The sequence below is a fragment of the Microbacterium thalli genome, from assembly GCF_028737325.1.
Lineage (GTDB): Bacteria > Actinomycetota > Actinomycetes > Actinomycetales > Microbacteriaceae > Microbacterium > Microbacterium thalli.
In genome coordinates this window covers 114,099-228,086 of the sequence record NZ_JAQZCH010000002.1, presented here as the reverse complement: position 1 = coordinate 228,086, position 113,988 = coordinate 114,099, and the positions used below count along the sequence as shown (strand labels likewise).

Genomic DNA, 113,988 nt, shown 5'->3' with positions numbered 1-113,988 from the left:
CGAAAGGGAGGTCACGACCTCTTCGCGGATGGAATCCAGCGGCGGGTTGGTCACCTGGGCGAACTGCTGCGTGAAGTAGTCGAACAGCAATCGGGGGCGCTCGCTCAGGACGGCGACGGGGGTGTCGCTGCCCATGGCGCCCAGCGGCTCGGCGCCGACCTGGCCCATCGGCGTGAGGAGGATGCGCACTTCTTCTTCGGTGTAGCCGAAGGTGCGCTGGCGCCGCGTGATCGAGGCGATGGGGTGGACGATGTGCTCGCGCTCGGGCAGGTCCTTGAGGCGGACGCGGCCCGCGTCGAGCCACTCCTGCCACGGGTGCAGGGTCGCGAGCTCGCTCTTGATCTCGTCGTCCTCGACGATGCGGCCCTGCGCGGTGTCGACGACGAACATGCGGCCCGGCTGCAGGCGCCCGCGGCGCTTGATGCGCTCGGGGGCGAAGTCGAGCACACCGGTCTCGCTGCCGATCACCACGAGCCCGTCGGTCGTCTCGGTCCAACGTCCGGGACGCAGGCCGTTGCGGTCGAGGGTCGCGCCGACGAGCGTGCCGTCGGTGAAGATGAGCGCGGCCGGGCCGTCCCACGGCTCCATCTGGATGGAGTGGTAGTCGTAGAAGGCTCGGAGATCGGGGTCGATGTCGGTCTGCTTCTCGTACGCCTCGGGCACCATCATCATGACGGCGTGCGGCAGGCTGCGCCCCGTGAGGGTGAGCAGCTCGAGCACCTCGTCGAACGAGGCGGAGTCGCTGGCGCCGTCGGTGCAGATCGGCAGCAGGGGACGCACTTCGCCCAGCAGCTCGGACTCGAGCTGCGACTGACGCGCTCGCATCCAGTTGCGGTTGCCCTTGACCGTGTTGATCTCGCCGTTGTGCGCGAGCATGCGCAGCGGCTGCGCGAGCGGCCACGACGGGAAGGTGTTGGTGGAGTAGCGCGAGTGCACGACCGCGAGCTCGGAGGCGAAGCGCTCGTCCTGCAGGTCGGGGTAGAACGGCTCGAGCTGGAGCGTTGTGACCATGCCCTTGTACCCGAGCGTGCGGCTCGAGAGCGACACGAAGTAGGCGTCGTGCTCGTGACGGGCGCGCTTGCGCAGACGGTAGACGCGGCGGTCGAGGGCGATGCCCGACAGCGCCGGCGCGTCGCCCACGGCGGGGCGCGAGACGAACAGCTGCTCGAACGAGGGCCGCGCGGCGAAGGCGAGCTTGCCGAGGTTGTCGTCCTCGGTCGGCACGACGCGCCAGCCGAGCACCACGAGGCCCTCGGACGCGGCGAGCTCTTCGATGCGTGCCTTGAGCGCGTCGCGCGCGTCGGCCTCACGGGGCAGGAACGCCATGCCCGCGGCGTACTCCCCCGCCGGCGGCAGGGGGAAGTCGACGACCTCGCGCAGGAACGCGTCGGGCATCTGGGTCAGGATGCCGGCACCGTCACCGGTGCCCGCGTCGGACCCGATCGCACCGCGGTGCTCGAGGTTGCGCAGCGCGGTGAGCGCCAGCTCGACGATGTCGTGACCGGCTTCGCCACGCAGCGTGGCGACCATCGCCAGACCACAGGCATCCTTCTCGAAGTCAGGGTTGTACATGCCCTGCTTGACGGGGAAGGAACCGAATCCGGAGTTGTGGGGTCGAGGGCTCGAGGCCATGCTGACCGTCCTCACATTGGTGCTGAACCGGGACGACGTCGGCCCTGGGGAACTACTGCTTCGAGGTGACTGCGCTTGTGGCGCTGTCTGCGTGAGCTTCGGGCGTCGGGGGTGCGCTCAGATCCACGAAGTCTTCGGTGCTCTGCGATTGTAGCGCGCTCGGAGCCACCCATTCGCGACCGGGCTGGTACGGCGTCGGCTCGTCGCCGAAGTGGCGCCGTGACTGCACGACAATGATGGCGATACCGACGAGGACGGCGAAGATCGCGGCCCAGACGTTCGTGCGCAGGCCGAGGATGATCTCGCTCGGATCGATGCGGATCGACTCCCACACGACGCGACCGGCGCCGTACCAGATGAGGTACAGGCCGAACAGCTTGCCCCACTGGGCCCACACGGTGCGGCCGACCCACAGCAGCACGAGCACGCCGAGGCCGTTCCAGATCACTTCGTACAGGAAGGTGGGGTGAAAGAGGGTGTCGGGGGCCAAGCCCGCCGGGAAGGCGGGGTTGTCGGCGTCGATCTCGAGGCCCCACGGCAGATCCGTGGGGAGGCCGAACAGCTCCTGGTTGAACCAGTTGCCGAAGCGGCCCAGCGCCTGGGCGAGCAGGAGGCCCGGAGCGAGCGCGTCGGCGAAGCTCCAGAACCGGATGCCGGTCCACCTGCAGCCCAGGTAGGCACCGACCGCGCCGCCGATGAGGGCGCCGAAGATCGCGATGCCGCCCTCCCAGATGAACAGGACCGCCCAGGGGTTCTTGTCCGACCCGAAGTAGAACCCCGGGTGCGTCAGCACGTGGAAGGCCCGGGCGCCGATGAGCGCGAGCGGCACCGCGAGCAGGGCGATGTCGATGACGACCCACGGCTCACCGCCCCGCTTGGTCAGCCGGTGGTTGGTCAGGAGGGTCGCGACGATGATGCCCGCGATGATGCACAGCGCATAGAAGTGGATGCGCAGCGGTCCCAGGTCGACGTAGCTCACCGACGGGCTGGGGATGCTCGTGACGAGCAGGGTGGCGGCGTGGATCATCGGATCGTCCCTCGGGATTCGGCGGTCGTGCGACCGGAAAAGTCTAGACCGCGCGGCGCGGCGTGCCCGCGGCCAGGGCGCGGGCGGTCTCGGTCATGGCCGAAACCCCGCCGTCGCGCAGAGCGCGCACGAGTGCGGTGCCGACGATGGCGCCGTCGGCGTACTCGACGACCCCGGCGACCTGGTCGGGCGTCGAGATGCCGATCCCGACGCAGGCGTGACCGGCGCCGAAGTCGCGCAGCCGTCCGACGAGGGTTCGCGCGGCGGCATCCAGCTCGGCACGCTCCCCCGTGATGCCCATCGTCGACACCGTGTAGACGAACCCGGTCGACTCGGCCGCGATCATGCGCAGCCGCTCGTCGGTCGAGGTCGGAGCCGCGAGGAACACACGGTCGAGCCCGGTGCGCTCAGAGGCCGCGATCCACTCGGGCGCGGCGTCGGGGGTGATGTCGGGCGTGATCAGCCCGGCACCACCGGCGGCGGCGAGGTCGTCGGCGAAACGGTCGACCCCGTACTGCAGCACCGGGTTCCAGTAGGTCATGACCAGGATCGGCACATCGACGCGTGCCGCGATCTCGCGCACCGCGGTGAAGGTGTCGCGCAGACGGAAGCCCGCCGCGAGCGACGTCTGGGTGGCCTCTTGGATCACCACACCGTCCATGACCGGGTCGGAGTACGGCGGCCCGAGCTCGAGGACGTCGGCACCGGCTTCAGCGAGGGCAACCGCCGCATCGATGCTCGTCGCGAGGTCGGGGAAGCCCAGGGGCAGGTACCCGACGAAGGCGCCCCGGCCGGCGGCGTGGGCGGCGTCGATCGCCGCGGTGACGCGCGAGGTCACAGTTCGACCCCTTCGCCGGATGCCGCTTCGTCGTGCCCCGGCTCGACGACCGGCTCGGCGCCGTCGTCGTACAGCTCGAACCACCGTGCCGCTGTGTCCATGTCTTTATCGCCGCGCCCCGAGAGGTTGATGGCGATGATCGCGTCGGGGCCGAGCTCGCGTCCGATGCGGAGGGCGCCGGCCAGCGCGTGCGCCGACTCGATGGCGGGGATGATGCCTTCGGTGCGGCTGAGCAGGCGCAAGGCCTCCATGGCCTCGGTGTCGGTCGCGGGGATGTACTGAGCGCGGCCGATCGAGGCGAGCCACGCGTGCTCGGGCCCGACGCCCGGGTAATCGAGGCCGGCCGAGATCGAGTGCGACTCGACCGTCTGACCGTCCTCGTCCTGCAGCACGAAGGTCTTCGCGCCGTGCAGGACGCCGGGGCGCCCCCGCTCGATCGAGGCCGCGTGCCGTTCGGTGTCGACGCCGTCGCCGGCCGCCTCGACTCCATAGAGCGCGACGCCCTCGTCGTCGAGGAACGCGTCGAACATGCCGATCGCGTTCGATCCTCCGCCGACGCAGGCCACGACGGCATCCGGCAGCCGCCCCGTCTCGGACAGCAGCTGCTCGCGGGCTTCTTCGGAGATGATCTTCTGGAAGTCGCGGACCATGGCCGGGAACGGGTGCGGGCCGGCGGCCGTCCCGAAGACGTAGTTGGTCGTCTCGACCGAGGCGACCCAGTCGCGGTAGGCCTCGTTGATGGCGTCCTTGAGCGTCCGCGAGCCGGTGGTGACGGGGATGACCTCGGCGCCGAGCAGACGCATCCGCGCGACGTTGAGGGCCTGGCGCTCGGTGTCGACCTCGCCCATGTAGATCGTGCAGTCGAAACCGAACAGGGCGGCCGCGGTCGCTGTGGCGACGCCGTGCTGGCCCGCACCTGTCTCGGCGATGACGCGGGTCTTGCCCAGGCGCTTGGTCAGCAGCGCTTGCCCGATGACGTTGTTGATCTTGTGCGAACCGGTGTGGTTCAGGTCCTCCCGCTTGAGGAACACCCGCGCTCCCCCGGCGTGCGCGGCGAAGCGCGGCACCTCGGTCAGCGCCGACGGGCGCCCCGCGTAGGTGGCGAGGATGTGCGCGAGCTCGGCGGTGAAAGCGGGATCGGCCATCGCCTGCTCGTACACGGCCGTCAGCTCGTCGATCGCGGCGATGAGCGACTCGGGCATGAAACGCCCGCCGAAGTCGCCGAAGAACGGTCCGTGCTGGTCTCTCAGGCTCACGCGCCGGCCTCCAGGAATGCGTGCAGGGTCGTGACCGGATCGTTGGTCACGAGGGCTTCGCCGATCAGGACGGCATCCGCTCCCGCGGCACGGTAGTGCGCGACATCGGCGGGCGTCAGCACGGCGGACTCGGCGATCTTCACCGCGTCGTCGGGAAGGTGCTCGGCCAGGCGGCCGAACAGGTCGCGGTCGAGCTCGAAGGTCGACAGGTCGCGGGCGTTGACGCCCACGAGTCGAGCGCCGACGTCGGCCGCGCGGTGCACCTCGTCGAGCGAATGCGTCTCGACGAGCGGAGTCATCCCCAGCTCGAGGACCATCGCGTGCAACTGCTCGAGCAGCGGCTGCTCGAGCGCGGCCACGATGAGCAGCACGAGGTCGGCCCCCGAGGCGCGTGCCTCGAGCACCTGGTACGGCGTGGCGATGAAGTCCTTGCGCAGCACGGGCAGCGAGACCGCAGCCTTGACCGCCTCGAGGTCGGCGAGGCTGCCCTTGAACCGCCGCCCCTCGGTCAGGACGGAGATGACGGACGCGCCGCCCTCTTCGTACCGGCTGGCCTGCAGCGCGGGGTCCGGGATGTCGGCGAGGTCACCTCGCGATGGACTCGCGCGCTTGACCTCGGCGATGATGCGCACACGCTCAGCGGGGGCGAGGGCCACCAGGGCGTCTCGAGCCGGAGCCTGGGCGAGCGCGTCGCGCTCGACGACGGCGAGGGGCCGATCGGCCGCACGGGCCTCGGCGTCCTCGACGGCGCCGGCCGTGAGACCGGCCAGCACGTCAGTGCGCTTTCGGGGTGTACTTGTCGCCGTAGGCGCCGTACCCGGCCTTCGACATCGCCCAGCCGACGATGCCGCCGACGACGAGCAGGCCCGCGGACGCCCAGACGAGCGCCGGCATGTCGAGCCAGAAGAACAGGGTGCCCAGCGCGAACGCGAGGAGCATGATCACGACTGCGGTCCACGCCGCCGGGGAGTGTCCGTGGCCGGGGTCGCCGATGTTGCTCATTGTTCTCCTTCGCGGGATTTCTCGGGCTTCCGACAGTCTATCGGGGCTCAGGCGGTGGGGTCGGACCCCCGGCTGAGGTCGTCCCACGAATCGATCGCGTCATGCGAGTCGTGCGGTCGCGATCCGCGGGGCCGCGCAGCCTCCGTCGCGGCGTCGGTGCGGTAGCGCCGTGCCGTACTGCGCCAGGACCGCGCCGTCAGGAGCGTCACCACTCCCCCCGCGGCGATCAGGAGCGCGCCGACGGCGGTGATGACCGGCCACGCGGTCGCCGTGATCGTCGAGACGAGCGCCTCCACGGCGGCGACGCCCGACAGACCGGTGGTCTCGGCGACGACCCCGACCACGGCCGCCGGGGGCGTCGTCAGCGCGATCCGCACCGATTCGACGAGCAGCGCACCCCCGATCACGATGCCCAGGCCTCCGAAGACGTAGCGCAGGACGGGGCCGACGATCGACAGGGCGAGTCCGAGCGCGAGCGCGGCCAGGCCCAGAGGCGTCACCAGGGGCAACGCCTCGGTGCCCGGCACCGGCAGGACCGCGTGGGCGCCGTCGCGAAGAGTGGCCTCGAGCCACGGCTGGGTCGACCCGATGACGGCCAGCCCGCCGCCGAGCACCGCCGCGAGGACGGCCAGCATGCGAGACCGGCCGTTCACGGCACGCTCACGACCGGCGCGAGGTCATCGCTGTCGAAGCAGGTCCGCGTGCCCGTGTGGCAGGCCGCGCCGACCTGCTCGACCGCGATCAGCACCGCGTCGCCGTCACAGTCCAGTCGAGCGCCGCGAACGAGCTGGATGTGGCCGGAGGTGTCGCCCTTGCGCCAGTACTCCTGGCGGGAACGCGACCAGAAGGTGACACGCCCGGTCGTGAGCGTGCGGCGCAGCGCCTCGGCATCCATCCACGCGAGCATGAGCACTTCGAGTGTGTCGTGCTGCTGGATGACGGCGGCCACGAGTCCGTTCGCGTCGAAGGCGACGCGGGCGATGCGATCGTCGATGCTCTCACTCATGCGCGCACCTCGATCCCGTCCGCGACGAGCGCGTCCTTGACGTCGCCGATCGTGAGCTGACCGGAGTGGAACACCGAAGCGGCGAGTACCGCGTCCGCTCCTGCGGCGATGGCGGGCGCGAAGTGCTCGGCCGCGCCCGCGCCGCCCGAGGCGATGACCGGCACGCTCGCGATCTCGCGCATGGCGGCGATCAGTTCGAGGTCGAACCCGTCCTTCGTGCCGTCGGCGTCGATCGAGTTGACGAGCAACTCGCCGGCGCCGCGCTCGATGGCCTCGCGCGCCCATTCGAGCGCGTCGAGGGACGTGGCGGTGCGACCGCCGTGCGTCGTCACGACGAAGCCCGATGCGGTGCCGGGCGCGCGCTTGATGTCGAGCGAGAGCACGAGCACCTGCGCGCCGAAGCGGTCAGCGATCTCGTTCACGAGGTCGGGTCGTGCGATGGCGGCCGAGTTCACCCCGACCTTATCGGCGCCGACCGACAGCAGCCGGGCGACGTCGTCGACCGATCGGATGCCGCCACCCACCGTCAGCGGGATGAACACCTGCTCGGCGGTGCGGCGGACGACGTCGTAGGTCGTCGCCCGACCGTCGACCGTCGCGGTGACGTCGAGGAAAGTCAGCTCGTCCGCGCCCTGGTCGAAGTACACCCGAGCCAGCTCGACGGGATCCCCCATGTCGCGCAGGTTCTCGAAGTTGACGCCCTTGACGACGCGGCCGGCGGCGACGTCGAGGCACGGGATGACGCGACGTGCAAGCGTCACGTCAGAGCCTCGCGTTGTCGATCGCGGTGACGAGGATCGCCCGGGCGCCGATCGCGTACAGGTCGTCCATCGTCTTGTTAACGCTCGTGCGCGGCACCATGACGCGGACTGCGACCCAGGACGGGTCGCGCAGCGGCGAGATCGTCGGCGACTCGATGCCGCCGGCGATGGCGACCGCGTCGTCGACGAGGTGGGCGGGCAGGTCGTAGTCCACCAAGACGTACTGCCGCGCGACGAGCACACCCCGCAAGCGGCGCAGCAGACGCTCGGTGCCCGCGGCATCCGCCGGCCCGGCGATCAATACCGCTTCGGAGCGCAGGATCTCGGGGCCGAAGACCTCGAGCCCGGCCTGTCGGAGCGTCGTGCCGGTCTCGACGACGTCGGCGACGGCGTCGGCGACCCCGAGGCGCACGGCCGACTCGACCGCGCCGTCGAGAGGCACGAGGTCGACGGCGATGCCCCGCTCATCGAGGAAGGCGTCGACCAGCCCCGGGTACGACGTGGCGATGCGCTTGCCGGCGAGCTCGGCGACGTCGGTGAAGGTGCCGGTCGGGGCGGCGAAGCGGAAGGTCGAACCCGCGAAGCCGAGGCGCTCGATCTCGCGAGCGCCGGGCATGCGGGCGTCGAGCAGCAGGTCGCGGCCGGTGATGCCGACGTCGAGGGCGCCGGAACCGACGTAGGTCGCGATGTCCTTGGGGCGCAGGTAGAAGAACTCGACCTCGTTGACCGGGTCGATGACGTGCAGGTCTTTCGCGTCGCGGCGGCCGGTGTAGCCGGCCTTGGCCAGCATCTCGGCGGCGGTCTCGGCGAGCGATCCCTTGTTCGGGACGGCGATGCGCAGCATGGGGGTCTTTCTGTCGCGGAGCGGGAAGGCGGAGCGTCGCTCAGAGATGTCGATAGACGTCTTCGGGGCGCAGACCCTTGCTGATCATGAGCACCTGCAGGTGGTAGAGCAGCTGCGAGATCTCCTCGGCCGTCTCGGCGTCGGACTGATACTCGGCCGCCATCCAGACCTCAGCGGCCTCTTCGACGATCTTCTTGCCGATGGCGTGCACGCCGCGATCCAGCTGTGCGACGGTACCCGAGCCCTCGGGTCGCGTCTCAGCGATCGCGGTGAGCTCTGCGAACAGGGCGTCGAACGTCTTCACCTAGCCAGGGTACCGGGACCGGGACCCCTCCCCGACCGCCGACCGCCGTGGATCAATGACGGTGCGCGGCGGCGGCACCTGAGCGGAGGCTCGCGATGGCGGCATCCGGATCATCCGCCCCGAACACCGCCGACCCCGCGACGAAGGTGTCGGCGCCTGCTTCGGCCGCCTGCGCGATCGTCGCCTCGGAGATGCCGCCGTCGACCTGCAGCCACACCTGGGAGCCGCGGCGTCGAGCCTCGTCGGACAGCCGGCGCAGCTTGGGCATCTGGTCCGCCATGAAGCTCTGCCCGCCGAAGCCGGGCTCGACGGTCATGACCAGGATCTGATCGAACTCGTCCAGCACATCGAAGAGGCCGTCGACGGCGGTGGCGGGCTTGACGGCGACGCCGGCCCGCGCGCCGATGCCGCGCAGGCGACGAGCCAGCCGCACCGGGTCGGTCGCCGCCTCGAGGTGGAAGGTGACGCTCGCGGCGCCCAGCTCGGCATAACCCGGCGCCCACCGGTCGACATCCGAAATCATCAGGTGCACATCCAGCGGGACGGGACTCGTCGCTTGGATGCGCTCGACCATCTGCGGACCGAACGTCAGATTGGGCACGAAGTGGTTGTCCATGACGTCGACGTGCACGAAATCGGCGGCACGGATGCGGCCGAGCTCCGCTTGCATGTTGACGAAGTCGGCGGCCAGGATGCTGGGGTTGATGCGGATGGCGTCGGCGTCGGTCACCCGCCCATTATCCGACGTCACCGCTTCTGCAGCAGCGTGATCGACATCGCGTCGGTGCCGTGCCGATGCGGCCACAGCTGCGCGCGGCCCGACCCATCCTGCGGATCGGGCAGGTCGAGCTCGCCGCGTGACACCGAGCGCAGGACGGCCCGCGCATCCAGCTCGACGAGGTCGTCGCGCGAGCGTCGCACATCGGCGACAACGGCCGCCGTCTCGGCGAGATGGGGCGAGCACGTCACGTACGCCACGACTCCGCCCGGGGCGAGCGCGTCGACGGCCGCCTCGAGCAGACCGCGCTGGAGGTCGGACAGCTCCGGGACGTCCGCGGGCGACTTGCGCCACCGCGCCTCGGGGCGCCGGCGCAGCGCGCCGAGGCCGGTGCAGGGGGCGTCGACGAGGATGCGGTCGTAGACGCCGCGCCCGGCGCGGACGCGCCCGTCCTCCTCCGACACCGGCACCTCCAGCGGCACGCCCGCGACCGAGGTGCGCACGAGCTTCGCCCGGGCAGGAGAGAGCTCGTTGGCCTCCACGAGAGCGCCGCCCGCAAGCGCCTCGGACGCGAGGACGGCGGTCTTGCCACCCGGCGCGGCGCACAGATCGAGCCACCGCTCGCCGGGACGCACCGCTCGCACCCGCGAGAGTGCGAGCGCCGCGAGCTGCGATCCTTCGTCCTGGACACGGACGCGGCCCTCGGCCGCGCGTACGACCGGCTCGGGGTCGCCGCCGCCGAGCCGGAAACCGATGGGCGAGTACGGGGTACGTGCAACGTCGGCGGGGATGTCGGCGAGGCCGGGCAGCGCCGTCATGGTCACCGTCGGCGACACGTTGTCGGCGGCGAGAAGCTCCTCGAGCTCATCGGATCGCCCTTCTGCCGCGAGAGCGCGCCGGAAGGCGCGGATCACCCAGACCGGATGCGCGTAGCGCAGACCGAGGCGCTCGTCGTCGGACCGGGCGGCATCGGCGACCCGCTGCAACCACTCACCGGGGTTGTCGCGCGCGATGCGCCGGAGGACGGCGTTGGCGAAACCCGCCGCGTTCGCGGCTCCCGCGCGTCGGACGAGCTCGACGCTTTCGTTCACCGCGGCGTGCGAAGCCACGCGCGTCGTGAGGAGTTGATGCACGCCCAGGCGCAGCGCGTCGCGCACCGGCGGGTCGATCGCATCGACGGCCCGCCCCGAGGCGTGTTCGATGATCGCGTCGTAGGTGCCGCGTCGCCGCAGCGTCCCGTAGGTGAGCTCGGTCGCGAGCGCGGCGTCGGCGGGCGTCAGTCTCGCGCGCCGTAGTTCCTGCGGCAGCAGCAGGTTCGCGTACGCATCGGACTCGTCGACCGCGCGCAACACGTCGAAGGCGACCCGTCGTGCCGGGTTCATGATCCCGCCTCCGCGGTCTCGAGGCGCTGACCGCGCCACCAGTCGGCAGCCGCCATCGCGCCGCGCCCGGCGGGTTGGACCGTCCGCAGCGCGATCGTGCCGGCCCCCGTGCCGACGACCACCTCTTTGCCGATCAGACGGATGATCCCCGCGGGGAGCTCGGCATCGGGACCGCGCCGGGCGGAGAGCACTTTGAGCCGCTGCCCGCCGAGCGTCGTGTGCGCGCCGGGCTCCGGCGTCGTGCCGCGGTAACGGTCGAGGACCACGTCGGCGGCCTGCGAGAAATCGAGGAGCCCGTCGGCGAGGGTGAGCTTGGGGGCCAGGCTCACGCTGCCCGACTGGGGCGTCGCCGCCGCGGTGCCGCCGGCGATCGCGTCGACGACGTCGGCGAGGGTCTCGGCACCGAGGTCGGCGAGAGACTCCAGCACCTCGCCGGCGGTCGCTCCGCGCGGGACGTCGTAGCGCGCCTCGGCGTAGACGTCCCCGGCGTCGAGCTCGGGGACGAGCTGGAACACACTCGCTCCGGTCACGCGATCGCCCGCGATGAGCGCGCGCTGCACCGGTGCGGCGCCGCGCCAGGCCGGCAGCAGCGAGAAGTGCAGGTTGATCCAGCCGTGTGCGGGAGCCGACAGCAGCGGCTCGCGCACGAGCCCGCCATAGGCCACGATCACACCGAGCTGCGGGGACCACGCGGTGATCGCGGCGGTGGCATCGGCGTCGAGGCGGTCGGTCTTGAGCACCGGCAGTCCGAGCTCGTCCGCGAGCGACGCGACCGGTGACGGGGTGAGCACGCGCTTTCGCCCCAGGGGGGCGTCGCGGCGCGTGACGACCCCGACGATCTCGTGGCCAGAGGCCGCGAGGCGTCGGAGAGAAGGAAGGGCGGGTTCCGGAGTCCCGGCGAACACGATGCGCATGGCGCTCCTCACAGATCGAGATCGGGCACGTCGAGCCGTACCTTGAGTGTATTGCGCGCCCCGGGCGGGGCACCGCGGCGTCGGCGGCCGCGCAGGGCCTCGGCGATGACGGAGGCGCGCAGCGAATCCGCGACGGCGCGGCCCTGGGCGTACTCGAAGCGCACGAGCGCGCGCACGGCAGTGTCCTCGCGGGGCACGGGGCCGAGGACGGCTGCCTCGCTCAGTGCCGGCACGTCCGTCCGCAGTTGCGCGAGGGCGCCCGCGACCGCGGTGGCCGTGCCCTCCACCGCCGCGACCCGCACGACGGGCGGCATCTGCAGCGGGGCGCGCTCCGCCAACTCCGTCCGGGCGTAGGCCGGCTGCGTCCACGTCGCCAGGGCGCGGGCGGCGGGCCCGGCGACGCCGACGAGATGCACGGGTGCACCCGGGGCGGCGAGGGCGGCGGCATCCGACCACCACCGCAGACACGCTTCGGCGATGCGCAGCTGCTCGGTCATGAGCATGCGATCGCCGTCGAGGAGGATCACAGCGCGGTAGCCGCCGGTGACGAAAGGCTCGGCGCCGCGGGTCGCGATGACCAGCGCGGGCTTCGGGTCGACGTGCGTGATCTGGTGCTCGCCGTCCGAGACGATGATGCGGGTGTTCGGGAACGCTCGTCCGAGCTCGTCGGCGGTGCGCTCGCTGCCCGACGAGGCCATTCGCAGCCGCGGCGAGGAGCAGGCGGTGCACGACCACGCCGGGGCCGAGCGGCCGCACCACGTGCAGTCCGGCACGGCACCGGGACGTCGCGCACGTAACGGACCCGCGCAGTGGGCGCAGCGCGCGGGCGTGCGGCAGTCCGCGCACACGAGGACCGGGGCGTAGCCCGGTCGAGCGACTTGGACCAGGACCGGGCCGCGGCCCAGCGCCTCCCGCGCTGCCGCGAACGCGGCGGAAGGCACGCGTGTGCCGCGGGATTCCCCCTCGCGCGTCGCCGAGAGGACGACGCGGGGGCTCTCGCGTCGGCGCATCGGGATGTCGCGCACCCAGCCCAGCGCGACGAGTCGTTCGACGTCGGTGGTCCGGGTGATGCCCGCGAACACGAGGGCGCTCCCCTCGACCTCCTGACGCACCAGGGCCGCGTCGCGGGCGTGGACTCCCGGACTCAGCGGCTCGGCGAGCAGCGGGTCGCCGTCGTCCCAGACGAGGACGACGCCGACGTCGTGGGCCGGTGCGTAGACGGTCGAACGGTTTCCCACGACCACGCACGGCACATCGGACAGCAGACGCAGATAGCTCGCATAGCGCTCCGGACCCGAGCGCCGGGCGTCGTCGCGGACGACCGCGGTATCGGGAAGACGCGCCGCGAGAGCGGTCAGCACGTGCGCCTCGTCCCGGTGGTCGGGCACGACGACGACCGCGCTGCGGCCCGCGGCGAGGGTCTCGACGGCGATCGCCGCGAGCAGCTCGGCCCACGCCGGCCCTGCCTCGCCCGGACGCGGCGGGGCATCGAGAGCGATCCGCTCACCCTGCGCCACGGCGCCGGCGAGGTCGGGGTATGGAGCCATCACCTCGTGCGCCCAGGCACGTGCGTCGTCGGGCACGACCGGGACCTCGGGTCGCGGCGCCGCGACCCAGGCCTTCTCGGCGCGCACCATGCGCTTCGGGATGACCAGGCGCAGGATGTCGCCGGCCGAGCCCGCCGCACGGTCTGCGGCTCGACGAGCCGTGGCATACAGACTCGGGGGCAGGACGACCACGGGCGACACCACGTCCTCGAGCTCCGACAGCGGGCGGTCGGCGTCGCTCTCCTCCCCCAGCTCGACGAGGTACCCCTCGACGGTTCGGCCCACGGTGCGCAACGGCACCTTCACCCGGACACCCGGCTGGGCCGTCTCGATCAACGCGTCGGGCACGACGTAGTCGAAGAGCCGATCGAGCTGCGGGAGCGGCGAGTCGATCAGTACCCGCGCGGTGGGGCGGGCGGTCACAGCCCTGCGGCGGCGCGCAGCTCCTCGACGCGGTCGGTGCGCTCCCAGGTGAACTCGGGCAGCTCGCGGCCGAAGTGACCGTAGGCCGCGGTGCGGGCGTAGATGGGACGAAGCAGGTCGAGGCGGTCGATGATCGCCTGCGGACGCAGATCGAACACGTCGCGGATGGCGTCGGTGATCACGTCATCCGCGACGTTACCGGTGCCGAAGGTCTCGACGTAGAGCCCGACGGGCGCGGCGCGGCCGATGGCGTAGGCCACCTGGACCTCGAGCCGGTCGGCGAGGCCAGCCGCGACGGCGTTCTTGGCGACCCAGCGCATCGCATAGGCCGCGGAGCGGTCGACCTTCGACGGGTCCTTGCCGCTGAAGGCGCCGCCGCCGTGTCGAGCTGCCCCACCGTAGGTGTCGATGATGATCTTGCGGCCCGTGAGGCCGGCATCGCCCTTCGGCCCGCCGGTGACGAACGGCCCGGCCGGGTTGATGACGTACTCGACCGCCGACAGGTCGAGGCCCGTTTCAGCGAGCACCGGCTCGATGACCTCGGCCTGCACCGCGGCGCGCAGCGCCGCGAGGGAGATCTCGGGCTGGTGCTGGGTCGACAGCACCACCGTCTCGACCGTCTTGGGCGTCGCCCCGTCGTAACCGAGGGTCACCTGCGTCTTGCCGTCCGGGCGCAGGAACGGCAGCGCACCGCTGCGCCGAGCCGAGGTCAGCCGCTCCGCGATGCGATGGGCCGTCCAGATCGCCGTCGGCATCAACTGCGGCGTCTCGTTCGTGGCGTAACCGAACATGATGCCCTGGTCACCCGCGCCGAGAGCGTCGGTGGGGTCGTTCGACCCCTGCTCGCGATGCTCGAGCGCGTTGTCGACGCCCGCCGCGATGTCGGAGGACTGCTCGCCGATCGACACGGTGACGCCGCACGAGTCTCCGTCGAAGCCCGTCTCGCTCGAGGTGTACCCGATGCGGTTCACCACGCCGCGGACGATGCCGGGGATGTCGGCATAACCGTCGGTGCGCACCTCACCGGCGACGTGGACGAGGCCCGTGGTCACGAGCGTCTCGACGGCGACGCGCGAGCCCGGGTCGACCGTGAGCAGGGCGTCGAGGATGCTGTCGGAGATCTGGTCGCAGATCTTGTCGGGGTGCCCTTCGGTGACGGACTCGGACGTGAACAGGCGCAGCTGGCTCATCGGGGCTCCCTGAGAGGCGTGACGAAACGGGCGGAATCAGGATCAGGACGACCGGAACGATTCTGCCCGCGGCCGCCGACATCCGGCTGCCACGGGCAGAAATGTGACGGATCGACCGTCGATCAGTCGAGCGAGCGCAGACGCAGCTTGTCTTCGTGGATCTCGTGCATCGCGATCGTCAGCGGCTTGTCCTCGACGGACGAGTCGACGAGCGGGCCCACGTTGTCGAACAGGTTGCCCTCGTGCAGGTCGGAGTAGTAGTCGTTGATCTGACGCGCCCGCTTGGATGCGTAGATGACCAGCTGGTACTTCGAGTCGACCTTGTCAAGCAGGGCGTCGATGGGCGGGTCGATGATGCCTTCGTTGCTTCCGGCCATGGCGGATCCTTCCGGGATCGATGTCGGTGGAGAGTCTGCTGCCGCGCCGTGGGCGCAGGCATCCTCCCATTCTACAGTGCGCCGGCGGCGGACCGCCGACGGACTCAGTGCGCGAGCGCGGCGATCTCGTCCGCGGCCTGCTCGACCGTGTCGTTGACGACCCGGAAATCGAACTCGTTCTGCGACGCCAGCTCGACCCGTGCCGTCCGCAGCCGTCGGGCGCGCTCCTCGGCGTCCTCGGTCCCCCGACCCACGAGCCGATCGACGAGCTCGTCCCAGCTCGGCGGCAGCAGGAACACCAGCGTCGCGTCGGGGGCGGCTGCTCGCACCTGCCGGGCGCCCTGCAGATCGATCTCGAGCAGCACCGTCCGCCCCTCCGCGAGAGCGGCCTCGATGGGCCCGCGCGGCGTGCCGTAGCGGTGCTTGTTGTGGACGGTCGCCCACTCGAGCAGCTCGCCGTCCGCGATGAGCCGGTCGAACTCCGCGTCGTCGACGAAGTAGTAGTGCTGCCCGTCGACCTCGCCGGGGCGCGGCGCGCGGGTCGTGGCCGAGACCGACAGCATGATCTCCGGGTGGTGGGCGCGGATGTGCGCGGCCACCGTGCCCTTGCCGACGGCCGTGGGCCCGGCGAGCACGAGCAGTCGCGAGCGTCCGGCACGGGGCTGCGGCTCGGGCAGGCGGGCGTCGAGGAACGACTGCAGCGCGAGGCGCTGGCGCGACCCGAGACCACCGAGCTTCTTCACCGGTGAGATGTCGAGGTCCTGCAGGATGCGATCGCGCTTGTTCTCACCGATCGCCGGGATGGCGGTGAGGAAGTCCGTCACCCGCATCGCGCCGGCGGCGGAGTCCGGATCGGCCAGCGCCCGCCGCAGCAGTTCCTGCGGCGAAATGACGCGCGTCGCGACATCCTTCTTCAGGGCGGCTCGTGCGCGCCGTGCGGCCACCGCCCGGCGGGATGCCGCGGCGCGATCGACCTCGGGCGGGTGGGGGCGTTCAGCCACGGGGCTCCTCCTCCAGAGCGTCGGCGAGTTCGGCGCGGTGCGCATCGATCGCGTCGGCGATCCCGTCGGGACCGGCCGCGAGCACGCTGCGGCTGGCGCTGGCGATGACCTGCGGGGCGTGTACACCGAACACGGTGCGCACGTCGCGCAGGCCGACGCCCTGGGCGCCGAAGCCCGGCGCCAGGATGGGGGCGCCGCGCAGCGCGTCATCGGTCAGGCCCAGCTCGTCGCGGTCCACCGTCGCGCCGACGACGAGGCCCACCGGTCCCCAGCCGCCGGCGTCGACCGCCGCACGGTTCGCCCAGCCGATACCGCTCGCGACCCAGTCGGAGACCGTCTGACCCCGCTGCGCGTCGACGACCGACACCTCGGCGGACTGCACCCCGAGAGCCTCGGGGTTGCTCGTGGCTGCCAGGACGAAGACACCCTTCCCGGCACGCGCCGCTGCGGTGATCGTGCCCCGCAGAGAGCCCGGCCCGAGGTAGGGGCTGACCGTGACGGCATCCGCTTCGAGGGGCGCGCCCGGCTCGAGCCACGCTGCGGCGTACCCGTCCATGGTGCTGCCGATGTCGCCGCGCTTCGCATCGGCGATGACGAGCAGCCCGGCCTCGCGCGCAGCAGCCTGCACGTCTTCCAGGGCCGCGAAGCCGGCCGATCCCCATCGCTCGAAGAAGGCCACCTGCGGCTTGACGATCCCGACCCGACCCGCCGCAGCGGCGACGACACGGAGACCGAACTCGCGGGTGCCCGCGGCCGAGGCCTCGAGCCCCCACTGTGCGAGCAGGGCCGCATGCGGATCGATGCCGACGCACAGGCGTCCGTGACGGGCGACCGCGCTGTGCAGTCGCTCACCGAATCCGATCACACGCGCGCCGCTCGGTCGCGTGCGTAATCCTGCAGGCTCTTGACCTCGAAGCCCTCGCGCAGGACCGGCAGGGCGCTGACGGCCGCGCCGAGCACGGCCATCGTGGTGAACAGGGCGCGGTCGCCGGCGACGGCGGCCGCGCGGATCTCGTAACCGTCCGCACGCGCGACCCCGCCCGACGGCGTGTTCACGACCATGTCGATCTCACCCGCGTTGATGAGGTCCACGACGTTGGGCTCGCCCGAGGCCTGGGTCTCGGAGTACTTGCCGACGACCTCGACCCGGATGCCGTTGCGCGCGAGGATCTCGGCGGTGCCCTCCGTCGCGACGAGACGGAAACCGAGCTCCTGCAGGCGGTGCGCGGGCAGGATGACGGCGCGCTTGTCGTCGTCGGCGACCGAGAGGAAGACGGTGCCCGAGGTGGGCATGCCGCCGTAGGCGGCCGCCTGGCTCTTCGCGAACGCGGTCGGGAAGTCGCGGTCGATGCCCATCACCTCGCCGGTCGAGCGCATCTCGGGGCCGAGGACCGAATCGACCGTCCGCCCGTCCGCGGTGCGGAACCGCTTGAACGGCAGCACGGCCTCCTTGACGGCGACGGGGGCGTCCAGCGGGACACGGGAACCGTCTTCTGCCGGGAGCAGGCCCTCGGCGATGAGCTCGGCGACCGTCGAGCCGGCCATGATGCGCGATGCGGCCTTCGCGAGCGGGATGCCGAGCGCCTTCGAGACGAACGGTACGGTCCGGCTCGCGCGGGGGTTGGCCTCGATGACGTAGAGGACACCGGCCGAGACCGCGAACTGCACGTTGAGCAGGCCCCGCACCCCGACACCGCGGGCGATGGCGAGGGTCGCCTCGCGCACGCGGTCGATCTCGGTCCGGCCCAGCGACATCGGGGGCAGGGTGCAGCTCGAGTCGCCGGAGTGGATACCGGCCTCTTCGAGGTGCTCCATGACGCCGCCGATGTACAGCTGGTCGCCGTCGAACAGGGCGTCGACGTCGAGCTCCACGGCGTCGTCCAGGAACCGGTCGACCAGCAGCGGCAGGCCGGGCCCGATGATCGCCTGGTCGGCGACCCGCACGAAGTAGTCGCGCAGGCTGTCGGTGTCGTAGATGATCTCCATGCCGCGGCCGCCGAGCACGAAGCTCGGACGCACGAGCACGGGGTAGCCGATCGACTCCGCGACCTCGACAGCGCCGTCCACGTCGATCGCGGTGCCGCTGCGCGGCGCGACGAGACCGGCCTCGTCGAGCAGACGCGAGAACAGCTCGCGCTCCTCGGCGAGATCGATCGCGGCGGGCTGGGTGCCCAGGATCGTGTAGCCGGCGGCCTCGATGCCCTTCGCCAGGCCGAGCGGGGTCTGGCCGCCGAGCTGGCAGACGACGCCGAGGATCGTGCCGGACTGCGATTCGGCGTGCAGGACCTCGAGGACGTCCTCGAGGGTGAGGGGCTCGAAGTACAGCCGGTCGCTCGTGTCGTAGTCGGTCGACACGGTCTCGGGGTTGCAGTTGACCATGATCGTCTCGTAGCCGGCATCCGAGAGGGCGAAGCTGGCGTGCACGCACGAGTAGTCGAACTCGACGCCCTGTCCGATGCGGTTCGGGCCCGAACCGATGATGACGACCTTCGTGCGGTCGGAGGGCGTCACCTCGGTCTCGGTGTCGTACGACGAGTAGTGGTACGGCGTGAGAGCGGGGAACTCCCCCGCGCAGGTGTCGACCGTCTTGAAGACGGGGCGCAGGCCGAGGCCGTGACGGATGCCGCGGACCTCGTCCTCGTCGGTGCCGCGCAGCTGCGCGATCTGGGCGTCGCTGAAGCCGTGCTCCTTGGCGATGCGCAGCACGTGCTCGTCGAGCTCGGCGGCATCCGCGATGTACCGCGCGACCTCGTTGATGAGCTCGATCTGATCGAGGAACCACGGGTCGATCGCCGTGGCGTCGAAGGCCTGCTCGATCGTTGCGCCCTTGCGCATCGCCTGCTGGAGCACGACGATGCGGCCGTCGGTGGGGGTCTTCGCGATCTCGAGCAGCTCGTCGACCGTGCGCTCCTCGTCGCCCCAGTGGAAGCTGGATCCGCGCTTCTCGAGCGAGCGGAGCGCCTTCTGCAGGGCGGTGGCGTAGTTGCGACCGATCGCCATGGCCTCGCCGACCGACTTCATGGTGGTCGTCAGCGTCGTGTCGGCGGCCGGGAACTTCTCGAAGTTGAAGCGGGGAACCTTCACGACGACGTAGTCGAGCGTCGGCTCGAAGCTCGCCGGGGTCACCTTCGTGATGTCGTTCGGGATCTCGTCGAGGCGGTAGCCGATCGCCAGCTTCGCGGCGATCTTGGCGATGGGGAACCCCGTCGCCTTCGAGGCCAGCGCCGAGGAGCGCGACACGCGCGGGTTCATCTCGATGACGATGATGCGACCGGTCTGCGGGTCGACGGCGAACTGGATGTTGCAGCCGCCGGTGTCGACGCCCACGGCCCGGATGATGTCGATGCCGATGTCGCGCATCTTCTGGTACTCGCGGTCGGTCAGCGTGAGCGCGGGGGCCACGGTGATGGAGTCGCCCGTGTGGACGCCGACGGGGTCGACGTTCTCGATCGAGCACACCACCACGGTGTTGTCGGCCGTGTCGCGCATGAGCTCGAGCTCGTACTCCTTCCACCCGAGGATGGACTCCTCGAGCAGGACCTCCGTCGTGGGCGAGTCGCGCAGGCCGGCTCCGGCGATGCGGCGCAGATCCACTTCGTTGTAAGCGAAGCCCGACCCGAGGCCGCCCATGGTGAAGGAGGGCCGCACGACGAGGGGGTACCCGAGCTCGGCGGCGCCGGCGAGCACCTCGTCCATCGTGTGGCAGATGCGGCTGTCGGCGACATCCGCTCCCGAGTCGATGACGAGCTGCTTGAAGATCTGCCGATCCTCGCCCTTGTTGATCGCCTCGAAGTTCGCACCGATCAGCTCGATGTCGTACTTCTCGAGGATGCCGTTCTTGTGCAGGTCGATCGCGGCGTTGAGCGCCGTCTGGCCGCCCAGGGTGGGCAGGATCGCGTCCGGTCGCTCTTTGGCGATGATCGTCTCGATGACCTGCCACGTGATCGGCTCGATGTACGTCGCGTCGGCGAAGTCGGGGTCGGTCATGATCGTCGCCGGGTTGGAGTTGACCAGGATGACGCGCACCCCCTCCTCGCGGAGCACACGGCACGCCTGGGTGCCGGAGTAGTCGAACTCGCAGGCCTGTCCGATGACGATCGGGCCCGACCCGATGACGAGGACGCTCTGGATATCGTCGCGCTTGGGCATCAGTTCTTGTTCTCCTGGGACGCGATCACGAGGTCGCGGAAGCGGTCGAAGAGGTAGTTGGCATCGTGCGGTCCGGCCGCGGCCTCGGGGTGGTACTGCACCGAGAAGGCGGGCAGGTCGAGCGCACGGAGGCCCTCGACCACGTCGTCGTTGAGCCCGACGTGGCTGACCTCGACGCGGCCGTACCCGGCCGGGCTGTCGACGACGCCGTCGGTCGGGGCGTCCACGGCGAAACCGTGGTTGTGCGCGGTGATCTCGACGCGACCCGTCTGCTTGTCGAGCACCGGCTGATTGATGCCGCGGTGGCCGAACGGCAGCTTGTACGTGCCGAAGCCGAGGGCCCGGCCGAGCAGCTGGTTGCCGAAGCAGATGCCGAAGAACGGCAGCTTGTCGTCGAGCACCTCGCGCAGCAGCGAGACGTGGTGGTCGCTGGCGGCGGGGTCGCCGGGGCCGTTCGAGTAGAAGACGGCGACCGGGTCGATGGCCCGTACCTCGTCGATGGTCACGCTCTGCGGCAGGACGTGCACGTCGAAGCCGCGTGCCGCGAGGTTGTCGACCGTCGCCTGCTTGACACCGAGGTCGAGCACCGCGAGGTTGCCGATGCGCTCGGCGGTCGCCGGGGTGACCTCGGCGGCGGTCACCGACACCTCGGCCGAGAGATTGCGTCCGCTCATCTCGGGCGCTTCGCGCACGAGGCGCAGCTGCTCGTCGGGGTCGATGTCGGCGGCATCGCCGCTGAAGACACCGCCGCGCATCGACCCGGCCGAGCGCAACACGCGCGTGATGGCCCGGGTGTCGATGCCGCTGATGCCCACGACGCCGTCATGCTCGAGCGAGTCGTCGAGCGAGTTCTCCGAGCGCCAGTTCGACACGACGCGCGAGGGGTCGCGGACGATGTAGCCGGCGACCCAGATACGGCGGGACTCGACGTCCTCGGCATTCATGCCCGTGTTGCCGATGTGAGGTGCGGTCTGCAGCACGATCTGTCCGGCGTAGGACGGGTCGGTGAGGGTCTCCTGGTAGCCGGTCATGCCGGTGGCGAAGACGACCTCGCCGAGGGTGGTGCCGCGCGCTCCGTAGGCGCGTCCGACGTGGCGGGATCCGTCCTCGAGAACGAGCACGGCGGGGTCACGGGTGAACAGGGTCACGCGTCGCCTCCTGGGGTCTGGGTGGGGGTCAAGATGTTCTGAACGGCCGCGGCGAGGGCTCGGGCCGAGACGGTCTGGGGTCGGAAGTAGCTGTCGACGATCGTCTCGTCGTCGATCAGCCAGCTCAGGCGGGTGAGGCCCTGCTTCTCGACCACACGGTCGATCGCGACGGTCGCCTGATCCACCGAGACGATGCGCGCGGCGGGGATGAACAGCCGCGGCTGGCCGGTTAGGTCGAGGGCGACGCCCGCCGTGGAGCCTGCTCCCGCGACAATGACGTCGACGCGGGAGCGGAAGCCGAGCCCGCGCACCGCGAGACGCTCGAGCGGCTCGTCGTGCCGCGTGGTCGCGACGTAGAGCCCGGACACCGTCGTCTCCGGAACCGCACCGGCCGGCAGCTCGCCGACGGGGGCGGTGAGGCTCGCGTCGCGCTGCGTTCGTCGTCGCCACGCCCACACGCCGAGGGCGAGCAGGACCAGCGCGACGGCGACCATGATCAGCAGGGCGCCTTCGCGGGTCACGCGCGCACCCCCGGGGCGTCGAGGACGGCGCCCTCGGCGACGGTGACCGCGCCGGCGAAGAAGGTCCAGCGCACCTCGCCGGGCAGGTCGCGGTCGAGGTACGGCGAGTTGACGCTGCGTCCGCGCAGGTCGTCGGTGGTGAACCGACGCACGGGACGGGGGTCGTACAGCGTCAGCGAAGCCGGCTGTCCCACCGCGAGGGGGGTGCCGGCTCCGGACAGACGCCCGATGCGCGCCGGGGCTGCCGACATCACGCGCGCCACGTCGTCCCAGTCGAGCAGACCGGTGTCGACGACCGATTGCTGCACGACCCGCAGGGCGGACTCGAGCCCGACCATGCCGTTGGCGGCTGCCGCCCACTCGCAGCTCTTCGCCTCGGCCGGATGGGGGGCGTGGTCGGTCGCCACGATGTCGATCGTGCCGTCGGCCAGGCCGGCGCGGACCGCGAGCACGTCCTCGTCGCGGCGCAGCGGCGGATTGACCTTGTATCGGGCGTCGTAGCCGCGCGCCAGCTCTTCGGTCAGCAGCAGGTGGTGAGGCGTGACCTCGGCCGTGACGTCGACGCCGCGCTTCTTGGCCCACCGGATGATGTCGACCGAACCGGCGGTGGAGAGGTGGCAGACGTGCAGCCGCGACCCGACGTGCTCGGCCAGCAGGACGTCGCGCGCGATGATCGACTCCTCGGCGACGGCGGGCCATCCCGCGAGGCCGAGCTCGGCCGACACCGTGCCCTCGTTCATCTGGGCGCCCTCGGTCAAGCGCGGGTCCTGCGCGTGCTGCGCGACGACCCCGTCGAACGACTTCACGTACTCGAGCGCGCGGCGCATGATGAGCGGGTCGAAGACGCAGAAGCCGTCGTCGCTGAACACCCGCACGCGCGCCCGCGACGATGCCATCGCGCCGAGCTCGGCGAGCCGCTCGCCGCGCTGACCGACGGTCACAGCGCCGATCGGCTGGACGTGCACGTAGCCGGCCGCCTCGCCGAGCGCGAGCTCCTGCTCGACGACGCCGGCGGTGTCGGCGACGGGCGAGGTGTTCGGCATGGCGAAGACGGTGGTGAAACCGCCCGCTGCTGCGGCCCGCGAACCGGTCAGGATCGTCTCGGAGGCTTCGAAGCCCGGCTCGCGCAGGTGCGTGTGCAGGTCGACGAGGCCCGGCAGGGCGATGAGCCCCGCCGCGTCGACGACGGTGGCTCCGGCGGCGGACAGCCCGGTGCCGACCTCGGTGATGACGCCGCCGTCGATGATCATGTCGGTCGCATCGCCGGTCTGCAGTCGCGCGCCGCGGATGAGGAAGCTCTCGCTCATCGTCCGCCCTCCTCAGCTTCGGTCCGCTCCCCCGCCAGCAGCAGGTAGAGCACGGCCATCCGCACCGACACGCCGTTCGCTACCTGCTCGAGCACGGTCGAGCGCGGCGAATCGGCGGCGGCGGCGGAGATCTCCATCCCCCGGTTCATCGGGCCGGGGTGCAGCACAATGCTATCGGCCGGCAGCGCGGCCAGGCGTGCGGCATCCAGTCCCCACGTGCGGGAATACTCCCGTTCAGTCGGGAAATACGCGGCGTTCATGCGCTCGAGCTGGATCCGCAGCATCATCAGCGCGTCCGGGCCGGCCGCGATCGCGTCGTCGAGGTCGTAGACGACCTCGACCGGCCATGCCGAGACGTCCTGTGGGACGAGGGTCGGCGGCGCGACGAGGGTCACCGTGGCGCCGAGCGTCGTCAGCAGCCATACGTTCGAGCGGGCGACGCGCGAGTGCAGGATGTCGCCGACGATCGTCACCCGCAGGCCCGAGAGGTCGCGACCGCGGCTGTCATCGCCGAAGAACCGCTTGCGGATGGTGAACGCGTCGAGGAGCGCCTGAGTGGGATGCGCGTGCGTGCCATCGCCGGCGTTGACCACTCCGGCGCTGATCCAGCCGCTCTCGGCCAGGGTCTGGGGTGCCCCCGAGGCGCCGTGACGGATGACCACCGCGTCGGCGCCCATCGCCTGGAGGGTCTGCGCGGTGTCCTGGAGCGACTCGCCCTTGGAGACTGACGAGCCCTTCGCCGAGAAGTTGATGACATCGGCCGAGAGGCGCTTCGCCGCCGCCTCGAACGAGATGCGCGTGCGCGTGGAGTCCTCGAAGAACAGGTTGACCACCGTCTTGCCGCGCAGCGTCGGGAGCTTGCGCACTTCGCGGTGCTGCGTCGCGGCCATGTCCTCCGCGACGTCGAGGATGCGCACGGCCTCGGCCGGAGTCAGCCCCTTGGTGTCGAGCAGGTGCCGCATCATCCGCAGGTGCCGCATCATCCGATCGTCACCTCCTCCGCGCCGTCGGTCTCGCGCAAGCGGACGTTCACGCGCTCGTCACGCGCGCTCGGGAGGTTCTTGCCGACGAAGTCCGGCCGGATGGGCAGCTCGCGGTGACCCCGGTCGACGAGCGTCGCGAGGCGGACCGCCGCGGGGCGCCCGATGTCCTGCAGGGCATCCAGCGCCGCGCGGATGGACCGCCCCGAGAACAGCACATCGTCGACGAGGACGACGACCTTGCCGTCGATCCCGCCGGCGGGGATCTCGGTGGGTTGCGGCGCCCGCGTCGGGTGACGGTGCAGATCGTCGCGGTACATCGTCACATCGAGCGCGCCCACGGGGACGGCCGCTCCGGAGATGTCGGCGAGCAGCGCGCCGATGCGGGCGGCGAGGGGGACGCCGCGGCGAGGAATGCCGAGGATGACGAGCTCATCGGGTCCCCGATTCGATTCGAGGATCTCGTGGGAGATCCGCGTCAGGGCCCGGGCGATGTCGGCTTCATGCAGCACGGTACGTGTGCTCATCCGCCGCTCCCTTCTCCGCCTCACGGGACGGTGTTAAAGGTTGCTGGGTGCGGCGCCCATGATAGCGGCCGGCGAGCCCGGAAGCACATCCGAGCCGTCTCCAGCCCGCGCGCCGGAGGGGCTGTTACGCTCGTCGAAATTCCATGACTGCATCGACCGACGTCCCCATCGCACCGGACGCTCATCAGCACGCGGCAACCAACGGCACGGCCGCGGTGCCCGTCGCGGTGGGCCGAGCCGGTGCGAAGGCTATCCTCCTGGGCGAGCACGCCGTCGTCTACGGCCGTCCGGCGATCGCGATCCCGGTGCGCGCTCTCGGTGTCGAAGCGCACGCGCGGCCGACGGACGGGCCCGCCCGTCTGTCGAGCAGCCTCTATCACGGACCGATTACCCGCGCCCCCGAACGCCTGGCGGTCACGCTGACCGCGATGTCCGCCGCGCTCGCCGCGGCGGGGCGCGAGGATCTCGCCCTCGACATCGCGATCGAAAGCAGCGTCCCGGCCGAGCGCGGCTTGGGCTCGAGCGCCGCGGTGTCGGCGGCGGTCATCGAAGCGACCCTCGGCGCGTGCGGCATCCGTGTCGACGACGAACGCATGCACGAGCTCATCCAGACCGCCGAGCGCGCCGCCCACGGCTCGCCGAGCGGTCTCGATGCCCGTACCGTCCGGGCGCGCGCGGCGGTGTGGTTCGACGGTGGGCGGATCGAGCCGGTCACCGTCGGTCGAGACCTCACGTTCGTCATCGCCGACAGCGGCGTGCGCGGGCGCACTCGCGAGGCGGTCACCGCGGTGGCCGAGCGGCGCCGCGCCGATCCGACCGGTATCGAGGCGGCACTCGACGAGCTCGGGGGTCTCGCCACCGCCCTTCGCGAACAGGTGTCGGCCGGCGCCCGTGACGACATCGGTCACGCGATGAGCCGTGCACACACCCTCTTGAACGGCATGGGCGTCGGCGATCCCGCTCTCGACCACCTCGTGCACGCGGCCACGTCGGCCGGCGCGCTCGGAGCCAAGCTCACCGGCGGCGGGCGGGGCGGCTGCGTGCTGGCCCTCGCCGCCGACGCCGGCGCTGCCGTCGAGCTGAGCCAACGACTCACCCGCGCCGGTGCCGCCGCGGTCTGGACCACGACCGTGGAAGGAGCGGCATGAGCACCGCGACCGCCATCGCACATCCGAACATCGCCCTCGTGAAGTACTGGGGCAAGCGCGACAGCGAGCTCAACCTGCCCGCGACCGGCAGCCTCTCGATGACGCTCGACATCTTCCCGACCACGACCACGGTCACCGTCGACGGCACCGCCACGACGGACGTGCTCGTCTTCGGCGACGAGGAACGCAGCGACGGGCCTGCGGTTCGGGTCAGCCGGTTCCTCGACATCGTGCGCGAGCTCGCCGGCAGCGATCGTCACGCGCGCGTCGAGACCGTCAACACGGTGCCTTCCGCGGCCGGGCTGGCATCGTCGGCCTCGGGCTTCGCGGCGCTCGCGGTCGCGGCATCCGCGGCCTACGGACTCGATCTCGACGCGCGAGAGCTCAGTCGGCTCGCCCGGCGCGGCTCCGGCTCCGCCTCGCGGTCGATCATTTCCGGCTTCGCCGTGTGGCACGCGGGCGAGAGCGACGAGACCTCCTATGCCGAGGCCATCGACGCCCCCGGCCTCGCCATGGTCGTCGCGATGGTCGAGAAGCGCGAGAAGCCGATCTCGAGTCGCGAGGCGATGCGCCGGACGATCCTGACATCCCCGTTCTACCCTGCGTGGGTGTCGTCGACGGCCGAGAGCCTGGAAGCCGCCGCCGAGGCCTCCCGCACCGGCGACGTCGAGAGGCTCGGACGCATCACCGAGGTCAACGCGTCGCGGATGCACGCCCTCATCCAGTCGTGCGACCCGCCCATCCGCTACCTGACCCCGGTCAGCGTCGAGATCTTCGACCGCGTCGCCGCGCTCCGCGCCACCGGCGTCGGCGCCTGGGCGACGGCGGACGCGGGACCGAACGTCGTGGTGCTCACCCGCCCCGACGACGTGCCGGCCGTCACCGCCGCGCTCGAGGGACTCGCGGAGCTGGCGGTCGCGCGTCCCGGCCCGGCCGCGGCTCTCGTCTCGCGGACGAACGGGTGACCGCGCTCGCACAGCCCGCCATAGTCGTGCGGGCCCCCGGCAAGCTCTTCGTCGCCGGCGAGTACGCGGTCGTCACCCCCGGCGAGCCGTCGGTCCTCATCGCCGTCGACCGCTACTTGACCGTCTCGCTCACCGAGGGAGTCGACGCCGGCAGCATCCACTCTCCCGAGTACGGACGGATGCCGGTGCGCTGGACCCGCGGCGCCGACGGGCTGACCCTCGACCGCGAGCACCACCCGTACGACTACGTGATCGCCGCGATCGAAGCTGCCGAGCAGCTGCGCTCGGAGCGGGGGCTGCCGCCGCGCTTCTTCGACCTGCGCATCGATAGCGGCCTCGACGACCCGAGCGGCCGCAAGTTCGGTCTCGGCTCCTCGGCTGCCGTCACCGTCGCCACGATCGGAGCGATCGACGAGTTCTACGGCTTCGACCTGGGGCTGCGCGGTCGCTACGAGCTCGCGATGCTGGCCACGATCGCCGTCGCGCCGAACGCCTCCGGCGGCGATGTCGCCGCGAGCACCTACGGAGGCTGGATCGGCTACCGCTCCCCCGACCGCGATCGGCTGCGTGCGGCGCGGGCTCGGGACGGCGTCACCGCGGTGCTGGGCTCGGACGCGTGGGCGGGCTCCGAGATCATCCGACTCTCGGCGCCGGCCGGACTCCAGCTGCTCGTGGGCTGGACAGGTCACCCCGCCTCGACCGAACGGCTGGTCAGCGGCGTCTCGCGCGGTACCAGCACGACCGGCGACGACCACAGCACCTTCCTCTCGCAGTCGCGCTCCTGCGTCGGCGATCTGTGGCGTGCGCTCGCGCCCCACGACAGCGAGGACGCCCCGGACGACGACCTCGCGCTGCGCGCGATCCGCCGCAACCGCCGCCTGCTGCAGGAGCTCGGCGCACGCTCGGGCGTCACGATCGAGACCGAGGGGCTGCGGATCCTGTGCGATGCCGCCGAGCGCGTCGGCGCGGCGGGCAAGCCCTCCGGTGCCGGCGGCGGCGACTGCGGCATCGTCCTCGCGCCCGTCGGCGCCGACGTCTCGGGGCTGCTGCGCACCTGGGAGACCAACGACATCCGACACCTCACGATCGGCGTTCATCCGCCGGAAGGAGAACACCATGGCGGCTGAGCTGGCATCGGAGCGCAAGGACGACCACGTCCGCCTGGCCGCGGCGCAGCAGAAGGAGACGCCGCGCCCGAACGGTTGGGATGACGTCCGGTTCGTGCACCACGCCCTCGCGGGCGTCGACGCGGATGTCGTCGACCTCGGCGTCGAGGTGGCCGGCGCCCGCTGGGCGCTGCCGTTCTACGTCAACGCCATGACCGGCGGCAGCGCCTCGACCGGCGCGATCAATCGCGACCTCGCGATCGCCGCGCGGGAGACCGGGGTGGCGATCGCCTCGGGGTCGCTGAGCATCGCGCTCGACAACCCCGAGCTCATGAGCACGTTCCGGGTCATCCGCGATGAGAACCCCGACGGCTTCGTCATGGCCAACGTCGGCATCGAGCGGTCGCCCGAAGATGCCCGCCGCGCGGTCGACGCTCTCCAGGCCGACGCGCTGCAGGTGCACGTCAACGCCATGCAGGAGACGGTGATGCCCGAGGGCAGCCGCTCGTTCTCGAGCTGGCCCGCGTCGCTCGAAGCCATCGTGGCCGCGGTCGAGGTGCCCGTCGTGGTGAAGGAGGTCGGCTTCGGCCTGAGCGCTGCCACGCTGTCCCGCCTCGCGGCCACGGGCGTGCGCTTCGCCGACGTCTCCGGCGTCGGCGGCACGGACTTCATGCGCATCGAGAACGACCGCCGCTCGGGCCGCGACTACGCGTACCTCGCCGGCTGGGGACAGTCGGCGGTGGAGTGCCTGCTCGAGGCCCCGGCCGACGCGCCGGTGCTGCTCGCCTCGGGCGGAGTCCGCACACCGCTCGACGTCGCACGAGGCCTCGCGCTCGGCGCTCGCGCGGTGGGCGCATCCGGATCGTTCCTCTCCGTCGTCCTCGACGGCGGCGCGGAAGCCCTGATCTCGCGGATCCGGGAATGGTCTGACCACCTCACGGCGTTGCACTCTCTGGTGGGGGCGACCGGTCCGGAAGACCTCCGCCGCACCGACCTGATCATCCATGGACGCGCAGCGGAGTTCGCCCGCGCCCGAGGCATCGACATCGACAGCCTGGCGCGCCGCGCCGGCGGGAAGGACGCGCGATGAGCGCCGAGTTCACCCCGATCCCCCTGCGCTGGGTCGGTCCGCTCCGGCTGACCGGTGACGTCGAGACCGAGCAGGACGTCCCGCTCGCCACCTACGAGTCTCCGCTGTGGCCCTCCGTCGGCCGCGGCGCTCGCATCTCGCGGCTCGTCGACGACGGCATCCGCGTGACCGTGGTCGACGAACGGATGACGCGCTCGTCGCTCTTCGTCGCCGACAGCGCCGCCGCTGCCGTCGCCGCCTCGCGTGCGATCGCCGCCCGCTTCGATGAGCTGGCCGACGCTGTCTCCCAGCGCAGCCGGCACGCGAAGCTCATCGACCTCGACAGCGAGGTCGTGGGCAACCTCCTGTACCTGCGCTTCGCTCTGACGACGGGCGACGCGTCGGGCCACAACATGGTGACCTTCGCTGCGGAGACCCTCATGGAGCGCGTGCTGTCGTGGCACCCGGAACTCGAGTACGGCTCGATCTCGGGCAACTACTGCACCGACAAGAAGGCCACCGCGGTCAACGGCATCCTCGGTCGCGGCCGCAGCGTCATCGCCGAGATCCTCATCCCCGCCGATCTCGTCGACAAGCAGCTGCGCTCGACCGCGCAGCGCATCGTCGACCTGAACGTGCAGAAGAACCTCGTCGGCTCGACGATCGCGGGAGCGCTGCGCTCGGCGAACGCGCACTACGCCAACATGCTGCTGGCCTTCTACCTCGCCACAGGGCAGGATGCCGCCAACATCGTCGAAGGCTCGCAGGGCTTCACGTGGGCCGAGGTTCGCGGCGACGGCGACCTGTATTTCTCGTGCACCCTCCCCCACCTCATCGTCGGGACCGTCGGCAACGGCAAGGACCTCCCCGCGGTCGAGGAAGCACTCACGCGGCTCGGCTGCCGTGAGGAGCGCGAGCCGGGCGCCAACGCCCGCCGCCTCGCCGCGCTCATCGCCGCCACCGTGCTCTGCGGCGAGCTCTCCCTGCTCGCCGCCCAGACCAACCCCGGAGAACTGATGCAGTCGCATCTGCTCCTCGAGCGCCGGAAGGACTCCTCGCAGTGACCACCATCGGCATCCACGACCTCGCCGTCGCGACCGCCTCCCACGTCGTCGAGCTCGACGACCTCGCCGCCCGCGCCGACATCGACCCCGCGAAGTTCCGCATCGGGCTCGGCCAGGAGCAGATGAGCATCCCGGGCCTCGACGAAGACATCGTGACGATGGGCGCCGCAGCCGCGCAGCGCATCATCGACCGCCATGGCGTCGACGGCATCCGCACCCTCTTCTTCGCGACCGAGACGGGCATCGACCAGTCGCGCGCCGCCGGCGTGCACGTGCACGAGCTGCTCGGCCTGCCGCGTTCGGTGCGCGTCGTCGAGCTCAAGCAGGCTTGCTACTCGGCGACCGCCGCGCTGCAGTCCGCCGCCGGCCTGATCGCCCGCAACCCCGACGAGCGCGTGCTGGTCATCGCGAGCGACGTGGCCCGGTACGAGCTGGACACGGCCGCCGAGCCCACGCAGGGCGCGGGCGCGGTCGCGTTCCTGGTGACGGCGGACCCCGCCCTTGCCGTGCTCGAGCCTGCTGCCGGCGTGTACACCGCCGAGGTCGACGACTTCTGGCGCCCCAACGACAGCGTCACCGCCGTTGTGGACGGCAAGCTCTCGGTCAGCGCCTACCTCGACGGCGTCGCCGGTGCCTGGGACGACTACCGCTCGCGCGGCGGCGTCGACATCGACCAGATCGATTGGTACTGCCACCACCAGCCCTTCACCAAGATGGCGGTCAAGGCACACCGCGCGCTGGGGCAGCACGTCGGCGTCGAGCTTGCGCCCGAGCTGGTCGCCGCGACCACGGGGTACAACCGGCGGATCGGCAACTCCTACACCGCGTCGCTGTACATCGCCCTCGCGGCGCTGCTCGACGGCGATGCGGACCTCACCGGGGCGCGCATCGGCCTGTTCAGCTACGGCTCCGGTTCGGTGAGCGAGTTCTTCACGCTCGTCGTGCAGCCCGGTTACCGCGCCGCGACCCGGGGCGCCGAGACCGAGGCTCTCCTGGCCGCGCGCACCCCCGTGGATGTCCCGACCTACCGCGATCTGCACGATGCGACCCACCGCGACAGCACCGTCGACGTCGAGATCGCCGCCACGTCTCCCGGACCGTTCCACTTCGCCGGCCTTTCGGGCCGCGCCCGTCGCTACACGCGCGACTGACCGCGCGACCGTTCGTCCGCCGCTGCGGATGAGCAACGAGAAAGGGCCCCGACTTCGCAGTCGGGGCCCTTTCTCGTGCACGGGGTGCTCAGCCCTGGCCGTCCAGCTCCAGCAGGCGGTTGATCGCCTCGGTCAGCTTCGCGTCGGCTGCGCCGTAGGCGGCCCAGTCCGCGTTCTGCATCGCGGTGTTGCGCTCCGCGAGGGCGTCGCGCGCCTGGTCCAGCGCCGCCTGGTAGTCGAGGCTCGGCGCCGCCGGAGCGGTGCCGCCGTCGCCGGGCTGCGTCGGTGCGGGCGTCGCGTCCTCGCCCGGGACGGGATCGGGGACGACGTCGGTGTCACCGGTGCTCGCGCCGGAGTCGCCGCCGAACAGCACGTCGAGCGCCTCCTGCAGCGTGTTCTCGAAGGCGACCTCGTCGCCGAAGCCGACGAGCACCTTCTGCAGAGTCGGCAGCTTCGTGGCGCCGGAGGACTGCACGAACACCGGCTGGACGTAGAGCAGACCGCCGCCCACCGGCAGGGTCAGCAGGTTGCCGTTGATGACCTCGGACTGCCCCTGCTGCAGGATGTTCGAGAACGACGACACCTCGGGGTCGGCGTCGAACGTGTTCTGCACCTGGCCCGGGCCGGCGACCGGCGTCTCGGCGTTGATCTCGAGCATCCGGAGCTTTCCGTATTTGCTGCTGACGACGCCCGCGTCGGCACCCGCGTCGGAATCGACCGACAGGTAGCCCATGAGCACGTTCCGGGTGTCCTGGCCGCCGGGGATGAACGACGAGAACATCGAGTACGAGGGCGCATCCTGGCCGGGCATCTTCATGGTCAGGTAGTACGGCGGTTGCAGCTGGTCGTTCTGCTGCGGGTCGTTCGGCGTCTTCCAGGCGTTGTCGCGCGAGTAGAACGACTGCGCGGTGTCGACGTGGTACGTCCCGAGCATGGCGCGCTGCACCTTGAACAGGTCCGTCGGGTACCGAACGTGACTCATCAGGTCACCGCTCATCTCGCTGACCGGCTTGAGGGTGCTGGGGTAGATCTTCTGCCAGGCCTGCAGCAGGGCGTCCTCCGCGTCCCAGGCGTAGAGCGTGACCTCGCCGGAGTACGCGTCGACGGTCGCCTTGACCGAGTTGCGGATGTAGTTGATGTTGTCGAGCGCGACGCGCGGCTGCGGGTTCGACGAGTCCGAGATCGCGTCGCTCAGGCTCACGATCGACGAGTACGGGTAGTTCGCGCTCAGCGTGTACCCGTCGACGATCCAGACGATGCGTCCGTCGACGACCGAGGGGTAGGGGTCGCTGTCGAGCTCGAGGTACGGCGCGACCTTCGACACGCGCGTGGCCGGGTCGCGGTCGTAGAGGATCTGCGACTCGGAGTTGATCGCATCCGAGAACAGGATGTCGGTCGACTGGAACTTGAGCGAGTAGATCAGGCGGTGGAAGACATCGCCGATGCCGGGGCCGCCGTCGCCGTCGAAGGTCGTCTTCGTCTGGCTCTCGCCCTCCTGACCGCGCGGGTAGTCCAGCTCGATGGGCGAGGCACCCTCGGGGGCGCCGACGATCGAGTAGGTCGGCGAGAACTCGCCGAAGTAGACGCGCGGCTCGTATTCCTGAGCGGCGGTGAGCTCACCCGAGGCCGGGATGCCGCGCTCGACGAAGACCGGGTTTCCGTCGGCGGTGCGCTCGTTGCCCTTGGCCGCGACCATGCCGTAGCCGTGGGTGTAGACGAGCGTCGTGTTGTACCAGGACGCGGCCTCGCCGAGCTGGTTGACGTTGAGCTCGCGCACCGAGACGACGGTGTCCTGCGACTGCCCGTCGATCTGGTAGCGGTCGACGTCGAGCGGCTCCGCGAACTGGTAGTACGACCGGTACTGCTCGATCTGGCGGACCGTCGGTCCGATGATCGCCGGGTCCATGATGCGGATGGATGCCGTCGTGTCGGCGTCGGCGCGCAGCTGACCCGGCTCGACGTCGGTGACGGCCTCGAAGTCGGTCTTCTCCAGGCCGTCGATGCCGTACGCGGCCTTCGTGCCCTCGATGTTGCGCTCGTAGAACGGCGACTCGAGGGTGAGCTGGTTGGGGCGCACCTGCACGTTGGTGACGAACCACGGGTAGGCGATGCCGACGACGAGCGACGACACCACGAGCAGGCCCGTGCCGATCAGGGGGTAGCGCCAGCGGCCGATGATGGCCGTGACGAAGAAGGCGATGGCGACGATCGCCGCGGCGATGGCGAGGATGGCCTGGCCGGGGATCACGGCGTTGACGTCGACGTACGAGGCACCCGTGATGCGGTCGTTGGGCGTCACGAGGGTGCGGTAGCGGTCCAGCCACAGGCTCGCGCCCTGCACCAGCAGGTAGACGCCGGCGAGGACGGCGAGCTGGATACGGGCCGACTTCGAGATCCGCAGCTCGCGCTGTCCGACGCGTACCGCGCCGTAGAGGTACGACACGAGGGCCGTGACCAGCAGGCACACGATGATGACGGCCGAGACGAAGCCGATCGCCGCCGACAGGAACGGCATCGTGAACAGGTAGAACCCGGTATCGAGGCCGAACTCGGGGTCGGTGGTGCCGGTGCTGACGCCGTTGAGCCACAGCGCGACGGTCTCCCACTGCGCCGACGCCGCGAAGCCGGCGAAGAAGCCGAAGAACGCGGGGATTCCCCACATGCCCAGACGGCGCAGCGGCTCGACGACCTCTTGGTAGCGGTCGAGCTGCGAGCTCAGCCGGGCGTAGACCGGCCGGAGCCGGTAGGCGAGCTGGATCGACAGCCAGACGGGTACGGCCATCGCGACGAAGCCGACGACGAACATCAGCACGCGGGCGATCCACTGCGTCAGCAGCACATTGTCGAAGCCGAGTTGCCGGAACCACAGCCAATCGGCGTAGAGGCTCGCGAAGACGAAGAATGCCACCACGATGGCCGCGATGACGGCGAGGGTGATGGCAACGGCGCGGCGGGATCTGCTCGGTGTGGCCGGGGGCGGCGCTGAGGTCGTGGTCACCCTCCCATCCTAGGCGCCGCCCGCTGGGGGGACGCCGTGGGTCAGCCGGTCGTGCAGGTCGGCAGGGCGTCGATGTCGCCGCCCGCGCTGACGGTCTCGATGACGCTGAGGGCGTCGTCGAGGTCCGCGACCGAGAACACGCGCAGCCCGTCGGGGATGTGGCCGACGACCTCGCCGCAGTTGCGCTCGGGCGCGAGGAACCACTCGGCTCCGGCGCTCTTCGCGCCGAAGAGCTTCTGACGGATGCCGCCGATGGGGCCCACCGCACCCTCGGCGTCGATCGTGCCGGTGCCGGCGAACTGCTCGCCGCCGGTGAGCTCGCCGGGCGTGAGAGTGTCGATGATGCCGAGCGCGAACATCATGCCGGCGCTGGGCCCGCCGACGTTGTCGAGCTGCAGCGTGACCTCGATCGGGAAGGCGTAGTCCGGGGTGATGGTGACACCGATCACCCACCGCTTCTCGCCCTCGACGGTCGCCTCGGTCGGCGTCACCTCGACGGTGCGGAGCTCGCCGTCCCGCTCGACCCCGAGCGCCACCGGCGCGCCGTCGCCGGCGTTGATGGCGTCGCGCAGGGACGTGGTCGTGGTCACCGGCTGATCGTCGACGGAGCGGATCACGTCGTTCTGCTCGAGGACGCCGGTCGCCGGGGAGTCCTCCGCGACCTGGAAGACGCGGACCAGTGACTCGATGTCGTAATCCAGTTCGCGCAACGCTGCCGCCGTGGCCTCCTTCTGCGAGTCGACCATCAGGGCGGCGTTCTCGTCGTTGCGCTGCTCGGTGGTCACGCCCTCGGGGAATATCTCGTCGATCGGCACGATCGCCCGCGCCGGATCGAACCACGCCGCCGCGAGCTCGAACCACGAGGGCGTCCGTTCGCGGTTGCCCAGCACCTCGACCGTGAGCAGGTCGAGCGAACCGGACGTCGGGAAAGTCTCGGCCCCGGCGACGCTGATGAGCGGGCGCTCCTCGCCGTCGCCGGTCGTCACGGTGCCCAGGGTGTCGTACACAGGTCCGGGACGCTGGATGACGAACGAGGTGGGCAGCAGCGTCAGCACCAGGAGTGCGACCAGCGAGAGCGACACCGCCCACAGCCCGGTCAGCGCGGGGCGGCTCAAGCGACGTCGGGGCGCGATGACGGGGGCGTTCTCGTCGAAAAGTGACACGTGCTGCTTTCTGTCCCGAGTCGTTCGCGACCGGCGAAAGCGAACGAGGGCCGTTCGCGCCGTGCGACGAGGTCGTGCGGCTAGCGTAGAACGCGAGCTGACCGCCCTGCTGAAAGGCGCCTGACATGGCTGACGACGACCGCTCCCCCGAGGACGAGTTCCAGGAGCTGCTGCGCAGCCTGCTGGGCCAAGGCGGCACCCTCGGGCCCGAACAACTCGAACGCCTCGCCGGCATGGGCATCGACCCGGCGATGCTGCAGCAGATGATGCGGCAGCTGCAGGGCGCTTTCGCGGGCGGGGGCGACGGCAGCATCGACTGGTCGGCGACCCGCACCCAGGCGCTGCACCTGGCCAACAAGGACGGCCACGGCATCAGCTCGGGCGACCGGCAGGACTTCAGCGACGCGTTCGGTCTCGCGACGCTCTGGCTGAGCGAGGCGACGACGATCGCCGATCTGCCGGTGCCCCCGCGCGCGCTCACCCGCGGCGCATGGGTCGAGGCGACCCTGCCGGTGTGGCAGGAGCTCGCCGAGCCTGTCGCGACCTCGATCGCAGACGCGCTCACCGCGGCCCTCGAGGCCCAGGCCCCGGAAGACATGCAGAGCATGATCGCCGGCGCGGGCCGACTGCTGCGCACCGTCGGCGGTTCGCTCTTCGCCGCGCAGCTCGGCGCTGTCGTCGGCAAGCTCTCGCTCGAGGTGGTCTCGGGCGGCGACGTCGGTATCCCCGTGATGCCGGACGGTGAAGCGGCGATCCTGCCCCAGAACTTCGCCGACTTCGGTCGCGACCTCGAGATCGACGACGACCAGCTCGCCCTCGCGCTCGCCACCCGAGAGCTCGCCCACGCCCGGCTGTTCCGCCACGCCCGCTGGCTGCGCCTGCACGTCATCTCGCAGGTGACCGACTTCGCCCGCGGCATCCACGTCGACACCGACGCCCTCGAAGACCTCGCCGCGCGTTTCGACCCGTCGCAGCCGGACGAGCTGCGCACCGCCCTCGAGAGCGGCGTCCTGCTGCCGCAGCGCTCCGAAGCGCAATCCGCGGCTCTCGCCCGTCTCGAGCACCTCCTCGCGACGATCGAGGGCTGGGTCGACGTCGTCGCCGCGGACGCCACGACGCGACTGCCGAGCGCCGGCCGCATCGCCGAGGCGGTTCGACGCCGCCGCGCCGTGGGCGGTCCGGCCGAGCAGGCGATGGCCTCGCTCGTCGGCCTCGAGCTGCGCCCGCGCCGTCTGCGCGAAGCCGCCGCGATGTGGCGTGCCATCACGGATGCCGTCGGCCGCGAGGCCCGCGACGGCCTGTGGGACTACCCCGACCTCATGCCCGCGCCGTCCGACATCGACGACCCGAGCCGCCTCATCGCTCGGCTCGAGGCGCATGCCCGCGGCGAGGCCCCCGAGCGCGACGAGATGGATGACGCTCTCGACGCCCTCCTCGCGTCGGCCGACGCGACCTCGGAACGCGATGCGCCGTCCGACCACGACGCACCGGGCGATGCCCCTGGTGACGGTGCACCCGGTGACGGTGCCGCGGGTGACGGTGCCGCGGGCGATCCGCGCGACGAGGGACCGGCGGGTCCGCGTCCGGTGTGATCGGCGGTCGCCGGTGGGGGCACATCGGCGTCTGCACAGTCGGATTGCTGCCGTCCCCCGCACGCGCGGCTGTGGAGAGCGGCGGAGGCCGGGAGGGCGCGTGCCGAGAATCGGAACGTGCTTCGCCTGATCCCCTCCGCCGTTCCCCTCTGGCGCTCCCCCAGCCGACTGCAGCTCGGAATGGACGGCGCGGTCCGACTCGATGACGTCTCGCCCGCGGCCGAACGGCTGATCGAGGCCCTGCGTGCCGGTGTCTCCGACGGCATGATGACCGCGTTGGCCGCGGAAGCGGGGGCGTCACCCGCTGATGTGGACGCCCTGCTGGCCCGCCTCGACCCCGTGCTCGAGCGTCGGCCACGCGCGCAGGTCGTCGTCCGCGTCTCGTTCGCGCCGGGCATCGAGCTCGCCGATCGGGAGCGCATCAGCGCGGCACTCAGCATCGCGGGGGCACGGATCACGGAGTCGGATGACCGCGATGTCGCCGTGGTGCTCGTGGCGCCCTACCTCGTCGAACCTCGGCGCACCGCGAGTCTGCTGTCGGACGACATCCGCCACCTCCCGCTCGAACTGGCCGGGGATCGCGTGACAGTCGGTCCCCTCGTGGTTCCCGGGCGGACGGCCTGCGCGGCGTGTGCGCATGCGCACCGTCGGGACGCGGATCCCGAGTGGCCGCTGGTGGCGGCGCAGCTGCTCGCCCGCCCCGCGCCGCCCACCGACGCCGCGCTCATCGGCGCCGCGTGCGCTCTGGCCGTCGGGATGGTCAGTGCGCCCGCGACGGAGCGGTCCCGCGCGGCGACGCTGCATTCGGGGCGCGTCGCGGCGACCTGGCGCGAGGCCGAACCGCATCCAGCGTGTTGGTGCCGATCTCCTTCACGAAGCGCGACACCTGCCGTTCGTAACGTCCGATCCCCCGGGCCCACGACAGCGAGAGCGTACGCGCGGCCCGCGTGATGCCCACATATGCGAGCCGCCGTTCCTCGTCGATCTGCTCGAACGTCGTCGCGTAGGCGATCGGCAGCAGGCCCTCGGCCATTCCGACGAGGTGGACGTGCGGCCACTCCAGACCTTTCGCAGCGTGGAGCGTGGAGAGCGTGACGGTGCGGGTCGCGACCTCGTGCTGGTCTTTCGCGCGCGTCTGCAGGTCATTGGTGAAGCCGCGCATGGTCGTCCCCGCGGGCGCCTCCTCGGCGAGTCGCAAGAGCGCCGCGCGTGCCTCCCAGGCGTCACGCAACGGACCGCCCGCCGCCGGCGGCTCGTCGCTCAGGCCGAGCGAGCGCAGCACCGCCCGGACGTCGGCGACGAGGTCGCCCGACGAGGGCGCCACGGCGGCGCCGCGCAGCGCCATGACCGCCTGCCGCACTTCCGGGATGTCGAAGAATCGGGGGCCGCCCAGGACGGATGCCGGAACGCCGCGACGGGCGAGAGCGGCGAGCAACGGCGCCGACTGCGCATTGGCGCGGTAGAGAACGGCGATCTCGCGGGGATCGGCGCCGGCCGCGATCTGATCGGCGACCGTCGCGGCGACGCCGTCGGCCTCGGCCGCGTCGTCGTCGTACTCGCTCAGGGCCGGACGGGGATGGTCGGGCGTCTCGCGCTGCGCCGCGAGCTCGAGGGCCCCCGGACGTCCGCGCATTAACTCGTTCGCCGCCGCCACCACGCTCGCCTCCGAACGGTAGTTGCGTTCGAGCCGCAGGACGCGGGCATCCGGGAACCGCGTGCCGAAATCGAGGAGGTAGCGGGGGTCGGCGCCGGCGAACGAGTAGATGGTCTGGCTCGCGTCGCCGACGACGCACAGGTCGTGCCGGTCGCCGAGCCACAGCTCGAGCAGCCGATACTGGATCGGAGAGACGTCCTGGAACTCGTCGACCGTGAAATGGCGGTACTGCTCGCGCACCTCCGCGGCGACGCGGGGCTCGGCCTCGAGCATGCCTGCACAGGCGAGCAGCACGTCCTCGAAGTCGAGCTGCCGGCGCTCGTCCTTGAGCCGCTCGTAGGCCTGCTGCAGCGCGACCACCGCATCGAGGGAGAGCGACCCCACGCCCTCGGGCCGATCGAGTGCGTACTGCTCGACGGAACGCATCGTGATCTTGCGCCACTCGATCCGGGTCGCGACATCGCGCAGCACGGCCGGGTCGGGGTTCACCCCGATCGCGTCGGCGGCCTGCGCGAGCATGCGCACCTTGCTGCTGAGGATCGTCGGCGCGGTGTCGCCGGCCAGCTGGGGCCAGAAGTAGTTGAGCTGGGCGAGTGCGGCCGCGTGGAAGGTCCGCGCCGCGACGCCGCCGACGCCGAGGGCGCGCAGCCGCCCTCGCATCTCTCCGGCCGCTTTCGCGGTGAAGGTCACGGCCATCACGCGACCCGGGGAGTACGCGCCGGTGTCGACCCCGTGGGCGATGCGGTGCGTGATGACGCGGGTCTTGCCCGAGCCGGCGCCCGCGAGCACGCAGACGGGACCGCGCAGGGCGGAGGCGGCCTCCCGCTGCTGTTCGTCGAGGCCCGCGAGAGCGTCGGTCACTCGTCCTCCTCGCACCAGTCCGTGATCAGGCGATGCGCGATCGACGCCGACCCGGGCAGGGCGACGGGGCCAGTACCCGCGAGCGAGCTCGCGATCTCCGCACGCGTGAACCAGCGCACCTCGGTGATCTCCTCACCGTCGGGTCGAGCCGGGGCGGCATCCTCGGCGACGGCGTGGAAGCCGAGCATGAGCGAGCGCGGGTACGGCCACGCCTGCGAGCCGCGGTACGACAGCTCGTCGACCACCACACCGGCCTCCTCGGCCACCTCCCGACGCACGGCCGTCTCGAGCGACTCCCCCGCCTCGACGAACCCCGCGAAGGTCGAGAAGCGGTTCTGCGCCGCCCACGCGGCGTTCTGCCCGAGCAGCAGTCGTTCGTTCGCGGCGTCGCGCACCGCGACGATCACAGCAGGATCGGTGCGGGGGAACTGCTGCCGGCCGCAGCCCGAGCACAGGCGCGACCACCCGGCCGCGCGCAGCGGCGCGGGCGAACCGCACCGGGGGCAGAAGCGGAAGTCGGTGAACCACCGGGCCAGCGAGACCGCGGTGACGAGGGCTCCCGCATCCTCGTCGCTCAGGTCGCCGCCGACCATCCGCAGCGAGACCCAACCGTCGTCGTCACGTCCATCGGAGGACCTCGGCGGCTCGACGGCCGCCACGAGCCGCGCGGAGCCGTCGCCCGCGCGCCCGAGGAATCCCCATTCCGCCGCGTCCGTCACCGCGTCCGGGGCCTCCCACAGCAGACGGGTGCCGACGGCGGGTGCCCGGTCACCGTTCACGCGCAGCACCCGCGTGGTCGGGTCCGCGAGAAGCCGTGCGACGAGGCCGTCCTCGGCTCGTTCGTCGGGTGACGTGTCGAACGCGGACCGGGCTAGGGCCGGCGGCTGCAATCGCATCTCGGGGACCTCTCTCGCGGGCGTGGCGCGTCGGCCTGCGCCGCCGCCCGACCTACCCTGATGGCATGGCTCGCTCTCCCTTCACTCTAGCCGCGTCCGTCAGCTCGGCTCTGCCCGGCGCCGCCGTGGTCGGCGCGGCCGAACTGACCGAGGGCTCCGACAGCCGCTACGACAGCGCGCTCGTCACGCTCGCCGACGGCAAGCGCGTCGTCGTACGGGCACCCGTGGACGCCGACGCCGACCGCGAGCTCGTGGCCGACACCCGCGCGCTGCGCGCGCTGACGCCCGGCGTCCGCGGCCTCCTCCCCTTCGCGGCACCCACCCTGCTGGGAACCGCACGCCTCGACGGGTTCACCGCCGTCGTGCAGGAATTCGTCCCCGGTTACCGCGTCGACGCCGCTCACATCCCCGCCGGTCGCGGCGTCGCCTGGTCGCTCGGAGCCGCGATCGCCCGTGTGCACGGGCTGCCGCACGCCGTCGCCCGCGACGCCGGGCTGCGCATCCGCACGAGCGCCGACGTGCGGGTGGATGCCGAGCGCCTGCTCGACCGCGCGGAGGCGACCGGCTCGCTGCCCTTCGGCCTGCTGCGACGCTGGAGCACGGCGCTCGGCGCCGACCGCCTCTGGCGGTTCGAGACGACCGTGACGCTCGGCGGGGTCGACCCGAGCCGTTTCGTGCTCACCGACACGGCCGCGGGACCGACGGTCACCGGTCTGCTCGCGTGGAACGGCCTCGGCGTCGGCGACCCGGCGGAGGACCTGCGCTGGCTCGCTTCGGCACCGAATGCGCGGGACGACGTCCTCGAGGCGTACGCCGAGGCGGCCCATCACACCCCTGATGCGGCCCTCGCCTCGCGCGCCCGGCTCTACGCGGAGCTCGAGTTCGCCCGCTGGCTCGCGCATGGGCACGAGACCGGCGCAGCGCGCGTGGTCGAGGACGCCGTCGCCCTCCTCACCGCTCTGGATGAGGGTGTGCGCGACGAGCCCCTGCTCGAGGACGAGCACAGCTCGGTCGACGATGCGCTCGAGATCCTCGAGCGCACCCCCGCCACGGCGACAGCAGCGCGCGACACCTCGATGCAGACCGATACCTACGATCCGGCTCTCCTCGCCGCCTACCTCGCTGACCAGGAGACCGCCGAGCAGGCGGACATCGAGACGATCCCCATCGATCTCTCCGACTGGACTCCCGACGGCGGCTCGAGCGACCACCGCCCCGCGAACCCGCCCGCGCCCGACGAGCCCGCGCTCTCGAGCGACGAGGCCGAAGACCGCGACCCCGAGCACGCCGAGTCGGCGCGCAACGCGTTGCGTCGCTGGGCCGGCAACGACTGAGGAGCGTCACCCCCGCAGGATGAGGTCGTCACCGACGTAGTACAGCGCGACGTCGATCTCGGACTCGGGTACGCCGTGGCGGGTGGAGTACGCCCGCCGATACAGCTCGAGCTGCAGCATCCGTTCGGCGCGTTCGGCCGGCGTTCGCGGCGGCCGGCCCGTCTTCCAGTCGACGATCTCGAGACGGCCGCCCCGGTCGTGGCGTCGGTAGACGGCGTCGAGCTTGCAGATGATGACGTGCGGCCGCCCGTCGCCCAGCAGGGTCGCGTCGGCGAAGTCGATCTCCGTCTCGACCTCGATCGGCTGCAGGTCGGCCCACTCCGAGCGCAGGAAATTCTCCTGCAGCAGGCGGAACTCGGCGTCCGACCCGGCACCGGCGGCACCGGTCTCATCGAGGTCGGCGTCCGTCTCCCACAACGGCGCATCCGGCTGGGGGCCGCGCGCCGCGATGCCCGAGCGCTGCTCGACCCAGGCGTGGAAGCGGGTGCCCAGCCGTGTCTCGCGGTACGGCCGCTCGGGCAGCGGACGCAGCGCTGCTTCGACGGCGGTGGCGTAGTCCGCGGCGAACTCCTTGAAGCGGGATGCCGGGATGCGGGTCGGTGCGCTCGGGGCGGCTGCGTTGCGCCGTTCGTCGCGTTCGGCCAGAAGCAGGGCGAGATCACGGCTCGGCTCCGGCACGGCTCCTGAGGCTCGCACGACGCGGACCGCCTCGGCTGCGGCATCCACCCGGGTCCGACGGGAGCCCAACGCATCGAGCGGCCAGGACAGGAGTTGTCGCCGCTCGAGGTACGGGTTCTCGCCGGGGTCGACATCGTCGATCGGGTGGTCGAGCGCCGCGGCGATCTCGGTGAGGAAGGCGCTGGGACCACGCGGGTTGCGCGTGCCCGACCAGAACGAGCCGCTCAGCAGCAGAGCGTCGCGAGCCCGCGTCACGGCGACGTAGGCCAGGCGCCGCTCCTCTTCCCGCTGCCGGTCGGCGTTGTCGTCGGCGAAGCGGGTCAGGGCGGCCTTGAGGTCCTGCTGCGTCGGCGCCGCGTGCGCCTGCCATGCGAACTCGGGAAGCCACCGGGCGTCACCACGGAACGCATAGGGCAGCACGCCGAAACCCAACCAGCCCTGCTTGTCGCGCGGCCGGGCGGGCAGTTCATCGACGACGACGCGCCCGACGGCGACGGCATCCCATTCGAGGCCCTTGGACCCGTGGATCGTGAGGATCTGGACGACATCGTCCTCGGGCGGCTCGGTGCGCGGCGCGAACTCGTCCTGACGCTCCGCATGGTCGAGCCAGGCGAGCAGGCTGGGCAGCGAGCCCGACTCGTCGGTCGCGAGGAAGCCCTGCAACTCGTCGACGAAGGCGCGCAGCTGGTCGGAGGCGACGCGTGCCGGACCGCGGCTCTCGTTGGCGGCCAGCTCGATGTCGAGCCGCAGCTCGGCTTCGATGAGGCGCACGAGCTCGGGCACCGGCATCGTCGAGGCTCGGCGCAGTCCTGCGAACACCGCTGCCGCCTCGCGCAGTCGCTCGCGTGCGGCGGGAGTGAGTTCGGCCAGCCAGCTGTGATCGGCCGGCACCCGCAGGATGAAGTCGAGCGCATCGATGAGCGACGCGCGCTCCTCGCCGCCACGCAGGTCGGGCGGCAGGGGCTGCAGCGACGCATCCGAGCGAGCGAGGCGGCGCGCCAGCTCGGCGAGTGCGCGCAGGTCGCGCAGACCGACGGCCCATCGGGGTCCGGCGAGCAGGCGCAGCAGGGCGGAACCCGCCGTCGGGTCGCTGATGACGCGCAGCGCCGACACGACATCCACGACCTCGGGTGTACTGAGCAGGCCACCCAGCCCGAGGATGCGATGCGGGATGCCGCGGCGCCCGAGCGCGTCGGCATAGCGGGTCATGTGCTTCTTGCTGCGCAACAGGATCGCCGCGCTCGTCGGCTCGCCCCGACGTGCGCGGTCGGCGCGTACCGACTGGAACCAGGCGGCGACCCGATCGGTCTCGGCGTCGAGATCGGGCTCGAAGACGATGTCGACCTGTCCCTCCGGCGCACCGGGACGTGAACGCAGCTCGTCGACGGGCACGGGCGAGCGTTCCGCGAGCGGCGTGAGCACGGCGTTGGCGGCGCGCAGGATGCGTCGACTGTTGCGCCAGCTCGTCGCGAGCGAGAACCGGTGCGACGGGCCGTCCGGGGCGAACGCCGCCGCGAAGTCGCCGAGGTTGCCGGCGCTCGCGCCGCGCCAGCCGTAGATCGACTGGTGCGGGTCGCCCACCGCCATCACGGCGGTACCCGAGAACACCGCGGCGAGCAGTTCGGTCTGCACGACCGACGTGTCCTGGTACTCGTCGAGCAGGACGACCGGATGCCGCGCCCGCAGCTCGTCGGCCACCGCCTGGTGGCCGCGGATGACGGCGACGGCGCCGGCCACCTGGTCCGAGAAGTCGATGACCCCGGCGCGGACCTTGCGCGACTGGTACTCCCGCGCGAGATCGGCCAACAGGGGCAGCGCGCCGACCTGTTCGGCCGCCCGCGCGACATCCGCGTACACAGTGGTCCCGCTGCGCGTGGAGGGACGTTCCAGCACGTCGGCGAACGCGTGACCGAACCGGCCGAGGTCAGAGAAATCGACGAGGTTGTCGACGCCGTCGCGTGCGATGCGGAGGGCGCCGTCGATGATCGTCCGCAGGGCGTTGTCGCGCAGCTCGAGGCGCTCGTCGTCGGACTCGAGCACGACGCGCCGCATCAGCAGCCACGCCGCGGACTCGCTCAGGACGGCGGCTTCGGGGTCGCGCCCGATCCGGACCGCGTTCTCGCGCACGATCCCGTCGGCGAAGCTGTTGTAGGTCGAGACCGTCGGGCGATCGAGCAGCGAGTCCGCCGGTGCCGCCTGCCCGAGCGCGCCGCAGTCGTCGGCGAGCCGATCGATCGTGGTCAGCCGGGCGATCGCGGGGGCATGCGCCCGTTCCAGCTCGCCGAACACGTCGAGCGCGCCGCGGGCGTGCAGGTCATCGAGGTGAGGCAGCAGTCCGGCGGTTTCGAACTCGGTCAGGCGGTCGAGCCGGCGGCGGATGCGCTCGGCCAGCTCGCCCGCCGCCTTGCGGGTGAACGTCAGGCCGAGGATGCCGGCCCGCGAGACGAGACCGTTGGCCACGAGCCACACGACGCGGCCGGCCATCGTCTCGGTCTTGCCGCTGCCGGCGCCCGCCACGACGAGCGCCGGCTCGAGGGGCGCCGAGATGACGGCGCTCTGCTCGGGCGTCGGCGGGAATTGTCCGAGAGCCGCGGCGAGGGCGGCGGGTGACACGATCACGTCGCGCTCACCGGGGCGATCGTGTGGATACGGCACAGCCCGTAGGAATGGTCGTCGCGGCAGTGCTCTTCGAACGGGGCCGTGAAGGTCGCGCCGCCCATGGTCTGCGCCGCCTCGTGCACGCGCGCGACGAACGTCGCGCGCGTGTCGTCGTCGAAGGGCGGCTGACGCGGCACGACGTAGTCCTTCGACGCGGCGGTCGGACGCAGCACCAGCAGCATCGCGCCGCCGCCTGGCATCCCCGCCGCCGCGGGGATCGCGCCGCGCTCGTGCGCGAGCTGATACGCCGCGAGCTGCGCGTGGGTCGCCACCGCCCGGTCGGTCTGCGGTTCGCGTTTGCCGGTCTTGAGGTCGACGATCACGACCGAGCCGTCTCCGCGCAATTCGACCCGGTCGACGGCCCCGCTCACGACGATGCGCCCATCGGCGTCGTCGGTCGCCAGCTCGACCTCGAAGCGCGGCTCCGCCTCGAGCAGACGACCGCCCTCGCGCTCGAAATCGCGGAGGTACCGCGCGAGGCGGCGGACGAGGTCGCGCGCCCGCGTCCGTTCGGCGCGCTCACGCCACGGCGACTCGAACTCCAGCTCGCCCCACCGTTCCGCCACCGCTGTCCAGAGCGCCTCCTCGTCGGGAGCGGCGACCTCGAGCGCACCATGCACGATCGTGCCGATACCGGCCGTCGCGCTGCCCGAGTCGCCGCCGAGCTCGCCGATGACCCAGTTCAGCTGACACTCCTCCAGTGTCTCGAGCCGCGACGGCGAGACACGGATGCTCTCGACCTCGCGGTCGCGCAAGGGCGCGTCGGAGGTCACGGCGGTGACGCCGAACCAGGCGTCGGGATCGGCTCCGGCGATGCCCGCGTCGGCGAGCAGGACGAGCTGACCGGCAGCGTCGGCGCGTTCGGCATCCGAGGAGCGCGGATCGGTGAGGGTGCGGCGATGCCGTGCGACGAGGCCGCGCAGCGTGAGGGGGTGCGCCGCCTCGGCCGGCGCACCCTCGGGGTCGGGCAGGACGTCGAAGAACGGGCTCGGTCCCGTGTCGTCGTCCGAGACGGCGGTCACGACGAGCTGATCGCGAGCACGCGAGAGTGCGCGGGCGAACAGGCGGAGCTCGTCGTGGAGCACGGAGCGGCGGCGGTCGAGGGCGTCCGCCGCGGCCGGATCGTCGTAGGCCAGACGCCACGTGTCGAGCAGACTGCCGCGAACGCGCAGATTCGGCCAGACGCCCTCCTGCAACCCCGCCACGATCACGGTGTCGAACTCGGTCCCGAGGGCCGCAGCGGGCGTCAGCACCCGCACCGCTCCCATCGCCGGTGGCGCGACGAACCGGTCGTCGCCCACATCAGCATCGAGGATGCCGCGGAGGAACGCCATCGGCGTGGTGCCGTCCTCGCGTTCGCCGTGCCGCTTCGCCGCTTGGAACAGCGCGACGACGGCGTCCAGGTCGCGATCGGCCTGGGCGGCGAGCGGCCCGTGCCCGCGGGCCGCCTCACGCAGTGCGCGCTCGCGCCCGGAGCCCTCCCACGCGGCCCAGAGCAGCTCGTGAGCCGTGGCTCCGTCGGCGATGAGGTCGTGCACGGCAGCGAGGGTTTCCGCGACCCGGGCCGCCCGACGCGCCTCGCGCAGGTCGACGAACGCGAATTCGGCCGGGTGGACCATGGCCGACCGCAGGGTCTCCCACGGCGACACGAACGATGCCGCGGCATCCGCATTCGTGTGGCGCAACGCCGAGCGGAGCCGCCGCTGATCGACCGCGTCGAGCCCGGCGCCCGCGAGAGCCCCGACGATCTCGTCGCGCGTCCAGTCCTCGTGGGGCCGTGCGGCCAGGTCGACCACCCGCAGCAGATCGCGCACGACGGCCGAGTCGCGCAGCGCCGATCCCGTTCCCGAGGTCACGGTCGGCACCTCGCGCGCCGCGAGCTCGGCCTCGAGCGCCCCGACCTGACGACTGTCGTGCGCGATGACCGCGCACTGCTCCCAGGGCACGCCGGCATGGACATGCCGCTCGCGCAGGACGCGTGCAACGGTGTCGAACTCCTCGGTGCGGGAGCGCAGCACGAGAGCGCGCGTGGCGGCGGTGGCCGACCGCCGGTCCGGCGCGGGCGGGCGGCGGTGCGCGACGACGCCGATCGCGCCGATCCGGCTCGTGACGGCCGAGACCAGGTCGGCGTGGCCGCCGTCGGCACGGTGCACCCGGTCGAGGACGAGGAGGTCGACACCGGCGGCCAGGCGCGCGAAGTTCTCGGGCGCCGCGCCGCGGAAGGAGCCCGACCCGACGTCCGGGTCGCCGAAGGCGACGACGGCGACGCCGCGCGACCGGCAGGCCTCGAGCAGCTGGACGCCTCCGCTGGTCAGTTCCTGGGCGTCATCCACCAGCACGACGCGCAGGTCGGGCAGACCCCGGCGGGCCACGATCGCGGCGGCCTCGGCGACCAGCCCGGCGGCATCGCGATGGGCCCCGCGCATCGCGTCTCTCACCGTGTCGTAGTCGGTGAGGAAGGATGCCGCCGCCCGCCAGGCCTCGCGGCCCTCACGCTCCGCGCGCTCCGCCAGCGCCCGGCTCTCGATGCCCAGCGCCGTGCATTCGGCGATGAAGGCACGCAGCTCCGCGCGGAACCCGCGCGATTCGCGGACGGACGCGGGCAGCCAGGCGGGCCAGCGCGACGGCCCGTCCCGCTCGTCCTCGGCGTCGCCCGCCAGCAGATCGCGCACGAGCGCGTCCTCGTCGGCGCCGGTGAGCAGCCGCGGCGGCTCGAGTCCGCGACGCACGGCCTCGCCGCGCACGATCTGAAACGCGAAGGCCGCGACCGACCGGGCGAGCGGCCCGGCCGTGGCCACACCCACCGCCACGGCGAGCTCGTCGCGCAGGCTGGTCGCGGCCTGGCGCGTCGCCGTCAGGACGACGAGGTCGTCGGCAGACAGTCCCGCGCGCACCAGCCGGCGCACCCGCTGCACGACCGTCAGGGACTTGCCCGTGCCGGGCGCACCGACCACGACGGCACTCGCGTCGACCGGCAGCTCGACGACGCGGGACTGCGCGGCATCCAGGTCGACGTCCGGCGAGAGAGAAGGCATTGATCCACGGTAACGCGCGGCTCCGACAGGCGTTCGCCCAGGGCGTGACCATGCCCGCTGCCGGCCCCGACGGGTGTCGTAGAGTCGAAGAGCGCCCGACGGACGGTCGCGGAGGAGGAGATTTTTCGTGGAGATTCGTATCGGCATCAGCCACACCGGACGCGAGCTCAGCCTGGAGTCGAACGACTCGGCCGACGCCGTCCGCGCGAAGATCTCCGAGGCGCTGTCCTCCGACGCCGCCTTCGTCGAGCTGACCGACGCCAAGGGCAGCTCGTACATCATCCCGACCGCCGGGATCGCCTTCGTCGAGGTCGGCACCGACCAGACCCGTCGCGTGGGCTTCGTGGCCTGACCCGTGCACATCCTGCTCGCGCTGATCCTCGGGGCGGTCATCGGCCTCGCCGCCGAGCTGCTCGTGCCGGGACGCGATGCACGAGGTGCCGCCCTCGCCCCCGTCGTCGGGGCCGTGGTGTCCGGGGCGGCTTGGACGATCCTGACCTGGACGGGCCTCGGCATCGCCGACCCGGTCATCTGGATCGTCGCGGTCCTCGCCCCCGCCGTCGTCGTTCCGCTCGTGCTCGTCGTGCTCACGCGTGTGCGCGCCGCGCACGACGAGCACGAGCGTCGGCGCCTGCGTATCGGCTGATCCGCGCGGCGGCCGGCTGTCAGGCCTCGAGGCCCATCGCCGCCATCCGGCGCGCGTGGGCCGCCATCACGTCGGCGTAGGTCGGCTCGACGCGCTTCTCGTTCGCCGGCTCGAGTGAGGTCGACCGCAGGGCGGCGCGCGCGATGAGCAACGTGTCGCCGACGAGTCGGCGTCCCCATAGAGACAGCAGTCCGCGCCACTGCTCATCCGACGCGATCGCCTCGGTGATGATGCGCACGAGCGCGCTGCGGTCGTCGTGGGCGCGCAGGATCACCGCGACCTGACGACCCGTGTCGCCGTAACTCGCCGAGAGCGCGAGGTAGAAGTCATCCAGCATCCCGGCCGTCACGTGCACCGAGAGCATCGTCTCGAGGGGGCGCGCCCCGTGCGTCGCACGCCGGAACGCGTCGAGGGGCTCGCGGAACGGGAGCATGAGCTCGAGCGGGTCGGCACCGCGGTCGCGGATCACCCCGACCAGCTCGCGATGCTTCAACAGGGCCGTCCCCGCCGCGAGCGACAGGGACTCCTTCTGCGAGAGCTCGGGCGTCGACGCGATGAGGTCGCTGAGCGTCTCGAAATAGCCCAGCTGCAGATAGGCGGCCTGACCGAGGAAGGTGTCGACGTCGGGCGCGAGCTCCTCGAAATCGACGCGGCGGACATCGCCGTAGTCGCCGCGCGAACGCAGCCGAAGCGTTCGTCCCACGGGACGCCTGCGTTTGAAGAACCAGCTCACCACGGCTCCAGCCTAGGGTCGCGCTAGGCTGGATGCGCCCCGGCATCGGACTGGGGCCCCGCGCCTGTGGCTGAGTGAAAGGCGTGGACTCGTTCACCCGGCGGCTTCTCACCGCCAGACAGGCATGTCATCCATGACCACTTTCGCTGACCTCGGCGTCGACCAGGACATCGTCGACGCCCTCGCCGAGAAGGGGATCGTCGACGCGTTCCCGATCCAGGAGCAGACCATCCCCCTCGGCCTCCCCGGCCAGGACATCATCGGCCAGGCGAAGACCGGTACCGGCAAGACCTTCGGCTTCGGCATCCCGGTCGTCCAGCGTCTGGGTCTCGATCCCGCGCCCGGCGTCAAGGCGCTCATCGTCGTCCCCACGCGCGAGCTCGCGGTGCAGGTCTTCGAGGACATGGACATGCTCACGCGCAACCGCTCGACGAGCGTCGTGGCGATCTACGGCGGCAAGGCGTACGAAGGCCAGATCGACCAGCTCAAGGCCGGCGCGCAGATCGTCGTCGGAACCCCCGGCCGCCTCATCGACCTCGCCGGGCAGCGACTGCTCGATCTGTCGAATGCCACCGAGGTCGTGCTCGACGAGGCCGACAAGATGCTCGACCTCGGGTTCCTCCCCGACATCGAGAAGATCTTCCAGAAGGTCGCGCCCGTCCGCCACACGATGCTCTACTCGGCCACCATGCCGGGCCCCATCGTCGCCCTGGCTCGCCGGTTCATGTCGAACCCGATCCACATCCGCGCGACCGACCCCGACGAGGGCCTGACCCAGGCGAACATCAAGCACCTCGTCTACCGGGCGCACTCGCTCGACAAGGATGAGATCATCGCGCGCATCCTCCAGGCCGAGGGCCGGGGCAAGACCGTCATCTTCACGCGCACCAAGCGCGCGGCCCAGAAGCTCGTCGACGAGCTCAACGACCGCGGCTTCAACGCGGGCGCGGTCCACGGTGACATGAGCCAGGAGGCACGCGAGCGTTCGATGGCGGGCTTCAAGGCCGGCAAGAAGGACGTGCTGATCGCCACGGATGTCGCCGCGCGCGGCATCGACGTCGACGACGTCACCCACGTCATCAACCACACGATCCCCGATGACGAGAAGGCGTACCTGCACCGCGCCGGTCGCACCGGTCGCGCCGGTCGCACCGGCATCGCGGTGACCTTCGTCGACTGGGACGACCTGCACAAGTGGGCCCTGATCAACCGTGCGCTGGAGTTCGGGCAGCCCGAGCCCGTCGAGACCTACTCGTCGAGCCCGCACCTGTTCGAAGACCTCGCGATCCCGGCCGGCACGAAGGGCCGTCTGCGCAAGCTGCCCACGACGCAGAGCGTGAAGACGGTGCCGAGCGACACCGCCGACGACGCGGGCCAGCGTCCGCGTCGTCGGCGTTCGCGCGGTGGCAACGACTCCGCGCCGGCCGCTGCGACCTCCGGCGACGGCACTGCGACGGAAGATGCCCCGGCAGGAGCGGGCACGCACGACGGGGGCGGCAGCGAGCACCGCGACGGCAAGACGGCGCCGCGTCGCCGTCGCCGCCGCCGCGGCTCGGGTGCCGGCGGCCCCGCCGCCCCGGCCGCCGGCTGAACCGGCTTCGCGTCGAACGGCGCCCGTCTATGCGTAGACGGGCGCCGTTCCGCTTCCCCGGGCGATGATCCGCGCCACCATGTCGTCCGCCGTGGTGTTCTCGCCGGGCAGGTTGGGCTTGCCCAGACCGTGGTAGTCGCTCGAGCCGGTCACGATCAGATCCATCTCGGTGGCGAGCGCGCGCAGCGCCCGCTTGCCGTCCGGGGTGTTCTCGCGGTGCTCGATCTCGAAGCCCGCCAGTCCCTGCGCGACCAGCTCGCGCAGCACCGCGGGCGCCATCATGCGTTCGCGACCGCTCGGCGAGGGGTGCGCGAGGATCGGCACTCCCCCGGCGGCGACGACGAGCGAGACCGCCGTGACGGGGTCCGGCGCGTAGTGCGGGGTGAAGTGCCCCTGACTCGGGTGCAGGATGCCGGCGAACGCCTCGGCCCGGTCGACGGCGAGACCCCGTGCGACGAGAGCGTCCGCGATGTGCGGTCGACCGACCGTTGCACCGGCTCCCGTCTGGGCGACGACGTCGTCCCATGACAGATCGTGCTCACGCGCGATGCTGCGCACGATGCGCTCGGCGCGGCCCACGCGGTCCTCGCGGATGCGTTCCATCTCGGCGCGCAGCCGGGGGTGATCCGGATCGAACAGGTACGCCAGCAGGTGCACCGTGCGCCACTCGTGCCGGGCGCTCAGTTCCATGCCGGGCAGGAGCGTCATCCCGAGCGACGCGGTCGCCTCGGCGGCCTCGGCCCACCCGGCGGTCGTGTCGTGATCGGTCAGCGCGATCGTGCGCAGCCCGTGCCGGTGCGCGGCCAGGACGACGGCGGCGGGCGGCTCGGTGCCGTCCGATCGCAGGGAGTGCAGGTGCAGGTCGCTCGGCCCGCTGAATGCGTGCGCGCGCGCCGTCGTCTCCATTCACCACAGCGTAGCCGCGCCCGGCGATCATCCAGGGTGGCTCTCCTAGAGTCGAGGCGTGAAGCGCGTGCTCGGAGCCCTCATCGTCGCGCTGTTCGCAGCCGCCGCTGCGGTCGTCACGTGGCCGCAGCTGTTCCGGCTCGAGCGCGAGTTCCCCTTCGCCCAGGCGGTGTCGTTGCGCCCCCTGCTCGTCGGAGGCTTCGCGGCGGTCGCCCTGCTCTTCCTCCTCTTCGGCCTCGCCCGTCGCATCCGCGCCTTCTGCCTGTGGGTCGCTCTGATCTCGCTCGTCGCGGCCGGCACCGGCGCCGGCATCCTCGCGACCCGCGGGCTCGGCGCCGAGACGCTGCCCGAGAAGGACGCCGACAGCATCCGCGTGATGACCTGGAACACCGCCGGACCGGCGACGGACGCCGAGACGATCGCCGAGACGGCGGTCGCGATGCAGGCCGACATCGTCGCCCTACCCGAGACCACCATGGAGACCGGCCGCGCGGTGGCCGTCGCGATGGGTGAGCGCGGCACACCGATGTGGGCGCACGTCGACCGGTACGAGGGGCCCGACACCTGGGACGCCAACTCGACCGCGCTGCTCATCTCGCCCGAGCTCGGCGATTACGCGGTGATCGAGTCCGAGGCGGGCGGCACCTCGAACACGACGATCGTGCCCAGCGCGGTCGCGATGCCGGTCGACGGCGACGGTCCCATCGTCGTCGCCGTGCACGCGGTCGCTCCGCGCACCTCCGCGATGGACGGGTGGCGCAGCGACCTGCAGTGGCTCGCGGACCAGTGCGCGACGGACGACGTCATCATGGCCGGCGACTTCAACGCGACGCTCGACCACATGGCGCGCCTCGGCGTCGATGACGCCGATCTCGGCCGGTGCCACGATGCGTCGAAGCAGACCGGCAACGGCGGCATCGGCACGTGGCCGACGGCGCTGCCGGCGCCGCTCGGGGCGCCGATCGACCACGTCATGGCCACGTCGTCGTGGCGGCCCACCGGGTCGGTCGTCCTGTCGTCCCTCGATCACAGCGGCAGCGACCATCGGCCGCTCGTCGTCCAGTACACGCGCCGCTGAGACCGCCGCTCCGCGCCGTCGGGTGCGAGACTGGAGGCATGAGCACGAGCGAGACCGACACGACCGGAACCGAGGCCGCTGCCCCCGAGGCGACGGACGAGAACACCAACCGGCGTCAGCCGTTCCCGCGCGGATTCCTCGACACGATCTCCGAGGGATGGGCCGACCGCGCCGAGGTGACCGTCTCGCCGCGCGCACAGGCGCCGTTCGCTGCGGCGCGCCGTGAACGGCTCTCGACGGCCTTCCCCGGCCGCCGACTGGTGATCCCCGCCGGCTCACCCAAGCAGCGCTCGAACGACACCGATTATCCGTTCCGCGCCCACTCCGCGTTCGCTCATCTGACGGGCTGGGGCAGCGACGCCGTTCCCGACTCCGTGCTCGTCTTCGACCCGACGCCCTCCGGTCACGACGTGACGCTGTTCGTCCGTGATCGCGCCGACCGCACGACACCCGAGTTCTACGCGGATGCCTCGGTCGGAGAGTTCTGGATCGGTCCGCGTCCCGCGCTGGCCGCCGTCGCCGCCGACCTGGGGATCGCCACGGCTCACCTCGACGAGGTGGAGCTGCGCGCGGACGACCTGGTGCTCGAGGACGATGCCGACCTCACGCGTGCGGTCTCGGAACTGCGTCTGACGAAGGACGCTTACGAGGTCGAGCAGATGCGCGCCGCCGTCGCCGCGACCGGCCGGGGTTTCGACGACATCGTCGCCGACCTGCCGCGCATCATCGCCACCCCCCGCGGAGAACGGGCCGTCGAAGGCGTGTTCCACCTGCGCGCGCGCACCGACGGCAACGGCGAGGGGTACGACACCATCGCGGCATCAGGACCGCACGCGTGCTACCTCCACTGGACCCGCAACGACGGACCCGTCGTCCCGGGCGACCTCATCCTCATCGACGCGGGCGTCGAGGTCGACAGCCTCTACACCGCCGACATCACGCGCACCCTCCCCGTCTCGGGACGCTTCACCGACATCCAGCGCCGCGTCTACGAGACCGTGCGCGAGGCGGCTGACACCGCCTTCGCGGCGGCGCGTCCGGGGGTGACCTTCCGTTCGATCCACGAGGCGGCCATGGGCGTCATCGCCCACCGCGTCGCCGAGTGGGGCCTCCTCCCGGTCACGGCCGAGGAAGCCCTCGAAGCCGACCGCGGCGGTCAGCACCGCCGCTACATGGTGCACGGAACGAGCCACCACCTCGGCATCGACGTCCACGACTGCGCGCAGGCCCGGCGCGAGATGTACTACGACGGCGTCCTCGAGCCCGGCATGGTCTTCACGATCGAGCCCGGCCTGTACTTCCAGATCGACGACCTCACCGTGCCCGAGGAGTATCGGGGGATCGGCGTGCGCATCGAGGACGACATCCTCATGACCGAGACGGGGCCGGTGAATCTCTCGGCCGACATCCCGCGCACGGCCGACGAGGTCGAGGCCTGGATCGCGCGTCTCGCCTCGTGAGCCCCGCCTTCTCCGCCGCCCCGCCCCTGACGACGCGCCCGCTGTTGACGGGCACCTTCGGGATGACCGCGTCGACGCACTGGTTGGCGACCGCCGCGTCGCAGGCGGTCCTCGAGCGCGGGGGGAACGCCTTCGACGCCGCCGTGGCCGGGGGGTTCGTGCTGCAGGTGGTCGAGCCGCACCTGAACGGTCCGGGCGGAGACCTCGTGGGGCTCTTTCACGCCGCCGCCGATCGCGAACCGCGCGTGCTCATGGGCCAGGGGCCGGCACCGGCCGCGGCGACGATCGAGCATTTCCGCGGCGAAGGTCTCGAGCTCGTGCCGGGCGCGGGTGCGCTGGCTGCGGCGGTACCCGGCGCCGTGGATGCGTGGCTCATCCTGCTGCGCGACTACGGCACCTGGGAGCTCGCCGACGTCCTGGCCTATGCGATCGGTTACGCCCGGGACGGCCACCCGCTGCTCGCCTCCGCCGCCGCGACGATCGCCCGCGTCGCCGATCTCTTCACCGAGTCCTGGCCGACGTCAGCGGCATTGTGGCTGCGCGACGGACGACCCCCGCAGGCCGGCGACCTCCACCGCAACCCGGCCCTGGCCGACATGTACGACGGCCTCGTCGCGGCGGGAACGGGCGCTGCGGATCGCATCGCACGCATCGAGGCCGCGCGCACCGAGTGGAAGACGGGGCTCGTCGCCCGGGCGGCATCCGCCTTCGTCGCCACGCCGCATCGGCACGCCACGGGCGGGGATCACGCGGGCGTCATCAGGGCGTCCGACTTCGCCGCATTCTCCGCCGGCTACGACGAGCCGCTGGTATGCCGGTTCCGAGGCCGCACGATCGTCAAGCCGGGCGCCTGGACCCAGGGCCCGGTGCTGCTGCAGGCGTTGGGGATCCTCGATGGGATCCCCGACGAAGCGCTCGACCCGGGCACGGCGGACGGCGCCCATCTCGTGCTGGAGGCGCTGAAGCTCGCGCTGGCGGATCGGGACGCCTACTTCGGGGACGGCGTCGACGTGGCGGACCTGCTCGACCCGGCGTATCTTGCGGAGCGACGCGACCTCATCGGCACGGATGCCTCGGTCGAATGGCGACCCGGATCGACGCGCGGACGCGAGCCCCATCGCCCGCCCTTGCGCACCGACGCGCGCCCCGCGGCCGCCGGCACCGGCGAACCGACCGTCGCCCGCTCGGGCCAGACCCGCGGCGACACGTGCCACATCGACGTCGTCGACCGGTGGGGGAATATCGTCGCGGTCACACCGTCGGGCGGGTGGCTGCAGTCCTCGCCGACGATCCCCGAGCTCGGGTTCGCCCTCGGCACGCGTCTGCAGATGGCCTGGCTGGACGAGGACTCCCCCGCCGCGCTGCGCCCCGGCTTCCGCCCGCGGACCACGCTGTCGCCCACCCTCGTGATGAGCGGCGACCGCGCCGACATCGCGCTCGGCACGCCCGGCGGTGATCAGCAGGACCAGTGGCAGCTTCCGTTCCTGCTGCGCGTCCTGGTCGGCGGTTGGAACGCCCAGGCGGCGATCGATGCGCCGACCCTGCATACGACCGCCATGATCGACTCCTTCTGGCCCCGCACCTGGACGCCCGCCGGCGCCGTCGTGGAAGACCGGATCGGCGACGACGTCATCGCCGCGCTCACCGTGCGCGGTCACGCGGTCACCCGAGCGGGTGACTGGGCTCTCGGCCGAATCTCGGCGGTGGGCGTCGACCGTGACGGCGGAACGGTGTGGGCGGCGGCCAACCCGCGCGGTGCGCAGGGGTACGCCGCCGGCCGCTGATCACCGTCGCGAGCGTGCGCTGATCCAGGCGCGGGCGAGATCGGCGATCCCGGCGCCGACGACCGACGCGTCGCGCGGCCCGCCGGCGGTCTCGAACGAGTGGCGACCACCCTCGACCCACTGCAGCTGCGCATCCTGACACGCGGCCACGGCGGCCTCGAGATCCGTCAGCGGGTCCACGAAAGGATCCCGCGTGCCCGACACGAACAGCTGCGGCTGCTCGACGAACGGGAGGTGCTCCGTGCGCGGGCGATCCGGGCGCCCCGGCGGGTGCAGCGGGTACCCGAGGTAGACGAGCCCATCGGGCGAGATGGCCCCCTCCGCGGCCGCGACCGATGCCATCCGTCCGCCGTACGATTTCCCGGCCGCGATGATGGACAGACCGGATGCCGTGCCGCGCACCGCCTCGAAGACGGTTCGCCACGTCGCGACCGCGTGAGCCGCGGGGCCGGGCAGCCGCCGACCGGCGACAACGTAGGGGAATGGGAACCGGACGACGGTGAGCCCGGTCGAGGCGCACCGCGCGGCGAACCCGTCGAGGAAGGGATGCTCCGGCCCGGCGCCGGCGCCGTGCGCGAGGACGACGCACGCCTCGGGGTCGTCAGCGTGGTTCCAGATGAGCGGGACGCTCACCGTTCCGGTCGGCAGCGCGACCGAAACCGCGGGAGTCATCGCCGTGTGTCGTCTCCCGGCAGCGGCTCGGGTGCCGTGGGCAGTTCGGGGCCGGGCGCCTCGCCGCCGGGTACCGGTCCGGTGGCGGGAGGCTGCACCGGCGCAGACCCGCCGGCGGGAGAGGTGGCCGGCGGCGCCGCGGGCGTCGAACCCGGAGCGGCGGGGCCCGGGGCGGGCCGCTCGGTCGGCGGAGCCGGTACCGGGTCGATCCGCTCGCCGTATCGGGGCGGGCCGTCGGGCACCGTGGGGGCCGGGGCAGCAGGACGCGCGGGCGCGACGTTGAGCGCGCCCCGAGCGCGTTGCACGTTGGCCGCCTGCACCGTCACCTCGTAATGATCGGCGGTCACCTGCGTCACCGAGGCGAAGTCGCGGCGCCGCCGGACGAGGGCGAACATCACGAGGCTCATCATCATGCCGATCGCGACGCCCACGAGCATCACGCCGAGGAACAGCTGCAGCGCGGCATCCGGGGTGCCGAAGACGAAGATCAGCGAGAAGATGAGGCCGAGCAGGATGCCGTTGATCGCACCCGTCCGGGCGGCGGTGGCGTACCCGAGCCGGCCGGTGACCGTCTCGACGGACCGCAGGCCGAAACCGACGATCGCGATCTCGCGGGCCGGGATGTCGGCGGCGATGAGCGTCGACACCGCCTTCTGCGCAGCCTCGTAGGACGCGAACTCGGCGACCTTCTCGCCCGTGACCGGGGGCGTTCCGCCCATCATGCTCATCACCCCATCTTGTCACGGGCCCACCTGCCGGTCGCCGACTACGCTGGAGCGGTGAGTACGCAGAGGGTTTTCGTCGCGCGCCTGGTGGGTTGCGTGGTCTTCGATCCCGCTGGCGACCGGCTGGGGAAGGTGAGAGACGTCGTCGTCATCTTCCGCAAGGCCGACCCTCCGCGCGTCATCGGCCTCGTCGTCGAGATCCCGGGGCGACGACACGTCTTCCTCTCGATCGGCCGCGTGACCTCGATCGCGACCGGGCAGGTGATCACGACGGGCCTCATCAACGTGCGACGGTTCCAGCAGCGCGGCGGCGAGGTGCGCGTGATGGCCGAGCTGCTGGGCCGCAAGGTCTATCTGCGCGACGGATCCGGCGGAGGCGTGATCGAGGACGTCGCGATCGAGCGCAACCGTCTGGGCGACTGGGACATCGGCCAGCTGTTCCTGCGCCGGCCCAAGACGAGCGCCTCGCCGTTCGCGAAGGGGCCCACGACGTTCGCGACCTGGGCCGAGGTCCGCGAGGACCAGACCGCCGGAGAGGCGCAGTCCGCAGAGCAGCTCGTGGCGACGTACTCCGAGCTCAAGCCCGCCGACCTCGCGAACACCCTCCTGGACCTTCCCGAGGACCGGCTGCTCGAGGTCGCCGAGGAACTGCCCGACGACCGCCTCGCCGATGCGCTCGAGGAGATGCCGGAGGACGATCAGGTGCACATCCTCGAACGGCTCGGCGACGAGCGCGCCGCCGACATCCTCGACGCCATGGAGCCCGACGATGCGGCGGACCTGCTCGGGCAGCTGCCCGAAGGCCGTGTCGAGCAGCTCCTCGACCTCATGGAGCCTGAGGAGGCCGAGGACGTCCGTGCGCTCCTCGAGTACGGCCCCGACACCGCGGGTGGTCTCATGACGAGCGATCCGATCGTGCTGTCGGCCGAGGCCACGGTCGCCGAGGCGCTGGCGCTGATCCGCCGCCACGAACTGCATCCCGCCCTCGCCGCGTCGGTCTTCGTGACCCTTCCGCCGTACGAGACGCCGACCGGCCGGCTCCTGGGAACCGTCCACTTCCAACGGATGCTGCGGTACCCGCCGCACGAACGACTGGGATCCATCATCGACGACACCGTCGACCCCGTCGCGGCGTCGTCGTCGGCGGCCGAAGTCGCGCGCATGCTCGCGAGCTACAACCTCGTCTCTGTGCCCGTGATCGACCAGGCCCACCGCCTCGTCGGCGTGGTCAGCGTCGACGACGTGCTCGACCATCTCCTGCCCGACGACTGGCGCTCGCAAGACGTCGAGCCGCAGGAAGCCGCGGCCCTGCGAGGAAGACGATGATGGCGCGCTCACCCAAGAAGGTCTCCCTCGAGGCGCCCCGGGGTCGTCGCTCGGTCGTGCTCGGAACGCGGACCCCGCAGCCCTCGCGCGACCGGTTCGGGCGCTTCACCGAGTGGGTCGCCCGTGCGATGGGCACGCCGCAGTTCCTCGGGATGCTGTCGCTGTTCTGCATCCTGTGGATCGCGTGGAACACCCTGGCGCCCGAGCAGGTCCAATTCGACTCGGCCGACCTCGGGTTCACCGCTCTGACGCTGGTGCTGTCGCTGCAGGCGTCGTATGCGGCCCCGCTCATCCTGCTCGCGCAGAATCGCCAGGACGACCGCGATCGCGTGCAGATCGAGCAGGATCGTCAGCGCGCCGAGCGCAACCTCGCCGACACCGAGTACCTCGCACGCGAGGTCGTGGCCCTGCGCCTGGCGATCTCGGACCTGACCGACGGGCTGGTCACGAAAGAGGCTCTGCGTGCCGAGCTCAAGACCGCGCTCGAGCGCATCGACGCCGACGATCGGCCGGACGCCCGATGACGGCCGAGGCGGTCCGCGCGGCCGTCTCGGCGGTGCGCGACCCCGAGCTGCGGCAGCCTCTCGGCGACCTCGACATGGTGCGCGAGATCGAGCTCGCCGATGGCCGCGCGCGCGTCGGCATCGCGCTCACGATCGTGGGTTGCCCCGCCGCTGACCGCATCGAACGCGACGTCCGCTCGGCCGCGCTCTCGGTCCCGGGCGTCGCGGCGGTCGACGTCGTCGTGGGCGTCATGACGCCGGACGAACGCGCGGCCCTCACCACTCGCCTGCGCGGCGACCGTGGAGCCCGCGAGAACCCGTTCGGCCCGGACTCGTTGACCCGGGTCGTCGCGATCACCAGTGGGAAGGGCGGCGTCGGGAAGTCGACGCTCACCGCGAACCTCGCCGTCGCGCTCGCCCGACGCGGCCTCGCCGTCGGGCTCATCGACGCCGACGTCCACGGGTTCTCCATCCCCGGCCTGCTCGGGCTCGTCGGCGACGACGGTCTGCCCCCGCAGCCGACCCGCATCGACGGCCTCATGCTCCCCCCGATCGCGCACGAGGTGCGCACGATCTCGATCGGGATGTTCCTGCCGCGCGACGCCGCGGCCCCCGGCGCGGTCGCCTGGCGCGGTCCGATGCTCCACCGCACGGTCTCGCAGTTCCTCACCGACGTCTACTTCGGCGACATCGACGTGCTGCTCATCGACATGCCGCCCGGCACGGGCGACGTCGCGATCTCGGTCGGGCAGCTGCTCCCCCACGCGGATGTCGTCGTCGTGACCACACCGCAGTCCGCGGCGGCCGATGTCGCCGTGCGCAGTGGTCTGGTCGCCCGTCAGACGGGGCAGCGCGTGGTCGGCGTGGTCGAGAACATGGCGGCCATGAGCCTTCCCGACGGAACGACGCTCGATCTCTTCGGCGCCGGAGGCGGTGCCGCCGTCGCGGCGGCGCTGTCGAGCGACGCCGACGTGCCGCTGCTGGGCTCGGTGCCCCTCAGCCCCACGCTCCGCGGTGATGCCGACGCCGGACGGCCCGTGGTCGTCGCGCATCCCGACGATCCCGCCGCGCGGGCCATCGTCGACATCGCCGACGCGATCGCGCGAGACGGTCGCGGCCTCAGCGGACGCCCGCTGCCGCTGCACGTGCGCTGATCAGGTCGCTTCGTCGTCGAAGGGCACGACCGCATCGCGGTCGAACCGCAGGTGCGCCGCGCCGGCGGCATCCATCCCCACCGCCGACGCCGTCGTGATCGCCGCGCCGGCTGCGGCGGCCCGCACCGCTGGAACCGGAGCATCCTCGAGCAATGCGTCGCGGATGATCCGCCGCGGGTCGTACTGCCGGGGGTCGAGCTTGCGCCACTCGACCTCGGAGAACTCGGGGCCCATCTCGTCCTTGACTCGGTCCTTCGCGCCGTTGACCCACTCGCGCGCTCGCACGGTGAAACGCGCGAGCGCCTCGGCGAGCTGCGGAAGCCGCTCGGGTCCGAGGAGAAGGACAGCTGCGACCCCGATGAGGATCAGCTTGTCCCCGTCTAGGCCGAAGAACATGCCCTCCAGATTACCCGTGCGCCTCGCGGGGCGGAGCCTCGGCGACGCGTACGCTGGCGGGAGGAGGCACATATGGGCGATCAGGAAGCGATCCGCAGATTCGCGATGGAAGCGACGGTGGAACCGGAGCACATCGCTCGTGCGCGCGCTCACGCCCTCGAGATCGGCGCAGCGCCGGTGAGCCCGCCCGTCGGCGCGCAGTGCGCGGTGCTGGCGGCGGCGACGGGTGCGCTGAACATCGTCGAGATCGGGACGGGCGGCGGCGTGTCGGCCCTGTGGCTGCTGCACGGCTCGCCGCGAGCGACGCTCACCACCATCGACATCGAGCCCGAGCACCTCGCCGTGGCCCGCCAGTCGTTCTCCGAGGCGAAGGTGCCGCCGGCACGCGCCCGCTTCATCACGGGCCGCGCGGCCGACGTGCTGCCGCGGATGAACGAGGCCTCGTACGACATCGTGCTCGTCGACGCCGACGCCGACGGCGTCATCGACTACGTCGAGCACGGCCTGCGCCTCGTGCGTCCGGGCGGCATGGTCCTGGTCCCCCGCGTGCTCGCGGGCGGGGCCCTGGCGGACCCGGTGCGTCGGGACGACGTCACCCGCGCCTACCGCACCCTCATCCGTGAGACGCAGTCCTCGCCCGCCGTCCTCGGCGCGCTCTCGATCGTCGGCGAGGGTCTGCTGCAGCTGACGACGGTCCCGCGCGCCTGAGGCACGCTCTGCGAACGAGAACAGCCGGCCCCGCGGGGCCGGCTGTTCTCGAGAGGTGGTCGTCAGGCTGCGCCGACGACTCCGCTCAGGACGCTGTGGAGTTCCTTGGCCTCTTCATCATTGACCGAGACGACCAGGCGCCCTCCGCCTTCGAGGGGGACACGCACGATGATCAGGCGCCCCTCCTTCACGGCCTCCATCGGTCCGTCTCCGGTTCGCGGCTTCATGGCTGCCATAACGGCTCCCTTTCATCATGAGGACTACCTGAAGAGTTTATCGTGCAGCGAACGTCCAGCGTTGACATGCAGGTCACGGGACCTGCGTGAAAGTGTTCCCCAGGGCGTACATGTTGTAGATCCACCACCACTGCGCCGCGGCGCCGACGATCGCGACGCCGACCCGCCACGCGGTCGACCGCGGTGCGGCGACGGCGCCCCAGAGCGGCGACAGGGGCACCAGCAGGCGGAAGGTGCTCGACTGCGGGAAGAACACGGCGAGCAGGTACAGCAGGTAGCTGGCCGACCATAGTCGCAGCGGAACGCCGAGCCGGCGCACACGGCGGTCGAACAGCAGCGTCAGTGCGATCGCGACGACGAGCGCCGTGAGCGCGGCCGGGCCGAGCCAGGCCGGCAGCCCCCAGACCTCGAACCAGAGCGCCGCGGCGCGCACGGCGCCGTCGAACGGGACGAACCCTCCGTGGTCGCCGATCCAGGAGCGCCGCCACGCCAGTTCGGTCTGCAGGTACGCACCCGCATCGCCGGTGACGATGCCGGTGATGACCGGCCAGGCGAACCCGCAAGCCGCGGCGAGCAGCCCGCTGACGACGATGTGGACCACGTCGCGGGCGGGCAACGCCTGGCGCCCGCGGCACAGCCACCGCCAGATGCCGTAGAGCGCCAGCAGCAGCGAGAACGCCAGCACTCCGGGACGCGTGAACGCCATCAGCGGCACCCACAGGTACAGCCACCACCACGCCCGCCGCTCCACCGCGCGCAGAGCGAGCAACAGCCAGAGCAGGAACAGCGCCTCGGCGTACCCGAGCTCGAACAGCGCCCCCATCGGTCCGGCGGCGAAGAAGACCACGCCCCACATCGCCGCCCTGCGCCCGACGCGGTCGCGCAGCAAGGCGTACAGCGCCCAGGACGCCGAGTAGCCCGCGACGACCGAGACGAGGGGCGCGGCGATCGGGTAGCCGCCGACGACGACTCCGAGCGCGTTCGCGATCCACGGGTACACCGGCATGAACGCCCAGGCGTTCTCGGCCACGTTGCCGGCCGCGTCGAGGGGCAGCTCGGTCGGATACCCGCTGTAGGCGATGAGCCAGTACCACTGCGCGTCCCAGCCCATCGTGAGCGAGCCGAGCGTCGCGTCGGCGCCGAAACGGGATGCCGGACCGCTGAGCTCGGCGGCGATCAGAAGGAACGCCGTCGTGAGGATGCGCGAGCCGAGATAGATCAGGCCGACGGCCGCCGGCACCGGCAGCCGCAGCCAGAAACGTCGACGCGTCGTCATGCGACGTCGATCACGGAGCCGACAGCCACGCTCGCAGACCGCGCTCGACCGCGTCGATCTGCGCCACCGGCACACGTTCCTCGTCGTGGTGCGCGAGAGACGGGTCGCCGGGGCCGTAGTTGACGGCGGGCACGCCCAGCGCCGAGAACCGCGCGACATCGGTCCAGCCGTACTTCGGCCGCGGCTCCGCTCCGACGGCAGCGACGAACTCGCGCGCGAGCGGCGCGTCCAGGCCGGGGCGTGCTCCCCCGGCGAGATCGACCACCTCGACCTCGTAGCCGTCGAAGAACCGCTCGACGACGGCGACCGCCTCGTCGATGCTGCGGCTGGGCGCGAAGCGGTAGTTGACCTCGACCTCGCACAGGTCGGGGATCACGTTGCCGGCCACGCCACCCGACACGCGCACGGCATTGAGGCCTTCGCGGTACACCAAGCCCTCGACCTCGACCTCTTCGGGGGTGTGATCAGCGAGGCGCGCGAGGATCGGTGCTGCGCGATGGATCGCGTTGTCGCCGATCCATGCGCGCGCGCTGTGCGCCCGCACGCCGCGGGTGCGGACGATCGCGCGGAGGTTGCCGTTGCAGCCGCCCTCGACCTGCCCGTTCGAGGGCTCCCCCAGGATCGCGAAATCGCCGGCGAAGAGGTCTGGGCGGTTCGCGGCGAGTCGGGTCAGCCCGTTGAGCTCGGCGGCGACCTCCTCGTGGTCGTACCACATCCAGGTGATGTCGACGCGGGGCGCGACCAGCTCGGCCGCGAGCTTGAGCTGCACCGCGACGCCCGCCTTCATGTCGACGGTTCCGCGCCCCCAGAGATACTGCGCCCCGTCCTCGACCACCGGGCGCGTCGGCAGGTTGTCGTTGATCGGCACCGTGTCGATGTGTCCGGCGATCACGACCCGCTGCGCGCGGCCGAGCTGGGTGCGGGCCACGATCGTGTCGCCGTCGCGCACGACGTCGAGGTGGGGCAGGGCCGAGACGGCGGCGAAGATCGCGTCGGCGAGCGTCGTCTCGTCGTCCGACACGCTCGGGATGTCGCAGACGGCCCGGGTCAGATCGACGCTGGGCAGGGACAGATCGAGCTCAGGCATGCCGCGAGTCTATCGACGGCCACCGCACCGATACCCTGGAAGGCATGAACGAACGGTGGGCATGGGGCGTCGGACTCGCGACGTCGAGCAGCGATGGAACGACACTCGACGCCTGGTTCCCCGAGCCCGCGCTCGGCAGTCCTGCGGCGGCCGAGGCCGCAGCGGCGATGGTCGCCTGGGCGCCGTCCGCATCCGCTGACGAGCGCCGCGGCGTGTCGGTCGAGGCCGTAACGGTGACGATCGATCTGGATGCCGCCCCGGCGTCCACCGCCGACGCCTACCTGCGCCTGCACGTGCTGTCGCACCGCCTCGCGGCGCCGAACACCGTCAACCTCGACGGCATCTTCGGCCACCTGCCCATCGTGGCCTGGACGACCGCGGGACCCATGCACCCCGACGAGGCGGCCCGGCGCCGCGCGCAGTTGCAGCGCGACGGCATCCAGGTGCACAGCCTCGACAAGTTCCCGCGCCTGCTCGACTACGTCACGCCGTCAGGCGTACGCATCGCCGACGCGTCGCGCGTGCGGCTGGGGGCCCACCTCGCCTCCGGCACCACCGTCATGCACGAGGGCTTCGTCAACTTCAACGCAGGCACCCTCGGGACGTCCATGGTCGAGGGCCGCATCTCGCAGGGAGTCGTGGTCGGCGACGGCAGCGACATCGGCGGCGGCGCCTCGATCATGGGCACGCTCTCGGGCGGCGGCAGCCACCGCGTCTCGATCGGTCGGCGTACCCTGCTCGGCGCAAATGCCGGCATCGGCATCTCGCTGGGTGACGACTGCGTGGTCGAGGCGGGTCTCTACGTCACCGCAGGGTCCAAGATCGTCCTCGCGGACGAGCCGGTCACCGCGTCGGGGGCCCGTCCCACCGCTAAGGGCGCCGAGCTCTCCGGGCGTGACGGCATCCTGTTCCGCCGCAACTCGGTGACGGGTGCGATCGAGGCCGTTCGTCGCGCCGGTGTGGGCGTGACCCTCAACGAGGCCCTGCACGCCTGACCGCCGTCGTTTCCTTCGTCTGCCTCAGGCGATCGCCGCCAGCAAACCGCACCAGAGGCAGATGAAGGCCAGCATCCCCACGCTGTACCAGATCGACGCCCGCAGGATCTCGGATTCGCGGCCGGCGAGTCCCACGGCGCCGGCTGCGATCGCGATCGACTGCGGCGAGATGACCTTCGCCGCGTTGCCGCCAGCCGTGTTGGCGCCGACGAGGAGCGCCGGGTCGACCGCCAGCCGTTCCGCCGTCGCGACCTGGAGCGGGGCGAACAGGGTGTTGTTGTTGACGACCGACCCGGTGAGGAAGACGCCGATCCACCCGATGATCGGAGCGAGGACCGGGAAAAGGGGGCCGACGGCCGCCAGTGCGGTGCCCATGGACGCCGATCCGCCCGAGTGATTGGCGATGTTCGCGAGCACGAGGATGATCGTGATCAGGACGAGGGCTGGCCACAGCTCGGCGAGCGTGGTGCGCAAGGTCCGCGCGAGGTCGGCGGCGCGCAGCTGCGGCGTGGTCCAGAACGAGATCAGCACCGCCAGCAGGATCGCGGTGCCGGTCGCATTGATCGGGGTGAAGCTCCAAGCGGCGGTGACGACCGATCCCGTCGCCGTCTGCACGCTGCCGGTGAGGCCCGGCATCGGCACCGCGGGCGCCAGGGCCGCGAGCGGCCCGTCGGCGACGAACAGGTTCTTGAACACCGGCAGGCTCCACACGAGGATGACCGCGGTGAGGATGTAGAACGGGCTCCACGCAGCCACCACGTCCGAGAAGCTCGTGCGCACCACCTCGGGCTCGGGGGCATCGGGCTCGCGATACACGCGCCGGGGTTGCCACACCCGACCGAGCAGGAAGAGGGCGACCATCGCCGCGAGTCCGGAGCTCAGGTCGGCCAGCTCGGGCCCGAGGAACCACAGCACGCCCGCCTGGACGCCACTGAAGACGATGGTCACCACGAGCGTCGCCGGCCAGGTCTCGCGCAGGCCGCGCACGCCGTCGAGGATCACCACCAGCAGGAACGGGATCAGCAGCGTCAGCGGCTGCAGCACGAGCACCATCGCACGCGAGAGTTCGTGGACGTCGATGCCGCTCACCTGGGCGCCGACGATCACGGGAATGCCGATCGCACCGTACGCTCCTGCGCCGGCGTTGGCCACGAGCGAGATCATCGCCGCCTTGACGGGGCGGAACCCGAGCTGCACGAGCAGTGCGGCGCAGATCGCGATCGGCACGCCGAATCCCGCCGCACCCTCGAGGAACGCCCCGAACGCGAAACTGATGAGCAGCACTTGGATGCGCTGATCGGTCGAGATGCCACCGATCGACGACCGGATGACGTCGAAGCGGCCACTCGCTACGGCGAGCTTGTACAGCCACACCGCCATCACGATGATGTAGGCGATCGGCCAGACCGCCGTCAGTGCTCCGAGCAGACTCGCCCCCGCGAGCGCGGAGACGGGCATCCCGAACGCGAACACCGCCACGGCGATCTGCGCGACCAGCGCGATCAGGCCGGCGCGGATGCCGCTCAGCCGCAGCACCACGAGCGCGACGAGGAACACGACGATCGGAAGGGCCGCGACGACGGCGGAGAGAACCAGCGAGCCGAGCGGGTCCGTCGTCTGAGTCCACATGTGCATCTCCCGGGGATCGCGAGGCCGACGGGAACACCCTAGTGCCGCGCGGTCCGCCACGACGAGGGGCGTATGCTCGCGGCCAGGAGGTGGTTCGATGGTCGAACGTCTGCCCAAGAAGCTCTACGAGGCCGAACTGAAGCGTCTGCAGGCCCAACTGGTCGACATGCAGGCGTGGGTCCAGGCGACGGGGGCGCGCATCGTCGTGATCTTCGAGGGGCGCGATGCCGCCGGCAAGGGATCGACGATCAAGCGCGTCACCGAGTACCTCAACCCGCGCGTCGCCCGCATCGTCGCGCTGCCCGCGCCCACCGAGCGAGACCGCAGCCAGTGGTACTTCCAGCGCTACGTCGCGCACCTGCCCGCCGCCGGCGAGATCGTGCTGATGGACCGGTCGTGGTACAACCGCGCCGGCGTCGAACGGGTCATGGGCTACTGCACGAACGAGGAGTACCACCGCTTCCTCCACCAAGCGCCCATCTTCGAGCGGATGCTCGTCGAGGACGGCATCCTGCTGCTGAAGTACTGGTTCAGCGTGTCGGACGTGGAGCAGGAGAAGCGGTTCCGCTCCCGCAACGAAGACCCCATGCGCCGCTGGAAGCTCTCGCCCAACGATGTCCTGTCGATCACGAAATGGGAGGACTACTCGCGCGCCAAGGACACGATGTTCGTACACACCGACATCCCCGAGGCGCGCTGGCACGAGGTCGACAACGAAGACAAGCGGCGCGGACGGATCAACATGATCCACCATCTGCTGCAGCAGGTGCCGTACGAGGTCGTCGAACGGCCCGAGATCGAGATCCCTCCCCGGCCGCCCTCCGGCGGGTACGACCGGCCGCCGCAGCAGCTCGACGGGTATGTGCCCGACTACGCGGCGACGCTGCTCGCGGACTGATACGCGAGAAGGCCGGTGACGTCCTGGGGACGCACCGGCCTTCTCTTCGCCGTCGGCGGCTCGACTACGAGACGGGGTAATCCCGCTCGCCCGCGCCGATGTAGAGCTGCTGCGGACGCCCGATCTTGGTCTGCGGGTCGCTCTGCATCTCGCGCCAGTGCGCGAGCCAGCCCGGCAGGCGACCGATGGCGAACAGCGGCGTGAACATGCGCGTGGGGAAGCCCATCGCCTTGTAGATGACGCCGGTGTAGAAGTCGACGTTCGGGTACAGCCGGCGCTCGCGGAAGTAGTCGTCGCTGAGCGCGATCTCCTCGAGCTCCTTGGCCAGATCCAGCAACGGGTCGACGACGCCCAGCTCGGTCAGCACCTCGTCGGCGGACTCCTTGACGAGCTTGGCCCGCGGGTCGTAGTTCTTGTAGACGCGGTGCCCGAAGCCCATCAGCTTCACGCCGTCTTCCTTGTTCTTGACCCGCTCGACGAAGCGCTCGACGCTCTCGCCCGAGTCGCGGATGCGCGCGAGCATGTCGAGGACGGCCTCGTTGGCACCGCCGTGCAGCGGACCGTACAGCGCGTTGATGCCTGCCGAGATCGACGAGAACTGGTTGGCGCCGGTCGAGCCGACGAGGCGCACCGTCGAGGTCGACGCGTTCTGTTCGTGGTCCTCGTGCAGGATCAGCAGACGCTCCAGCGCACGCGAGACGACAGGATTCACCTGGTACGACTCGGCGAGCACGCCGAAGTTGAGCTTCAGGAAGTTGTCGACGAAGCTCAGTGAGTTGTCGGGGTACAGGAAAGCCTGTCCGACGCTCTTCTTGTGCGCGTACGCCGCGATCACCGGGAGCTTCGCCAGCAGGCGGATCGTGTTCAGCTCGACGTGCTCGGGGTTGTTCGGGTCGGACTGGTCCTCGTAGTACGTCGAGAGAGCAGCCGTCGCCGCCGACAGCACCGACATCGGGTGGGCCGTGTGGGGCAGCGAGGAGAAGAACCGCTTGAGGTCTTCGTGCAGCAGCGTGTGACGGCGGATGCGGTCGTCGAAGTCCGCGAGCTCGTCCGCCGTCGGCAGGTCGCCGTAGAGCAGCAGCCACGCGACCTCGAGGTAGGTCGAGTGCTTGGCGATCTGCTCGATCGGATAGCCGCGGTAGCGCAGGATGCCCTGGTCGCCGTCGATGTAGGTGATGGCGGAGCGCGTAGCCGCCGTGTTCACGAACCCGTAGTCGAGGCTGGTGTGCCCGGTCTGCTTGGTGAACGTCGAAAAGTCGACGCTGGGAACTCCAGCGGTTCCTGGCAGCACCGGCAATTCCGCGGTGCGGTCACCGATGGTGACGGTGGCCTTCTGCGGGGTGCCCGTGTCGTTCACGAAGCCTCCTTGCGATCGTCCGGTGCGGTCATTACAGCCTATCGGGCGCACGGGCCTACTCCGTACGTCGCCAAGGGATGGGCGGATGCGTAGGAGAAAACCTACGAAACGGCGAGGCGTCCCGCCGCCGCCTCGATGCGCTCGAGCGGGGCCGTGAGCGAGAAGCGGACGTGCTGCGGGTAGTGCTCGCCGTAGAAGTGACCGGGACCGGCGAGGATGCCGCGTTCCGCGAGCCATCCGAGCGTGGTCCACGCGTCCTCTCCGGCGGTCGCCCACAGGTACAGCCCCGCCTCGCTGTGCTCGATCCGGAACCCGGCCGCCTCGAGCGCGGGGCGCAGCACGTCGCGACGCGCGCGGTACAGCTCTTTCTGCGCGGCGACGTGATCGTCGTCGTGCAGAGCCGCGACCATCGCGTGCTGAACCGGGAGCGGGAGCATGAGCCCCAGGTGCTTGCGCGCCGTCAGGAGACGACCGACGATGTCTGCGTCGCCGGCGAGGAAGGCCGCGCGGTACCCGGCGAGGTTGGACTGCTTGCTCAGCGAGTAGACCGACAGCAGACCGGCGCGGTCGCCGTCGTGGACCCGCGGGTCGAGGATGCTGGGCACGACCGCGTCCGCCCAGGCTCCGTCCCACCCGAGCTCGGCGTAGCACTCGTCCGAGACCACGACCGCACCCAGCTCGCGAGCACGCGCGACGATCGCGCGCAGCTCGGCGACATCGAGGACACGTCCGTCGGGGTTGCCGGGCGAGTTCACCCAGACCAGGCGCGTGCCCGCCGGGAAGTCGGCGGGGTCGTCGGCCGCGACCGGCGTCGCCCCGACCAGGCGCGCGCCGACCTCGTAGGTCGGGTATGCGGCGCGGGGGTGGACGATGACGTCGCCCGCTCCGAGTCCGAGGAGCATCGGCAGCAGGGCGACGAGTTCCTTCGACCCGATCGTCGGCAGGACGTTCTGCACCGTCAGCCCCGCGACACCGCGGCGTCGCGCGTACCAGGCGACGATCGCCTCACGCAGGTCGGGCGTGCCCACCGTCTGCGGATAGGCGTGCGCATCGGTGGCCGCGCGCAGCGCGGCCGCCACGACCTCGGGCGTCGGGTCGACGGGTGAACCGATCGACAGGTCGACGATGCCGTCCGCGTGTCGACGTGCCGTCTCGGCGTACGGGGCGACGGCGTCCCAGGGGTAGTCCGCGAGATCCCGGACGCTCAATGCCCCTCCCCCTGCGGCGGCAACCCGGCCACGAGGGGATGGTCCTTCGCGATGACGCCGATCTTGGCAGCGCCGCCCGGCGATCCGAGGTCGTCGAAGAACTCGACGTTCGCGGTGTAGTAGTCCTGCCACTCGCTCGGGAGGTCGTCTTCGTAGTAGATCGCCTCGACCGGGCAGACCGGCTCGCACGCGCCGCAGTCGACGCACTCGTCCGGATGGATGTAGAGCGAGCGCTCCCCCTCGTAGATGCAGTCCACGGGGCATTCGTCGATGCAGGCGCGGTCCTTCACGTCCACGCACGGAAGAGCGATCACATAAGTCACGAGATCGAGTCTAGTTCGTGTGTACCCGACGAGCCGCCGCCAGCGACGGCCAGCCGACGACGATCGCCACCACCACGGGCAGCGCGAACGTCCAGATGAGACCGGTGCTGAGCTGGCCCTCCGGGGGCGCGGGAACGACGACCGAACCGCCCGGGCCGCGACCCGAGAAGACGATCGTGGCCACGAGCGCGCCGAGCCCGCTCGCCAGGGCGACCCATCGGTCGCCGGTGAGCAGCCGGAGCCCGGCGACGAGTCCGGTGACACCGATGATCGCGACGATGAGCCCCACGGGGAGCACGCCCCACGTGTATGCCTGGCCGATGGTGCCGGCCACGCCGTAGACGACACCCGCCACCGCCGCCACCGCCCACCCGGCGATGCGGGGCCAGATCTGTGTCACCGCTTCATCCTAGGCGGCCCAGCCGACGGCCCGAAGCGCCGCGGCGACGCCCGCCGCCGCGACGACCACCAGCAGGAACGGTGCGCGGAGCACGAGCAGCACGGCGGCGGCGATGACCGCGGGCACCCGGGCATCGACCACGATGGCAGTGCCCGACCCGAGCGTCTGCACGACGACGAGCGCGGCGAGCAGCGCGACGGTCAGCTGATCGATCGTCCGTTGCGCGCGCGGACCGTCGAACCAGCGCGGCGGCAACAGGTACCCGACCGCCTTGAGCGCGACGCACACGATCGACGCGACGAGGATTCCCGTCCAGAGCGTCACGGCAGACCCTGCCGTTCCGCGACGTCGTCGGGCTCTCCCCCGGCTCGCCGCGCGGGCAGCGCGACAGCCACCACGATCGCCACGACTCCGGCGACGAGGACGGGCACGCCGGGCATCGTCACGGGCGTCGCGACGGCCGCGACCACCGCGGCCGCGACACCCACGACCACCGCCTCGCCGCGCCGCAGCCGCGGCCACAAGAGCGCGAGGAACGCCGCCGCCGCAGCGGCATCCAGTCCGTACGCGCGCGGATCGCCGAGCACATCGCCGAGCAGCGCCCCCACGAGCGTGAAGAGGTTCCAGCCGGCGTAGATGCCGATGCCCGTGACCCAGAAACCGATGCGCCGAGCGCGGGCGTCGCTCTGCGCGAGAGCCACGGCCGCCGACTCGTCGATCGTGAACGGCATGGCTGCGAGACGCCGCGCCGCTCCCCCGCCGATGATCGGCGCCATGCGCAGGCCGTAGGCGACGTTGCGCACCCCGAGCAGCGCCGCCGACGCGATCGCGGCGGGGATCGCCGACAGTCCGCCGGATGCCACGACCCCGACGAACGCGAACTGCGAGCCGCCCGTGAACATCAGGAGGCTGAGGACGCACGTCTGCCAGATGTCGAGGCCCGCGGCGACACCCAGCGCTCCGAACGAGACGCCGTACGCGCTCGTGGCCAGCGACACGCCGAGGCCATCGCGCCAGGCCTGACGTGAAGCGGCATCCTGTTGCACCGTCCGATGCTATCGATGCCCCGGTGGCGCGCCCGGTAGCCTGGCGGGCATGAGTCGCGTGTTCACGATGAGCGTCGCGTCGGTGTACGTCCATTACGTCGCCAAAGTCGAGCGCAAGGGGCGCACCCGCGCCGACGTCGACGAGGTCACCCGGTGGCTCACCGGCTTCGATCAGGCGGAGCTCGACGCGCACCTCGCCGGCGGTACGACGTTCGCGGACTTCTTCGCCCAGGCCCGACTGCATCCGAACGCGGAGATGATCACGGGCGTGATCTGCGGCATCCGCGTCGAGGAGATCGAGGACCCGCTGATGCAGAAGATCCGCTATCTCGACAAGCTCGTCGACGAAGTGGCGCGGGGCAAGGACATGTCGAAGGTCCTGCGGCACTGACCGCACCGCGGAATGAGACGACCCCGGAGCCGCGCGGGCATCCGGGGTCGTCGTCAGCGTCCGATGATCAGGAGCCGGCGTCCTGACGCTTGGCACGCGAGGCGGCACGGCCGCGCTCGGTCGCGTCGAGGACGACCTTGCGGATGCGCACCTTCTCGGGGGTGACCTCGACGCATTCGTCGTCGCGCGCGAACTCGAGCGACTCCTCGAGCGTCAGCACCCGCGGGGGCGTCATGGACTCGAAGGAGTCGGAGGTCGACGAGCGCATGTTCGTCAGCTTCTTCTCCTTGGTGATGTTCACGTCCATGTCGTCGGCGCGCGAGTTCTCGCCGATCACCATGCCCTCGTACACCTCTTCGGTGGGCTGCACGAAGAAGCTCATGCGCTCCTGCAGGGCGATCATCGCGAACGGCGTCACGACGCCCGTGCGGTCCGCCACGATCGAGCCGTTCTGACGCGTCGAGATCGCGCCGGCCCACTCGTCGTAACCGTGGAAGATCGCGTTGGCGATGCCGGTGCCGCGCGTGATGGTGAGGAACTCGCTGCGGAACCCGATGAGGCCGCGGGAGGGCACCACGAACTCCATACGCACCCAGCCGGTGCCGTGGTTGGTCATCGTCTCCATGCGGCCCTTGCGCGCAGCCATCAGCTGCGTGATCGCGCCGAGGTGCTCCTCGGGCGCATCGATCGTGAGGTGCTCGTAGGGCTCGGTGAGCTTGCCGTTCTCGTCGCGGCGGGTGACGACCTGCGGCTTGCCGACGGTCAGCTCGAAGCCCTCGCGGCGCATGTTCTCGACGAGGATCGCGAGGGCCAGCTCGCCGCGGCCCTGCACCTCCCACGCGTCGGGGCGGCCGATGTCGACGACCTTGAGCGAGACGTTGCCGATGAGCTCGCGATCGAGGCGGTCCTTCACCATGCGCGCGGTGAGCTTGTGGCCCTTGACCTTGCCCATGAGCGGCGAGGTGTTCGTGCCGATCGTCATCGAGATCGCGGGGTCGTCGACCGTGATGGCCGGCAGCGGCCGGACGTCCTCGGGATCGGCGATCGTCTCGCCGATCGTGATCTCCTCGATGCCGGCGATGGCGACGATGTCACCGGGACCAGCCGACTCGGCGGGGAATCGATCGAGCGCCTTCGTGATGAGCAGCTCGGTGATGCGGGCGTTGCTGTGGGTGCCGTCGTGACGGACCCATGCGACCGTCTGGCCCTTCTTGAGCGTGCCGTTGAAGACGCGCAGCAGGGCGAGGCGGCCGAGGAAGGGGCTCGAGTCGAGGTTCGTCACCCACGCCTGCAGGGGCGCCTCGTCGTCGTAGGCCGGTGCCGGGACGTGCTCGAGGATCGCCTCGAACAGCGGCTCGAGGTCGTCGTTGTCGGGCAGGTCGCCGTTCTCGGGACGGTTGCGGGATGCCGCGCCGGCGCGGCCCGACGCGTACACGACGGGCACGTCGAGCAGGGCGTCGACGTCGAGGTCGGGCACGTCGTCGACGAGGTCGCCCGCGAGCCCGAGCAGCAGGTCGTGGGCCTCTTCCTCGACCTCGGCGATGCGGGCGTCGGGACGGTCGGTCTTGTTGACCAGGAGGATCACCGGCAGCTTGGCCTCGAGCGCCTTACGCAGCACGAAGCGGGTCTGCGGGAGGGGGCCCTCGCTCGCATCGACGAGGAGCACGACGCCGTCGACCATCGACAGACCGCGCTCGACCTCGCCGCCGAAGTCGGCGTGGCCCGGGGTGTCGATCACGTTGATCGTCACGGGGACGTCGGTGTGCACGCCGTTGTAGGTGATCGCCGTGTTCTTGGCGAGGATCGTGATCCCCTTCTCGCGCTCGAGGTCGTTCGAGTCCATCGCGCGCTCTTCGACGTGCGCGTGCTCGCCGAACGAGCCGGTCTGGCGGAGCATGGCGTCGACGAGCGTCGTCTTGCCGTGGTCGACGTGCGCGACGATCGCGACGTTGCGGAGGTCAGGACGAAGGGCGTGCGCCATGAAGGAATCCTCAGGATGAAGGGAAAACGCCGGGATGCCGACGCTCCAGTTTACCGCAGGCGCCCCGCGCGGATGCGGGACGCCTGCGAAAGCGGTCTCGAGGCCTCAGGAGACGTCGAGGATCTGTCGGCGAATGGCCCGGCGGGCGGCCTGCTCGGCCGGGTCCGGCACCGGGATGGCGGCGATGAGACGCTGCGTGTAGGCCTCTTTGGGAGCCCGGAGGATCTCGTCTCGGGTTCCCTGCTCGGCGATCTGCCCGTGGTAGAGCACCACGATCCGGTCGGCCATCGCGTCCACGACCGCGAGGTCGTGGCTGATGAACAGGCAGGCGAAACGGTACTCCGCCTGCAGCTCGCTCAGCAGCTCGAGCACCCGCGCCTGGACCGAGACGTCGAGGGCGCTCGTGGGCTCGTCGGCGACGAGCAGACGGGGCTTGAGCGCGAGCGCGCGGGCGATGCCGACGCGCTGCTTCTGACCGCCCGAAAGCTCATGCGGGTAGCGGTTGCGGTACGAACGCGGCAGACGGACGTCGTCGAGCAATGACTCCACGCGCTTGTCGAGGGCCGACCCCTTCGCCTCCCCCGCCAGCAGCATCGGCTCGCCGATGCTCTCGCCGATGGGCAGCCGCGGGTTCAGCGACGACGACGGGTCCTGGAACACGATGCCGACCTTGCGGCGCAGCGAGCGGATCACCTTGCGGTCGCCACCACTGATGTCGATGCCGTCGACGACGAGCTTGCCCTCGGCGATCGGCTGCAGCCCGATCGCCGCCCGTCCGATCGTCGACTTGCCCGACCCCGACTCGCCCACGAGGCCGACGATCTCTCCCTCGGCGATGTCGAGCGAGACGTCGTCCACCGCCCGGAACGCGGCCACCCGACCGCGCTTGCCGTACTCGATCGAGACGTTCTGGAGCGACAGCACCGGCGCTTCGACCCGGGGGCCGACCGTCGGGTCGACGAGCGGCGCGGCCACGTGCTCCTCGACGACGCTCGCGAGGGCCTCGACGACGTCGACGGTCTCGTCTCCCTCGCCGCCCTGGCCGAGACGGGGTACCGCCGCCAGCAGCTCGCGCGTGTACACGGCCTGCGGGTTACCGAGCACCTGCGTGACCGTCCCCTGCTCGACGACCTCGCCGTCCTTCATGACGACGATCCAGTCGGCGAGATCGGCCACGACGCCCATGTCGTGCGTGATCAGGAGCACGGCCGACTGCAGCCGGTCGCGCAGGTCGCGAAGCAGGTCGAGGATCTCGGCCTGGACGGTGACGTCGAGCGCCGTCGTCGGCTCGTCGGCGATCAGCAGCGCCGGGTCGAGACAGATCGCCTGCGCGATCATCGCCCGCTGACGCTGGCCGCCCGACAGCTGATGCGGGTACGACGAGAACGCCTTCTCGGGGTCGGGCAGACCGACCATGCCCAACAGCTCGAGCGCGCGGGCCTTCGCCTCGCTCGGAGTCTTGGAGGTGTGCGCGCGGATCGCCTCGATGATCTGGAAGCCGACCGTCAGCACCGGGTTGAGCGCCGTCATCGGCTCCTGGAAGATCGCGGCGACCTCGGAGCCGCGCAGCTGACGCAGCTGTCGCGGGCTGAGGCCGGTCACGTCGCGTCCGTTGACCTTGATCTCACCCCGGACCCGGCTGTTGACCGGCAGGAGGTCAAGGATGGCCATCGAGCTCGCGCTCTTGCCGGAGCCGGACTCGCCCACCACGGCGACGACCTGGCCACGCGCGATGCTGTAGTTGAGGTTCTTGGCGGCGGGAACCCAGTAGCCGTCAACGGCGAAGTCGACGCTGACGTCGATCATCTCCAGCGCGGGAACGGAGGGGTCGATGGGAGTGCTCATGGCGCGATCCTTCGCGGCTCGGTCCGCCGGGTCGCGGCGGCATCGGATGAAAGAATAAGCGGATGCAGGCTGTCACGTTCCGGTCCACGTTCAACAAGGTGCTGAGCATCCTGCTGTGGGCGGGACTCGCGGCCGCGGCCGGGGCCACGCTGGTCACCCCGGGTGCGCTTCCGCTGCTGGTCGGCGTCCCCGTGGCGGCCGCGGGCGGCGCGGCACTGGTGTGGGCGCTGCTGTGGTCGCCGCGCGTGACGGTCGACGACGAGGCCGTGCACGTCCAGAACGTGCTGCTCGAGCACCGCATCCCGTGGGGCGCGCTCATCCACGTCGACACGGCCTTCGCCCTGACGCTCCACACGCCCGGACGGCGCATCCGCGCCACCGCGGCTCCCGCCCCCGGCCAGCTGACCGCGTTCCGCGCGACCCGCTCCGAGAAGCGCCGCCTCGACCGACTCGGCGGAGCCGGCGGCATCCGTCCGGGCGACCTGCCCGGCACCGATTCCGGCCGCGCCGCCGAGCTCGTGCGCGGACGCTGGGAGCGTCTGCGCGACAGCGGCGCGATCGAGCCCGGTCAGGCCGACCGGATCAGCGTCGAACGCCGCCCGCGCACTGCCGAGATCGTCGCGGTCGTGCTGGGCACCACCGCGCTCGTCGCGGGGGTGCTCCTGCTCTGACAGGGGAACGCGCATCACGAGGATGCCCGCTCCTTCGTACGCCGACGCGAGAAGCGCTTCTGGCGCGGGTCGAAGGCGTCGCGCAGTCCGTCGCCGACGAAGTTCACCAGCAGTGCCAGCAGCACGATGAACGTCGCGGGCCACCAGAACAGCCACGGCCGCGTCTGGAAGGCCGACTGGTTGTCGGAGATGATGAGGCCGAGCGACACGTCCGGCGGACGCACGCCGAGCTGGAGGTAGCTGAGCGAGGTCTCGAGCAGGATCGCGGCGGCGGCCAGCAGCGTCGCAGCGACGATCACGACGCCGACGGCGTTGGGGAGGATGTGCTTGAAGATGATGCGCAGATCGCTCGCACCGGCCACCCGCGCCGCCTCGACGAACTCCCGCTCGCGCAGGCTGAGGAACTCGGCGCGCACGAGACGGGCGATCACCATCCACGACACCAGCGCCAGGAAGGCCGCCAGCAGCCACACGCCCAGGCCACCGGTCGCCCGGCCGACGATGGCGCCGATGACGAGGGCGGGGATGACGATGAAGACGTCCGTGATGCGCATCAGGATCGCGTCGATCACGCCGCGGTAGTACCCGGCGATCGCACCGACGACGGTTCCGATGACCGTGCCGCCCACGCCGATCACGAGCATGACGATCACGGAGTTCTGCACACCGCGCATCGTCATCGCGAAGTAGTCGATGCCGATACGGCTCTGTCCGAACGGGTGCTCGCCGAGCGAGATGCCGTTGCCGCCGAGCCACTCGGGAACGAGCGACAGGGTCGGAGCGCCGCCACCGGTCTGCGGCGACAGGGTCGTGTAGTCGTGCTTCCACCAGCCGGGGATGGGGCCGAACCCGATCGCGCTCATCGAGAAGCCGACCAGCAGCAGGAAAAGGATCCCGGAGACGACGGCGACCTTGTTCGCGAGGAAGCGGCGGAGGATGAGGCGACCCTGGCTGACGCCGACGGTGTCGTCGACGGTCGTGGGGGCGGCGGGAGCCTCGACGGGCTCGGGCATCATCTGGCTCATCGGATGGCCTCCGGGGTACGAGGGGTCGGGACGATCACGCGGCTACTCGCACTCGGGGATCGAGCGCGGCGTAGGCGAGGTCCGCGAGGAAGTTGAACAGGATCGCGGTGAACGCGATGACCAGGAAGTAGCCCATGATCGGGTTCACGTCGACGCGCTCGAGCGACGACACGAACAGCGATCCCATGCCGCTGATCGCGAAGACGCGCTCGGTGATGACGGCGCCGCCGAGCAGTGCTCCCACGTCGGTCGCGACGAGCGTCGCGATAGGGATCAGCATGTTGCGCAGCGCGTGACGCATGACGACGGTGCGCTCGGAGAGACCCTTCGCGCGCGCGGTGCGGATGTAGTCCTGACCCATGACCTCGAGCAGGCCCGAGCGCGCGTAGCGCGTGTATCCCGCGAACGAGATCAGCAGCAGCGCGATGGTCGGCAGCAGCAGGTGGGTGAAGGTGTCGATACCCGTCAGCCACACGTCACCGGTGAAGCCGGGCGTCGCCGCGCCGACGGTGGCGATCGGGCGGTTGTTGATGCGGGGGTTCGCCATGTACTGCGGCCACGACTGCATGAAGCGGTCGATCAGCGTCAGGGCGCCCACGAGAACCGCGACGATAACGCCGATGCGCATCGCCTGTCCGCGGTCCGTGCCGCCCAGCAGCCATCCGGTCAGCAGGCCGACGGCGATCGCACCGAGCGCGAGGATCAGCAGCGTGCCGATCGACGAGATGTCGAGCAGACCCTGAAGGGCGAAGTAGGAGACGTAACCGATGAGGCCGTTCACGCCGGCGACGATGAGCGCCCGACGGTTCTCGAGTCCGGCGACGAGCGCCGTGGTGACGATGACCACCCCGACGATGAGGAGCAGCATCCCGACGGGGCCGAAACCAGGCTGGCGGAACCAGTTGGTGAGGTCGAAGTACACCAGCAGAGCGGCGGTGGCAGCGGCCGAGACACCCGCGACGAGAAGTCGGCGCTTGAGAGCCCCGCCGACGGCGGCCTGCCAGATGAACCCGCTCAGCACGGTGAGCAGGATGATCACCCACGGCGCGATGCTCGTCTCGGACTGGAGGAAGTTGTTGAAGCCCAGCGCGATGAACTCCTTCAGGAGCACCGCGATGAGGAAGGCGGGGAGGGAGTAGAGGAAGAAGCTGAGCAGCGTGACCGAGAAGTCGAAGCCGCTGTACTGGCGCAGCGCCGTGACGATGCCGACCGCGATGCCGAGGACGATCGCGACGACCAGCGCAACGGTGACGAGCTGAAGCGTCGACAGCATCGCCGTCGGCAGGATGTCGGTCACCTGCGCGTTGGAGATGGTCGAGCCGAGGTCGCACGTGCCGATGAACGGCACGAGGCACTGAGCCGCACCGCCGAGCCACAGGAAGTATCGCAGCGGAACCGGCGTGTCCAGATCCAGGGCCGCGACGCGGGCGGCGATCAGCTGGTCTCGATTCGGAGCGCTCGACTCGCGCAGGTCCTGGAGGGGGTCACCGGAGTTGGCGGACAGCACGTACATGATGAACGATGCTGCGAGCAGGACCAGGATCGAGACGGCGATACGCCTGAGGACGAATCCGACCATCGCGTGGATCTTCCTTCTGTTGGGGGGTCGTGGGCGCTGTAGCGCCTCGACAGGATAGCGCCCGCTCTGCGGACATGGCGGGGCGCCGGAGCCGTGTCGACTCCGGCGCCCTTCAGGTTAACCGGGTGTCAGCCGCCGGCGGTCAGCCGGCGAGCGTCCACTCCTGCGCGTTCCACACGATTCCGGTCTGGCCACCGAAGTACTCGATGCCCGTCACGGAGCCGTTGTCAGCGAACAGGCCGGGCGACTGGAACAGCGGCAGACCGTAGAAGTCCTTCGCGGTCTCGGTGTCGATCTGCACCTTGATCTCGGCGAGACGCTCGGGGTCGAGCGTGACCTGGCTCTCGTCGACCAGCTGGTCGACCGTGGGGTTCGAGTAGCCGTTGTAGTTGCCACCACCGTTGGTCTTGAAGATCTGCGGCAGAGCGGCGTTACCGGCACCCGGCGAGACCCAGCCGAAGATCGACGCGTCGTAGCTGCCGCTGCCCAGGAGCGAGCCCCAGTCGGGCGAACCGGCATCCTCGACCACGAAGCCGGCCTGCTGCGCCGACTGCTGGATGGCGCGGAACGTGTCGACACGGTTCGGGTTGTTGGTGTTGTAGAGGATGCGGACCGTCGGGGTCGCGCCGGCGAGGAGCGCCTTGGCACCCTCGATGTCGGGCTCGGTGAAGGCGTCGTAGCCGCTCGAGGCGACCGCGGTCTCGTACTGCTCACCATCGGTGGGCAGGAAGATCTGCGAGTTCAGGACCGAAGCCTCGGGGTTCACCGGGGTGACGATCGACTCGAGGATCTGCTGACGGGGGATCGTCTTGAGGAAGGCCTCACGGACGTTCGCCTCGGCGAAGACGCCGCTGAAGCTCAGGTCGAGGTGGTCGTACGCGAGCTGGTCGCCCGGGTGGACGGTCGCGTTGGCGTTCTCGAGAGCGGTGAGCGTGTCGGCGGAGGGCTGCGGCTGGATCGCCTGGACCTCGCCGTTCTGCAGAGCGGTGACCTGCGCGTTCGAGTCGCCGATGAAGCGGATCACGAGCTGGTCGTACGCGGGCGCCATGTCGCCCTTGTACTCCGGGTTCTTGCCGAGCGTGATGCTCGACTCGGGAACGAAGTCGGTCACGATGAACGGACCGCTCGCGACGAGGAGGCTCTCGTCGGTCGGCATCGCCGTGACGTCGTAGCCGGTGTTCCAGAAGTCGGCGGCGGCCTTCAGCGTCTCGTTCGCGGGAACGGGAGCCTCGGGGTTGCCCTCGGGGAGCGTCTTGAGAAGCTCGATGAACTCCTCCTCGGACACGCCGGCCTTGTCCGCGAGGACGTGGGCGGGCTTGCCGATGGGGTTGACGAGCTCGTAGTCGACGAACGGCGTGCCGTAGGTGATCGTCATCGACAGGTTGTCGTCGCCGATCTCGGGGAACGCGGTGGTGTCGAGCCCGGCGGTGCTGCCGGCGAGGCTGAAGTACTGCGTGCCGCCGTTGGTGACCTCGCCGGTGGCGGGGTCGAGCACGGCGTCGTCGAAGTAGCCCGACGAGATGGCCCAGTTGACGAGCATGTCGTCGGCGTCGATCGGCTCGCCGTCGGACCAGGTGAGGCCCTCGTTGAGGGTGTACTTGACCGTCAGCGGGTCTTCGGAGACGGTCTCGTACGTGCCGAAGTCGCTGTTCGGGAGGACGCTGAAGTCCGAGTCGAGGCGCAGGAAGCCGCCGAGGCCCAGACCACCGGAGACGCCGGTGAGGTAGCCCACCATGCCGTTGGTGTCGAGGTTGGCCTCGGGGGTGTCGCCGTTGAAGGACGTGAAGGCGTTGGTGGTCGCGATCGTGATCGTGCCGCCCTCTTCGCCCGAGCCTTCTTCGGTGGGTGCTGTGGTGCAGCCGGCGAGTGCCAGGGACGCGACAGCGACACCCGCCCCCGCCGTGATGACGCGTGAGCGCCAGGTCTTTCCAGACACATTTCCTCCTGTGCAAGGGATGGGTGCGGGTCGGCAGACCGGTCACGATCGACCGCCGCGGATACCAAGACGATAAGGAGCGGTCAGACGTTGGTCAAAACGCGTACAGCAAACGTTACATATCCTTAACCCGCTGAGCGCGGCGCGAAGCAGTCTGCTCGGCGGCGCGGCATCCTGCCGGTGGATGGCTCGCCGGCGGCGACCCGAGGAGGTTCCATGACGTCTGCATCACGCGTCCGCCTGGGGTGGGAGATCGGGATCGTCCTCGCCCTGTCGGTGGGGCGATCGGCGTTCTTCTCGGTGCTGTCCTTCTTGCAGGCGATCACCCGCGAGGAGAGTCTGGGCGCCCAGTCGACGGCCCTCAATCCCGGCGCCGCGACGGTGGACCCGTGGTCGGTCGTCTCGCAGGGCTTCTCGCAGCTGTTCAACCTCGCACCGGTCGCGCTCGCGATCTATTTCCTGTGGGAGCCCGGGCGGTCGGCGCTGCAGCGGATCGGGCTGGACTTCCGCAGATTCGGAAAGGATGCCGGAACCGGCATCCTGCTCGTGCTGATCATCGGCGTGCCGGGGCTGGGCCTGTACGCGCTCGGGCGCGCGCTCGGCATCACGGTGCAGGTCGGCGCCGCGCCGCTCGACGGCGCGTGGACGGCCATCCTTCTGCTCACCCTCGCCGCGCTGCGTGCGGGGCTCACCGAGGAGGTCATCTTCATCGGCTACCTCTTCGACCGTCTGAAGCGCCTCGGGTGGGGCACCTGGACGATCATCCTGTCGACCGCAGCGCTCCGCGGGCTCTACCACGCGTATCAGGGGATCGGTCCGATCTTCGGGAACATCGCGATGGGCATCGTCTTCGGCTGGGTCTACCACCGGTGGGGCCGCGTCATGCCGCTCGTCATCGCACACGTCGTGATCGACCTCATCGCCTTCATCGGCTACCCGCTCGCCGCGGCGTGGTGGCCGACGCTCTTCTGAACGCCGCCGAACGCACGCGTTCCCGCCGGCAGTGCGCGAAGGACGGCGCGTCGTCGGCGGGAACGTGCGGGCTGGCGGCATCCGGTCAGGCGAAGGCCTCCGGCGGCGGGCAGGCGCACACGAGGTTTCGGTCTCCGTAGGCCTGGTCGATCCGGCGGACCGGCGGCCAGTACTTTCCGCGGATGAGCGAGCGGACGGGGAACACCGCTTCGTCACGCGTGTACGGATGCCGCCACTCCGACACCACGACCGACTCCGCGGTGTGCGGGGCGGCGATCAGCGGGTTGTCGTCCGCCGGCCACTCCCCCGCCGCGACCCGTTCGGCCTCGGCGTGGATGGCCACCATCGCCTCGACGAAGCGGTCGAGCTCGGGCAGGTCCTCGGACTCGGTGGGCTCGACCATGAGCGTTCCCGCGACGGGGAACGACATCGTCGGCGCGTGGAAGCCGTAGTCGATGAGCCGCTTGGCGACGTCGTCGACGGTGATCCCGGTGCGCTCCCGCAGCGGGCGCAGGTCGAGGATGCATTCGTGCGCGACCAGCCCGCCCTCGCCGGCGTACAGCACCGGATAGTGCTCGCGCAGTCGCGCGGCGACGTAGTTGGCCGCGAGCACGGCGGCGCCGGTGGCCGACCGCAGTCCCGACGCGCCCAGCATCCGGACGTACGCCCACGAGATCGGCAGGATCGACGCCGAGCCGTACGGCGCCGCGGAGACCGGGCCGCCCGCGAACGCGAAGCCGCCGGCGTGCTCGGTGCGCTGCGCGAGCGGGTGCGCGGGGAGGAACGCCGCCAGGTGCGCCTTCGCCGCGACCGGGCCGACCCCCGGTCCGCCGCCACCGTGCGGGATCGCGAAGGTCTTGTGGAGGTTCAGGTGCGAGACGTCACCGCCGAGGTCGCCGAACCGCGCGAAGCCGAGCAGCGCGTTCAGGTTCGCGCCGTCGACGTACACCTGTCCGCCGGCGTCGTGCACCGCCTGAGTGATCGACAACACCTCGTGCTCGTACACGCCGTGGGTGGACGGATACGTGATCATCAGCGCCGAGAGCGCCGCGGCGTGCTCGTCGATCTTCGCGCGCAGGTCGTCGAGGTCGACGTTGCCCGCCTCGTCACAGGCCACCACCACGACGCGCATCCCCGCGAGGACCGCCGACGCCGCGTTCGTGCCGTGCGCCGAGGACGGGATGAGGCACACCTCGCGCTGGAGGTCGCCGCGCGAGCGGTGGTACCCGCGGATGGCCAGCAGACCCGCGAGCTCGCCCTGCGAGCCGGCGTTCGGCTGCAGCGAGACGGCGTCGTATCCGGTGACCTCGGCGAGCCACGCCTCGAGCTGGTCGACGAGGTCGAGGTAGCCACGCACGTCCTCGGCCGGGGCGAAGGGATGCACCCGCGCGAACTCGGGCCACGTCACCGCAGCCATCTCGGTGGCGGCGTTGAGCTTCATCGTGCACGAGCCGAGCGGGATCATGCCGCGATCGAGGGCGTAGTCGCGGTCGGCGAGCTGCTTCAGGTAGCGCATCATCGCCGTCTCGGAATGGTGCGTCGTGAAGACGGGGTGCGTGAGGTACTCGTCCTCGCGCACCAGGGCCGGAAGGGTGTGCCGAGCCGTGTCGGAGGCTCCCGTGAAGGCGAAGGCGCGCTCTGCCGGACCGCCGAACGCCGCCACGACGGCGTGCAGGTCGGCCGGGGTCGTGGTCTCGTCGACGGCGAGCTGAACCGTGTCGTCGTCGCGGAGCCACAGCTGGTATCCGCGCTCGCGCGCGGCCGCGACGACCGCGCGCGCCCGGCCGGGAACGCGCACCGTGACGGTGTCGAAGAAGTGCTCGTGGACGACCTCGGCGCCGGCATCGGTCAGCCATGCGGCGAGCAGCGCAGCGTGGTCCGCGACGGACGCGGCGATGCGGCGCAGCCCGCCGGGGCCGTGGTACACCGCGTACATCGACGCCATCACGGCGAGCAGCACCTGCGCCGTGCAGATGTTCGACGTCGCCTTCTCGCGCCGGATGTGCTGCTCGCGTGTCTGCAGCGAGAGGCGGTACGCGGGGTGTCCCGCCGCATCAACGGAGACACCGACCAGTCGCCCGGGCAGCTGGCGCTCGAGGCCCGACCGCACCGCCATATAGCCCGCGTGCGGGCCTCCGAAGCCCATCGGGACACCGAAGCGCTGGGTGGTGCCGACGGCGACGTCGGCCCCGAGCGAGCCGGGTGAGCGCAGCAGCGTGAGCGCGAGCAGGTCGGCGGCGACGACGACCAGACCGCCGCCGGCCTGGACATCGGCGATGACGGCCGACGGATCCCAGACCCGCCCCGAGGCGCCCGGGTACTGCACGAACGCGCCGAACGCCTCGTCGCCGGTGCCGGGATGCTGCGACGCGAGGTCAATCTCGCGCACCTCGATGCCGACGGCCTCGGCACGGTGGGCGAGTACCGCCTTCGTCTGCGGCAGGGCGTCGGCGTCGACGAGGAACACCGACGAACGGCTCTTCGACGCTCGGCGCGCGAGCAGCATGCCCTCGACCACGGCCGTCGACTCGTCGAGCATCGAGGCGTTCGCGGTGGCGAGACCGGTCAGGTCGGTCACCATCGTCTGGAAGTTGATGAGGGCCTCGAGCCGGCCCTGCGAGATCTCGGGCTGGTAGGGCGTGTAGGCCGTGTACCAGGACGGGTTCTCGAGGACGTTGCGCTGGATGACGGTCGGGGTGAACGTGTCGTAGTAGCCCAGACCGATCATCGAGCGGGCGCCGCGGTTGCGGCCGGCGAGCTCGCGCAGCTCGGCCAGTGTCTCGCTCTCGGACGCCGCCGACGGGATGACGCTGTCCGGGACGTCCGCGGCGTGGATCGACGCGGGCACGGCACGGGCGACCAGCGCATCCACCGTGTCGTAGCCCAGGACGTCGAGCATGCGGCGCTGCGCCGCGTCGTCGGTGCCGATGTGGCGCGCAGCGAACGCCCCGCTCATCGGTCTCCGCCGGTGAGCGCGAGGTAGGCCGCACGGTCGAGAAGGCCCGCGACCTGCGCGGGGTCGACCGTGATGCGGATGAGCCACCCGGTGTCGAAGGGCGCGGCGTTGACCTGCGAGGGGTCGTCGACGACGGCCTCATTGATCTCGACCACCTCGCCGCTGAGGGGCGCGTAGAGCTCGCCGACCGACTTGGTCGACTCGATCTCGCCGCACACCTGGTCGGCAGTGACGGCGGTGCCGACGGCGGGAAGGTCGACATAGACGACATCCCCCAGCTTCTCGGCGGCGTAGTCGGTGATGCCGACCGTGGCGGTCGTGCCCGAGAGCGAGACCCACTCGTGCTCGGCGGTGTACTTCAGTGCGTCGAGATCGGTCATTTCTTCCTCCGGTAGAACGGCAGCGGGGCGACGGTGGCGGGGATGCGGGTGCCGCGGACGTCGATACCGAGCTCGGTGCCCACGGCGGCGAACTCGGAAGCGACATAGGCCAGGGCGATGGGATGCCCGAGCGTCGGGCTCAGGGCTCCGCTCGTGATCTCGCCCACCGGCACCTCGTCGGGACCGAGAACGCGATAGCCGGCCCGCCCGGCACGTCGACCCTCCGAGACGAGGCCGACGAGGACGGGCGCCGGCTCGGCGGCGCGCGCGGCCAGCGCGTCCCGCCCGACGAACGTCTCCTTCTGAGCGGCGACGACGCGGCCCAGTCCCGCTTGCGCGGGCGTGACGTCGCGCGAGAGCTCGTGCCCGTACAGCGGCATGCCCGCCTCGAGACGGAGCGTGTCACGCGAGGCGAGGCCGGCGGGCACGAGGCCGAGCGGCTCGCCCGCGGCGAGGAGAGCGTCCCACAGCGCCTCGGCGGCATCGATGGGCACCATCAGCTCGAAGCCGTCTTCGCCGGTGTAGCCGGTGCGCGCGATCAGGAGCGGCGCGTCGGCGAACCGCCCGGCGGTCGACGCGTAGTACGAGGTCTCCGCGAGTGCAACGCCGTCCGCCGATAGCCCGGTCGTCGCTTCGAGCACGGACACCGCCGCCGGACCCTGCACGGCGAGCAACGCGTAGTCGTCGGTCAGATCGCGCACCTCCGCGTCCCACCCCTCGGCGCGCTCTTGCAGCGCCGCCCACACCGGCGCGCGGTTGCCGGCGTTGGCGATGATGAGGAACCGGTCCTCGGCGAGGCGGTACACGATGACGTCGTCGATGATGCCGCCGTCGTCGGCGAGCACCAGCGAGTACTTCGCCTTGCCGACGGCGACCGTCGACAGCCGGCCCGCGAGCGCCGCATCGAGGCAGTCCCCGGCGACGGATCCGGTGACCTCGAACTCCGCCATGTGCGAGATGTCGAACAGGCCGGCGGCCGCGCGCACGGCGTGGTGCTCGGCGAGATCGGAGGTGTAACGGACCGGCATGAGCCAGCCGCCGAAGTCGGTGAAGGACGCGCCGAGGGCGCGGTGACGGTGGTGCAGGACGGTGGAGCGGGGATCTGACATGAGTTCTCCCGTGACGGGCCACCGGATGCCACGGTCGCGGCATCCGGGAACTCCCCCTCTGTCTTGGGCCTGAGAGTTTCACCGGGCAAACCCGGTTTTCACCGTCGGCGGATCCCTGCGGATCGCTTTCCAGAGCGGCCGGACGCGCGCGGTACGCGGACCTGAGAGATTGGCGGGGAGGCTTGCTCCTTCGGTGCCCGGTGTGACCGGAGCTCTCCCGCGTGCGTCATGCGGCCTGTCTTCAGTTGCGCGATCAGCATAGCGGCACCGCGCACGGTCCGCCCGACCACCGGTGACGCGGGGTCAGCGGGTGCAGGCGCCCGACGCGACGGCGGGCGCAGCGGCATCCACCCCGGCGAGCACGGGCAGCAGCTCGGTGGTCGTCATCGCGTACCCCCGCTGCTCTCCTTCGGCGCCGCGCGCGAAGACCACGCCGGCCACCGCGCCGGTGTCGGTGAGCACGGGACCACCCGAGTTGCCGGGTCGGACGTCGGCCTCGAGCGCGTAGATCTCGCGCGGCGAGCTCGAACCGTCGTAGATGTCGGGAACCGGTGCCGACCCGACCGAGAGGACGAACGCGGCGCCGCTGGTGAACGGCCCGCCCAGCGGGTACCCCTGCACCGCGACGGCAGTGCCGGGCGTCACGGGCGGCACGATGCTGAGCGGCTCGGCGCCGAGATCGTCGACCGCGATGACGGCGAGGTCGTCGGTCGGATCGAAGTAGACCACACGCCCCTCGCGCGCGCCGCGGCCGGGAAGCTCGACGACGGGCGTGTCGACACCGGCGACGACGTGGGCGTTGGTGACGACGAGGTTGTCGGCCGCGACGAAGCCCGACCCCGTCATCGACACACCGCAGGCGTAAGCGGTGCCGCTGATCCGCGCGACGGATGCGGCTGCACGCTGCAGCTCGGGGTCGTCCAGGGCCACCGCCGGCGCGGTGGGCGCGACCTCGGGCCGCAGCAGCTCGCCGATGCGCGGGATGCCCTCGTCGACGACGAAGCCGCGCACCTCGGCGAGCGCGGAGTCGACCGGGTCGGGGGTGAGCCCGTCGATGATGCTGAGCACGCGCGACGAGGCGATGGCCGTCGAGACGACGGGCATGCCGCTGGCCGTGATGGCGCCCGCGCCGAGCAGCAGCACGAGTCCGCCCGCGACAGTGGCCGCGCCCGCACCGAGGATCCGATCGAGGACCCGCAGCTTCGCCCGGTCGACACCTCGACGGATCGCGGCCCCCACCGCTGTGCCGAGGGCGGTGCACACGGCGATGATCGCGATCGCGCAGATCGCGAGCACGAGCGAGCGGTACTCCCAATCGGCGACACCGGGGGCGATGAGCGGAACCGCCCACACGGCGAGCAGGGACCCGACGACGAGGCCGGCGAGCGACCCGGCGATCGCCACGAGCCCCCGCGTGACGCCGATGGCGAATGCCCCGACGAGAAGGATCACGACGACCACGTCGACCAGCAGCACGGGACCTCCTCGGGGACCGGATCAGCGTACGCGGCCCGGCTGTGAGTCGCCCCGCGACGCGACGGGCGGGCTCCTGTTGGCGTTCAGGTCTTCGCGACTATAAGATCGGCGCGAGAGTTAGGGTCACCATGACACGAACACCCTCACCGGAGCCGCGCGATGAGATCCGCGTCGCGGTGTCGACGGTCATCTTCAGCCTGCGTCATGACGACGCCGGCGAGCTGCCCGCGGTCGTGCTGCCGCTGGTGCGGCGCACGCGCGATCCGCATGAAGGTCAGTGGGCCCTGCCGGGCGGGTGGCTCGACGCGTCCGAGAACCTCGAGGCCGCGGCATCCCGCACCCTCGCCGAGACGACCGCGCTGGCCCCGAGCTATCTCGAGCAGCTGTACGCGTTCGGCGACGTCGGCCGCTCGCCCGCACGCGTGGTGTCGATCGTCTACTGGGCGCTCGTGCGCGAGGATGTCGCCGCGACGCCGCTTCCCGCGGACGAGAACGTCGCGTGGTTCGACGCCGCCGCACTGCCGCCCCTGGCGTTCGACCACGAACTCATCGTCGAGTACGCCCTGTGGCGACTGCGGAACAAGGTCGGCTACAGCCGCATCGCCCATGGACTGCTGCCCGAGCTGTTCACCCTCGCCGAACTGCGCGAGGTCTACGAGGCGATCGGGGGCCGCCGGCTCGACCCGGCCAACTTCCGACGCCAGGTCGACGGCTCGGGCACCCTCATCCCGACCGACGACTTCCGCACCGGCAGTCACCGACCCGCCCGCCTGTATCGCTACAACCACGACGCCGAGCTGGCCGACCGCGGCCCGCTCCCCCGCTGAAGGAACCGTCATGACCACCGCATCCCTGCCCCTGACCGCGCGCCCGCTCGACCCCAGCGTCGACCACGGCATCCAGGCGATCGTCGCCGGGGCCTCGCGAGCGGCGACCTGCAACACCGACCTCGCCGCCGGCCCGTGGGAGTTCGATGCCCGTCCCGGCTACGGCCCCGGGTCGTCGATGGGCGACGTCATCCGCACCGGGTCGCCGCGGCAGGGCGAGCTTCCCGAGTGGTACCGGCGCGCATCCGAGCGCGAGCTCGATCAGCGCATCCGCGAAGCGAAGACCGTTCTCGGCGACCGCGTGGTCGTGCTCGGGCACTTCTACCAGCGCGAAGAGGTCGTCGTGCACGCGGACTACGTGGGCGACTCGTTCCAGCTCGCGGGCGCGGCGAAGTCGCATCCCGAGGCCGAGGCGATCGTCTTCTGCGGCGTGCACTTCATGGCCGAGACCGCCGACCTGTTGTCGCAGCCCGAGCAGGCGGTCATCCTGCCGAACCTCGCGGCGGGATGCTCGATGGCCGACATGGCTTCGATCGACGAGGTCGAGGAGTGCTGGGAGCAGCTCGCCGAGCTCTACGGCGATCTGGAGCAGCCGGATGAGGACGGTCTGCTGCCGGTCGTCCCGGTCACCTACATGAACTCCTCGGCCGCCATCAAGGGCTTCGTCGGCCGCCACGGCGGCATCGTCTGCACCTCGTCGAACGCGCGGACCGTGCTCGAGTGGGCGTTCGCACGCGGCCGGCGCGTGCTGTTCTTCCCCGACCAGCATCTCGGCCGCAACACCGCGAAGGCGATGGGCGTGCCGCTCGACCGGATGCCGTTGTGGAACCCCCGCCGCGCATACGGCGGCAACGATCGCGCGGCGCTGACCGACGCTCAGGTCATCCTCTGGCACGGCTTCTGCTCGGTGCATCGCCGCTTCACCGTCGACCAGATCGACCGGGCGCGCGCCGAGCACCCGGGGGTGCGGGTCATCGTGCATCCCGAATGCCCGATGGATGTCGTCGACGCGGCCGACGAGGCCGGGTCGACGGAGTACATCCGTTCGGCCATCGACGCCGCCTCCGAGCCGACCACCTTCGCCGTCGGCACCGAGATCAACCTCGTCCAGCGCCTGGCCGCGCAGTACCCGCAGCACCGGATCTTCTGCCTCGATCCCATCGTCTGCCCGTGCTCGACGATGTACCGCATCCACCCCGGGTACCTCGCCTGGGTACTCGATGAGCTCGTGGCCGGTCGCACGCCCAACCGCATCCAGGTACCGGGCGATGTCGCTGAGCCCGCTCGCCTCGCGCTCGAACGGATGCTGGCGGCCCGCCCGTGACGACGCGCGTCGTCCTGGTCGGTGCGGGGCTCGCCGGTGGGCTCTGCGCGCTGCGTGCGGATCGCGCCGGATGCAGCGTCGTGCTGCTGAGCAAGGGCCCCCTCGGCGCCGGCAACACGGCGTACGCGCAAGGCGGGATCGCGGCAGCGATGGGCGGCGACGGTGACGTCGCGTCGCACCTGGCCGACACCCTCGCCGCGGGCGCCGGGACGGTCGACCCCGCAGCGGCCCGGGTGCTGGTCTCGGCCGGAGCGGAGGTCGTCGACGAGCTCGCCGCGCTCGGCGTCGTGTTCGACCGGGATGCCGCGGGCGCCCTCAGCCTCGGGCTGGAGGGTGCGCACGGCCGGCCGCGCATCCTGCACGCCGGCGGTGATGCGACCGGCGGCGCCATCCAGCGAGCGCTGAACACCGCCCTCCGCGACTCCGACGTCGACATCCGACCCGACACCCTCGCAACCGAGGTGATGATCGCGCGCGGCCGAGCCCGCGGGGTGCGCACCCTGTTCCGCGGAGCCGAGACCACGATCGACGCCGACGCCGTCGTGCTCGCCACCGGCGGCGCGGGCCGCCTGTTCGCGCACACCACCAACCCCGAGGTGGCGACGGCCGACGGCATCGCCCTCGCCCTGCGCGCCGGCGCGCGCGTGGCCGACCTGGAGTTCGTGCAGTTCCACCCCACGGCGCTTGCCGACGGGGAGCTCATCTCCGAAGCGGTGCGCGGCGAGGGCGCTGTGCTGCGAGACGAGGCGGGGCACCGGTTCTGCGTCGAAGCCCATCCCGCCGCGGAGCTCGCGCCGCGCGACGTCGTGGCCCGAGCGATCGCCGCAGCCATGGCACGACAGGACGGCCGCCCGGTCCGGCTCGACGCGACCGCGATCCGGGCGACGGAGAGGGAGACGGCATCCTTCCTCGCCGAACGCTTTCCGTCGATCGACCGCCGACTGCGTGCGCGCGGCCTCGAGTGGGCGCGTGAGCCGATCCCGGTCACGCCTGCCGCCCACTACGCCATGGGCGGGGTCGCCACCGACCTCGACGGACGCACGAGCGTGCCGGGTCTCTACGCCGTCGGCGAGGTTGCGCGGACGGGCGTGCACGGCGCGAACCGGCTGGCGTCCAACTCGCTGCTCGAGGCGGCCGTCTTCGCGGCGCGCGCGGCATCGGCGGTGGCGCTCGACCGCCCTCGCCGCGAGCCGGGCCTGGCAGGGGCGCTCGGCGGGGCGACCGTCGTCGTTCCGCCCGTGAGCGGACCGCCGACCGGGTCGCCGGATGGGCTCCCGCCGTTCTCCCGCGCCGCCCTGCAGCACCTCATGTGGAAGCACGTCGGGCTGCACCGGGATGCCGCGGGCCTGCGTCACGCACTCGCCACTCTCGACGCTTGGACGGCCGAGCCGGCCGAGCCGCGCTCGGCCGGCGAGCACGAGGACGCCAACCTGCTGCTTGTGGCCCGCACGCTGACGAGAGCCGCCCTCGCGCGCTCGCAATCCCTGGGCTCCCATTACCGGTCCGACGATCCGGCCGGCCGCACCGCTTCCGCCCTCCTCTCCGACAAGGTCGCCTGATGATCCCCGCTCGCCACGTCTCCCGCCTCGTCCAGTCGGCGCTCGACGAGGACGCCCCCTGGGGCGATCTCACCAGCGCCGTCTTCGTCCCGGCCGATGCCGAGCTCACCGCCCACCTGGTCAGCCGAACCGCGGGCGTCTTCAGCGGCGCCGCGTTCTTCGCTGCGGCTTTCACCATCACCGACCCGGACTGCGCCGTCGAGCAGCGAGTGCCCGACGGCGCCGGCATCGCCCCCGGCGCGGTGCTGGCGACCGTCACCGGTCCCGCCCGAGCGGTGCTCACCGCCGAGCGTGTCGGCCTGAACTTCGCCCAGCGGATGTCGGGCATCGCGACCCTGACCCGCCGGTATGTCGACGCCGTCGCCGGCACCGGTGTGCGTATCACCGACACCCGCAAGACCACGCCGGGCCTGCGGGCCGTCGAACGCGCGGCCGTCCGTGACGGCGGCGGGGCGAACCACCGCTTCTCGCTGTCGGACGCCGTGATGCTCAAGGACAACCATCTCGGCGTCATCACCGCCGGCGGCGTGTCGCTGACGGACGGCCTGCGGCGCGCCGCAGCCGCCCTGCCGCACACGACCCACATCGAGGTCGAGGTCGACCGCCTCGACCAGATCGAGCCGGTGCTCGCCGCGGGTGTCGACACGATCATGCTCGACAACTTCTCGCTGCCCGACCTCCGCCGCGGCGTGGAGCTGATCGCGGGACGCGCGACCGTCGAGGCATCGGGCGGCGTCACGCTCGACACGGTGCGGGCCATCGCCGAGACCGGCGTCGACGTCATCTCGGTCGGGGCGCTCACCCACTCCGCCGCCGCCCTCGACCTGGGGCTCGATCTGGCACCGTCTCCCCGCTGATGCTGTACGTCGACCATGCCGCCGGCGGCCCGGTGCGCGCCGAGGTACTCGAGGCGATGGCCCCGTTCCTCCTCGGGCGGTTCGGCAACCCCTCGAGTGTCCACACCGTCGGCGAGGACGTCTCGGCGGCTCTCGAGGACGCACGCCGACGCATCGCCGGCGTGCTCGGAATGCGCGCGGGAGACATCGTCTTCACCTCCGGCGGCACCGAGGCGAACAACCTCGCGATCGCCGGGCTCGCTCTCGGCGCACGGGGCCGTCGCCCCGGACACCTGATCACGACGGCGATCGAGCACGCGTCCGTCCTCGCCGTCGGCCGCTATCTCGCTCGCATGCACGACTACGACCTCGACATCCTCCCCGTCGACACCCGCGGACGGGTGCGACCCGACGACGTCGCCGCCGCCGTGCGCGATGACACCGCGGTCATCAGCATCGGCTACGCCAACAACGAGATCGGGACGGTGCAGGATGTCGCCGCGATCGCTGCGACCGCAGGCGGCATCCCGGTGCACGTCGACGCCGTCCAGGCCGCGGGGTGGCTGCCGCTCGCGGGCCTGGGCGTGGATGCGCTCTCGATCGCGGGCCACAAGATCGGCGCCCCTCAGGGGATCGGGGCGCTCGCCGTCCGCGGGCGCCTCCCGCTCGAGCCGGTGCTGCACGGCGGCGGTCAGGAACGCGGCCGCCGGTCGGGCACGCAGAACGTCGCCGGCGCCGTGGCGCTCGCCGTCGCGCTCGAGCTGGCCGAACAGGAGCGCACGGATGCCGCGACCCGCGCTACCGCTGCCCGTGAGGAGTTCACCGCGCGCGTCCTCGCGACGATCCCCGGAGCGCGGCTCACCGGCGACGCCGTCGATCGCCTCCCCGGGCTCGCGTCCTTCGTGTTCACCGGCACGTCGGGCGAGGCCGTGCTGCTCGAACTCGAGCGCCGCGGCATCATCACCAGCAGCGGGTCGGCCTGCGCGGCCGGCAGCACTGACCCCTCGCACGTCCTCGCGGCGATCGGACTGACCGACGACGAGACGCGGACGGCCGTGCGGTTCAGCTTCGACCGCACGGCGCCACCCGCCCCCGCCGCTCTCGCGGACGCGTTGGCGGCCGCCGTGGCCGCAGTACGATCGGCAGCGTGAGCACGCCGGTCGTCACCGTCATCATTCCCGGTCGCGACGTCGCCCCCTACGCCGAAGAGGCTCTGGACTCCCTGCGCACGCAGACCCTGAGCTCGTGGCGCGGCATCCTCGTCGACGACGGTTCGCGCGACGCCACCGGCTCGATGTTCCGGGCGGCGGCCGCCGCCGACCCGCGCCTCAACGTGGTGAGCCACGACCGGCCTCGGGGCCTCGGTGCCGCGCGCAACGCCGGCCTGGACCTGGTCGAGACGCCGTTCGTCGCCTTCCTGGATGCCGACGACATCCTGGCCCCGCGGGCGCTCGAGCGGCTCGTGGGCACCCTCGACGCGTCCGGCTCCGACTTCGTCGCCGGCGCATACGTGCGCCTGCGGCCGACCGACGAGGGATACACCCCCGGGCCGGTGCAGCCCTGGGTCGCCGCCGCGACCGATCCGGAGCGGCGGGGCGTGACCCTGGCCGATCACCCGGCGGCGTCGGGCAACATCGTCGCGTGGTCGAAGGCCAGCCGCATCGAGTTCTGGCGCCGGAACCGTCTCCGATTCCCCGAGGGCCGTCTGTACGAGGATCAGCTCGTCGCGCAGCAGATGTACACCCGGGCACGTGCGTTCGACGTCATCCCGGATGTCGTCGTGCAGTGGCGCGAACGCGCTGACGGGTCGTCGATCACGCAGCACCGGGCGCAGCTGCCCGTGCTCGTGGACTACCTCGACGGGCTCCGGGGCGGCCTCGCGGTGCTCGATGCCGCCGACGCTCGGGCCGCGGCCCGAGCCCGGGTGGACCTCGTGCTCGACCTCGATGTGCCCCCGCTCGTCCGGATCGCGCAGACGCATCCCGACCCGGACTACCGCCGGCGCGTCGGCGCTCTCGTGCGCGAGTTCCTCGCTCGGACGCCGGGACACGAGTCGCGGGAGTCCGAGACAGCCGAGCTGCTGCGCGCGGCACACCTGTGGTGACCTTCCCGCCTCGCACGCATGTCCGCCGCCCCGACCGGGAATAATCGCTCCGGGGGCGCGTTCCCCTCTTCGCGTCCGTCTTCGGATGACGACCGATCTTTCCCCGAGGAGCCCTTATGGCCGTCGCGCCGTCGTCCGCCACCGATTCCCCCGTCCCCGCGACGGCCCCGGTACCCACCGTCGTTTCCGCCGAGGCCAACCGCGTCATCTGGCTGCTGCTCGTCGCGGCCTTCGTCGCGATCCTCAACGAGACCACGATGGGCGTCGCGATCCCCCACCTCATCGTCGACTTCGGCATCACCGCTGTCGCCGCCCAGTGGCTGACCACCGCCTTCATGCTCACGATGGCCGTCGTCATCCCCATCACCGGGTTCCTGCTGCAGCGCTTCACGACGCGCGCAGTGTTCACGACGGCCATGAGCCTGTTCTCGGCGGGCACGCTCATCGCACTGCTGGCACCGGGATTCTCCGTGCTGCTCGTGGCGCGGGTGGTGCAGGCATCGGGCACCGCCATCATGATGCCCCTGCTCATGACGACCCTGATGACGGTCGTTCCTCCCCACGCCCGCGGGCGCATGATGGGGCGGGTCAGCATCGTGATGTCCCTCGCCCCCGCGATCGGGCCGACCCTGTCGGGCTTCCTGCTCGACACGCTGAGCTGGCGCTGGATCTTCGGCGTCGTGCTGCCGATCGCGCTCGTCGCTCTGGCGATCGGTGTGACCTGGATCCACAACCTGGGGTCGACCCGACGCGCACCGCTCGACATCCTCTCGATCGTGCTGTCCGCGTTCGGCTTCGGCGGTCTGGTGTTCGGGCTCAGCCAGATCGGCGCGGCCGGTCACGGTGGCGAGGCCGGCGCTGCTCCGACGGGCCAGCTGCCGCTGATCGTCGCGCTCACGGTCGGTGTCCTCGGCCTCGCGACCTTCGTCTGGCGCCAGCTGCGGTTGCAGCGCTCCGACGAGGCGCTCCTCGATCTGCGCGTGTTCCGGTCGCTGAACTTCTCCCTGTCTGTCGCGCAGCTCGCGGTCATGTCGATGGCCTTCTTCGGGGTCATCACGCTGCTGCCGCTGTACATGCAGAACGTGCTCGGCCTCTCGGCGCTCGAGTCCGGCCTCGTCGTGCTGCCCGGTTCGCTCGCCATGGGCATCGCCGGGCCGTTCATCGGGCGGGTCTACGACCGATGGGGCACGCGCGTGCTCCTCGTCCCCGGAGCGGTGCTCGTGACCGGCATCCTGTGGACCTTCACGACGCTCAGCGAGACGACATCCGTGTGGCACCTGCTCGCCCTGCAGACCGTGCTCTCGCTCGGACTCGCGATGTCGTTCACGCCCCTGTTCACCGCCTCACTGGGTTCACTCCAGCCGCGCTTCTACTCGTACGGCAGCGCGATCGTCTCGACGATGCAGCAGGTCGCGGGTGCGGCAGGCATCGCGCTGCTGATCACGGTGATGGCCGCCGCCGAGACCGGAGCGGGCGATCCCGCGACCGCGGCCGCCGGAGCGGCGGGGGCACGCGCCGCGTTCCTCGTCGCGGCCATCATCGCCTCGCCGCTCATCATCGGAGCACTCCTGATCCGCAAGCCGGCCGACAGCCCCGCCGGCGCCCCGGCCCCGCACTGAGACTACCCGCCCGACACGACGAAGCCGCCGAGCGCATCAGCGCCGGCGGCTTCGTCGTACGCCCGAAGGCGCGATGTTCAGGATGTCGAGCAGCAGCCCCCGCCGCAGCACGAGGCGGCTTCGTCGGTCTTCAGCAGGTTCTTCTCGTCGGGAACCGGCTGCAGGGTCTGGGGCTGAGGCGTAGATGCGGTGGACATGCCGCCATCGTAGCCCCGACACCACCCGTGGAGGCCACGCCGGTCCCGGAGGTGTCAAGCGGGTCCACCCCGCAGCGGCGAGAGCGTAGCGTCGCCCCCATGAGCACACTCGATGGCAAGAAGATCGCATTCCTGGCAACCGACGGTTTCGAGGACAGCGAACTGACCTCGCCGTGGCAGGCCCTGTCGGACGCCGGCGCCACGGTCGTTCTGGTCGCACTCGAGGGCGGCGAGATCACCGGAAAGAACGGGCATTCGCAGCCGGTAGACGTCGTCTCGACGGATGCCGCAGCCGACGACTACGACGCGCTCGTCCTGCCCGGCGGCGTCGTCAACGCCGACAACCTGCGCCTCGACCCCAACGCCGTGGACTTCGCTCGCGAGTTCTTCGAGCAGCACAAGCCGGTGGGGGCCATCTGCCACGCAGCGTGGATCCTCGCCGAGGCGGACGTGCTCTCGGGCCGGACGCTCACGAGCTTCCCGAGCCTGCGCACCGACCTCGTCAACGCCGGCGCGACCTGGGTCGACGAAGAGGTCGTCGTCGACCAGGGCCTCGTGTCGAGCCGCACGCCGGACGACCTGCCGGCGTTCAACGCGAAGGTAATCGAAGAGATCGAAGAGGGGCAGCACTCCGGTCAGACCGCCTGACGCCTCCTCGCAAGCGATCGCCCTCGGACTTCACGCTCCGGGGGCGATTGCCACGCGGAGGAAGGCGCCCGACCGGGCGAGGCCGATCGCCTCGTCGAGCCGGTCCAGCGGCAACGGCGCCGAGACGAGATCGGCGAAGGGATACCGCCGGGTGCCGAGGCTGCGCATGAAGGCCACCGCTGTGGCGAGGTCGGCGGGCGCACAGTCCGGCGCGACGACCGTGAACGCGCCGCCCACGTCGTGGCGCGGCCGCACCGTCGCACGCAGGCCACGCACCGCGGCGCGCTCGGCGATCACGGCGGCACCGAAGCGATGCGCGCGGGAGCGGACACGCGGGTCCGCCGAAGCGATGGTCACGGCGGCACCCCGCTCGGTCGCCATGGCGGCGAGCACGAGCGGATCGATGCCTGCGCCCGTCACCGTCAGATCCACATCCTCCAGGTCGACGCGCTGTTCGGCCTCACGCAGCAGGCCGGCGACGCGCGACACCACGCCCGGCACGGGAGCGAGGATGCAGGCGGGCAGCACCTCCCCCACCCGGACGATCGGCGTACCGGCGGGGACGTGCACGTGCGTGGCGAAACCGCCGACGAGCTCTCGATGCGCCGCGATGCGTTCACGCGGTCGCGGCGCGCACACGACGCGTTCGCCGAGCTCGAGGGCCGTCCCGTCGGCGGCATCGACGCGACCGCCGAGCGCCGCGACCCGACCGACGAACTCGCGGCCGAGCACCGTCGGGGCCGGGCACTCCTCGTCACCGTCGGCGACGGCGAGGTCGTCCTCGGCGATTGTCGCGAGGTCCACGCGCAGCAGTGCCTCTCCGGGGCCGAGAACGACCCCGGGCACGGCGATCGTCTCCTGCGGACGGCCTGGTCCCATCCAGGCGCGCGCGATCGCCGCCGGTCTCAGCAGCACATCGGTGGGTGCCGGGCTCGCCATTGCCATTCGCGCCCTCTCGCCCGTGGTGACCGGACAACTGTCGCAAACCGGCCTCGAACGCGCGCCGGGGGCGCGCGCCGTTCCGGAGATGTTCACCGAACGGTGCGCGCCCCGTCGCCACGGAGCCGCGGGTACGCTGGAATCCGGCGCGCGAGCGTCGGAGAGGACCCCCATGAGAATCGTCGACTCGGCCGACTGGCGCGATCGCCTCACCTACGAAACGCCTTACCGCGTCGCCGAGGTGATGCCCGGCGACGCTGCTCGGTGCGCGTCCTGTCCCGCCGACGCCGCGCCCTACGACCGCGACCACCTGTGGGCGGTCAAGCACCGGCATCCGACCAACCACGGCGGGTTCGTCCGGTTCTACTGCGAGGCTCACGTACCCGAGCGGAAGCTGCCCGCAGCCCCGGTCGTCCGCGCTGCGCCGGCACGGCGATCGACCCCGCGGGCCGCCGCTTCGCGCACGCCCCAGACGCCCGCCGCATCCGATGTCGTCCGCGCCATGTGCCCCGACTGCTTCGTCGAAGTTTCGGCCACCGGCGAGTGCGGGATCTGCGGCAACCGCGTGTGAGGCCGTGAGCTTCCCGACCGCGCTGTGGTGTCGGTCACGGCGAGACGGCGCGCTGTGCACCCGACCGCGGGGTCACGCCGGACTGCACAATCGCCAGGGCACATCGCAGATGTGGTCCGACGCGCAGGCCGACCCGGCAGCCTGCCGCGGCGCCGGATCGAGGGTGGAGCCTGCGCCTCAGCTGCCGAACGGCTTCCCGGGCGGTCGGGCGCTGTGCCCCGTCTGCTCGGATTTCGTGATGCTGCGCGGCGGGGTCATCGCACCGCACGACGCGTACCGGGGCACCTCCGACCCGGCCGAGGCCGCGGATCGCGCCGCGTGGTTCAACCACGTCGGCTGGAACTGACGACGGCCCGCGTCAGGAGGCGTCGTCTCCGTCGCGCCACGGCAGGTTCAGGTCTTCTTCGGCGACCTCGACGTCGCCGACGTCGTCGGGACCGCCCGTGCCGGGACGCGCACGGACGAGGTCGTCGTCGACGTCGGCATCCGGACTCGTGTCCGCATCGTCCTGCTTCTCACGCGTCTCGGTGTCGCTGGCGGGGCTGTACCGCATGTCCTTTCGGACCGCCTCAGGCTCGGTCAGCGGCTCCTGGTCGGTGGCGGGGTCCTGCTCGCTCATGCGGTTCCTCGTTCCCGGCGCCCCAGGGGTCGCGGCGCCTCTGATCGACGGTAGGGAGCAGGGGGCTCGGAGTCAGGCGCATTGACCGCAGCACCGGCTCATGCGATCATCCCCGCCGCGCGGCATCCTGACTCGCTCGTAGTGCATGACCGAGCCGGATGCAAGGACCGGGGACCGAGACGTGCGGGGCGCGACAGTGGACAGATGAGACGAATCACGTACGCGGGCGACACGGTGATCACGACGGATGACGTTGCGGAGGCGCTTGTGGAGCTGACGGCAGCGGTCGCGAACGCCGGCCGGGCTCAAGCGGTACGGATCCCCATCGTCCTCGAAGAAAGCGGCCACATCGACGAGGCCGAACTCGTCATCGGCGTCGGCAACGACGTTCTGTCGGCTCCCGTCGAGTGGCGGGACGATCAGCCCGACTTCAGCGAGGGCGCCGACGAACTGCGGGCGCACGAGAGCTTCCCCCGGCGCTCCGCGTCGGTCGACCGCTTGTCCCTCGTCGAGGACGAATCCCCCGCGCAGTGGGACCCCGACCTCGAAGGCTTCCGCGAGGCCTGAACCTCACCCACGCACGCCGATGCCTCGGCGGCTCCGGTCATCCGGAACCGCCGAGGCATCTGTCGTTCCGGCGCGATCAGCCCTGCGGCTTGCGGTTCTCCGCGCTGACCATCCAGGCGAGCTGCTCGAGGCGCTCGAGGATGGAGTGCAGGATGTCGGCGGTCGTGGGGTCCTCGTCGTCGACCTCGTCGTGAACCTCGCGGCACGTGGCGACGACCGCCTCGAGGCGTGCCGTGATCAGGTCGATGACCTCTGCCGTGTCGATCTCCCCCTGGGGGAACTCGGGCAGCGTCGTGGTCTCGGCGACGGTGTCGCTGCGGCCGTCGGGCAGGGCGTGCAGTGCACGCATCCGCTCGGCGACGGTGTCGGCGAACTCGCGCGCCGCCTCGATGATCTCGTCGAGCTGCAGGTGCGTGTCGCGGAAGTTCCGGCCCACGACGTTCCAGTGGGCCTGCTTGCCCTGGAGCGACAGCTCGATGAGGTCGACGAGCACCTTCTGGGTGTTCTCGCTGAGCTTCTGCGAAGCGCGGAAGCCGCTCTCGGCGTTCTGCTCGTCGGTCAGACCGGCGCCGGCGGCGCGGCGCTTGTTGCGCGTGGGGGTGGTGTTCGTGGCCATGTTGCCTCCTCGAGTCGAGATGTCCTCCACGCTAGAGAGCCGCCGCGTGCGATGCCGACCGCTTGTCGGATGCCGCCACTGCTGGTAACGCGGCAGCGTCGGGAGCCGGTTGCTGCCAGAGCACCAGGGTCTCGAGCGATCGCGCGTAGGACTTGTTCAGCTGAGTCGGCGCGCACGCGTTGATCTGCGCGAGCATGAGCGAGCGAGCGATGATCGCGGCACATGCCCGGTACGCCTCGTCGACCAGTTCGCGGCTGCAGTCCTCGCCGCTCGAACGCGCTGCGGCGACAGCGTCGACGAGGGCGGGGAAACTCGCCTCCAGCATCCCGCCGACCGATCCGTGCTCGCGCAGGAACCACACCGCCATGCGCGAGCTCTCGATGACCTTCCCGGCCCGCGCCGCATGTTCCTGCACCTCCAGTCGCGCCCGGCGCGTTCGCGCCACAACCTCGGCCTCGGCTTTCGGCTTGGCGGTGCCACGGCGCAAGCGCGTGCCGTGGGCCCGCAACACCTCGGCGGTCCCGGGGATGAGCGACGAGCCCGACCGCTCCTCGACCTCGAGGAGGTCCGGGGCGGCGTACCCGACCAGCCAGCAGACGACGTCGGCGGGCCGGAGCCACGCGAGGCTGCCCCTGTCGTCGATGCGAAGCGGGACGAGGCCGCTCGCCTGTCGCGTCGTCTCCATCTGGTCCGTCCCTCCCGCGCCGATCCGGGGGCGCCGCCTCGTGCCCGCGTTCGCGGCACCCCGGTTATCGTGGCGCGCGCCCGCAGGCGTGCCCTCGCCGTGGCAGCGGCTTGCGTGTGACGGCAGGGTGCGTTGCGCGCCTGTAGACGGGATCTGCGTGATCGGACCGGGCATCTCCGTACGTGGACGGCGCGGCTGATGAGCGGGGTGCCTCCGGCGGGTTCGTCGCAACCGGGACTGCTACTCCCTGCCCTCCTCGAGCGGGATCAGCATGCTGCGGAAGGGCCCGGGAGTGGCGTGCGCGTCCCAGATCCGGTCGGCGACATCATCGATGCCGTTGGGCAGCTGCAGACGGGGAATCGCTCCCGGAATCACGAGCTGCATCACCCGCACCCCCTCGTCCTCGAGGGCCTCGTGGAGCATCTCGCCGTACGCGCTCTCCGCGGGGAAGGCGACGGAGGTTCCCGCGAAGCCGGCGCGCGCCTTCACCGAGGTCCCTCCGTTGATGAGGATGATGCTGCCCCGGCCCGACTCGAGCATTGAGGGCAGCACCGCGCGGACTGAGTGGATCAGCCCGAGCAGGGAGAACAGCACGGCCTCCTGTGCGAGCTCAGGCGTCAGCTCGAGGACGGGCTTGAGGTAGTCGCGAGAGGGAAGCGGGCTGTACTGCAGGACCGAGATGGGGCCGAGGTCCGTTGCTGCACGCCCGAGCGCGTCCTCGAGCTCGGTGGGGATACGCACGTCTGCCGAGTAGCCCTGGGCCGTCACCCCCGCTGAACTGAGCTCCGCCACCATGGTGTCGAGCTTTGATCGGTCGCGCGCGATGAGGGCGACGGAGAAGCCCTCGCGGCCGAAGCGACGCGCGACGGCCGCTCCCAGTCCCGGTCCGGCCCCAATGATGGCGATGACGGGCATGGAGCGCTCCTTCGTGCTGTGGTGTTACGGGGACTCTACGGGCCGGCATCGGCGTCGTGTTCATCGCGCGGCCGGCGAAGCCGGAAGGCCCGGGATGCCGTCGGCATCCGGGCCCTCCGCGAGGAGCCGTGCGCGACCTAGACGTTGAAGCGGAACTCCACGACGTCGCCGTCCTGCATGACGTAGTCCTTGCCCTCGAGGCGGGCCTTGCCCTTCGCGCGGGCCTCCGCGACCGAGCCCGTCGCGACGAGATCGTCGAACGAGATGACCTCCGCCTTGATGAAGCCCTTCTCGAAGTCGGTGTGGATGACGCCGGCGGCCTGCGGGGCCTTCCAGCCCTTGCCGATCGTCCAGGCCCGCGCTTCCTTCGGTCCCGCGGTCAGGTAGGTCTGCAGGCCGAGCGTGTCGAAGCCGATGCGCGCCAGCTGGTCGAGCCCCGACTCGTCCTGACCGGTCGAGGCGAGGAGTTCGGCGGCTTCCTCGGGGTCGAGGTCGATGAGCTCCGACTCGATCTTCGCGTCGAGGAACACCGCCTGCGCGGGCGCCACGAGAGCCGCGAGCTCCGCCTTACGCGCGTCGTCGGTGAGAACGGCCTCGTCGACGTTGAACACGAAGATGAACGGCTTGGCCGTCAGCAGGCCCAGCTCCGTGATCGGGTCGAGGTCGATCGACGACCCGGACAGCAGCTCGCCGCGCTGCAGCGCATCCTGAGCAGCCTTCGCCGCGTCGAGCACGGAAGGATCGAGCTTCTTGCCGCGAACCTCCTTCTCGTAGCGGGTGATGGCCTTCTCGAGGGTCTGGAGATCCGCGAGCTGCAGCTCGGCGTTGATCGTCTCCATGTCGTTCTGCGGGTTGACCGCTCCCTCGACGTGCACGACGTCGTCGTCGGCGAAGCCGCGGACGACCTGCGCGATGGCGTCGGCCTCGCGGATGTTCGCGAGGAACTGGTTGCCGAGGCCCTCGCCCTCCGACGCACCCCGGACGATACCGGCGATGTCGACGAACGACACCGCGGCGGGCAGGATCCGCTCCGAGTGGAAGATGTCCGCGAGCACCTTCAGGCGCGGGTCGGGAAGGTTCACCACGCCGACATTGGGCTCGATCGTCGCGAACGGGTAGTTCGCCGCGAGCACCTGGTTCTTGGTCAGGGCGTTGAAGAGGGTCGACTTGCCGACGTTGGGCAGTCCTACGATTCCGATGGTGAGAGCCACGGGCATCGAGTCTACGTGGCCCCCATGGTGTCGAATTCCGCGGCCGACGCGCGTCCTCGGCGGAACACGGCGCGCCTCCGCGCGAGCGCCGCCGGCGCGAGCGACGCTGAAAACGTGCCTCTGGACTTCACCGCGATCGACTTCGAGACGGCGAACTCCTCGAGCGCATCCGCATGCTCCGTCGGCCTCGTCCGCGTGCGCGACGGACGCGTCGTCGCTTCGGACGGCTGGCTGATCCGGCCTCCCGCCGGCCACGACCGCTTCTTCGACATCAACGTGTCGATCCATGGCATCACCGCGGCGGACGTCGCGAACGAGCCGGACTGGACCGCGCAGCTTCCGCGCCTGCTCGACTTCGTCGGCGGCGACGTCCTCGTCGCGCACAACGCCGGCTTCGACATGGCCGTCCTGCGGCGAGCCTGCGAGGCGACGGATGCCGCGCTGCCGGCGTTCCGCTCGGTGTGCAGCGTCCAGCTGGCGCGCAAGACCTACAACCTCGACTCGTACCGGCTCCCCCTGGTCGCCGCGGCGGTCGGCTTCCTCGACTTCGCTCACCACGATGCCCTCGCGGATGCGCTCGCCTGCGCGCACATCGCGATCGACGCTGCCGCACGCGCCGGCGCGCAGGACATCGTCGAGCTCGCGATGCTGCTCGGCGTGCGGGTGCCCGAGCACGCACCTCTCGACGCTTCGCTTCTCAGCCCCGCCTGATCGGCACCGCTCGCGGTTTCTCCGGCTCCGGGTTCTCGGGCCGATGTCTGAGGTTCGTGACACGATTCGAACATGTCTTCGAGTGCGGGATTCGGGAGCGACGCGGATGCCGCCGTGCTGGCCGCGCTCGTGGCGGATGCCGAGGGCGCGGTGGATGTGGTCCGCGGGACAGGTCCGCGAAGTGCGGGTGCTGGCTGCGGCAGGCCTACTCGCGCGAGAGCAAGCCGCCGGGGCGTCGGAGCGGGTGCAAAGCCACGAGATGGCGTTACGTGGAATCGCCGCGGAGCTCGCCGGGGTCTTCGCGGCAACCGACCGCACGCTGCAACGCCGCATCGACGAAGCGCAGGACCTCGTCGAGAACTACCCCGCAACGATGGAGGCGTGGGCGGCCGGACGCATCACCCGCGGACACGTCCGAGTGATCCAAGACGTCGGGTGCGCGGTGCCGGCCCCGGTGCGGGGCGAGTTCGAGCGGGCGGCAATCGAGCGGTGTGAGGGTGAGACGCCCAATCGGGTGCGGGATGCGCTGGTGCACCTCGCGGAACGGTTGCATCCACGGTCGTTCACCGAGCGGCACGAGGCCGCTGCGGCGGGGCGGTGCGTGCGCGTGCAGCCGGGGCCGGACGGGATGTCGGACCTGATCGCGACACTCCCGACCGTGATCGCCGAGGGCGTGGTCGACCGGTTGACGCGACAGGCTCGGGAGATCATTAACGCTCGGCCGCAGGCGGAGGCGGCGACCGGGCCGACGGAGGCGAGCGAGGATGCGGATGCTGCAGCGCTCGGCGGCGCGGATGCTGCGGCGCCCGACTCTGCGGTAGCGGGCGGCTCTTCGTTCGGGGGCGACACCCGCACGATCGACCAGGTCCGCGCCGATGTGTTCGCCGACCTGCTGCTCGCGGGAACGCCCGCGCTCGACGCCACCGCTGACGGTGACGGTGACGGCAATGGTGCGCTCGGGGCGATCCGCGCGAAAGTGCAGGTCATCGTCTCGGCACTCACCCTCACCGGTCAGGACGACGGACCCGCCGACCTCGTCGGCCGCTCCCCCATCGACGCCGCCACCGCCCGCGAACTCGCCGGCGACAACACCACCTGGGACCGGCTCCTCACCCACCCCGTCACCGGAACCGTGCTCGAGTGCGACACCTACCAACCCACCGCGGCCATGCGGCGACTGCTCCGGGCGAGGGACCGGCACTGCCGGTTCCCCGGATGCCGGCAACCCGCCATCCGCTGCGAGATAGACCACACCCACGCGGCATCCGACGGCGGACCTACACATGTTTGCAACCTCGCCCACCTCTGCAAACGCCACCACGACGTCAAACACCACACCCGCTGGCGCGTCAGACAGCTGACGGGAGGACTGCTCGTGTGGACTTCACCCACGGGGCGGGTCTACCGCGAAGACGCACCCCCACCGCTGGTCGCGTTCGTGACGGCCGGCTCGCCGCCGGGACCTTCTCCCGACGACGGAACGCGCGCACGCGTGGCGCCGCCGGGATCCGGCTCGACCCGTTTCCTGGTCGAGCCGCGGCCCCGCATGGTCACGGGCCGACCGCTGTCCGCGCCGCGCGACGCCCGGCCCCCGTTCTGACGCGGTGTGCGCGGTGTCGATGCCGCCCAATCCTCGCCCGGCCGCCCGGTCCTCGGCCGCGCCACCCCGCGTGGGCGCAGACCGATGTCCGAGGCACGCGGCATCCTGAACTCATGGACGCATTCATCGTCGTGGTCGTGGTTCTCTGCGCTGCGGTCGCAGCCGCGGCGGGCTGGTTCGCAGGCACGGCCGCGAGCGCCCGGCGCTCCGCCGCCGAGCTCGTCCACCTCGAGTCGCGCGCGGCCGTCGCCGAAGCCGAGCGCACCGCCCTCGCGGATCAGCTCGAGCGCCAACGCGAACTCCAGCGCGAGTTCGGCAGCCAAGCGCGCGCCGACCAGGCCGCTCGAGACGAACGCGAACGCCGCGATCAGGCCGTGCTGCGGGCGCTCGCCCCGGTGCAGGAGTCACTGCAGGCCATGCAGACGAAGGTCGAGCTGCTCGAGCGCGAACGGAGCGAGCAGTTCGGGTCGCTCGCCGAACAACTCAGGCTCGGCCGCGAGACCGATGAAGCCCTGCGCACGACAACGGAGTCGCTCGCCGGCGCCCTGCGTTCCAGCGCCGCCCGCGGCGTTTGGGGTGAGACGCAGCTGCGGCGCATCGTCGAGTCGGCCGGCCTCACGCGATACGTCGACTTCGACCTGCAGGCCAGCGTCTCGTCCGACAGCGGCGCCGGGCGCCCCGACCTCGTGGTGCGCCTCCCCGGCGACAAAGCCCTCGCTGTCGATGCGAAGGTGCCGCTCGACGCGTACCTCGAAGCGAGCGCGATCCCCGTCACGGCACAGGGCGAAGACGCCCGCCGCCGCAAGACGCTGCTCGCCGCGCACGTGAAAGCCGTGCGTGCCCACGTCGACGCTCTGGCGAAGAAGGCCTATTGGTCCGGGCTGACCACAAGTCCCGAGTTCGTCGTGTGCTTCATCCCGAGCGAGTCGTTGCTGGCAGCGGCGCTCGACGAAGACCCTGCCCTGCTCGATTACGCGTTCAGCCGACGCGTCGCGCTCGCCTCACCGGTGAACCTCTGGGCGGTACTGAAGACCGTCGCGTACACGTGGACGCAACAGGACGTCTCCGATGAGGCGCGTCGATTGTTCGAGCTCGGCAACGAGCTCTACCAGCGCCTCGGCGGCCTCGCCTCGCACGCGGGCGATTTGCGACGGGCGATCGAGCGTACGGTCGAGACCTACAACAAGTTCGTGGGCACCCTCGAGAGCCGTGTTCTCGTCACCGCCCGCAAGTTCCCCGGGATCGATGAGACCCGGCTGGACGCGGTCGCGCCGCCCGCACCGATCGAAACGGCCACGCGCATGACCACGGCGCCCGAACTGCTCGGGGCAGACGTTGGCGAACTGCGCGACCGGATCGGGCCGCGACCGGAAGACCGCTGATTCGCGGCCGTCAGGCCGGGAACATGTTCACGAGGGCCACGACCGCCGCCGACACCGCGAGGAAGGCCCCGATCATCCACCAAGCACTGACCTGATGGCCCTCCGGGTGCCGCCGGCGAAGCAGCACGTCGGGGCGCCGTGCGGGGTCGATCGTCACCGCGATCTGGCCGGTCTGCGGACTGTTCGCTGTCATCGACATGGTTCTCCCGGGTGCTGACGTGAGGGTGGTCATCGCCGTTGATACCGACGCTATTGTCGCAGACCCCACCTGAGAGCCTCAGCGGTTGACACGCCGCCGTGTCGTGATAGTTACAACCGCGGTCACAGCCACTTCGACGTCAGGTGCTCGGACGTGATGCGACGAAGCGTGCCCGACGCGCCACGCAGAACCACGCTCTCCGTGTAGACGAAGTCGCCCTCGCGGCGCACGCCACCGACGAGCTCACCGTTGGTGACACCCGTCGCGACGAAGATCGTGTTCTTGCCCCGCACGAGGTCGTCCGCCTCGTACACATGCCCGTCCATCGACAGTCCGGCGTCGATTCCGCGCTGCTTCTCGTCGTCGTCGCGCGCCCACAGCCGTCCCTGGATGTGACCGCCGAGAGCCTTGATCGCGCACGCCGTGACGATGCCCTCCGGGCTGCCGCCGATACCGACGCACATGTCGGTGCGGGCGTTATGACGTGCAGCGTTGATGCCACCGGCGACATCGCCGTCGCTCATCAGCCGCGTCCCGGCGCCCGCAGCGCGGATGTCCTCGATCAGCTGTGCGTGGCGCGGACGGTTGAGCACCGACACCACCAGCTCGTCCACGGGCTTGCCGAGGGCTTTCGCGAGTCGGTGGATGTTCTCGGCGATGGGCAGTCGGATGTCGACGACGCCGACACCCGCGGGACCGGTGACGAGCTTGTCCATGTAGAACACGGCCGACGCGTCGAGCATCGCTCCGCGGTCGGCCACAGCGATGACCGAGAGAGCGTTGTTGCGGCCCTCGGCGGTCAGCGACGTGCCATCGATCGGGTCGACGGCGATGTCAGCCTGCGGGCCACGACCCGTGCCGACCTTCTCGCCGTTGAAGAGCATGGGCGCGGCATCCTTCTCGCCCTCACCGATCACGATGACGCCGTCGAAGTTGACCGTCGTGAGGAATGCGCGCATCGCGTCGACGGCGGCTCCGTCGGCGAGCTCCTTCTGTCCGCGCCCGATGAAGGGAACGGAGCGGATCGCCGCCGCTTCGGTCGCCCGCACCAGTTCGAGAGCGAGGTTACGGTCGGGATGCAGCGGACTCATGTCGGCGGTCAGACTCACCATGGCCTCAGCCTAGGCGCGAGTTCGCGAGCGAACCCGAAGTTTCAGACGATCCAGAATGAAGGAATCTTGATTCTTTACAGCACGTCAAGACGCCGCGCTCCCGGGCGCGGCCGGCACACCCGCCGATGTTTCTCCGGCCCGGCCCGCAGACCTCGTCCGCGCCCTTCGATAAAGTGGGCTCGGTAACACCGCCGACTTGAGGAGCTGTCATGCCCATCGCCACCCCCGAACAGTACGCAGAGATGCTGGATCGTGCGAAGGCCGGTGGGTTCGCCTACCCCGCGATCAACGCCGCCAGCTCGCAGTCGATCAACGCCGTCCTCCAGGGTCTGACCGAGGCCGGCTCTGACGGCATCATCCAGGTCACCACGGGTGGCGCAGACTACTTCGCCGGCCACACCGTCAAGGGCCGCGCGACCGGCGCACTCGCTTTCGCGAAGTTCGCGCACGAGGTCGCCAAGAACTACCCCGTCACGGTGGCGCTGCACACCGACCACTGCCCCAAGCCGGCGCTCGACGACTTCCTGCTGCCGATGATCTCGGCGTCCGAAGAGGCCGTCGCCGACGGCGGTCAGCCGATCTTCCAGTCGCACATGTGGGACGGCTCGGCCGTGCCGCTGGCTGAGAACATCGAGATCGCCCAGCAGCTGCTCCCCCGCATCAAGGCGATCCGCGCGATCCTCGAGGTCGAGATCGGCGTCGTGGGCGGCGAAGAGGACGGCGTCCAGCACGAGGGCTCCAACGACGCGCTGTACACCACGACCGGAGACGTCTCGCAGGTCGTCGACGCGCTCGGCCTCGGCGACCAGGGCCGCTGGATCGCGGCACTCACGTTCGGCAACGTCCACGGCGTCTACAAGCCGGGCAACGTCAAGCTCAAGCCCGAGCTGCTCGGCGAGATCCAGGCCGGCATCGCCGAGAAGTTCGGCACCGGCGAGAAGCCGCTCGACCTCGTCTTCCACGGCGGCAGCGGTTCGACCGACGAAGAGATCGCGCTGGCCGTCGCGAACGGCGTCGTGAAGATGAACATCGACACCGACACGCAGTACGCCTTCACGCGCTCCGTCGCCGGCTTCATGTTCCAGAACTACGACGGCGTCCTCAAGGTCGACGGCGAGGTGGGCAACAAGAAGGCCTACGACCCGCGCGCCTGGGGCAAGAAGGCCGAGTCGGCCATGGCCGCTCGCGTCGTCGAGGCGACCAAGCAGCTCGGCTCGTACGGCCAGTCGCAGAGCTGACCACCAGCACAGTCGCAGAGCTGACCACCAGCACAGTCGCAGAGCTGACCACCAGCACAGTCGCAGAGCTGACCACCAGCACCGTCGCAGAGCTGACTACCAGCACCGTCGCAGAGCTGACGCCCAGCACCGCGAAAGCGAAGGGCCCCGAGGAGGAATCCTCGGGGCCCTTCCGCGGTACCGAGCGCGGGTGTCTGCGGCGGGGTCAGCGCGGCGCGGAGAAACCCTGCATCACGCCCGGGTCCGACAGCAGCGGAGCGGCGAGCAGCAGGCTCACGATCACGAAGGTGACGATGGCGCCGACGAGCGGGATCCACCAGGACAGGCGGCGGTGCGACAGCGACCACCACGACAGGGCCGCCGTAGCGAGCCAGCCGAGGCTGTAGAAGATCGCGGCGGCGATGCCCCAGGCGCGGCCGGCGGCAGGGTCGGCGAGTGTCGCATCGATGCCCGCCATTTCCATCCAGGTCTCGGCGAAGCCGACGAAGTCGATGAGCTGCGGGATCGCTCCGAGCAGGGTGATAAGACCGTACGCGAGCAGCGCGATGGTGACCACCCGGTCCGCGGTGCGGGTGGGCCGGGCCGCGGTCGTCGTCGGGCGCGGCGAGGGCAGCCGAGGCGGCGCCCCCGTGGGCGCGGCCGGCGCCGGTGACGCGGCGGGAATCGCCGTGTCGACGACATCCGGATGCGGCGCGGTGCCGCCCCCGAGCGCGGCGATGCGGGCACGCTGCTCTTCCGGCGTCGCGTACTCGCCGTACTGCGGGCGCGGGCGCTGATCCTGGTCGCTCATGAACGTCCCCGTCCGCCGCGGGCGCGGGCATCCTGCTGGCCGGATGCATCCGTGCGCAGCTCTTTCGGAAGCGAGAACATGAGATCCTCCTCCGCGGTGCGCACCTCGTCGACATCCCCGTAGCCGGCATCGGCCAGGCTGGCCAGCACCTCCTGCACCAGCACCTCGGGTACGGAAGCACCGCTGGTGACGCCGACCGTCCGGACGCCGTCGAGCCATTCCTGGCGGATCTCGTCGGCGTAGTCCACGCGGTATGCCGCGCGGGCACCGTACTCGAGGGCGACCTCGACGAGCCGCACGCTGTTCGAGGAGTTCGCCGATCCGACCACGATGACGAGATCGGTCTCAGCGGCGATCTTCTTGATCGCCACCTGGCGGTTCTGGGTCGCGTAACAGATGTCGTCGGACGGCGGGTCCTGCAGCTCGGGGAATCGCACGCGCAGCCGTCGGACCGTCTCCATCGTCTCGTCGACCGACAGCGTGGTCTGCGACAGCCACACCACTCGCGAGGGGTCGCGGACCTCGACGACATCCGCGTGCTCCGGAGAGGTGACGACGGTGATGTGCTCGGGAGCCTCGCCCGCCGTGCCCTCGACCTCCTCGTGCCCCTCATGGCCGATCAGCAGAATCTCGCGTTCGTCGCGCGCGAATCGGACGGCCTCGCGGTGGACCTTCGTCACGAGCGGGCAGGTCGCGTCGATCGCCTGCAGGCCGCGATCGGATGCCGCCGAGACGACGGCCGGCGACACCCCGTGGGCGCTGAAGACGACGTGTGCGCCCGCGGGCACGGCATCCACCTCGTCCACGAACACGGCGCCCCGCTCCTCGAGCTCGCGGACCACGTGGAGGTTGTGGACGATCTGCTTGCGGACGTACACGGGGGCGCCGAATCTCTCGAGCGCCTTCTCGACCGCCACCACCGCACGGTCGACGCCGGCGCAGTAACCGCGCGGGGCCGCCAGAAGCACCCGCTTGGCAGCGCCTACCGGGATATCCTGGAGACGGCCGTGACGCCCCGGCACGCGGGGTACGGGCAGCCGGACGGCGGGTGTACTCACTCCTCGATTCTACGAGGCGCACCCCCGACCCGCTCGGAACCGGCCGTGAGGAGATCCATGCCGTCGTTCGAGGCCGCCCCCGGTCAGACGCCGCCGCCCGACGCCGTGCACCCCCGGGAGTCGTCCCCGCAGACGCCGACCTCGATCTCGCGCTTGAACGAGACGATCCGCGACTTCGTCCAGCGATGGAACGCCGTCTGGGTGGAGGGTGAGATCACGTCGTGGAACCTGCGCGGCGGCCACGTCTTCGGCAGGTTGAAGGACGCCGAGGCCGACGCCGCGCTGTCGTTCCGCCTGTGGTCGAGCACCCTGCAGCGCCTGGGCTCGAGCCCGCAGGTCGGCGACCGGGTCGTCGCGTGCGTCAAGAGCGACTACTTCGTGAAGTCCGGCGACTTCTCCTTCACGGTCTCGGCGATGCGGCCCACGGGGCTCGGTGATCAGCTGGTGCAGCTCGAACGGCTGCGGTCCCGACTCCGCGCGGAGGGTCTGTTCGACGCGTCGCGCAAGAAGCCGCTGCCCTTCCTGCCTCACACGATCGGCCTCATCACGGGCGAACGCAGCGACGCCGAACGTGATGTGCACCGCAACGCGGAGTTGCGCTGGCCCCACGTCGCCTTCCGCACGGTTCACGCGGCGGTGCAGGGTGATCGGTGCGTGCCCGAGACGATCGCGGCGCTGCGCACCCTCGACGCCGACCCCGAGGTCGACGTCATCGTCATCGCCCGCGGCGGCGGCGACCCGCAGACCCTGCTCGGTTTCAGCGACGAGCGGCTCGTGCGTGCCGTCGCCGAGGCGACGACGCCCGTGGTGTCCGCGATCGGGCATGAGAACGACCACCCGCTGCTCGACGACGTCGCAGATCTGCGCGCCTCGACACCGACCGATGCCGCGAAGCGCGTCGTGCCGGATGTCGTGGAGCAGCGTGCCCTCGTCGAGCAACTGCGCAGCCGTGCGCGCACGCGCCTGACGCAGCGCGTCGCTCATGACCTCGCCCAGCTCGAACAGCTGCGCTCGCGCCCCGTCCTGCGCAATCCCGAGTCGCTGATGACGACCCGCGCGCACGAGCTGCATTTACTCACGGCCCGCGGACGCGATGTCGTCACGCGCCGCGTCGACACCGCCGCGCACGACCTCGCGCGCCTGCGGGCCTCGCTGCGCGCACTCTCTCCCGGCGCGACACTCGATCGGGGCTACGCGATCGCCCATCTGGACGGCGGCGTCATCGTTCGAGACGCGGCTCAGGCCGCAGCCGGGGCACGCGTCGTGGTGACCGTGGCGCGCGGATCGTTCGGTGCGCACTCCGAGGGCGAGATCGCCGAGGATGCCGTCGCCCCGGGCGCAGCCGGCACCGGCACGGTCACGTCGGCCGACCCGTCCTAGGATGGGAGACATGACTTCGCCGGCCGATGGGCTCCCCGCCGACGTCGCGACCCTCAGCTTCGAGCAGGCTCGGGACGAGCTCGTGCGCGTCGTCGCAGAACTCGAGCAGGGCGCTCCGACGCTCGAGCATTCGCTCGAGTTGTGGACCCGAGGCGAACAGCTCGCCGCTCGATGCGAGGAGTGGCTCCTCGGCGCGAAACGGCGACTCGACGAGGCCCGCACCGGCGGCGCGGGCGACGAGTGATGGCGAAGGGTCCCCGGATCGTCGCCGAGCTCGGGCGCCCCGAGACTCCCGACGAGACCGCCGCTCGCAAGGCCGCGTCCTCGCGTGTCTACCGGTCGAGCCAGACCACGCGCAATCTCATCGCCGCTCTCATCGTGACCGTCGCCGTGGTGGCCGTCATCGTCTTCGGCGTTCCCCGCGGCTCGGTCCCGGAGCGTCCTCCCATCGACGTCGCGGCGGTCGCCGCCGACATCGGCCCCTCGATCGAACGCGACCTCGTCGTCCCCGTCGTGCCCGAGACCTGGCGCGTGAACAAGGCCGAGCTCGCCGGCGATGACGTACGCACGTGGGAGGTCGTGTACGCCCCCGCGAGC

At 71.2% G+C, this 113,988-nt stretch carries 107 protein-coding genes and 2 riboswitches (2 of these 109 running past the window's edge); of the genes, 41 read left to right on the top strand and 66 right to left on the bottom strand.

Features of this window, described 5'->3' with window-relative positions; all coding sequences use genetic code 11:
- The 25 genes from gltB to pyrR form a co-directional block, all read right to left on the bottom strand.
- Positions 1-1,632 carry the 5' portion of a glutamate synthase large subunit gene (gene gltB, locus PUW82_RS08905; protein ID WP_274221950.1) on the bottom strand. It extends 2,949 nt beyond the left edge of the window, so the window shows 1,632 of its 4,581 coding nt (coding positions 1-1,632); it begins with the start codon at positions 1,630-1,632; its stop codon lies beyond the left edge, outside the window.
- A gap of 52 nt (positions 1,633-1,684) precedes the next feature.
- Positions 1,685-2,659: a prolipoprotein diacylglyceryl transferase gene (gene lgt / locus PUW82_RS08900; RefSeq protein WP_274221949.1), complete on the bottom strand. Its 975-nt coding sequence runs from the start codon at positions 2,657-2,659 to the stop codon at positions 1,685-1,687.
- Between the two features lie 43 nt (positions 2,660-2,702).
- Positions 2,703-3,497 carry a tryptophan synthase subunit alpha gene (gene trpA, locus PUW82_RS08895; protein ID WP_274221948.1) on the bottom strand — a complete coding sequence of 265 codons (795 nt, stop codon included), beginning with the start codon at positions 3,495-3,497 and terminating at the stop codon, positions 2,703-2,705.
- A complete protein-coding gene (gene trpB, locus PUW82_RS08890; RefSeq protein WP_274221947.1) occupies positions 3,494-4,753 on the bottom strand; it encodes a tryptophan synthase subunit beta in 1,260 nt (419 codons plus the stop codon). Before trpB ends, trpA begins: the two co-directional genes overlap by 4 nt.
- Complete coding sequence (gene trpC, locus PUW82_RS08885; protein ID WP_274221946.1) at positions 4,750-5,526, bottom strand: indole-3-glycerol phosphate synthase TrpC; 777 nt, start codon at positions 5,524-5,526, stop codon at positions 4,750-4,752. The genes trpB and trpC overlap by 4 nt, the downstream gene beginning before the upstream one ends.
- Before the next feature lies 1 nt (position 5,527).
- Positions 5,528-5,755 carry a DUF6704 family protein gene (locus tag PUW82_RS08880; protein WP_274221945.1) on the bottom strand — a complete coding sequence of 76 codons (228 nt, stop codon included), beginning with the start codon at positions 5,753-5,755 and terminating at the stop codon, positions 5,528-5,530.
- A 47-nt stretch (positions 5,756-5,802) separates the two neighbouring features.
- Positions 5,803-6,408, bottom strand: a complete 606-nt coding sequence (locus PUW82_RS08875) for a Trp biosynthesis-associated membrane protein (protein WP_274221944.1) — start codon at positions 6,406-6,408, stop codon at positions 5,803-5,805.
- On the bottom strand, positions 6,405-6,761 hold the full coding sequence (hisI, locus tag PUW82_RS08870) for a phosphoribosyl-AMP cyclohydrolase (protein WP_274221943.1): 357 nt from the start codon (positions 6,759-6,761) through the stop codon (positions 6,405-6,407). The genes PUW82_RS08875 and hisI overlap by 4 nt, the downstream gene beginning before the upstream one ends.
- On the bottom strand, positions 6,758-7,522 hold the full coding sequence (gene hisF / locus PUW82_RS08865) for an imidazole glycerol phosphate synthase subunit HisF (RefSeq protein ID WP_274221942.1): 765 nt from the start codon (positions 7,520-7,522) through the stop codon (positions 6,758-6,760). Before hisF ends, hisI begins: the two co-directional genes overlap by 4 nt.
- 1 nt (position 7,523) lies before the next feature.
- Complete coding sequence (gene hisG / locus PUW82_RS08860) at positions 7,524-8,366, bottom strand: ATP phosphoribosyltransferase (protein ID WP_274221941.1); 843 nt, start codon at positions 8,364-8,366, stop codon at positions 7,524-7,526.
- 40 nt (positions 8,367-8,406) lie between these two features.
- Positions 8,407-8,670, bottom strand: coding sequence for a phosphoribosyl-ATP diphosphatase (locus PUW82_RS08855; protein ID WP_210004300.1), 264 nt, complete (start codon positions 8,668-8,670; stop codon positions 8,407-8,409).
- A 52-nt stretch (positions 8,671-8,722) separates the two neighbouring features.
- Entirely contained in the window at positions 8,723-9,400 is a 678-nt protein-coding gene (gene rpe / locus PUW82_RS08850) for a ribulose-phosphate 3-epimerase (protein WP_274221940.1), read from the bottom strand.
- A gap of 17 nt (positions 9,401-9,417) precedes the next feature.
- The gene (locus PUW82_RS08845) at positions 9,418-10,770 is read right to left on the bottom strand and encodes an RsmB/NOP family class I SAM-dependent RNA methyltransferase (RefSeq protein ID WP_274221939.1); all 1,353 of its coding nucleotides are present in this window, start codon (positions 10,768-10,770) and stop codon (positions 9,418-9,420) included.
- Positions 10,767-11,684 carry a methionyl-tRNA formyltransferase gene (gene fmt / locus PUW82_RS08840; protein ID WP_274221938.1) on the bottom strand — a complete coding sequence of 306 codons (918 nt, stop codon included), beginning with the start codon at positions 11,682-11,684 and terminating at the stop codon, positions 10,767-10,769. The genes PUW82_RS08845 and fmt overlap by 4 nt, the downstream gene beginning before the upstream one ends.
- 8 nt (positions 11,685-11,692) lie before the next feature.
- Positions 11,693-13,654 (bottom strand): primosomal protein N' family DNA-binding protein, encoded by a 1,962-nt coding sequence (locus tag PUW82_RS08835; protein WP_274221937.1) that lies wholly within the window; start codon positions 13,652-13,654, stop codon positions 11,693-11,695.
- Positions 13,651-14,844: a methionine adenosyltransferase gene (gene metK / locus PUW82_RS08830; RefSeq protein ID WP_274221936.1), complete on the bottom strand. Its 1,194-nt coding sequence runs from the start codon at positions 14,842-14,844 to the stop codon at positions 13,651-13,653. Before metK ends, PUW82_RS08835 begins: the two co-directional genes overlap by 4 nt.
- 122 nt (positions 14,845-14,966) lie before the next feature.
- Entirely contained in the window at positions 14,967-15,221 is a 255-nt protein-coding gene (gene rpoZ, locus PUW82_RS08825) for a DNA-directed RNA polymerase subunit omega (protein WP_023950606.1), read from the bottom strand.
- Positions 15,222-15,325: 104 nt separating this feature from the next.
- The gene (gmk, locus tag PUW82_RS08820; protein ID WP_420792741.1) at positions 15,326-16,267 is read right to left on the bottom strand and encodes a guanylate kinase; all 942 of its coding nucleotides are present in this window, start codon (positions 16,265-16,267) and stop codon (positions 15,326-15,328) included.
- A complete protein-coding gene (gene pyrF, locus PUW82_RS08815) occupies positions 16,215-17,087 on the bottom strand; it encodes an orotidine-5'-phosphate decarboxylase (RefSeq protein ID WP_274221934.1) in 873 nt (290 codons plus the stop codon). The genes gmk and pyrF overlap by 53 nt, the downstream gene beginning before the upstream one ends.
- Positions 17,084-20,371: a carbamoyl-phosphate synthase large subunit gene (gene carB / locus PUW82_RS08810; protein WP_274221933.1), complete on the bottom strand. Its 3,288-nt coding sequence runs from the start codon at positions 20,369-20,371 to the stop codon at positions 17,084-17,086. The genes pyrF and carB overlap by 4 nt, the downstream gene beginning before the upstream one ends.
- Positions 20,371-21,513 carry a glutamine-hydrolyzing carbamoyl-phosphate synthase small subunit gene (gene carA / locus PUW82_RS08805; protein ID WP_274222936.1) on the bottom strand — a complete coding sequence of 381 codons (1,143 nt, stop codon included), beginning with the start codon at positions 21,511-21,513 and terminating at the stop codon, positions 20,371-20,373. Before carA ends, carB begins: the two co-directional genes overlap by 1 nt.
- 2 nt (positions 21,514-21,515) lie before the next feature.
- Positions 21,516-22,040 carry a PH-like domain-containing protein gene (locus PUW82_RS08800; RefSeq protein WP_274221932.1) on the bottom strand — a complete coding sequence of 175 codons (525 nt, stop codon included), beginning with the start codon at positions 22,038-22,040 and terminating at the stop codon, positions 21,516-21,518.
- Entirely contained in the window at positions 22,037-23,347 is a 1,311-nt protein-coding gene (locus PUW82_RS08795; RefSeq protein WP_274221931.1) for a dihydroorotase, read from the bottom strand. Before PUW82_RS08795 ends, PUW82_RS08800 begins: the two co-directional genes overlap by 4 nt.
- Complete coding sequence (locus PUW82_RS08790) at positions 23,344-24,309, bottom strand: aspartate carbamoyltransferase catalytic subunit (RefSeq protein WP_274222935.1); 966 nt, start codon at positions 24,307-24,309, stop codon at positions 23,344-23,346. The genes PUW82_RS08795 and PUW82_RS08790 overlap by 4 nt, the downstream gene beginning before the upstream one ends.
- A gap of 17 nt (positions 24,310-24,326) precedes the next feature.
- Positions 24,327-24,854: a bifunctional pyr operon transcriptional regulator/uracil phosphoribosyltransferase PyrR gene (pyrR, locus tag PUW82_RS08785; RefSeq protein ID WP_274221930.1), complete on the bottom strand. Its 528-nt coding sequence runs from the start codon at positions 24,852-24,854 to the stop codon at positions 24,327-24,329.
- A gap of 143 nt (positions 24,855-24,997) precedes the next feature.
- Here pyrR and mvk point away from each other — a divergent pair, with 143 nt between their 5' ends.
- The 6 genes from mvk to PUW82_RS08755 are packed head-to-tail and all read left to right on the top strand — an operon-like array spanning position 24,998 to position 31,357.
- Entirely contained in the window at positions 24,998-26,002 is a 1,005-nt protein-coding gene (mvk, locus tag PUW82_RS08780; RefSeq protein ID WP_274221929.1) for a mevalonate kinase, read from the top strand.
- Positions 25,999-26,967: a diphosphomevalonate decarboxylase gene (gene mvaD / locus PUW82_RS08775; protein WP_274221928.1), complete on the top strand. Its 969-nt coding sequence runs from the start codon at positions 25,999-26,001 to the stop codon at positions 26,965-26,967. Before mvk ends, mvaD begins: the two co-directional genes overlap by 4 nt.
- Positions 26,964-28,094 carry a phosphomevalonate kinase gene (locus PUW82_RS08770; RefSeq protein WP_274221927.1) on the top strand — a complete coding sequence of 377 codons (1,131 nt, stop codon included), beginning with the start codon at positions 26,964-26,966 and terminating at the stop codon, positions 28,092-28,094. The genes mvaD and PUW82_RS08770 overlap by 4 nt, the downstream gene beginning before the upstream one ends.
- A complete protein-coding gene (gene fni / locus PUW82_RS08765) occupies positions 28,084-29,163 on the top strand; it encodes a type 2 isopentenyl-diphosphate Delta-isomerase (protein WP_274221926.1) in 1,080 nt (359 codons plus the stop codon). Before PUW82_RS08770 ends, fni begins: the two co-directional genes overlap by 11 nt.
- A complete protein-coding gene (locus PUW82_RS08760) occupies positions 29,160-30,206 on the top strand; it encodes a hydroxymethylglutaryl-coenzyme A reductase family protein (protein WP_274221925.1) in 1,047 nt (348 codons plus the stop codon). The genes fni and PUW82_RS08760 overlap by 4 nt, the downstream gene beginning before the upstream one ends.
- Positions 30,203-31,357: a hydroxymethylglutaryl-CoA synthase gene (locus PUW82_RS08755; protein WP_274221924.1), complete on the top strand. Its 1,155-nt coding sequence runs from the start codon at positions 30,203-30,205 to the stop codon at positions 31,355-31,357. Before PUW82_RS08760 ends, PUW82_RS08755 begins: the two co-directional genes overlap by 4 nt.
- Before the next feature lie 88 nt (positions 31,358-31,445).
- Here PUW82_RS08755 and PUW82_RS08750 read toward each other — a convergent pair whose 3' ends face one another.
- Together PUW82_RS08750 and PUW82_RS08745 are read right to left on the bottom strand one after the other, a co-directional pair.
- Entirely contained in the window at positions 31,446-34,355 is a 2,910-nt protein-coding gene (locus tag PUW82_RS08750; protein ID WP_274221923.1) for a UPF0182 family membrane protein, read from the bottom strand.
- A 41-nt stretch (positions 34,356-34,396) separates the two neighbouring features.
- Positions 34,397-35,518 carry a YlbL family protein gene (locus PUW82_RS08745; protein ID WP_274221922.1) on the bottom strand — a complete coding sequence of 374 codons (1,122 nt, stop codon included), beginning with the start codon at positions 35,516-35,518 and terminating at the stop codon, positions 34,397-34,399.
- Between the two features lie 125 nt (positions 35,519-35,643).
- Between PUW82_RS08745 and PUW82_RS08740 the strand changes: the two genes are divergently transcribed.
- Positions 35,644-37,110, top strand: coding sequence for a zinc-dependent metalloprotease (locus PUW82_RS08740; RefSeq protein ID WP_274221921.1), 1,467 nt, complete (start codon positions 35,644-35,646; stop codon positions 37,108-37,110).
- 297 nt (positions 37,111-37,407) lie between these two features.
- On the opposite strand, the gene PUW82_RS08735 is transcribed toward PUW82_RS08740, so the two are convergent.
- The 3 genes from PUW82_RS08735 to nudC all read right to left on the bottom strand — a co-directional run bounded on the left by PUW82_RS08735 (position 37,408) and on the right by nudC (position 40,521).
- The gene (locus tag PUW82_RS08735; RefSeq protein ID WP_274221920.1) at positions 37,408-37,749 is read right to left on the bottom strand and encodes a hypothetical protein; all 342 of its coding nucleotides are present in this window, start codon (positions 37,747-37,749) and stop codon (positions 37,408-37,410) included.
- A 121-nt stretch (positions 37,750-37,870) separates the two neighbouring features.
- Complete coding sequence (locus PUW82_RS08730; RefSeq protein WP_274221919.1) at positions 37,871-39,625, bottom strand: ATP-dependent helicase; 1,755 nt, start codon at positions 39,623-39,625, stop codon at positions 37,871-37,873.
- Complete coding sequence (gene nudC, locus PUW82_RS08725; RefSeq protein ID WP_274221918.1) at positions 39,622-40,521, bottom strand: NAD(+) diphosphatase; 900 nt, start codon at positions 40,519-40,521, stop codon at positions 39,622-39,624. Before nudC ends, PUW82_RS08730 begins: the two co-directional genes overlap by 4 nt.
- Before the next feature lie 65 nt (positions 40,522-40,586).
- On the opposite strand from nudC, the gene PUW82_RS08720 reads away from it, so the two are divergent.
- A complete protein-coding gene (locus tag PUW82_RS08720) occupies positions 40,587-41,855 on the top strand; it encodes a protein kinase family protein (RefSeq protein WP_274221917.1) in 1,269 nt (422 codons plus the stop codon).
- A gap of 6 nt (positions 41,856-41,861) precedes the next feature.
- Here PUW82_RS08720 and PUW82_RS08715 read toward each other — a convergent pair whose 3' ends face one another.
- Complete coding sequence (locus tag PUW82_RS08715) at positions 41,862-45,152, bottom strand: ATP-dependent helicase (protein WP_274221916.1); 3,291 nt, start codon at positions 45,150-45,152, stop codon at positions 41,862-41,864.
- The gene (locus PUW82_RS08710) at positions 45,149-48,226 is read right to left on the bottom strand and encodes an ATP-dependent DNA helicase (protein WP_274221915.1); all 3,078 of its coding nucleotides are present in this window, start codon (positions 48,224-48,226) and stop codon (positions 45,149-45,151) included. The genes PUW82_RS08715 and PUW82_RS08710 overlap by 4 nt, the downstream gene beginning before the upstream one ends.
- A gap of 127 nt (positions 48,227-48,353) precedes the next feature.
- On the opposite strand from PUW82_RS08710, the gene PUW82_RS08705 reads away from it, so the two are divergent.
- Positions 48,354-48,578 carry a DUF3107 domain-containing protein gene (locus PUW82_RS08705; RefSeq protein WP_210004234.1) on the top strand — a complete coding sequence of 75 codons (225 nt, stop codon included), beginning with the start codon at positions 48,354-48,356 and terminating at the stop codon, positions 48,576-48,578.
- A 3-nt stretch (positions 48,579-48,581) separates the two neighbouring features.
- Positions 48,582-48,872 carry a hypothetical protein gene (locus PUW82_RS08700; RefSeq protein WP_274221914.1) on the top strand — a complete coding sequence of 97 codons (291 nt, stop codon included), beginning with the start codon at positions 48,582-48,584 and terminating at the stop codon, positions 48,870-48,872.
- 19 nt (positions 48,873-48,891) lie between these two features.
- Here the strand turns inward: PUW82_RS08700 and PUW82_RS08695 are convergent, their stop codons facing one another.
- On the bottom strand, positions 48,892-49,608 hold the full coding sequence (locus PUW82_RS08695; protein WP_274221913.1) for a ferritin-like fold-containing protein: 717 nt from the start codon (positions 49,606-49,608) through the stop codon (positions 48,892-48,894).
- A gap of 130 nt (positions 49,609-49,738) precedes the next feature.
- Between PUW82_RS08695 and PUW82_RS08690 the strand changes: the two genes are divergently transcribed.
- Positions 49,739-51,196 carry a DEAD/DEAH box helicase gene (locus PUW82_RS08690; protein ID WP_274221912.1) on the top strand — a complete coding sequence of 486 codons (1,458 nt, stop codon included), beginning with the start codon at positions 49,739-49,741 and terminating at the stop codon, positions 51,194-51,196.
- 27 nt (positions 51,197-51,223) lie between these two features.
- Here the strand turns inward: PUW82_RS08690 and PUW82_RS08685 are convergent, their stop codons facing one another.
- Positions 51,224-52,102 carry a PHP domain-containing protein gene (locus PUW82_RS08685; protein WP_274221911.1) on the bottom strand — a complete coding sequence of 293 codons (879 nt, stop codon included), beginning with the start codon at positions 52,100-52,102 and terminating at the stop codon, positions 51,224-51,226.
- A gap of 58 nt (positions 52,103-52,160) precedes the next feature.
- Between PUW82_RS08685 and PUW82_RS08680 the strand changes: the two genes are divergently transcribed.
- The 3 genes from PUW82_RS08680 to PUW82_RS08670 all read left to right on the top strand — a co-directional run bounded on the left by PUW82_RS08680 (position 52,161) and on the right by PUW82_RS08670 (position 56,424).
- Complete coding sequence (locus tag PUW82_RS08680) at positions 52,161-53,180, top strand: endonuclease/exonuclease/phosphatase family protein (protein ID WP_274221910.1); 1,020 nt, start codon at positions 52,161-52,163, stop codon at positions 53,178-53,180.
- Between the two features lie 38 nt (positions 53,181-53,218).
- Positions 53,219-54,640 carry an aminopeptidase P family protein gene (locus PUW82_RS08675; protein ID WP_274221909.1) on the top strand — a complete coding sequence of 474 codons (1,422 nt, stop codon included), beginning with the start codon at positions 53,219-53,221 and terminating at the stop codon, positions 54,638-54,640.
- 62 nt (positions 54,641-54,702) lie between these two features.
- Positions 54,703-56,424 carry a gamma-glutamyltransferase family protein gene (locus tag PUW82_RS08670; protein ID WP_274222934.1) on the top strand — a complete coding sequence of 574 codons (1,722 nt, stop codon included), beginning with the start codon at positions 54,703-54,705 and terminating at the stop codon, positions 56,422-56,424.
- Here PUW82_RS08670 and PUW82_RS08665 read toward each other — a convergent pair whose 3' ends face one another.
- Both PUW82_RS08665 and PUW82_RS08660 read right to left on the bottom strand, forming a co-directional pair.
- The gene (locus PUW82_RS08665) at positions 56,425-57,096 is read right to left on the bottom strand and encodes an alpha/beta hydrolase family protein (protein ID WP_274221908.1); all 672 of its coding nucleotides are present in this window, start codon (positions 57,094-57,096) and stop codon (positions 56,425-56,427) included.
- Positions 57,093-57,824, bottom strand: a complete 732-nt coding sequence (locus PUW82_RS08660) for a YflT domain-containing protein (RefSeq protein ID WP_274221907.1) — start codon at positions 57,822-57,824, stop codon at positions 57,093-57,095. Before PUW82_RS08660 ends, PUW82_RS08665 begins: the two co-directional genes overlap by 4 nt.
- Before the next feature lie 51 nt (positions 57,825-57,875).
- Here PUW82_RS08660 and PUW82_RS08655 point away from each other — a divergent pair, with 51 nt between their 5' ends.
- From PUW82_RS08655 to PUW82_RS08645, 3 genes are read left to right on the top strand one after another with little or no spacing between them, the layout of a single operon-like run.
- Positions 57,876-59,147, top strand: coding sequence for a magnesium transporter MgtE N-terminal domain-containing protein (locus tag PUW82_RS08655; protein WP_274221906.1), 1,272 nt, complete (start codon positions 57,876-57,878; stop codon positions 59,145-59,147).
- Positions 59,147-59,671 carry a DUF1003 domain-containing protein gene (locus PUW82_RS08650; RefSeq protein WP_274221905.1) on the top strand — a complete coding sequence of 175 codons (525 nt, stop codon included), beginning with the start codon at positions 59,147-59,149 and terminating at the stop codon, positions 59,669-59,671. The genes PUW82_RS08655 and PUW82_RS08650 overlap by 1 nt, the downstream gene beginning before the upstream one ends.
- Positions 59,668-60,804, top strand: a complete 1,137-nt coding sequence (locus PUW82_RS08645; protein ID WP_274221904.1) for an Mrp/NBP35 family ATP-binding protein — start codon at positions 59,668-59,670, stop codon at positions 60,802-60,804. Before PUW82_RS08650 ends, PUW82_RS08645 begins: the two co-directional genes overlap by 4 nt.
- On the opposite strand, the gene PUW82_RS08640 is transcribed toward PUW82_RS08645, so the two are convergent.
- Positions 60,805-61,200: a twin-arginine translocase TatA/TatE family subunit gene (locus PUW82_RS08640; protein ID WP_274221903.1), complete on the bottom strand. Its 396-nt coding sequence runs from the start codon at positions 61,198-61,200 to the stop codon at positions 60,805-60,807.
- A 72-nt stretch (positions 61,201-61,272) separates the two neighbouring features.
- Between PUW82_RS08640 and PUW82_RS08635 the strand changes: the two genes are divergently transcribed.
- Positions 61,273-61,908, top strand: coding sequence for an O-methyltransferase (locus PUW82_RS08635; RefSeq protein WP_274221902.1), 636 nt, complete (start codon positions 61,273-61,275; stop codon positions 61,906-61,908).
- Positions 61,909-61,970: 62 nt separating this feature from the next.
- Here the strand turns inward: PUW82_RS08635 and PUW82_RS08630 are convergent, their stop codons facing one another.
- The 3 genes from PUW82_RS08630 to dapE all read right to left on the bottom strand — a co-directional run bounded on the left by PUW82_RS08630 (position 61,971) and on the right by dapE (position 64,507).
- Positions 61,971-62,144 carry a DUF3117 domain-containing protein gene (locus PUW82_RS08630; RefSeq protein ID WP_023950528.1) on the bottom strand — a complete coding sequence of 58 codons (174 nt, stop codon included), beginning with the start codon at positions 62,142-62,144 and terminating at the stop codon, positions 61,971-61,973.
- A gap of 73 nt (positions 62,145-62,217) precedes the next feature.
- Positions 62,218-63,420 carry a putative hexosyltransferase gene (locus tag PUW82_RS08625; RefSeq protein ID WP_274221901.1) on the bottom strand — a complete coding sequence of 401 codons (1,203 nt, stop codon included), beginning with the start codon at positions 63,418-63,420 and terminating at the stop codon, positions 62,218-62,220.
- A gap of 10 nt (positions 63,421-63,430) precedes the next feature.
- Entirely contained in the window at positions 63,431-64,507 is a 1,077-nt protein-coding gene (gene dapE, locus PUW82_RS08620) for a succinyl-diaminopimelate desuccinylase (protein ID WP_274221900.1), read from the bottom strand.
- Between the two features lie 44 nt (positions 64,508-64,551).
- On the opposite strand from dapE, the gene dapD reads away from it, so the two are divergent.
- Positions 64,552-65,502: a 2,3,4,5-tetrahydropyridine-2,6-dicarboxylate N-succinyltransferase gene (gene dapD, locus PUW82_RS08615; RefSeq protein WP_274221899.1), complete on the top strand. Its 951-nt coding sequence runs from the start codon at positions 64,552-64,554 to the stop codon at positions 65,500-65,502.
- Between the two features lie 24 nt (positions 65,503-65,526).
- Here dapD and PUW82_RS08610 read toward each other — a convergent pair whose 3' ends face one another.
- A complete protein-coding gene (locus tag PUW82_RS08610) occupies positions 65,527-67,131 on the bottom strand; it encodes an L-lactate permease (protein WP_274221898.1) in 1,605 nt (534 codons plus the stop codon).
- A gap of 97 nt (positions 67,132-67,228) precedes the next feature.
- Here PUW82_RS08610 and ppk2 point away from each other — a divergent pair, with 97 nt between their 5' ends.
- Entirely contained in the window at positions 67,229-68,029 is an 801-nt protein-coding gene (ppk2, locus tag PUW82_RS08605) for a polyphosphate kinase 2 (RefSeq protein ID WP_274221897.1), read from the top strand.
- A 64-nt stretch (positions 68,030-68,093) separates the two neighbouring features.
- Here ppk2 and PUW82_RS08600 read toward each other — a convergent pair whose 3' ends face one another.
- From PUW82_RS08600 to PUW82_RS08575, 6 genes are all read right to left on the bottom strand, one after another.
- Positions 68,094-69,386, bottom strand: coding sequence for a citrate synthase (locus tag PUW82_RS08600; RefSeq protein WP_274221896.1), 1,293 nt, complete (start codon positions 69,384-69,386; stop codon positions 68,094-68,096).
- A gap of 101 nt (positions 69,387-69,487) precedes the next feature.
- Positions 69,488-70,594 (bottom strand): succinyldiaminopimelate transaminase, encoded by a 1,107-nt coding sequence (gene dapC, locus PUW82_RS08595; RefSeq protein WP_274221895.1) that lies wholly within the window; start codon positions 70,592-70,594, stop codon positions 69,488-69,490.
- Positions 70,591-70,917: a ferredoxin gene (gene fdxA, locus PUW82_RS08590; protein WP_274221894.1), complete on the bottom strand. Its 327-nt coding sequence runs from the start codon at positions 70,915-70,917 to the stop codon at positions 70,591-70,593. The genes dapC and fdxA overlap by 4 nt, the downstream gene beginning before the upstream one ends.
- A gap of 10 nt (positions 70,918-70,927) precedes the next feature.
- Positions 70,928-71,317: a DUF6113 family protein gene (locus PUW82_RS08585; protein WP_274221893.1), complete on the bottom strand. Its 390-nt coding sequence runs from the start codon at positions 71,315-71,317 to the stop codon at positions 70,928-70,930.
- A 9-nt stretch (positions 71,318-71,326) separates the two neighbouring features.
- Complete coding sequence (locus PUW82_RS08580; RefSeq protein WP_274221892.1) at positions 71,327-71,641, bottom strand: AzlD domain-containing protein; 315 nt, start codon at positions 71,639-71,641, stop codon at positions 71,327-71,329.
- Complete coding sequence (locus PUW82_RS08575) at positions 71,638-72,363, bottom strand: AzlC family ABC transporter permease (protein ID WP_274221891.1); 726 nt, start codon at positions 72,361-72,363, stop codon at positions 71,638-71,640. Before PUW82_RS08575 ends, PUW82_RS08580 begins: the two co-directional genes overlap by 4 nt.
- Positions 72,364-72,412: 49 nt before the next feature.
- Between PUW82_RS08575 and PUW82_RS08570 the strand changes: the two genes are divergently transcribed.
- Complete coding sequence (locus tag PUW82_RS08570; protein ID WP_274221890.1) at positions 72,413-72,754, top strand: DUF2200 domain-containing protein; 342 nt, start codon at positions 72,413-72,415, stop codon at positions 72,752-72,754.
- A gap of 67 nt (positions 72,755-72,821) precedes the next feature.
- Here PUW82_RS08570 and typA read toward each other — a convergent pair whose 3' ends face one another.
- Positions 72,822-74,735, bottom strand: coding sequence for a translational GTPase TypA (typA, locus tag PUW82_RS08565; RefSeq protein ID WP_274221889.1), 1,914 nt, complete (start codon positions 74,733-74,735; stop codon positions 72,822-72,824).
- 105 nt (positions 74,736-74,840) lie between these two features.
- A complete protein-coding gene (locus PUW82_RS08560; RefSeq protein ID WP_274221888.1) occupies positions 74,841-76,580 on the bottom strand; it encodes a dipeptide ABC transporter ATP-binding protein in 1,740 nt (579 codons plus the stop codon).
- Between the two features lie 62 nt (positions 76,581-76,642).
- On the opposite strand from PUW82_RS08560, the gene PUW82_RS08555 reads away from it, so the two are divergent.
- Positions 76,643-77,251: a PH domain-containing protein gene (locus PUW82_RS08555; protein WP_274221887.1), complete on the top strand. Its 609-nt coding sequence runs from the start codon at positions 76,643-76,645 to the stop codon at positions 77,249-77,251.
- Positions 77,252-77,265: 14 nt separating this feature from the next.
- Here PUW82_RS08555 and PUW82_RS08550 read toward each other — a convergent pair whose 3' ends face one another.
- The 3 genes from PUW82_RS08550 to PUW82_RS08540 form a co-directional block, all read right to left on the bottom strand.
- Complete coding sequence (locus PUW82_RS08550) at positions 77,266-78,276, bottom strand: ABC transporter permease (protein WP_337994550.1); 1,011 nt, start codon at positions 78,274-78,276, stop codon at positions 77,266-77,268.
- Between the two features lie 34 nt (positions 78,277-78,310).
- Positions 78,311-79,855, bottom strand: coding sequence for an ABC transporter permease (locus tag PUW82_RS08545; RefSeq protein WP_274221886.1), 1,545 nt, complete (start codon positions 79,853-79,855; stop codon positions 78,311-78,313).
- A 142-nt stretch (positions 79,856-79,997) separates the two neighbouring features.
- Positions 79,998-81,791 carry an ABC transporter family substrate-binding protein gene (locus PUW82_RS08540; protein ID WP_274221885.1) on the bottom strand — a complete coding sequence of 598 codons (1,794 nt, stop codon included), beginning with the start codon at positions 81,789-81,791 and terminating at the stop codon, positions 79,998-80,000.
- 216 nt (positions 81,792-82,007) lie between these two features.
- Between PUW82_RS08540 and PUW82_RS08535 the strand changes: the two genes are divergently transcribed.
- On the top strand, positions 82,008-82,763 hold the full coding sequence (locus PUW82_RS08535) for a CPBP family intramembrane glutamic endopeptidase (RefSeq protein ID WP_274221884.1): 756 nt from the start codon (positions 82,008-82,010) through the stop codon (positions 82,761-82,763).
- An 85-nt stretch (positions 82,764-82,848) separates the two neighbouring features.
- On the opposite strand, the gene gcvP is transcribed toward PUW82_RS08535, so the two are convergent.
- The 4 genes from gcvP to PUW82_RS08515 form a co-directional block, all read right to left on the bottom strand.
- On the bottom strand, positions 82,849-85,719 hold the full coding sequence (gene gcvP / locus PUW82_RS08530) for an aminomethyl-transferring glycine dehydrogenase (RefSeq protein ID WP_274221883.1): 2,871 nt from the start codon (positions 85,717-85,719) through the stop codon (positions 82,849-82,851).
- The gene (gene gcvH / locus PUW82_RS08525) at positions 85,716-86,099 is read right to left on the bottom strand and encodes a glycine cleavage system protein GcvH (RefSeq protein ID WP_274221882.1); all 384 of its coding nucleotides are present in this window, start codon (positions 86,097-86,099) and stop codon (positions 85,716-85,718) included. Before gcvH ends, gcvP begins: the two co-directional genes overlap by 4 nt.
- Positions 86,096-87,208 (bottom strand): glycine cleavage system aminomethyltransferase GcvT, encoded by a 1,113-nt coding sequence (gene gcvT, locus PUW82_RS08520; protein WP_274221881.1) that lies wholly within the window; start codon positions 87,206-87,208, stop codon positions 86,096-86,098. The genes gcvH and gcvT overlap by 4 nt, the downstream gene beginning before the upstream one ends.
- A gap of 51 nt (positions 87,209-87,259) precedes the next feature.
- Positions 87,260-87,346: riboswitch (glycine riboswitch) on the bottom strand.
- Position 87,347: 1 nt separating this feature from the next.
- Positions 87,348-87,438: riboswitch (glycine riboswitch) on the bottom strand.
- 73 nt (positions 87,439-87,511) lie between these two features.
- Positions 87,512-88,684, bottom strand: a complete 1,173-nt coding sequence (locus PUW82_RS08515) for a MarP family serine protease (protein WP_274221880.1) — start codon at positions 88,682-88,684, stop codon at positions 87,512-87,514.
- Positions 88,685-88,812: 128 nt separating this feature from the next.
- Here PUW82_RS08515 and PUW82_RS08510 point away from each other — a divergent pair, with 128 nt between their 5' ends.
- The 8 genes from PUW82_RS08510 (at position 88,813) to PUW82_RS08475 (ending at position 97,798) form a co-directional block, all read left to right on the top strand.
- Positions 88,813-89,511, top strand: coding sequence for an NUDIX hydrolase (locus tag PUW82_RS08510; RefSeq protein WP_274221879.1), 699 nt, complete (start codon positions 88,813-88,815; stop codon positions 89,509-89,511).
- A 10-nt stretch (positions 89,512-89,521) separates the two neighbouring features.
- Positions 89,522-90,835: a quinolinate synthase NadA gene (nadA, locus tag PUW82_RS08505; protein WP_274221878.1), complete on the top strand. Its 1,314-nt coding sequence runs from the start codon at positions 89,522-89,524 to the stop codon at positions 90,833-90,835.
- Positions 90,832-92,394 (top strand): L-aspartate oxidase, encoded by a 1,563-nt coding sequence (gene nadB, locus PUW82_RS08500; RefSeq protein WP_274221877.1) that lies wholly within the window; start codon positions 90,832-90,834, stop codon positions 92,392-92,394. Before nadA ends, nadB begins: the two co-directional genes overlap by 4 nt.
- Positions 92,394-93,251, top strand: a complete 858-nt coding sequence (gene nadC, locus PUW82_RS08495) for a carboxylating nicotinate-nucleotide diphosphorylase (RefSeq protein ID WP_274221876.1) — start codon at positions 92,394-92,396, stop codon at positions 93,249-93,251. The genes nadB and nadC overlap by 1 nt, the downstream gene beginning before the upstream one ends.
- Complete coding sequence (locus PUW82_RS08490) at positions 93,251-94,381, top strand: cysteine desulfurase family protein (protein WP_274221875.1); 1,131 nt, start codon at positions 93,251-93,253, stop codon at positions 94,379-94,381. The genes nadC and PUW82_RS08490 overlap by 1 nt, the downstream gene beginning before the upstream one ends.
- Positions 94,378-95,334: a glycosyltransferase family 2 protein gene (locus tag PUW82_RS08485; protein WP_274221874.1), complete on the top strand. Its 957-nt coding sequence runs from the start codon at positions 94,378-94,380 to the stop codon at positions 95,332-95,334. The genes PUW82_RS08490 and PUW82_RS08485 overlap by 4 nt, the downstream gene beginning before the upstream one ends.
- A 116-nt stretch (positions 95,335-95,450) precedes the next feature.
- Positions 95,451-96,953 (top strand): DHA2 family efflux MFS transporter permease subunit, encoded by a 1,503-nt coding sequence (locus PUW82_RS08480; RefSeq protein WP_274221873.1) that lies wholly within the window; start codon positions 95,451-95,453, stop codon positions 96,951-96,953.
- A gap of 296 nt (positions 96,954-97,249) precedes the next feature.
- A complete protein-coding gene (locus PUW82_RS08475; RefSeq protein ID WP_274221872.1) occupies positions 97,250-97,798 on the top strand; it encodes a type 1 glutamine amidotransferase domain-containing protein in 549 nt (182 codons plus the stop codon).
- Between the two features lie 30 nt (positions 97,799-97,828).
- Here the strand turns inward: PUW82_RS08475 and PUW82_RS08470 are convergent, their stop codons facing one another.
- On the bottom strand, positions 97,829-98,743 hold the full coding sequence (locus tag PUW82_RS08470) for an alcohol dehydrogenase catalytic domain-containing protein (protein WP_274221871.1): 915 nt from the start codon (positions 98,741-98,743) through the stop codon (positions 97,829-97,831).
- 166 nt (positions 98,744-98,909) lie between these two features.
- On the opposite strand from PUW82_RS08470, the gene PUW82_RS08465 reads away from it, so the two are divergent.
- Together PUW82_RS08465 and PUW82_RS08460 are read left to right on the top strand one after the other, a co-directional pair.
- Positions 98,910-99,308: a glucose-6-phosphate dehydrogenase gene (locus PUW82_RS08465; protein ID WP_274221870.1), complete on the top strand. Its 399-nt coding sequence runs from the start codon at positions 98,910-98,912 to the stop codon at positions 99,306-99,308.
- Positions 99,309-99,471: 163 nt separating this feature from the next.
- The gene (locus PUW82_RS08460; RefSeq protein WP_274221869.1) at positions 99,472-99,654 is read left to right on the top strand and encodes a hypothetical protein; all 183 of its coding nucleotides are present in this window, start codon (positions 99,472-99,474) and stop codon (positions 99,652-99,654) included.
- Between the two features lie 12 nt (positions 99,655-99,666).
- Here the strand turns inward: PUW82_RS08460 and PUW82_RS08455 are convergent, their stop codons facing one another.
- The gene (locus PUW82_RS08455) at positions 99,667-99,927 is read right to left on the bottom strand and encodes a hypothetical protein (protein ID WP_274221868.1); all 261 of its coding nucleotides are present in this window, start codon (positions 99,925-99,927) and stop codon (positions 99,667-99,669) included.
- Positions 99,928-100,131: 204 nt separating this feature from the next.
- Between PUW82_RS08455 and PUW82_RS08450 the strand changes: the two genes are divergently transcribed.
- A complete protein-coding gene (locus PUW82_RS08450) occupies positions 100,132-100,494 on the top strand; it encodes a hypothetical protein (RefSeq protein WP_274221867.1) in 363 nt (120 codons plus the stop codon).
- A gap of 76 nt (positions 100,495-100,570) precedes the next feature.
- On the opposite strand, the gene PUW82_RS08445 is transcribed toward PUW82_RS08450, so the two are convergent.
- The 4 genes from PUW82_RS08445 to ychF all read right to left on the bottom strand — a co-directional run bounded on the left by PUW82_RS08445 (position 100,571) and on the right by ychF (position 103,921).
- Positions 100,571-101,110 (bottom strand): Dps family protein, encoded by a 540-nt coding sequence (locus PUW82_RS08445; RefSeq protein WP_274221866.1) that lies wholly within the window; start codon positions 101,108-101,110, stop codon positions 100,571-100,573.
- A gap of 31 nt (positions 101,111-101,141) precedes the next feature.
- Positions 101,142-101,795, bottom strand: coding sequence for a hypothetical protein (locus PUW82_RS08440; RefSeq protein ID WP_274221865.1), 654 nt, complete (start codon positions 101,793-101,795; stop codon positions 101,142-101,144).
- A gap of 240 nt (positions 101,796-102,035) precedes the next feature.
- Complete coding sequence (locus PUW82_RS08435) at positions 102,036-102,710, bottom strand: SDR family NAD(P)-dependent oxidoreductase (RefSeq protein WP_274221864.1); 675 nt, start codon at positions 102,708-102,710, stop codon at positions 102,036-102,038.
- A 137-nt stretch (positions 102,711-102,847) separates the two neighbouring features.
- Positions 102,848-103,921, bottom strand: a complete 1,074-nt coding sequence (gene ychF / locus PUW82_RS08430) for a redox-regulated ATPase YchF (protein WP_274221863.1) — start codon at positions 103,919-103,921, stop codon at positions 102,848-102,850.
- A 114-nt stretch (positions 103,922-104,035) separates the two neighbouring features.
- Between ychF and PUW82_RS08425 the strand changes: the two genes are divergently transcribed.
- The 3 genes from PUW82_RS08425 to PUW82_RS08415 all read left to right on the top strand — a co-directional run bounded on the left by PUW82_RS08425 (position 104,036) and on the right by PUW82_RS08415 (position 107,614).
- Complete coding sequence (locus PUW82_RS08425; protein ID WP_274221862.1) at positions 104,036-104,632, top strand: exonuclease domain-containing protein; 597 nt, start codon at positions 104,036-104,038, stop codon at positions 104,630-104,632.
- 43 nt (positions 104,633-104,675) lie between these two features.
- Complete coding sequence (locus tag PUW82_RS08420; RefSeq protein ID WP_420792740.1) at positions 104,676-106,232, top strand: HNH endonuclease signature motif containing protein; 1,557 nt, start codon at positions 104,676-104,678, stop codon at positions 106,230-106,232.
- A 113-nt stretch (positions 106,233-106,345) separates the two neighbouring features.
- Positions 106,346-107,614, top strand: coding sequence for a DNA recombination protein RmuC (locus PUW82_RS08415; RefSeq protein WP_274221860.1), 1,269 nt, complete (start codon positions 106,346-106,348; stop codon positions 107,612-107,614).
- A gap of 10 nt (positions 107,615-107,624) precedes the next feature.
- On the opposite strand, the gene PUW82_RS08410 is transcribed toward PUW82_RS08415, so the two are convergent.
- Complete coding sequence (locus PUW82_RS08410; protein ID WP_245338072.1) at positions 107,625-107,807, bottom strand: UDP-N-acetylmuramyl pentapeptide phosphotransferase; 183 nt, start codon at positions 107,805-107,807, stop codon at positions 107,625-107,627.
- A 128-nt stretch (positions 107,808-107,935) separates the two neighbouring features.
- Positions 107,936-108,925 (bottom strand): class II fructose-bisphosphatase, encoded by a 990-nt coding sequence (gene glpX / locus PUW82_RS08405; RefSeq protein WP_274221859.1) that lies wholly within the window; start codon positions 108,923-108,925, stop codon positions 107,936-107,938.
- A gap of 209 nt (positions 108,926-109,134) precedes the next feature.
- Here glpX and fbaA point away from each other — a divergent pair, with 209 nt between their 5' ends.
- The gene (gene fbaA, locus PUW82_RS08400; RefSeq protein WP_274221858.1) at positions 109,135-110,163 is read left to right on the top strand and encodes a class II fructose-bisphosphate aldolase; all 1,029 of its coding nucleotides are present in this window, start codon (positions 109,135-109,137) and stop codon (positions 110,161-110,163) included.
- Between the two features lie 205 nt (positions 110,164-110,368).
- Here the strand turns inward: fbaA and PUW82_RS08395 are convergent, their stop codons facing one another.
- Positions 110,369-110,953: a DUF6264 family protein gene (locus tag PUW82_RS08395; protein ID WP_274221857.1), complete on the bottom strand. Its 585-nt coding sequence runs from the start codon at positions 110,951-110,953 to the stop codon at positions 110,369-110,371.
- Entirely contained in the window at positions 110,950-112,011 is a 1,062-nt protein-coding gene (locus PUW82_RS08390) for a 4-hydroxy-3-methylbut-2-enyl diphosphate reductase (protein WP_274221856.1), read from the bottom strand. The genes PUW82_RS08395 and PUW82_RS08390 overlap by 4 nt, the downstream gene beginning before the upstream one ends.
- 57 nt (positions 112,012-112,068) lie before the next feature.
- Between PUW82_RS08390 and xseA the strand changes: the two genes are divergently transcribed.
- The 3 genes in view from xseA to PUW82_RS08375 are tightly spaced (at most 10 nt apart) and all read left to right on the top strand, a layout consistent with a single transcriptional unit that may run on beyond the window.
- Positions 112,069-113,391 (top strand): exodeoxyribonuclease VII large subunit, encoded by a 1,323-nt coding sequence (gene xseA / locus PUW82_RS08385; RefSeq protein ID WP_274221855.1) that lies wholly within the window; start codon positions 112,069-112,071, stop codon positions 113,389-113,391.
- 10 nt (positions 113,392-113,401) lie between these two features.
- Positions 113,402-113,635, top strand: a complete 234-nt coding sequence (locus tag PUW82_RS08380) for an exodeoxyribonuclease VII small subunit (RefSeq protein ID WP_274221854.1) — start codon at positions 113,402-113,404, stop codon at positions 113,633-113,635.
- Positions 113,635-113,988: the 5' portion of a DUF4245 family protein gene (locus tag PUW82_RS08375; RefSeq protein WP_274221853.1), read on the top strand. The gene runs 288 nt beyond the window's last position; 354 of the gene's 642 nt are visible here — the first part of the coding sequence; the start codon lies at positions 113,635-113,637; its stop codon lies beyond the right edge, outside the window. Before PUW82_RS08380 ends, PUW82_RS08375 begins: the two co-directional genes overlap by 1 nt.

Bases quoted from the DNA above. Each gene is read 5' to 3' on its own strand.
- lgt (WP_274221949.1), bottom strand. From the start codon at position 2,659: ATGATCCACGCCGCCACCCTGCTCGTCACGAGCATCCCCAGCCCGTCG.
- PUW82_RS08880 (WP_274221945.1), bottom strand. From the start codon at position 5,755: ATGAGCAACATCGGCGACCCCGGCCACGGACACTCCCCGGCGGCGTGG.
- hisI (WP_274221943.1), bottom strand. From the start codon at position 6,761: ATGAGTGAGAGCATCGACGATCGCATCGCCCGCGTCGCCTTCGACGCG.
- hisG (WP_274221941.1), bottom strand. From the start codon at position 8,366: ATGCTGCGCATCGCCGTCCCGAACAAGGGATCGCTCGCCGAGACCGCC.
- PUW82_RS08845 (WP_274221939.1), bottom strand. From the start codon at position 10,770: ATGAACCCGGCACGACGGGTCGCCTTCGACGTGTTGCGCGCGGTCGAC.
- fmt (WP_274221938.1), bottom strand. From the start codon at position 11,684: ATGCGCATCGTGTTCGCCGGGACTCCGGAACCCGCCCTTCCTTCTCTC.
- metK (WP_274221936.1), bottom strand. From the start codon at position 14,844: ATGAGCCAGCTGCGCCTGTTCACGTCCGAGTCCGTCACCGAAGGGCAC.
- rpoZ (WP_023950606.1), bottom strand. From the start codon at position 15,221: ATGGCCGGAAGCAACGAAGGCATCATCGACCCGCCCATCGACGCCCTG.
- gmk (WP_420792741.1), bottom strand. From the start codon at position 16,267: ATGCGCACCGCGCCGAACTCGCCGACGCTCTGGAGGAGGAGCCCCGTG.
- carB (WP_274221933.1), bottom strand. From the start codon at position 20,371: ATGCCCAAGCGCGACGATATCCAGAGCGTCCTCGTCATCGGGTCGGGC.
- PUW82_RS08795 (WP_274221931.1), bottom strand. From the start codon at position 23,347: ATGAGCGAGAGCTTCCTCATCCGCGGCGCGCGACTGCAGACCGGCGAT.
- PUW82_RS08790 (WP_274222935.1), bottom strand. From the start codon at position 24,309: ATGCGGCACCTGCTCGACACCAAGGGGCTGACTCCGGCCGAGGCCGTG.
- pyrR (WP_274221930.1), bottom strand. From the start codon at position 24,854: ATGAGCACACGTACCGTGCTGCATGAAGCCGACATCGCCCGGGCCCTG.
- mvk (WP_274221929.1), top strand. From the start codon at position 24,998: ATGACTGCATCGACCGACGTCCCCATCGCACCGGACGCTCATCAGCAC.
- mvaD (WP_274221928.1), top strand. From the start codon at position 25,999: ATGAGCACCGCGACCGCCATCGCACATCCGAACATCGCCCTCGTGAAG.
- fni (WP_274221926.1), top strand. From the start codon at position 28,084: ATGGCGGCTGAGCTGGCATCGGAGCGCAAGGACGACCACGTCCGCCTG.
- PUW82_RS08760 (WP_274221925.1), top strand. From the start codon at position 29,160: ATGAGCGCCGAGTTCACCCCGATCCCCCTGCGCTGGGTCGGTCCGCTC.
- PUW82_RS08740 (WP_274221921.1), top strand. From the start codon at position 35,644: ATGGCTGACGACGACCGCTCCCCCGAGGACGAGTTCCAGGAGCTGCTG.
- PUW82_RS08735 (WP_274221920.1), bottom strand. From the start codon at position 37,749: ATGCGCACACGCCGCGCAGGCCGTCCGCCCGGGAACCACGAGGGGACC.
- nudC (WP_274221918.1), bottom strand. From the start codon at position 40,521: ATGCGATTGCAGCCGCCGGCCCTAGCCCGGTCCGCGTTCGACACGTCA.
- PUW82_RS08720 (WP_274221917.1), top strand. From the start codon at position 40,587: ATGGCTCGCTCTCCCTTCACTCTAGCCGCGTCCGTCAGCTCGGCTCTG.
- PUW82_RS08710 (WP_274221915.1), bottom strand. From the start codon at position 48,226: ATGCCTTCTCTCTCGCCGGACGTCGACCTGGATGCCGCGCAGTCCCGC.
- PUW82_RS08690 (WP_274221912.1), top strand. From the start codon at position 49,739: ATGACCACTTTCGCTGACCTCGGCGTCGACCAGGACATCGTCGACGCC.
- PUW82_RS08685 (WP_274221911.1), bottom strand. From the start codon at position 52,102: ATGGAGACGACGGCGCGCGCGCACGCATTCAGCGGGCCGAGCGACCTG.
- PUW82_RS08675 (WP_274221909.1), top strand. From the start codon at position 53,219: ATGAGCACGAGCGAGACCGACACGACCGGAACCGAGGCCGCTGCCCCC.
- PUW82_RS08670 (WP_274222934.1), top strand. From the start codon at position 54,703: ATGACCGCGTCGACGCACTGGTTGGCGACCGCCGCGTCGCAGGCGGTC.
- PUW82_RS08665 (WP_274221908.1), bottom strand. From the start codon at position 57,096: ATGACTCCCGCGGTTTCGGTCGCGCTGCCGACCGGAACGGTGAGCGTC.
- PUW82_RS08660 (WP_274221907.1), bottom strand. From the start codon at position 57,824: ATGAGCATGATGGGCGGAACGCCCCCGGTCACGGGCGAGAAGGTCGCC.
- PUW82_RS08650 (WP_274221905.1), top strand. From the start codon at position 59,147: ATGGCGCGCTCACCCAAGAAGGTCTCCCTCGAGGCGCCCCGGGGTCGT.
- PUW82_RS08645 (WP_274221904.1), top strand. From the start codon at position 59,668: ATGACGGCCGAGGCGGTCCGCGCGGCCGTCTCGGCGGTGCGCGACCCC.
- PUW82_RS08640 (WP_274221903.1), bottom strand. From the start codon at position 61,200: ATGTTCTTCGGCCTAGACGGGGACAAGCTGATCCTCATCGGGGTCGCA.
- PUW82_RS08635 (WP_274221902.1), top strand. From the start codon at position 61,273: ATGGGCGATCAGGAAGCGATCCGCAGATTCGCGATGGAAGCGACGGTG.
- PUW82_RS08630 (WP_023950528.1), bottom strand. From the start codon at position 62,144: ATGGCAGCCATGAAGCCGCGAACCGGAGACGGACCGATGGAGGCCGTG.
- PUW82_RS08625 (WP_274221901.1), bottom strand. From the start codon at position 63,420: ATGACGACGCGTCGACGTTTCTGGCTGCGGCTGCCGGTGCCGGCGGCC.
- dapE (WP_274221900.1), bottom strand. From the start codon at position 64,507: ATGCCTGAGCTCGATCTGTCCCTGCCCAGCGTCGATCTGACCCGGGCC.
- dapD (WP_274221899.1), top strand. From the start codon at position 64,552: ATGAACGAACGGTGGGCATGGGGCGTCGGACTCGCGACGTCGAGCAGC.
- PUW82_RS08610 (WP_274221898.1), bottom strand. From the start codon at position 67,131: ATGTGGACTCAGACGACGGACCCGCTCGGCTCGCTGGTTCTCTCCGCC.
- ppk2 (WP_274221897.1), top strand. From the start codon at position 67,229: ATGGTCGAACGTCTGCCCAAGAAGCTCTACGAGGCCGAACTGAAGCGT.
- PUW82_RS08570 (WP_274221890.1), top strand. From the start codon at position 72,413: ATGAGTCGCGTGTTCACGATGAGCGTCGCGTCGGTGTACGTCCATTAC.
- typA (WP_274221889.1), bottom strand. From the start codon at position 74,735: ATGGCGCACGCCCTTCGTCCTGACCTCCGCAACGTCGCGATCGTCGCG.
- PUW82_RS08560 (WP_274221888.1), bottom strand. From the start codon at position 76,580: ATGAGCACTCCCATCGACCCCTCCGTTCCCGCGCTGGAGATGATCGAC.
- PUW82_RS08555 (WP_274221887.1), top strand. From the start codon at position 76,643: ATGCAGGCTGTCACGTTCCGGTCCACGTTCAACAAGGTGCTGAGCATC.
- PUW82_RS08550 (WP_337994550.1), bottom strand. From the start codon at position 78,276: ATGAGCCAGATGATGCCCGAGCCCGTCGAGGCTCCCGCCGCCCCCACG.
- PUW82_RS08545 (WP_274221886.1), bottom strand. From the start codon at position 79,855: ATGGTCGGATTCGTCCTCAGGCGTATCGCCGTCTCGATCCTGGTCCTG.
- PUW82_RS08535 (WP_274221884.1), top strand. From the start codon at position 82,008: ATGACGTCTGCATCACGCGTCCGCCTGGGGTGGGAGATCGGGATCGTC.
- gcvP (WP_274221883.1), bottom strand. From the start codon at position 85,719: ATGAGCGGGGCGTTCGCTGCGCGCCACATCGGCACCGACGACGCGGCG.
- gcvH (WP_274221882.1), bottom strand. From the start codon at position 86,099: ATGACCGATCTCGACGCACTGAAGTACACCGCCGAGCACGAGTGGGTC.
- gcvT (WP_274221881.1), bottom strand. From the start codon at position 87,208: ATGTCAGATCCCCGCTCCACCGTCCTGCACCACCGTCACCGCGCCCTC.
- PUW82_RS08510 (WP_274221879.1), top strand. From the start codon at position 88,813: ATGACACGAACACCCTCACCGGAGCCGCGCGATGAGATCCGCGTCGCG.
- nadA (WP_274221878.1), top strand. From the start codon at position 89,522: ATGACCACCGCATCCCTGCCCCTGACCGCGCGCCCGCTCGACCCCAGC.
- nadC (WP_274221876.1), top strand. From the start codon at position 92,394: ATGATCCCCGCTCGCCACGTCTCCCGCCTCGTCCAGTCGGCGCTCGAC.
- PUW82_RS08490 (WP_274221875.1), top strand. From the start codon at position 93,251: ATGCTGTACGTCGACCATGCCGCCGGCGGCCCGGTGCGCGCCGAGGTA.
- PUW82_RS08480 (WP_274221873.1), top strand. From the start codon at position 95,451: ATGGCCGTCGCGCCGTCGTCCGCCACCGATTCCCCCGTCCCCGCGACG.
- PUW82_RS08475 (WP_274221872.1), top strand. From the start codon at position 97,250: ATGAGCACACTCGATGGCAAGAAGATCGCATTCCTGGCAACCGACGGT.
- PUW82_RS08470 (WP_274221871.1), bottom strand. From the start codon at position 98,743: ATGGCAATGGCGAGCCCGGCACCCACCGATGTGCTGCTGAGACCGGCG.
- PUW82_RS08465 (WP_274221870.1), top strand. From the start codon at position 98,910: ATGAGAATCGTCGACTCGGCCGACTGGCGCGATCGCCTCACCTACGAA.
- PUW82_RS08455 (WP_274221868.1), bottom strand. From the start codon at position 99,927: ATGAGCGAGCAGGACCCCGCCACCGACCAGGAGCCGCTGACCGAGCCT.
- PUW82_RS08450 (WP_274221867.1), top strand. From the start codon at position 100,132: ATGAGACGAATCACGTACGCGGGCGACACGGTGATCACGACGGATGAC.
- PUW82_RS08445 (WP_274221866.1), bottom strand. From the start codon at position 101,110: ATGGCCACGAACACCACCCCCACGCGCAACAAGCGCCGCGCCGCCGGC.
- PUW82_RS08440 (WP_274221865.1), bottom strand. From the start codon at position 101,795: ATGGAGACGACGCGACAGGCGAGCGGCCTCGTCCCGCTTCGCATCGAC.
- PUW82_RS08435 (WP_274221864.1), bottom strand. From the start codon at position 102,710: ATGCCCGTCATCGCCATCATTGGGGCCGGACCGGGACTGGGAGCGGCC.
- PUW82_RS08420 (WP_420792740.1), top strand. From the start codon at position 104,676: ATGTCTGAGGTTCGTGACACGATTCGAACATGTCTTCGAGTGCGGGAT.
- PUW82_RS08415 (WP_274221860.1), top strand. From the start codon at position 106,346: ATGGACGCATTCATCGTCGTGGTCGTGGTTCTCTGCGCTGCGGTCGCA.
- PUW82_RS08410 (WP_245338072.1), bottom strand. From the start codon at position 107,807: ATGACAGCGAACAGTCCGCAGACCGGCCAGATCGCGGTGACGATCGAC.
- glpX (WP_274221859.1), bottom strand. From the start codon at position 108,925: ATGGTGAGTCTGACCGCCGACATGAGTCCGCTGCATCCCGACCGTAAC.
- fbaA (WP_274221858.1), top strand. From the start codon at position 109,135: ATGCCCATCGCCACCCCCGAACAGTACGCAGAGATGCTGGATCGTGCG.
- PUW82_RS08395 (WP_274221857.1), bottom strand. From the start codon at position 110,953: ATGAGCGACCAGGATCAGCGCCCGCGCCCGCAGTACGGCGAGTACGCG.
- xseA (WP_274221855.1), top strand. From the start codon at position 112,069: ATGCCGTCGTTCGAGGCCGCCCCCGGTCAGACGCCGCCGCCCGACGCC.
- PUW82_RS08380 (WP_274221854.1), top strand. From the start codon at position 113,402: ATGACTTCGCCGGCCGATGGGCTCCCCGCCGACGTCGCGACCCTCAGC.